General features: G+C 40.3%; 74 protein-coding genes and 2 pseudogenes (1 of these 76 only partly in view). 44 read left to right on the top strand and 32 right to left on the bottom strand.

Features of this window, described 5'->3' with window-relative positions; genetic code table 11:
- On the top strand, nt 1–274 hold a 274-nt coding region (locus AB4160_RS05690; RefSeq protein ID WP_372003838.1), incomplete at its 5' end, for a DUF805 domain-containing protein.
- Nucleotides 275–377: 103 nt separating this feature from the next.
- Here AB4160_RS05690 and AB4160_RS05685 read toward each other — a convergent pair.
- From AB4160_RS05685 to AB4160_RS05670, 4 genes are all read right to left on the bottom strand, one after another.
- Nucleotides 378–1,319, bottom strand: coding sequence for a DUF808 domain-containing protein (locus tag AB4160_RS05685; RefSeq protein WP_102437348.1), 942 nt, complete (start codon nt 1,317–1,319; stop codon nt 378–380).
- Nucleotides 1,320–1,345: 26 nt separating this feature from the next.
- Nucleotides 1,346–2,320, bottom strand: coding sequence for a transporter (locus AB4160_RS05680; RefSeq protein WP_372003836.1), 975 nt, complete (start codon nt 2,318–2,320; stop codon nt 1,346–1,348).
- Between the two features lie 76 nt (nt 2,321–2,396).
- Complete coding sequence (locus AB4160_RS05675; RefSeq protein ID WP_372003834.1) at nt 2,397–3,437, bottom strand: LacI family DNA-binding transcriptional regulator; 1,041 nt, start codon at nt 3,435–3,437, stop codon at nt 2,397–2,399.
- 88 nt (nt 3,438–3,525) lie between these two features.
- Nucleotides 3,526–4,224: a DUF3334 family protein gene (locus AB4160_RS05670; RefSeq protein WP_102437345.1), complete on the bottom strand. Its 699-nt coding sequence runs from the start codon at nt 4,222–4,224 to the stop codon at nt 3,526–3,528.
- Nucleotides 4,225–4,514: 290 nt separating this feature from the next.
- Here AB4160_RS05670 and AB4160_RS05665 point away from each other — a divergent pair, with 290 nt between their 5' ends.
- The 11 genes from AB4160_RS05665 (at nt 4,515) to AB4160_RS05615 (ending at nt 13,931) form a co-directional block, all read left to right on the top strand.
- Nucleotides 4,515–6,161, top strand: a complete 1,647-nt coding sequence (locus AB4160_RS05665) for a methyl-accepting chemotaxis protein (protein ID WP_372003832.1) — start codon at nt 4,515–4,517, stop codon at nt 6,159–6,161.
- A 102-nt stretch (nt 6,162–6,263) separates the two neighbouring features.
- On the top strand, nt 6,264–6,536 hold the full coding sequence (locus AB4160_RS05660; protein ID WP_102437341.1) for an HPr family phosphocarrier protein: 273 nt from the start codon (nt 6,264–6,266) through the stop codon (nt 6,534–6,536).
- Nucleotides 6,537–6,561: 25 nt separating this feature from the next.
- Nucleotides 6,562–8,256, top strand: coding sequence for a phosphoenolpyruvate--protein phosphotransferase (ptsP, locus tag AB4160_RS05655; protein ID WP_372003830.1), 1,695 nt, complete (start codon nt 6,562–6,564; stop codon nt 8,254–8,256).
- Nucleotides 8,257–8,330: 74 nt separating this feature from the next.
- On the top strand, nt 8,331–8,840 hold the full coding sequence (gene crr, locus AB4160_RS05650; RefSeq protein WP_102437337.1) for a PTS glucose transporter subunit IIA: 510 nt from the start codon (nt 8,331–8,333) through the stop codon (nt 8,838–8,840).
- 54 nt (nt 8,841–8,894) lie between these two features.
- Entirely contained in the window at nt 8,895–9,245 is a 351-nt protein-coding gene (locus AB4160_RS05645; RefSeq protein WP_102520235.1) for an arsenate reductase, read from the top strand.
- On the top strand, nt 9,245–10,375 hold the full coding sequence (dapE, locus tag AB4160_RS05640) for a succinyl-diaminopimelate desuccinylase (RefSeq protein WP_102437333.1): 1,131 nt from the start codon (nt 9,245–9,247) through the stop codon (nt 10,373–10,375). The genes AB4160_RS05645 and dapE overlap by 1 nt, the downstream gene beginning before the upstream one ends.
- Nucleotides 10,369–11,055: a M15 family metallopeptidase gene (locus AB4160_RS05635; protein ID WP_241901055.1), complete on the top strand. Its 687-nt coding sequence runs from the start codon at nt 10,369–10,371 to the stop codon at nt 11,053–11,055. Before dapE ends, AB4160_RS05635 begins: the two co-directional genes overlap by 7 nt.
- Before the next feature lie 99 nt (nt 11,056–11,154).
- Nucleotides 11,155–11,961 (top strand): alpha/beta fold hydrolase, encoded by an 807-nt coding sequence (locus tag AB4160_RS05630; RefSeq protein ID WP_102437331.1) that lies wholly within the window; start codon nt 11,155–11,157, stop codon nt 11,959–11,961.
- Between the two features lie 190 nt (nt 11,962–12,151).
- Nucleotides 12,152–12,766, top strand: a complete 615-nt coding sequence (can, locus tag AB4160_RS05625; RefSeq protein ID WP_102437329.1) for a carbonate dehydratase — start codon at nt 12,152–12,154, stop codon at nt 12,764–12,766.
- Nucleotides 12,767–12,941: 175 nt separating this feature from the next.
- Nucleotides 12,942–13,685: a 3-deoxy-manno-octulosonate cytidylyltransferase gene (gene kdsB, locus AB4160_RS05620; RefSeq protein ID WP_102437327.1), complete on the top strand. Its 744-nt coding sequence runs from the start codon at nt 12,942–12,944 to the stop codon at nt 13,683–13,685.
- A 39-nt stretch (nt 13,686–13,724) separates the two neighbouring features.
- Complete coding sequence (locus tag AB4160_RS05615; RefSeq protein WP_102437325.1) at nt 13,725–13,931, top strand: DUF2897 family protein; 207 nt, start codon at nt 13,725–13,727, stop codon at nt 13,929–13,931.
- A gap of 235 nt (nt 13,932–14,166) precedes the next feature.
- Here AB4160_RS05615 and AB4160_RS05610 read toward each other — a convergent pair whose 3' ends face one another.
- On the bottom strand, nt 14,167–15,273 hold the full coding sequence (locus AB4160_RS05610; protein ID WP_102437323.1) for an AI-2E family transporter: 1,107 nt from the start codon (nt 15,271–15,273) through the stop codon (nt 14,167–14,169).
- Between the two features lie 69 nt (nt 15,274–15,342).
- Nucleotides 15,343–15,576 (bottom strand): sulfurtransferase TusA family protein, encoded by a 234-nt coding sequence (locus AB4160_RS05605; protein WP_372003828.1) that lies wholly within the window; start codon nt 15,574–15,576, stop codon nt 15,343–15,345.
- Between the two features lie 120 nt (nt 15,577–15,696).
- On the opposite strand from AB4160_RS05605, the gene AB4160_RS05600 reads away from it, so the two are divergent.
- The 4 genes from AB4160_RS05600 (at nt 15,697) to AB4160_RS05585 (ending at nt 20,196) form a co-directional block, all read left to right on the top strand.
- Nucleotides 15,697–17,166, top strand: a complete 1,470-nt coding sequence (locus tag AB4160_RS05600) for a M48 family metalloprotease (RefSeq protein WP_372003826.1) — start codon at nt 15,697–15,699, stop codon at nt 17,164–17,166.
- Between the two features lie 96 nt (nt 17,167–17,262).
- The gene (arsC, locus tag AB4160_RS05595) at nt 17,263–17,613 is read left to right on the top strand and encodes an arsenate reductase (glutaredoxin) (protein ID WP_303461210.1); all 351 of its coding nucleotides are present in this window, start codon (nt 17,263–17,265) and stop codon (nt 17,611–17,613) included.
- An 8-nt stretch (nt 17,614–17,621) separates the two neighbouring features.
- Nucleotides 17,622–17,999, top strand: coding sequence for a DUF2069 domain-containing protein (locus AB4160_RS05590; RefSeq protein WP_102437317.1), 378 nt, complete (start codon nt 17,622–17,624; stop codon nt 17,997–17,999).
- A gap of 247 nt (nt 18,000–18,246) precedes the next feature.
- Nucleotides 18,247–20,196, top strand: coding sequence for a hypothetical protein (locus tag AB4160_RS05585; protein ID WP_372003824.1), 1,950 nt, complete (start codon nt 18,247–18,249; stop codon nt 20,194–20,196).
- Between the two features lie 122 nt (nt 20,197–20,318).
- On the opposite strand, the gene hda is transcribed toward AB4160_RS05585, so the two are convergent.
- A complete protein-coding gene (hda, locus tag AB4160_RS05580; protein WP_076537757.1) occupies nt 20,319–21,029 on the bottom strand; it encodes a DnaA inactivator Hda in 711 nt (236 codons plus the stop codon).
- A gap of 53 nt (nt 21,030–21,082) precedes the next feature.
- Nucleotides 21,083–22,213 carry a DUF2066 domain-containing protein gene (locus AB4160_RS05575; protein ID WP_372003822.1) on the bottom strand — a complete coding sequence of 377 codons (1,131 nt, stop codon included), beginning with the start codon at nt 22,211–22,213 and terminating at the stop codon, nt 21,083–21,085.
- A 186-nt stretch (nt 22,214–22,399) separates the two neighbouring features.
- Between AB4160_RS05575 and AB4160_RS05570 the strand changes: the two genes are divergently transcribed.
- The gene (locus AB4160_RS05570) at nt 22,400–23,626 is read left to right on the top strand and encodes a uracil-xanthine permease family protein (RefSeq protein WP_102437312.1); all 1,227 of its coding nucleotides are present in this window, start codon (nt 22,400–22,402) and stop codon (nt 23,624–23,626) included.
- 144 nt (nt 23,627–23,770) lie between these two features.
- Here AB4160_RS05570 and grxD read toward each other — a convergent pair whose 3' ends face one another.
- On the bottom strand, nt 23,771–24,112 hold the full coding sequence (gene grxD, locus AB4160_RS05565) for a Grx4 family monothiol glutaredoxin (protein WP_076537750.1): 342 nt from the start codon (nt 24,110–24,112) through the stop codon (nt 23,771–23,773).
- 233 nt (nt 24,113–24,345) lie between these two features.
- Between grxD and sodB the strand changes: the two genes are divergently transcribed.
- The 4 genes from sodB (at nt 24,346) to AB4160_RS05545 (ending at nt 30,155) form a co-directional block, all read left to right on the top strand.
- On the top strand, nt 24,346–24,930 hold the full coding sequence (gene sodB, locus AB4160_RS05560; RefSeq protein ID WP_102437310.1) for a superoxide dismutase [Fe]: 585 nt from the start codon (nt 24,346–24,348) through the stop codon (nt 24,928–24,930).
- Nucleotides 24,931–25,246: 316 nt separating this feature from the next.
- Entirely contained in the window at nt 25,247–27,181 is a 1,935-nt protein-coding gene (locus AB4160_RS05555) for a PrkA family serine protein kinase (RefSeq protein WP_102437308.1), read from the top strand.
- Between the two features lie 70 nt (nt 27,182–27,251).
- Complete coding sequence (locus AB4160_RS05550) at nt 27,252–28,523, top strand: YeaH/YhbH family protein (protein WP_102437306.1); 1,272 nt, start codon at nt 27,252–27,254, stop codon at nt 28,521–28,523.
- A gap of 9 nt (nt 28,524–28,532) precedes the next feature.
- Nucleotides 28,533–30,155, top strand: a complete 1,623-nt coding sequence (locus AB4160_RS05545; RefSeq protein WP_303413089.1) for a SpoVR family protein — start codon at nt 28,533–28,535, stop codon at nt 30,153–30,155.
- A gap of 80 nt (nt 30,156–30,235) precedes the next feature.
- Here the strand turns inward: AB4160_RS05545 and fadR are convergent, their stop codons facing one another.
- The gene (gene fadR / locus AB4160_RS05540; RefSeq protein ID WP_372003820.1) at nt 30,236–30,967 is read right to left on the bottom strand and encodes a fatty acid metabolism transcriptional regulator FadR; all 732 of its coding nucleotides are present in this window, start codon (nt 30,965–30,967) and stop codon (nt 30,236–30,238) included.
- A 445-nt stretch (nt 30,968–31,412) separates the two neighbouring features.
- On the opposite strand from fadR, the gene nhaB reads away from it, so the two are divergent.
- Both nhaB and dsbB read left to right on the top strand, forming a co-directional pair.
- Entirely contained in the window at nt 31,413–32,999 is a 1,587-nt protein-coding gene (gene nhaB, locus AB4160_RS05535; protein WP_102437301.1) for a sodium/proton antiporter NhaB, read from the top strand.
- 110 nt (nt 33,000–33,109) lie between these two features.
- Nucleotides 33,110–33,619: a disulfide bond formation protein DsbB gene (gene dsbB, locus AB4160_RS05530; RefSeq protein WP_102437299.1), complete on the top strand. Its 510-nt coding sequence runs from the start codon at nt 33,110–33,112 to the stop codon at nt 33,617–33,619.
- A 7-nt stretch (nt 33,620–33,626) separates the two neighbouring features.
- Here the strand turns inward: dsbB and AB4160_RS05525 are convergent, their stop codons facing one another.
- The 3 genes from AB4160_RS05525 to AB4160_RS05515 all read right to left on the bottom strand — a co-directional run bounded on the left by AB4160_RS05525 (nt 33,627) and on the right by AB4160_RS05515 (nt 35,495).
- Nucleotides 33,627–34,067, bottom strand: a complete 441-nt coding sequence (locus tag AB4160_RS05525) for a YcgN family cysteine cluster protein (RefSeq protein WP_102476623.1) — start codon at nt 34,065–34,067, stop codon at nt 33,627–33,629.
- Nucleotides 34,068–34,107: 40 nt separating this feature from the next.
- Entirely contained in the window at nt 34,108–35,082 is a 975-nt protein-coding gene (locus AB4160_RS05520; RefSeq protein ID WP_102437295.1) for a lytic transglycosylase domain-containing protein, read from the bottom strand.
- Nucleotides 35,083–35,216: 134 nt separating this feature from the next.
- Complete coding sequence (locus AB4160_RS05515; protein WP_102437293.1) at nt 35,217–35,495, bottom strand: YcgL domain-containing protein; 279 nt, start codon at nt 35,493–35,495, stop codon at nt 35,217–35,219.
- A gap of 122 nt (nt 35,496–35,617) precedes the next feature.
- Here AB4160_RS05515 and minC point away from each other — a divergent pair, with 122 nt between their 5' ends.
- From minC to minE, 3 genes are read left to right on the top strand one after another with little or no spacing between them, the layout of a single operon-like run.
- On the top strand, nt 35,618–36,283 hold the full coding sequence (minC, locus tag AB4160_RS05510; RefSeq protein WP_076537727.1) for a septum site-determining protein MinC: 666 nt from the start codon (nt 35,618–35,620) through the stop codon (nt 36,281–36,283).
- Between the two features lie 28 nt (nt 36,284–36,311).
- Nucleotides 36,312–37,121 carry a septum site-determining protein MinD gene (minD, locus tag AB4160_RS05505; protein WP_076537724.1) on the top strand — a complete coding sequence of 270 codons (810 nt, stop codon included), beginning with the start codon at nt 36,312–36,314 and terminating at the stop codon, nt 37,119–37,121.
- 2 nt (nt 37,122–37,123) lie between these two features.
- Complete coding sequence (gene minE / locus AB4160_RS05500) at nt 37,124–37,384, top strand: cell division topological specificity factor MinE (RefSeq protein ID WP_076537720.1); 261 nt, start codon at nt 37,124–37,126, stop codon at nt 37,382–37,384.
- A gap of 117 nt (nt 37,385–37,501) precedes the next feature.
- Here minE and rnd read toward each other — a convergent pair whose 3' ends face one another.
- From rnd to AB4160_RS05460, 8 genes are all read right to left on the bottom strand, one after another.
- A complete protein-coding gene (rnd, locus tag AB4160_RS05495) occupies nt 37,502–38,614 on the bottom strand; it encodes a ribonuclease D (RefSeq protein WP_102476621.1) in 1,113 nt (370 codons plus the stop codon).
- A gap of 69 nt (nt 38,615–38,683) precedes the next feature.
- Nucleotides 38,684–40,357 (bottom strand): long-chain-fatty-acid--CoA ligase FadD, encoded by a 1,674-nt coding sequence (fadD, locus tag AB4160_RS05490; protein WP_102437289.1) that lies wholly within the window; start codon nt 40,355–40,357, stop codon nt 38,684–38,686.
- Nucleotides 40,358–40,587: 230 nt separating this feature from the next.
- Nucleotides 40,588–41,502 carry an alpha/beta hydrolase gene (locus tag AB4160_RS05485; RefSeq protein WP_102437287.1) on the bottom strand — a complete coding sequence of 305 codons (915 nt, stop codon included), beginning with the start codon at nt 41,500–41,502 and terminating at the stop codon, nt 40,588–40,590.
- Between the two features lie 43 nt (nt 41,503–41,545).
- Complete coding sequence (locus tag AB4160_RS05480) at nt 41,546–42,322, bottom strand: class I SAM-dependent methyltransferase (RefSeq protein ID WP_241901057.1); 777 nt, start codon at nt 42,320–42,322, stop codon at nt 41,546–41,548.
- 165 nt (nt 42,323–42,487) lie between these two features.
- Complete coding sequence (locus AB4160_RS05475; RefSeq protein ID WP_102520225.1) at nt 42,488–43,174, bottom strand: M50 family metallopeptidase; 687 nt, start codon at nt 43,172–43,174, stop codon at nt 42,488–42,490.
- Entirely contained in the window at nt 43,167–43,565 is a 399-nt protein-coding gene (locus AB4160_RS05470) for a hypothetical protein (RefSeq protein ID WP_102437281.1), read from the bottom strand. Before AB4160_RS05470 ends, AB4160_RS05475 begins: the two co-directional genes overlap by 8 nt.
- A gap of 127 nt (nt 43,566–43,692) precedes the next feature.
- Nucleotides 43,693–44,400, bottom strand: a complete 708-nt coding sequence (tsaB, locus tag AB4160_RS05465) for a tRNA (adenosine(37)-N6)-threonylcarbamoyltransferase complex dimerization subunit type 1 TsaB (protein ID WP_102437279.1) — start codon at nt 44,398–44,400, stop codon at nt 43,693–43,695.
- Nucleotides 44,401–44,547: 147 nt separating this feature from the next.
- A complete protein-coding gene (locus AB4160_RS05460) occupies nt 44,548–46,491 on the bottom strand; it encodes an ATP-dependent DNA helicase (RefSeq protein ID WP_102437277.1) in 1,944 nt (647 codons plus the stop codon).
- Between the two features lie 592 nt (nt 46,492–47,083).
- On the opposite strand from AB4160_RS05460, the gene hisG reads away from it, so the two are divergent.
- From hisG to hisIE, 8 genes are all read left to right on the top strand, one after another.
- A complete protein-coding gene (gene hisG / locus AB4160_RS05455; protein ID WP_372003817.1) occupies nt 47,084–47,983 on the top strand; it encodes an ATP phosphoribosyltransferase in 900 nt (299 codons plus the stop codon).
- A 26-nt stretch (nt 47,984–48,009) separates the two neighbouring features.
- Nucleotides 48,010–49,296, top strand: a complete 1,287-nt coding sequence (gene hisD, locus AB4160_RS05450) for a histidinol dehydrogenase (RefSeq protein ID WP_303413178.1) — start codon at nt 48,010–48,012, stop codon at nt 49,294–49,296.
- 23 nt (nt 49,297–49,319) lie between these two features.
- The gene (gene hisC / locus AB4160_RS05445) at nt 49,320–50,387 is read left to right on the top strand and encodes a histidinol-phosphate transaminase (protein WP_372003815.1); all 1,068 of its coding nucleotides are present in this window, start codon (nt 49,320–49,322) and stop codon (nt 50,385–50,387) included.
- A 126-nt stretch (nt 50,388–50,513) separates the two neighbouring features.
- On the top strand, nt 50,514–51,581 hold the full coding sequence (hisB, locus tag AB4160_RS05440; protein ID WP_102437271.1) for a bifunctional histidinol-phosphatase/imidazoleglycerol-phosphate dehydratase HisB: 1,068 nt from the start codon (nt 50,514–50,516) through the stop codon (nt 51,579–51,581).
- A 9-nt stretch (nt 51,582–51,590) separates the two neighbouring features.
- Nucleotides 51,591–52,229: an imidazole glycerol phosphate synthase subunit HisH gene (gene hisH, locus AB4160_RS05435; protein WP_102437269.1), complete on the top strand. Its 639-nt coding sequence runs from the start codon at nt 51,591–51,593 to the stop codon at nt 52,227–52,229.
- Complete coding sequence (gene hisA / locus AB4160_RS05430; RefSeq protein WP_102437267.1) at nt 52,226–52,963, top strand: 1-(5-phosphoribosyl)-5-[(5-phosphoribosylamino)methylideneamino]imidazole-4-carboxamide isomerase; 738 nt, start codon at nt 52,226–52,228, stop codon at nt 52,961–52,963. The genes hisH and hisA overlap by 4 nt, the downstream gene beginning before the upstream one ends.
- Complete coding sequence (hisF, locus tag AB4160_RS05425; protein ID WP_372003813.1) at nt 52,945–53,718, top strand: imidazole glycerol phosphate synthase subunit HisF; 774 nt, start codon at nt 52,945–52,947, stop codon at nt 53,716–53,718. Before hisA ends, hisF begins: the two co-directional genes overlap by 19 nt.
- A gap of 23 nt (nt 53,719–53,741) precedes the next feature.
- The gene (gene hisIE, locus AB4160_RS05420) at nt 53,742–54,365 is read left to right on the top strand and encodes a bifunctional phosphoribosyl-AMP cyclohydrolase/phosphoribosyl-ATP diphosphatase HisIE (protein ID WP_303461197.1); all 624 of its coding nucleotides are present in this window, start codon (nt 53,742–53,744) and stop codon (nt 54,363–54,365) included.
- Between the two features lie 123 nt (nt 54,366–54,488).
- On the opposite strand, the gene AB4160_RS05415 is transcribed toward hisIE, so the two are convergent.
- The gene (locus tag AB4160_RS05415) at nt 54,489–54,935 is read right to left on the bottom strand and encodes a DUF4826 family protein (RefSeq protein WP_102437261.1); all 447 of its coding nucleotides are present in this window, start codon (nt 54,933–54,935) and stop codon (nt 54,489–54,491) included.
- A gap of 261 nt (nt 54,936–55,196) precedes the next feature.
- On the opposite strand from AB4160_RS05415, the gene AB4160_RS05410 reads away from it, so the two are divergent.
- The 3 genes from AB4160_RS05410 (at nt 55,197) to AB4160_RS05400 (ending at nt 57,588) form a co-directional block, all read left to right on the top strand.
- Nucleotides 55,197–56,228 carry a Glu/Leu/Phe/Val dehydrogenase gene (locus tag AB4160_RS05410; protein WP_076537679.1) on the top strand — a complete coding sequence of 344 codons (1,032 nt, stop codon included), beginning with the start codon at nt 55,197–55,199 and terminating at the stop codon, nt 56,226–56,228.
- Between the two features lie 338 nt (nt 56,229–56,566).
- On the top strand, nt 56,567–56,989 hold the full coding sequence (locus AB4160_RS05405) for a CBS domain-containing protein (protein ID WP_372003811.1): 423 nt from the start codon (nt 56,567–56,569) through the stop codon (nt 56,987–56,989).
- Between the two features lie 254 nt (nt 56,990–57,243).
- A complete protein-coding gene (locus AB4160_RS05400; protein WP_102437257.1) occupies nt 57,244–57,588 on the top strand; it encodes a hypothetical protein in 345 nt (114 codons plus the stop codon).
- A 150-nt stretch (nt 57,589–57,738) separates the two neighbouring features.
- Here the strand turns inward: AB4160_RS05400 and AB4160_RS05395 are convergent, their stop codons facing one another.
- Nucleotides 57,739–58,131 (bottom strand): PliI family lysozyme inhibitor of I-type lysozyme, encoded by a 393-nt coding sequence (locus AB4160_RS05395; protein WP_303461195.1) that lies wholly within the window; start codon nt 58,129–58,131, stop codon nt 57,739–57,741.
- A 246-nt stretch (nt 58,132–58,377) separates the two neighbouring features.
- Between AB4160_RS05395 and AB4160_RS05390 the strand changes: the two are divergent.
- Nucleotides 58,378–58,569, top strand: a pseudogene (locus tag AB4160_RS05390) (IS5/IS1182 family transposase); the annotation flags it as partial.
- A gap of 158 nt (nt 58,570–58,727) precedes the next feature.
- Here AB4160_RS05390 and AB4160_RS05385 read toward each other — a convergent pair.
- Nucleotides 58,728–60,068, bottom strand: a complete 1,341-nt coding sequence (locus AB4160_RS05385) for a hypothetical protein (RefSeq protein ID WP_372003809.1) — start codon at nt 60,066–60,068, stop codon at nt 58,728–58,730.
- A 427-nt stretch (nt 60,069–60,495) separates the two neighbouring features.
- Here AB4160_RS05385 and AB4160_RS05380 point away from each other — a divergent pair.
- Nucleotides 60,496–60,786 (top strand): annotated as a pseudogene (locus AB4160_RS05380) (transposase); the annotation flags it as partial.
- Between the two features lie 330 nt (nt 60,787–61,116).
- Here AB4160_RS05380 and AB4160_RS05375 read toward each other — a convergent pair.
- From AB4160_RS05375 to AB4160_RS05360, 4 genes are all read right to left on the bottom strand, one after another.
- A complete protein-coding gene (locus AB4160_RS05375) occupies nt 61,117–63,477 on the bottom strand; it encodes a fatty acid cis/trans isomerase (RefSeq protein ID WP_372003807.1) in 2,361 nt (786 codons plus the stop codon).
- A 755-nt stretch (nt 63,478–64,232) separates the two neighbouring features.
- A complete protein-coding gene (locus AB4160_RS05370) occupies nt 64,233–65,423 on the bottom strand; it encodes a class I SAM-dependent rRNA methyltransferase (RefSeq protein ID WP_102436505.1) in 1,191 nt (396 codons plus the stop codon).
- A 374-nt stretch (nt 65,424–65,797) separates the two neighbouring features.
- Nucleotides 65,798–66,226 (bottom strand): DUF2057 family protein, encoded by a 429-nt coding sequence (locus AB4160_RS05365; RefSeq protein ID WP_102476263.1) that lies wholly within the window; start codon nt 66,224–66,226, stop codon nt 65,798–65,800.
- A gap of 274 nt (nt 66,227–66,500) precedes the next feature.
- Nucleotides 66,501–67,421 (bottom strand): LysR family transcriptional regulator, encoded by a 921-nt coding sequence (locus AB4160_RS05360; RefSeq protein WP_372003805.1) that lies wholly within the window; start codon nt 67,419–67,421, stop codon nt 66,501–66,503.
- A gap of 212 nt (nt 67,422–67,633) precedes the next feature.
- Here AB4160_RS05360 and AB4160_RS05355 point away from each other — a divergent pair, with 212 nt between their 5' ends.
- From AB4160_RS05355 to AB4160_RS05335, 5 genes are all read left to right on the top strand, one after another.
- Nucleotides 67,634–68,323, top strand: a complete 690-nt coding sequence (locus AB4160_RS05355) for a type 1 glutamine amidotransferase domain-containing protein (RefSeq protein WP_102476261.1) — start codon at nt 67,634–67,636, stop codon at nt 68,321–68,323.
- A gap of 22 nt (nt 68,324–68,345) precedes the next feature.
- Nucleotides 68,346–69,503: an iron-containing alcohol dehydrogenase gene (locus AB4160_RS05350; protein WP_102476260.1), complete on the top strand. Its 1,158-nt coding sequence runs from the start codon at nt 68,346–68,348 to the stop codon at nt 69,501–69,503.
- Nucleotides 69,504–69,879: 376 nt separating this feature from the next.
- Nucleotides 69,880–70,548: a TetR/AcrR family transcriptional regulator gene (locus tag AB4160_RS05345; protein WP_372003803.1), complete on the top strand. Its 669-nt coding sequence runs from the start codon at nt 69,880–69,882 to the stop codon at nt 70,546–70,548.
- A 1-nt stretch (nt 70,549) separates the two neighbouring features.
- On the top strand, nt 70,550–71,902 hold the full coding sequence (locus AB4160_RS05340; RefSeq protein ID WP_372003801.1) for an efflux RND transporter periplasmic adaptor subunit: 1,353 nt from the start codon (nt 70,550–70,552) through the stop codon (nt 71,900–71,902).
- The gene (locus tag AB4160_RS05335) at nt 71,899–75,006 is read left to right on the top strand and encodes an efflux RND transporter permease subunit (protein ID WP_372003799.1); all 3,108 of its coding nucleotides are present in this window, start codon (nt 71,899–71,901) and stop codon (nt 75,004–75,006) included. Before AB4160_RS05340 ends, AB4160_RS05335 begins: the two co-directional genes overlap by 4 nt.
- 183 nt (nt 75,007–75,189) lie before the next feature.
- On the opposite strand, the gene AB4160_RS05330 is transcribed toward AB4160_RS05335, so the two are convergent.
- The 4 genes from AB4160_RS05330 to ppsA form a co-directional block, all read right to left on the bottom strand.
- A complete protein-coding gene (locus AB4160_RS05330; RefSeq protein WP_102436521.1) occupies nt 75,190–75,606 on the bottom strand; it encodes a MarR family winged helix-turn-helix transcriptional regulator in 417 nt (138 codons plus the stop codon).
- Nucleotides 75,607–75,935: 329 nt separating this feature from the next.
- Nucleotides 75,936–76,376, bottom strand: a complete 441-nt coding sequence (locus AB4160_RS05325; protein ID WP_241904007.1) for a DUF1285 domain-containing protein — start codon at nt 76,374–76,376, stop codon at nt 75,936–75,938.
- A complete protein-coding gene (locus tag AB4160_RS05320; RefSeq protein ID WP_372003797.1) occupies nt 76,369–79,446 on the bottom strand; it encodes an FAD-binding and (Fe-S)-binding domain-containing protein in 3,078 nt (1,025 codons plus the stop codon). Before AB4160_RS05320 ends, AB4160_RS05325 begins: the two co-directional genes overlap by 8 nt.
- Nucleotides 79,447–79,561: 115 nt before the next feature.
- Nucleotides 79,562–81,356: the 3' portion of a phosphoenolpyruvate synthase gene (gene ppsA, locus AB4160_RS05315; RefSeq protein ID WP_102519685.1), read on the bottom strand. 575 nt of this gene lie beyond the right edge of the window; 1,795 of the gene's 2,370 nt are visible here — the last part of the coding sequence; the start codon falls outside the window, past its right edge; it ends in the stop codon at nt 79,562–79,564.

The raw sequence follows: 81,356 nt of genomic DNA, 5'->3' as shown, positions 1-81,356 counted from the left end.
ACAGAATCTGTTACACCCTCGCATCGTGTTGATGTTAGCGGATCAAGCTCTAGGCACGGTTTTTATATATTCACTATATTCTATCGCTGTTTTAATACCAGGAATTGCTGTTTCTGTAAGACGTCTTCATGATACAGATCGAACTGGTTGGTGGTTATTAATTGGTTTAATTCCACTAGTTGGTATTATCGCTCTTATTGTTTTCTTCTGCTTAGATAGTAAGGAAGACAATGATTATGGCGCCAATCCTAAAGCAGTTAACACTGACGCCTAATATCGAACAACGAGTATGATTACAAAGCTAAGTTAGTAAAAAAAAGCATATTGAATTTCAATATGCTTTTTTATTTGCCCAAACAAAAATCAGACTCCTGAAACTAACTCAATTGCTGTTTTAATTTTAAGCCTGCATTTATTAACAGCAAAGTGACACCACCAGCAATGAGTCCAAATAATGCGTTTAACAAGCTTGGCGTAATAGTTTGTAGTATCACGCCAACATAAGCTAACTCTCCCGCCAATACAGCGATATGGCTAATTTGTTCACTTACGATATGAATCCCATGGGTTAAAATGCCGCCACCCACCATAAACATCGCAATGGTGCCAATAATGGTTAAGCCCTTCATTAGATATGGCGCTGCTGCAAGTAGCCAAAAACCGATTTTGTGCCATATTTTTACTAATGTGCCCTCACCTTTTCTTTGGGTAAGGTAAAGGCCTAGATCATCAATTTTTACTATGCCAGCCACTAAGCCATACACCCCTACAGTCATAATTATTGCTATTACACTTAAGGTTAAAAACTGACTCATTAAACTACTTTGAGAAACAACACCAAGGCTTATCGCTATAATTTCAGCAGACAGGACAAAGTCAGTTCTAATAGCACCTTGAACCTTCTTCTGTTCAAATGCGGCCAAATCTTGTTTTGATTTTTCAACAATTTGTTCATCTGCCACGGACACTTTTTTATCTTTACGATGTACATAACTATGATGCACCTTTTCAAAGCCTTCATAGCATAAAAAGATGCCGCCAAACATCAGTAAAGGGGTTATTGCCCAAGGAATAAAAGCGCTGATGAGTAAAGCGGCCGGGACTAGAATTAATTTGTTTCTAAAAGAGCCTTTGGCTACCGCCCATACCACCGGTAACTCACGCTCTGATGCAACACCAGACACTTGTTGCGCATTAAGCGCTAAATCATCACCCAATACCCCTGCGGTTTTTCTTGCCGCGACTTTACTCATCGCGGCGACATCATCTAATATTGTTGCAATGTCATCGAGTAAAACTAATAAGCTTGCACCCGCCATAATGGCTTCCTTGTCGTTTCTACTAATCAGTTAAAAGCATATTGCCAAACAAGTCCAAAGGTATCAAAATCATTGCCTATACGGGTAATAACACCGGTACTGGCATACACTTTAATACTGTGTTGTTGATTTAAAGCCAATGAGTAAGTCAATCCAAAACGCGAATTATCCTGACTATCATTCGCATCAATACCATTTTTATCCGTTTCACCACCAACAAAATAATTGCCGCTTAACGACAACCATTGGCCACGAGCAATACTGTAAATAATATGACCTTGCAACGTATATTGGGGGTCTTTTGAAAGTAAAACCTGATTATAAAACTCATCATTATCACTATAAAAACGAACAGAGCCCATGGCACTGTAATACCAATCGCCTACTTTATAAGAAATACCAATGCCCGGTCTAAATACCCATTGGTTGGCACCAGCATTAATCAGTTTGGTTTCATCATAAGAACCAACAGGAATGCTCAGCTGTAAGCTTGTCCCCATTACGAGTCCTTCACGATATTGCCCAAAGTCTTTTTTTTCAACGGCTGGAGCGCCGTAAAAGTTCCATGTTAGCCGTACATTAGGATCACTATAACCACAACGATCAGCTTCTACAAATTCGCCCAAGTAATTTGCACTGCCTTTCATACAAACTCGTGAAGCAGAAACGTCTAGTTTTGATGAACGGCCCGCAATAGCAAAGCTTGTGGCATAACCCACTACCGCGGCATCAAGTGTGAGCTGGGCATCTTTGAGAGGAACTGAAGGAGATGGCGATAATGCCCCTTCAGAGTGTAAATATCCAAGGGCAACAAAGTGCATGCCAATAGGAATATTGGTGTAACTTCTCGGTTCAAGGTCTTGGGCTTTAATTGATAGTGGAAATAGTAGCAGTACGATGAGTAAGAGGATGAGCAATAGCCAGCTTAATGGCCAGTAAAATAACTGGCGCCAGTAGTGTCGAGTCTCAATGACCAGCAAAAATACACCTTTAAATGTCACATTATTATCCATAATAATTTCAAACCAGCTATGAAATAATAGCTGGTCAAGTGTGAATCCGTCAGTATTTATCTGATTAGCTTTGATCTTGCTCTGCAGTACCACATGATTGACGCACCACTAAATTAGTCGGAATAAGTTGCGGCGCCACTTCTTTCCCTCGAATGAGTTTTAGCAGACTTTCTACCAGGATCTCGCCGGCTAATTTAGTATTTTGCCTAACCGTCGTCAGCGCCGGATTAGCAAAACTCGCCACTGGTATATCATCATAGCCAACCACAACAATATCTTCAGGTACCCTCACACACCGTTGCTTTAAAGCGCGTATCGCACCAATTGCAATTAAATCACTGGCGGCAAAAATAGCGTCAAATGGATGGCCACTATCCAATAAATTAATGGCCGCATCAAAACCTGAGCTTTCAGTGCTAATGGCATCAAACTGAATATTTTTAATGGCTTTAATGCCTACTTTTTTTAATGCATCAACATGGCCTAGATAACGGTCTCTAAATTCTGGGCTATGCTCAGATGCATCACCCAAAAAGGCAATGTTTTGTTTATTTAACGAGATAATATGCTCTGTGGCTATCACCCCACCTTGCTGGTTGTCACAGCCAATTGATAACACTTCTTTGTGGTTAGGCTCTGCGCCCCAAATGACAAAATGGGTATTTTGCTCCAGCAGCTTTTGTAGTTTGTGCCCATAATCCACATAATCGCCATAACCTAATAAAATAATGCCATCGGCTTTATTACTGTCTTCATAATCGGCATGCCAGTCGCTAGAAAGCTGCTGAAAAGATACCAGCAAATCATAACCTTGCTGCGCCGTAGCACGGGTTATAGAGCCTAGCATCGATAAGAAAAATGGATTGATTAACGATTCATCGTTAGTGGGATCTTCACAAATCAATAATGCCAGCGTGTAACTATTTTGAGTACGTAAATTACTGGCGTTTTTATCCACTTTATAGTTAAGTTCTTTCGCAATAGCTTGAATACGTTGCCTTGTTTCAAGATTGACTAAGGGACTATTTCTCAGCGCACGAGAAACAGTCGATTGAGATACACCTGCTTTGTAAGCAATATCAATTGAAGTAGCTTTAGATGTCATATTCGCATCACGCCTTTATTATAGTTTTTTAGGTACTCTGTTATTGTTTATACCTAAAATGACATTAACAATCACCGTTTAATTACTTTTATAAACCTAATTCACTTAACAGATCATCAGCTTCATTTGTAACAGCAACTGCAGCACTTGTTGCTGCCAAATAATCTGCCTGCTTGTTAACACGATTGCCATGGCTTTCAATTAAAGCATCAGGGTCTATATCTTCATCCATGGCAAACTCTTTAAGTTTAATAAACTCCGTTTTATCCATGGCAAATTCAAGATAAAAGATATGATTATCTGCCGTTCTAAAGGTAACTCTTCGAGATACGGCCTCATCTAAATTGGTATCGATTGATATAGTCAGCTCTTTATTGATAGTCAACATTTTAGGCTGGCTTTGACTGATAGAGGTTTGTAATTCCTTAGAAATGGTTTTAATGAAATTACCCAAAATTTGATTCATTAATTCGCCCATCACATTGGCAACATCATCAGATGTATGTGAAATGGCTAGTTCAGATTCAGGCATGCCCATGTTAAGCATGTAACGACGGTAAATTTCTATAGCCGCTTCTTTGGTAAAATTGATCACCACTAAGCCAGAAAAACCACCATCAAATATAGAAAAACAGCCAAGATCAGGTTTTAAACAGGTGCGAGTGATGTTTTGCACCATACCGGCATGAGTCACTTGACTGTCGCTGGTGCTTGAGAGGACATGGGTTACTGAGTGACATAACTTGAGCAAAATATCATCAGTAGTAACGACTTGCAGAGAATTCATAACAATGTTTGCCTTGTTTTAAAATTGCTTCATTTTAGGCTTATCACTGAACAAATCAAAGCTAAAACATTTTATTAGCAAAAATAAATACCCGCACCAACAAATGCTCAATATAAGCAAATATTTTTAATGGTTTAGATCAATATAATTAAACCTTTCCCCACCTAAAAATGTATCATTTTGTACGAAACCGTTATTAGCTCACAAAAAACCACATAAACTGTTATTTATATAACAATTTATGACAATATTTTACTCATAAATATTTACCTAAATACATAAGGTCAAAAATGATTTCCTTTTTACGGCAATTAACAATTTTAAAACGCCTTTTTATAATGCTAGGCCTAGCAGCTGTTGGTACTGTCATTTTTGCCAGCTTCTCGATTAATGAGCAGTACAACAATTTATTAAAGCAAAAACATCTACAACTTGATGCACAAGTTTCCACGGCGGTATCGATGCTTGATGCACTGAGCGCCAACAAGCTAACAGTTGATAATAACACTAATGATCATCAAAGATTAGCCGAGCAAGCACTCTCAATTATCAATGATATCCGCTACCTGACAGATGATGCCTATATTGTATTCAACCAAGAAGGCAGCGTAATCAGTTTTCCAGCTAACGAGTCAAATTTGGGCCGCCGCGCAGAGTCATTTATTGCAGCTGATGGCAGCCTGCCCTTTGTTGAGTTAATCACTGAAGCTAAAACCAACACAACTGCCCATTTGGATTATCAAGGCAGTGAAGGATATTCGAGTAAAGTTACAACAATTTTGGCTGAAGCGCATTTTTATCCTCAATGGGGCTGGACCATTATCGCTCAAGCAAGCGCCGCCGATGTTAATGAGAGTATGGGCAGTGTGATTATTAATTATTTGATTATTATGTTGATAATCTCCATCCCAATTTTTGGCTTTTTTTTACTGCTTAATGTATCAATCACTTCACCTATTAATGCAGCCATTGCTGCTATGGAAGATATCGCAAAAGGTGAAGGTGACTTATCTAAGCGCTTAAACAACAGTGGTAATGACGAAGTGGCGAAAATGGCCGATGCCTTTAATGCATTTGTCGAAAAAATTTCAACTATGGTGGCCAACTTAAAACCACTAGGTACTGAACTTGATACCGATGCGCAGCAGCTATTGGTGGCCGTGGAAGAATCCAACCAAAGCGCGGAGCTAATACACCGCGAAACCCAAAGTGTCGCCACTGCTGTTAACCAAATGTTAGCCACCACTAATGACATGGCACAAAACACCTATCAAGCTGCAGATGGTGCCAACAACGTTAAACAACAAGCGCAGCAGTCTCAGCAGTTTATGCAGCAAACAGTGCATGAAACCCAAATACTGGTGACTGAACTTAAAAATGCTGAAAGCGTTACTCATGATTTAGGTAAATCTTCAGTTGAAATCAGCAGCATTTTAGACACCATTGGCGCCATTGCAGATCAAACCAATTTATTAGCATTAAACGCTGCAATTGAAGCTGCGCGGGCCGGTGAAAATGGTCGCGGTTTTGCTGTAGTTGCCGATGAAGTTCGCGCCCTTGCCACCCGTACCCAAGCCTCTACCAATGAAATTAATAAAATAATTTCTCAGATCCACAATGGCGTTGAACATGTCATAACAAGTAATACTGAAACCCAGTTGCAATCTGAGCAATTACAAACTAAAGCAATACAATCGCAACAAGCCATGACTGAAATCTTAACCGTGATTGCCAGTATCAGTGATATGAACACGCAACTTGCCAGTGCTACCGAAGAGCAGTCACATGTAACCGCCGAAATTAGCCGTAATATCACCACGATTTCAGATCTCACTGAGGTAGCGGTTAAATCCAATGAAACTAATAGCCAAGCCGCGCAGTCATTACAGCACATCAGCCAACATGTGACTCAGACCTTGAGTCAGTTTAAAACATAATTTTTTTTAATTTAAAGCCTAAAAAATACGTAAACCCGCTACTTACATTAGCGGGTTTGCGTTATTATCATTTGTATTATTAATGCTAAGAACGTAACTTCAATGTCCGATAGAATCTATTATGAAAAAACCGTTACCATTATCGCTCCCCATGGCATTCATACGCGACCTGCAGCTTTATTAGTAAAAGCGGCAAAAACCTTTGACTGTGATGTCATTGTCGAATGTAATGGTAAACAGGCCAGTGCCAAAAGTTTGTTTAAATTACAAACCTTAGGATTATATTTAGGTCAATCAGTTAAGGTCTTTGCCGTAGGTGATAAAGCAGAAGAAGCCGTTGAGACAGTGTCTGAATTACTCATCACCTTAAGTTAGTAGGATAAAATTTACAGGAAGTCATATGGCGGTATCAGGTATTGTAGTGTCACCAGGAATAGCATTTGGTAAAGCTATTCATATTAATCTGCACCACTCAAAGGTGGACTACAGATTATTGCCTGTCGCACAAATCCCACAAGAATGTGAAAAAGCCACCAAGGCGATTATCTTCCTAAGTCAATATTTAACTGATTGCCAGCAACACCTTGCCGTAGACAGCGAACACTTTAGCCTGATAGATGCTGACATCATGTTACTGCAAGATGATGATTTGGCCTTAGAACTAAAAAAGTATATCACCCGCTTTCGTTTTTCAGCCGAAGTTTCCATTGAGCGGGTATTTGCTCAACATGCTGATGAACTGGCTCAGCTAGACGACCCTTATATGGCTAATCGCAGTAATGATGTTATTTGCTTAGGCAAAAGGTTGATGGCTGCCGTAAATGGTACCTTGCTGTGGGATGTTTCAAAGTTAACTGAAAATGCCATTTTGTTGGCTGAAGACCTCACCCCTGCTGAATTTGCCACTATTCCACTCAATAAAATTAAAGGCATAGTGCTCAAAACAGGTGGGCTTACCAGCCATACTGCTATTTTAGCCAAGGCGGCCGGTATTCCAGCACTGCTAAGTTGTCAGTTTGACAATTTCAATATAAATGATGGTAGCCCACTTATTTTAGATGGCATTAGTGGTGAATTACACATTAATCCCACTGAATCAATTACCCTGCAACTTCAGCTTAAATCAGCACAAGAAACTCAACGACGCCAAGCACTAAAACAGTATGTGGACCAAGACAGTATCACCCAAGATGGCCATCCTGTGTGCTTACTCGCTAATGTCAGTAGTTTAAATGATGTTAGCCAAATACAAGATACGGGCGCAGCGGGGATCGGTTTATTCCGCACAGAGTTTTTACTCATGCAAGTGGATAGAGTACCTGATGAAAAACAACAGTTTCATTTATACTGCGATGCGCTGCACAGCTTAAATGGAAAGGTGCTGACCATACGTACCTTCGATATTGGTGCAGATAAAGAAATCCCCTGCCTAAGTCAAGATTATGAAGACAATCCGGCACTGGGCGTACGGGGGATCCGCTACAGTTTGCAACATAAATCGCTATTTAGTACTCAAATTAAAGCAGTGTTACGGGCCGCTAATCATGGCCGAGTTCGGCTATTATTTCCTATGGTCAATCAAATAGAAGAATTAGAGCAAGCATTTGAAATCATAGACTGGTGTAAGCAGCAATTAATTGAAGAGGAAAAAGGCTTTGGTGAGATTAATATCGGCATCATGGTTGAAACACCTGCTGCAATATTAAATTTACCCCACCTATTGCCTAAGTTAGACTTTATCAGTATTGGTAGTAATGATTTAACCCAATACACCCTTGCTGCAGATCGAGGTAACCCTGAGCTGGTTAAGGATTATCCCCCCGTATCACCTGCAATGATCAAATTTATCAAAATGGCGGTGGATGAGTGTAAAGCGCATCAAACCAAAGTCTGCTTATGCGGAGAATTGGCCAGCGAACCCAAACTCATTAGCCTACTGGTGGGTTTAGGCATTGATGAGTTAAGCGTTAACAGTGCCAGTTTATTGGATGTAAAAGCCACTATTTGTAACGGCAATTACGCCCAGTTTACTCAACAAGCTGAGCAAGCATTAACCTTAAGTCATATTAACCAGCTCAACGAATTGTTAAATTAATAACAGCGATAGCGATGTGTTATCGTTAACTATTTTAAACATCGAAATAATCATAATAAAAGAGGCTGCATGTAATGGGATTTTTAAGCCGTATACGCAGATTAATATCAGGGCAACCGACCTTAACTGGTGGGATCAAAGTCTACGCGCCAATTTCTGGCGAGCTAGTTGATATCGAGAAAGTACCGGATGTAGTTTTTGCCGAAAAAATTGTCGGCGATGGTCTTGCAATTAACCCAACAGGAAAATTCATCCTAGCGCCGATTGACGGCACCATAGGTAAAATTTTTGAAACAAACCACGCATTCAGTATAGAGTCACACCAAGGACTCGAGCTATTTGTGCATTTTGGGGTCGGCACGGTCGAATTGCGCGGTAATGGCTTTAAACGACTCGCAGAAGAAGGCCAACAAGTTAAAGTTGGCGAACCCATTTTAGAATTTGATTTAGACTATCTAACCGATCAAGTTGAAAGCCTGTTAACCCCTGTAGTGCTCGCTAACATGGAAGATGTGCAATATTTAGATAAAGCCCAAGGCGCAGTAATTGCTGGGAAAGACGTAATATTTACCGTTGAATTATAACGTTAGCAGCAACATAATGACTATCACACCACCATACTGGGAAATCAAACAAAAATGAGTAGTAGTGTTATTTTCGGAATAAAGAATTGCGATACCGTACGTAAAGCCCGTAAGTGGTTAGAAGCAGAAAACCAACCTTTTAGCTTTCACGATTTTAGAGAACAAGGTATCGATGCCAAAACCATTACTCAGTGGACTGAATTAACCGACTGGGAATTATTATTCAATAAACGCAGCACCAGTTTTCGCGCCTTAACTGATGCCCAAAAAGACGGCATAGATAAACAAAAGGCCATCAGCTTGATGGTTGAACACCCAACCTTGATTAAGCGTCCCGTCCTTATTCAAAATAATAAGATCCTTATTGGCTTTAAAGCTTCCGATTATCAAGCGTGGTTTAACTAATGACTCAAGACGTATTAGCATTAACCAAAGAGTTAATCTCACGCCCTTCTGTGACTCCATTAGATGAAGGTTGTCAAACCTTAATGGCTGAGCGCCTTGAAGCTGCTGGGTTTAACATTGAACCTATGGTATTTGAAGACACCACAAATATGTGGGCAAGACGGGGCACCGAAGCGCCTGTTTTTTGTTTTGCTGGTCACACTGATGTGGTGCCCGCGGGCGATTTAAATAAATGGCACACCCCGCCTTTTGAACCTACGGTTATAGATGACTATATTCATGGCCGCGGCGCCGCAGATATGAAAGGTTCACTGGCAGCGATGACTATTGCTACCGAACGTTTTGTGGCTAAGCATCCCGATCATAAAGGCTCTATTGCATTTTTAATCACCAGTGACGAAGAAGGCCCATTTATCAATGGCACCACTCGCGTTATTGATACCCTTGAAGCTCGCAATGAAAAAATCACCTGGTCATTGGTTGGCGAGCCTTCATCGACCCATAAGTTAGGTGATATTGTAAAAAATGGTCGTCGAGGCAGCTTAACCGGTAATCTTACCGTTCATGGCATTCAAGGCCATGTTGCCTACCCGCACCTTGCAGATAACCCAATCCATAAAGCCTCACCCGCATTAGCTGAGCTTGCGCAAATGCATTGGGATAATGGCAATGAGTTCTTTCCACCAACCAGCTTTCAAATAGCCAATATTAATGGTGGTACGGGTGCGTCCAATGTCATTCCAGGTGAACTAGAGGTGATGTTTAACTTCAGGTATTCAACAGAAGTCACTGCTGAGGAACTAATTAAACGCGTGCTCAACATCTTAGATGCCCATGGATTAAATTATGAAATTGACTGGGTGTTTAACGGCCTGCCTTTTCTAACCGGCGGCGGACCCTTGCTTGAAGCCACTAAAGCCGCGATTTTAGAAGTCACTGGTTATGAAACCGATCCTCAAACAACAGGTGGCACCTCTGATGGACGCTTTATTGCACCAACAGGCGCACAGGTTATCGAGTTAGGTCCGGTAAATGCGACCATTCATAAGGTCAATGAATGCGTGAAAGTCTCAGATTTAGAAGTCTTAGCCCTATGCTATGAGTCTATATTGGAAAAGCTTTTGTGCTAAATGTTGATATCAGCAATCCAGCCCTTTATGGGCTGGACGAATCACAACTTGTCACTGTACAAGGGCATTTACTGACTCAAAAAACCGCTGACGCATTTGGCCAAATGCAGCAACACGCAGTCCTTGATGGTATTGCCATTGAGCTTTGTTCGGCTCACCGCAATTTTGCTAAACAAGCCGCAATTTGGAACGCGAAAGCCCAAGGGAAACGGATTCTTTTAGACCTCAACAACCAAGTATTGGATTGTCAAAACCTCACTGACGATCAACTTGTTGATGCGATTTTAAATTGGTCTGCCCTACCCGGCGCATCACGCCATCACTGGGGGACTGACATTGATGTCTATGATGGCAATAACATAAATCGGCAACAACTAAAATTAATTAGTGACGAATACTTGATTGATGGCCCTTGCGGCGCCCTTTCAGTATGGTTGCAACATCATGCTCAACAATATGGGTTTTATTTACCTTATCAAGCCGGGCGCAGCGGCGTGAGTCCAGAACCTTGGCATTTAAGCTATTTTCCTGAATCTAGCCTTTATTTAGCCCAATACGATCGCAAAAGCCTCAAACAACTGTTGTCTAATTCTAATATCTCATTAAAATCAGCGCTGATAAATCGACTCGATGAATTAGTTGACCGCTATGTGTATTTTATTGCAGATGCGCCGAAGTGATTTTAAGCCTGTTAAATCAGTATCAAACACTAGATCCGATGAATTTATCATAGTATCCGCAGATTATTTTTATATTGTTAACCTTTATTGAGACCATTCATGCCTAATCAAAGCCAGACCTTTGCTATTAATGAACAACCGCTACATTTTATTGATCAAGGCCAAGGTCCTGTCATCTTGTTTATCCACGGTTTCCTCAGTGATTGTCAACAATGGCAGCCGCAAATAGAATTATTTAGCCTATCTCATCGCTGTATTGCGGTTGATTTATGGGCTCACGGTCAATCAGGTGCACTACCTAGTGGCACCACATCTTTGGTCACTGTCGCTCAGCATTGCTTATCCTTATTAGCCCATTTAAATATTGATCAGTGTATGGTTATTGGTAATGGTTGCGGCGGCGCTATTGCAGCAGAAATGGTCTTAGCCCAACCTAAAACGATTTCAAAATTGGTCCTAGCCAACAGTTTTATTGGCTTTGAACCACAGGTTAATAGTGCCAAATACCAATTATGGATTGATGAGCTTTGCGCAGCTAAACAGTGCAGTGAAGCACTCGCCGATACGATAAGCAGCCAGTTTTTTGCTGCAACCGATGATTCTCAAACATTAATGGCTAACTTTAACCAACAGCTAATGGGGTTATCAGCTCAACGCATTGAACAACTTGCCTTGTTTGCGCCGTTAGTATTTTATAAACGTGACAGCTTAGAATTAGCAGAGCAATTCACCCTGCCATGTTTAATCCTCGTTGGCTCACAAAATAAACTGCGAACGCCGCTAGAAGCCTATTTAATGCAAGACTGTATTAGCGCCAGTAAACAGCTGCAGATCAGTAACGCTGGTCACATGTGTAATCAAGAACAGGCAGACGAATTCAACCAGCTTTTACACGCTTTTTTATAAAGCCTAAAACAACTAATGTTACTGCTAATAAGCTGCACGACTTGATTAAAAGTTATAATAATTACGCATTTTCATCACCTTATATAGATTAAACAGTACATTGCAATATACTGATATAATAATAAAAATTTATAGTGCAACCAGTACTCCTGTTTGTCCGAGTAAACTTAAAAACGGTTATAAAGCATAAATGAAATTATTAAAGCCTCTTTTTGACAATAATCGCCGCTGGGCTGAACGCATTAGTAAGGAAGATCCTGAATTTTTTGCCCAGCTTGCCCAACAGCAAAATCCTGAATATTTATGGATCGGTTGCTCTGATAGCCGCGTACCTTCAAATCAAATTATCGACTTGATGCCTGGCGAAGTATTTGTGCACCGTAATATTGCTAATATGGTGATCCATACCGACCTTAATTGCTTATCTGTCATTCAATACGCTGTGGAAGTGCTCAAAGTAAAACATATTATGGTTGTGGGGCATTATGGCTGTGGCGGTGTAAAAGCGGCTATGAGCAAAGAGCGTTTAGGCTTGATTGATAACTGGTTAGGTCATATTCGTGATATTTACCGCATACACAACAAAAACCTAGAACAACTTAGCCCACAACAACGTTTTGACCGCTTGTGCGAGCTAAACGTTATGGAACAAGTTGCCAATGTCACCAGCACAACGATTGTTCAAGATGCATGGGACAGAGGCCAAGAAATTGCCATTCACGGCTGGATATATGGCATTAATAACGGACTACTTACAGATTTAGATGTCACGGTAAATAGTGAGCATGCCAATAATGCGCTGTAAAAATGTTGATATGGCCAACGAACCATCTCTGCAGATCAGATAATCTTTACAGAGATTAAACTAAATAGGTAACAACCAAATGCTGACTAAGCTAATTGGTTGTATATAATAAAGCATAAGTTACATTCGGGCTCAGTAGCCCCTTTGTTTAGCGTTTCAGATAAGTAGGATATTGATGAAAGTTACTCTTTTAATCCCAGCAAGATATGGCTCAAGTCGTTTTCCAGGTAAACCACTGGCACACATTAACGGCAAACCAATGATACAGCATGTGTGTGAACGTGCGGCACTCGCTAAAGGGTTAGATAATATCTACGTTGCTACTGATGATGTTCGCATAAAAGACACGGTTGAGTCTTTTGGTGGTCAAGTAGTCATGACCAGCTCTGATGCGGCTTCTGGTACTGATCGCATCAATGAGGCCATTGATATACTTGGATTGGACGACAGTGATTTAGTGATTAATGTACAAGGGGATCAACCGTTAATTGACCCTATTTCAATTGAACAAATGATCAGCTTATTTGAACGCCACCCAGGCGAATTCGAAATGGCGACATTAGGTTATAAAATTGATAAAGACAAAGATATTGATGACCCTATGCAAGTAAAAGTGGTTTTTGATAACGAGTTTAATGCCCTGTACTTTTCACGTTCTCGTATTCCTTTTTGCCGTGATAATGACAGTGAGGATTACGCGGTATACAAGCATATCGGCATTTATGCTTACACCAGTAAATTTGTTAAAGCGTTTGCTAAATTGCCCCTCGGTCGCTTAGAGAACCTTGAAAAACTTGAACAGTTACGAGCCCTTGAATATGGCCATAAGATAAAAATCGCCATCAGCGCTTTCAACTCACCAGAAGTTGATACCCCTGAAGATATCCGTAAATGTGAACAACGCTTAGCTGTTGATTAATCAGCAACTTAATGATCAAAACACCAGTTAAGGATTATCATGAACGATTTAGAAGTTTGGCTTATTATCATTTTAGTCGTTGGTATTATTGCCAGTAATTTAGCGGTATTAAAATATAGCGCTAAGTTTAAAATGCCGCAGTTTGGTGAGCCAAAAACTAAAACTGATAAAGCTGCAGAAGACGAATCAGTAAAAGATCTTAATACCGACCAAGCGCCAACGGATAAGGGTGATAACGACAAGTAACTCAAGTAATTCAAGTAACTACCGGCTTAAATACCTTATGATGCATCAGGTATGACTCATAGGCTTCAGCCCTGGTAAATTAGCCTGACTTGATCGAAAAAAATAAAAAAGCGAATGACACTGTTTATATGCAGTAGTCATTCGCTTTTTGTAGTTTTCTCTAAATTTATACAAACTATGCCAGTTGAATTAGAGCAGTAGCTTGGCTCAGTTTTAACAGGTTTTGAGTGTCTATTTAGGATTTTGAAACAGATGAAGTCTCTTTATCTAAAGCTAAACTGTTGTTTTGATTACTACTGTTAGGCCAAGCATTAATCACCGCTTTTACCAGTGACGCTAATGGAATTGCAAAGAATACCCCCCACACGCCCCATAAGCCGCCAAAAACCAACACCGCGGCAATAATCATCACTGGGTGTAAATCCACTGCATCAGAAAATAATATTGGCACCAACACATTACCATCAAGGGCTTGGATTATCCCGTAACCAATCATCACATAACCAAATTCAGGGCTTACGCCCCACTGAACAAAGGCCACTAACGCTATGGGTAATGTCACCAGTGTCGCGCCAACATAAGGGATCAATACGGATAAACCCGTTAGCACCCCTAACAATGCTGAGTAACGCAGTCCCATAATGGCAAAAAATACGTAGCTCACAGTACCAATGATGACAATCTCAATCACTTTTCCGCGAATGTAATTGAAAATTTGTTGGTCCATTTCAAACCAAACTTTACGAGCTAAATCACGATTATTAGGAAAAAAACGTTTACTGCTTTTCAGTAACTGATCTTTATCTTTTAAGAAGAAAAACACCAATAACGGCACTAGAATCACGTATACCATCAATACCAGTAGCGAGGCAGAGTAACCTAAAAGTTGTTTGCCTATATCAAATAAATGCTGGGTATCAACTAACTTTTTAAGCTCTATTACCATGGCATCAATTTGTTCAATGCTGACATATTGTGGGTAATCAACCGTTAATGCCTTAAGTGACTGCATCCCGGTATCGATCATTATCGGTAAGTCCGTAGCTAAGGCAACTCCTTGACGCCATAAGCTAGGGATAAGCCCAAATGCGACTAATACCATAAGGCCGACAAATAACACTAAGATCAGTGAGGCGCCGACTGTGCGATTAATACCAAATTTCGCTATTTGCGCCACAGGCCATTCAAGTAAAAAAGCTAAAATGAGTGCTACAAACAATGGCGCAAGTAAGCCACCAGCAAAATATATTAATAGCCCGATCCCCAATAAAATAAATAATAATGTAATTGCATGTGGATCACTAAAGCGCGCTTTATACCAATCACCTAAAAATGAAAGCATTTTGTTCCTTAAACAGTGTCACAGAAGACTGAGTCATATTAAGAGTTAACTAATCTTAAGTCAGCCTAATTATTCAGTTAAATTGTTACCTTTCGTAACCATAAAAGACAGAGAGTTAGGGCTTTCATCAGTTATTTTGAGCTGATAACCCATTTTTTTTAAAAACTGCGGAACATCTCGACGTGAACCAGAGTCAGAGATACTGAAACATAGCGATTCACCGAGCTTGAGCTTCTTCAATGCCAACTTGATTTGTACCAAAGGATACGGGCATTGATATGCAGTTAAATCAATTAATTTCATTATAAATTTGCTTAAAAAATTCTCTAGCCATTATCCTAGCAAGGATAGTAAAGTACAAGTAATTCGCTTTAGCTTAAATTGCTTACCACCCTATTTAAATAATTATAATAAAGGTTACATTTGCGCAAATTATCGTTTACCCAATTCTCAAAAAGTGTTGTAACAACTGCAGTTGCCTTAATGCTAACCGCTGGTGTGGCAAAAAGCTTTGCCAGTAACAATCTTCCCGATCTTGGTACTGCCGCAGTCAATACCTTTAGTTTAGAAAAAGAAATGGTATATGGCGATGCCTATATGCGGGTCATTCGTTCATCAGCACCTATTGTTAGTGATCCTGTGCTGAATCAATATATGTCAGAACTTGGCAATAAACTGGTTGCCCACGCCACTGGAGTAAAAACACCCTTTTACTTTTTCTTATTAAAAAATGATGAAATTAACGCCTTTGCTTTTTTCGGAGGCCATGTAGGCGTACATACTGGCTTATTTCTTAATGCCGACACAGAAAGCGAATTAGCCTCTGTACTTGCCCATGAAATTACTCACGTAACGCAACGTCACTTAGCCCGTTCGTTAGAAGCACAAGAAAAAAGTTCTACTGCTACTATTGTGGGGATGTTAGGGGCGATTTTATTAACCATTGCTGCGCCACAAGCAGGTATGGCAGCGTTAGCTACAACCCAAGCGTTATCTACACAATCACGCATTAACTACACACGTTTACATGAAAGAGAAGCTGATAGAATTGGCATGCAAACGCTCGCAGCTGCGGGATTTGACCCCAATGGCGCCGCCGATTTTTTCTCTAAGCTTGCTATACGCTATCGCTTTACTACTACGCCACCGCAAATGCTACTGACTCACCCATTACCCGAGTCACGTATTACCGATGCCCGTAACCGCGCAACCCAGTTTCCTCATCGATATATCCCTGATCAGTTAAACTACCAACTTGCTAAAGCGCGTATTCAAGTGCGCTTTTCAAGTTACAGTGAACAAGCGGCTTTATCTATGTTTGAGCAGCAACTAAAAAAAGAAAGCTATAGCTTTAAAAGTGCTGCACTTTATGGGAAAGCATTGGCTCTATTTAGAGCGAAACGCTTTACTGAAGCAGAAGATATTATCGATGACTTGTTAGCAAATAAGCCAAACAATCTGTTTTATATTGATACTAAAACTGATTTGTTAGTTCAAAAGAAAGATTTTGACGGCGCCATTGAGATGTTATTGCATCACAATAAGCTTAAACCTATGTCGCAAGTAATTTCAGCTAACCTTGCCAACGTGTATGTGGAAGCTGAACAACCCGAAAAAGCCATTCCGCTATTAGAAGATCTTATATTTCTAGATAAGCAAAATATATTGCCTTATCAAATTTTAACTCAGGCCTATCGCAAAATGGGTAATAAGGCACTTGAATATTATACTAATGCTGAAGTCATGGCCTTAGCGGCCAATTATGATGGCGCGATTGATCAACTTAACTATGCCTATCGCCACTCAGAAGGCCAATCGTTACAAGTTGCCAGAATTGAGGCGAGGATCCGCCAATTTAGACAAGCTAAACGTGAGCTTGACGCTCTCAAATAATTACCGCTAAGCAATGGTGAGTTAAGTTATCAGATAGCTAACCATTGCTTAGATTTTTTGTTAATATGCCCCAAAATATAAAAAAGAAGCAATCTAATGACAACTGTTACCCTTTATCATAACCCTCGCTGTTCAAAAAGCCGCCAAACCCTTGCGTTACTAGAAGCACAAAATGTTCAAATAAACATTGTTGAATATTTAAAAAACGTTCCTTCTAGCGACGAAATTAGCGCTATTTTAGCCATGTTAGCAATCAGTCCAAGAGAGCTAATGCGCACTAAAGAAACCGAATACAAAGAACAAAACCTTACGGATGTTAATTTAACCGATGAGCAATTAATCAACGCCATGATTAACACCCCTAAATTAATTGAGCGCCCTATTGCTATTGCAAACGGCAAAGCTGCAGTAGGTCGACCACCTGAAAATGTGTTAGCCATTTTGTGAGAATAACCATGACAACACATACCTTATTTCAACTATGCCGTGTGGGCTATGTCTCATTATTAATGCTGCTTACTGGCTGGTTTATCCAGCAAGGCATGACAGGTGAATATTCATTAGCCTTTAATTTGTTATGGATAGCCCCTTTGTTACTGCCCATTAAAGGGATATTAACGGGTAAGCCATACACTTATGCCTGGGCAAGTTTCATTTTATGCTTATACCTTTTACATGGACTAACCCTGCTGTATGTCACAGAAGATGCATTATATTTTGCGCTTATTGAATCTGTACTTATTAGCGCACTGTTAGTCGCTTTTCCTTTTTATGCCCGCCTACGTGGTAGAGAACTAGGCTTAGGTTTAAAGAAAAAGTCCAAAGACCAATAATATAAGCTTGCTACTTATAAACTAAATTACTTAAGCGCCTTTGGGCGCTTTTTTATTTAAAAACAGCAAATCACTTCGCCATAACTAAGCACCTAGTAAGTGACAAGTAGATAAAAAGATAAGTAAGTAACAAGTAAAGAAAAGGTTACCAAATAGTTTCACCGTTCTTTTTGCAAGCAAGACTCCATGCTATATTGATTTTTGATAACATTTTTAGATTAGAATGCAAAAGCAACGGAGATTGTGTATGAAAAATAACATTGCTATTACAGCTATACTCGCCTCAGTGACTTTTCTGTCAGCCTGTGGCGGTAGCTCTGACTCATCTTCGCCAGGAGCCCCTGAAACCACATTGCCCATCAATGTCTGCGAAACCAGCTCCGGTTTAACAACCGTTAATAATGGCACAGAATTGAATTTTAATGTTGAACAGCAATATTACGTCAATCAATCCGCCAGTATTACTGTTGGGGTCAGTAACCAAAACAGCAACGACTACCAGTTTAACTGGCAACAAACTGCAGGACCTGCATTAGATATCAGCTCAGAAAACAGCCCAGTGCTGGCATTTTATATTCCTGAAGCTGCAGACTATAGCTTCACTGTCGAGGCAACCAGTGGCCAAATTTCTTACAGCGACAAAATTTCCATCAGTGCTGCGCAAATGTCGCAACAGTTAAATGTCTATAGCGATCATCAAGTTGTTGCAGGTAATGATGTCAGCCTGCGCCTTGGTCAGATCAACAACCAAGTGCCATCTAACATACAATGGTGTTATTTTTCAGACCAACAAATTAGCCTTGATTTAACCAATGCAGAAAGGCCACTATTTACCGCACCAGATAATATTGCAGAAGATACCTTTGTTGGCCTTAAAGTGACCGCAGACTTTGCCGGTGAAACCTTAACCGATGAAGTGTTTGTATTAGTGACGAAACAAAACGCCATCACCTCGCCCTACTTTGATAGCCCCATCGCTAAAACCTATGCCTATAACAGTGCATCACCTTATGCAATTAACGCGCAGCGGTGTGTTTACTCTAATCAATTAAACCAAACTTGCCAGCTAAATGACTTACCGTTAATTGGCCAACAACTAGACTCAGAAACCATTGCAGATGTCATGGATAGAGTGGTTGTTTCCCATGACTGGATGGGCCGAAACTTTGAGCAATTTTTAACTCAATCGGATCCTAACAGTGATTTTATCAAGTTATTACAATCAGTAAGCGCGGTTGTCATTAGCTATGATATTAGACCATCATTTTACTGGGTGGCTACGGGCGCTATTTACCTCGACCCTGAGTATTTATGGTTAAGCCCGACGGAAAGAGACACCATCAATGAAGCACCTGATTATCGTAGTGACTTTGGTAACGATTTAAAATTTATTATGCCGTGGCGTTATGTGAAAAATAATGACTATGTATCTATTAGTTATGATCGGGCAATCCGTCAATCGCGCACTATTGCAGATCTTACACCGCGCTTAGCCAGTTTGATGTATCACGAATTAGCTCACGCTAATGACTTTTTCCCGCGTTCGACCCATAGCCAGTTACAAGGCCCGACTTTAATTGATGACTTCTATCGTAGAGCAAATAGCAATTCACTGGTATCTGATCAATTGCAGAATATTGAGCCATTAACCAGCGCTGAAATGTATGGTTTAGCCGCCGTCAGCTTTTTAGGTGAAACCGCTGAAGCAACTCAAAAAGCCTATGTACCTAGTGATGTCACTAGCTTCTTTTTGACCGATTATGCTAATGATTTTTATAACTACTCGTCGACTCGTGAAGACGCCGCAATGTTGTTTGAAGAAGCCTTTATGAGTCATCGTTATCAAATTCAAAGGGATGTGGCAGTCACAGATACCGATAACTTAATCGTAGATTGGGGGCAGCGAGGCCGCATTGGCGCAGACGAACTCTCAACCCGAGCTGCATTTGTTATTAATCAAATGATGCCTGAAGTAGATGGTGAATCGTTATTAAATGGCTTACCTGCGCCAATAAACATGATTGCCGGCCAAGATTGGTTTGATAATGTCGATATATCACCCAGCCTGTCAAGAAACATGTCTAGAGCCAGCACAATGTCAAACATCAGTTCAGACGCTAACGATGTGACATCAGATAATAGGCCTGCAATACAAGTGGGTCGTGAGCACAGAGATATGCCTATACCCTCGCGTTAACCAAATCAGAAATTAACCAATTTTTTGTGACTACCAATAAAAAACCACCTTAATCGGTGGTTTTTTATTTTAGATTGTAAGCTTTCATAAAAGCGTAAAACTCAATTATAAAAAATTGTCACTTACAATCGCAGCATTTCTTTAATGAAAGGAATCGTCAATTTACGTTGATGCACCATAGAAGCTTTATCTAGCTTATCAAGCACATCGAATAAGGTACGTAAGTCTCGAGCCATGCGAGTTAACAGAAAGCGCCCCACCTCATCAGAAAGCTGCAAACCACGCATCGCTGCACGCCGCTGTAATGCCACTAACTTTTCTTCGTCTGCCATGGGTTGTAATTGATATATCAAGCCCCACTGCATCCGTGAAATTAAATCAGGTAATGCAAAACCAGCTTCAGTTGGTGATGAGGTGCCACTTACAATCAAGCGACAATCTTGCTGCTCTTCAATACGATTGTATAAATGGAACAGCGCCTCTTCCCATATTGGGTGTCCTGCAATGGCATCAATATCATCGATACAAATTAGTTGTAACGACTCAATACCTTCAAATAGTTCAGGAGAAATACTGGCATGAATGCCAAGTGGGATATATAAAGTACGGCGCTCTAAATCGTTCGCGTGCGCACAAGCTGCGTGCATTAAGTGAGTACGGCCAGATTTTACCGGACCATATAAATACAAACTAGAAGCAAGGCTGCCTTCAGCGGCAGCCTGTAGCTTTTGGATTAACTCATCGTTACCTACTGCAGGGTAATAACTCTGAAATGTTTCATCATCAGGTAAATAAACTGGTAACGATAATTGTTTTGGTGAGTTTTGGGTCACTCAAAAATTCTCTAATAATTAATACAAGCGACAGTTAGTATAACACACTCAATCTAATGCCATTGATAGATTAATGACACTGTTGTTTCAGAATCTAGATTAGGATCAACATTATTGATACTGTTTTCTTGCCCAGCGTTTAAATTGGGTGGAACCACTGTGTTAACAGTATCAATTTGCGTCAGTCTTTTATTAATACTCAGTAATTTTTCTAAATCGCTGGCATCACCAAATAACGATAAGTTGTAAGTAACGGTATCAGCTTTAAACTGGCTTAAACTCACCGACTTAATCGCACTTAATTGGGTTAAGTAAGCTTCAATGTCAACTAATTGCGCCATAGTTTGAACCCCTACTAAGGTTAACTTAGTTTGGGCGCTGTTTCCTGAGTCAGCGAAGGCATATTGGCTAACAAAATATCCCGCTAACCTTGATAAGATTTCATCTGTTGCTTGCTCGTAATCCGCGACTTCTGCTTGGTGGTTAATTAAAGGCTGCATAACACCGCTAGCATTGCCTTTATCAAATAAAGCTACATTCAAGCGCACAAAACCGCCCACTTGATCAATATCGGCCATGGCAAAATAGTCCGCTTGGTAGCGTTTTGATGCATTGGCAACCACATCGGCAAACATGCCTCGTACATCAGAGACATTAACTTGCATCACATCGTCTAAATCCATCACAGGTAACAGGATTGGAATGCCTTTATTATTGGCATCTAAATCGATTTGCGTTCTAATATCAGATTCAGCTGCATCCGCTAAAATAGCTCTATCGCCAGCATTTTCGATAGACATCCATAACAAAGTTGATGGGCGTTGGCGGCCCCACACTGGTAATTCTGCTTCACGAAGGGCCGAAATAATACGTTTATGATCAAAGTTTGCCTTTAACACTAACTCATCATCCACTTGGCTGTAGCCGTATTGAGTCAGTAAGGATTCAGGCTTGTTAATATGACTTTTAATCAATGGGTGTTCAAGCACTGAAGTTAAGCCCGAATTCTTTATAAATACAGTGGATAGCGCTTGTTTTAAGGCAACTTGTCGTTCATTTGTGGCTCGAGAAGTTACCACAACATCAGCTTCATCGAGTAAAGCGATTTCAGCAGCAATAACAGCAAAGCTGTTTAGGGCAAACACACAACCAATAACAATGAACTGAATTAAAAGTTTTAACATGGCAAAGTAAACGCAATCTAAGAAAAGTGTTCGAAGTGTAGCATATTAATTTTACTTCTAAAATTACATTACAGTGCTGTAATTTGCAGCAAAAGGCTGTTAAAGATGATCTAAAATACAGACATTATTAGCAATTTCACTTATCTTAAATTCGAAACTCTCATTTATAATAAACATAGGATTTATATGAAACGCTTGTTCATACCCTTACAGGGCGCACAAATGCTGTTTGTTGCATTTGGTGCCTTAGTATTAATGCCATTGTTAAGTGGGCTTGATACAAGTGTCGCCCTATTCACTGCCGGATTTGGCACATTGTTATTTCAAATCATCACTAAGCGCCAAGTGCCTATTTTTTTAGCCTCATCATTCGCGTTTATAGCGCCAATTATGTATGGGGTACAAACATGGGGCATTCCCGCCACAATGGGTGGACTCATGGTGGCAGGTTTCGTTTATGTGCTGTTAGGTTTGATGGTCAAGGTCAAAGGGAGTGGCTTTATTCATAAGCTTTTACCTCCGGTTGTTGTTGGGCCTGTCATTATCATTATCGGTTTGGGCCTTGCGCCTATGGCCGTTAACATGGCGCTGGGTAAAACAGGTGACGGTAGTAGCGTTATTGTTGAACAAGAAATTGCACTATTTATCGCGCTAATGTCATTAGCGACCACTGTGTTAATTGCCGTTTTTGCCAAAGGTGTGCTTAAGCTAATGCCGATCCTTGCCGGTATTTTGGTGGGTTACGGCTTTAGCTTGGCGTTCGGTATTGTTGATTTTAGTCCAGTTGCGCAGGCAAGTTGGCTTTCTGTTCCCAAATTTGTTGCCCCTGAATTTCACTGGCAAGCGATACTGTTTATGATCCCCGTAGCCATAGCGCCAGCCGTTGAGCATATTGGCGACTTATTAGCGATTTCAAATGTGACAGGTAAGGATTACTTTAAAAAGCCTGGGCTACACCGTACGTTAACGGGTGATGGCGTGGCCACTATTGCGGCCTCAGCACTAGGCGGACCACCAAACACTACCTACAGTGAAGTCACTGGCGCAGTAACACTGACAAAAAACTTTGACCCGCGAATAATGACTTGGACTGCTATCACGGCGATCACGTTAGCGTTTATTGGTAAATTAGGCGCATTGATGCAAACAATTCCGTTACCCGTTATGGGCGGCATTATGTGTTTATTATTTGGCTCCATCGCCGCAGTTGGCTTAAATACCTTAATTAGAAATCAGGTAGATTTAAATGAGCCACGTAATCTCAGCATTGTTGGGGTGACTTTAGTGTTCGGTATTGGGGGAATGGCTTTTGGTATTGGTGAGTTTAGCCTGACAGGCATTAGCCTATGTGGCTTAGTGGCGATTGTAATGAATTTAGTCTTACCTATGCCAAAAGAGCCTCAAGCCGATTAAGTTTTAATTCCATATTACGATTGTAGGCAACAAAAAACCCTTAATTTAAGCAAATTAAGGGTTTTTACTTTAAAAGTTCATCTATTTTGCGTTTAAGCTTTGAAAAATTCGAAGCTAACGCTTACAGGCGCAACAAAAAATGACTTATTCAGCGTCTTCTTCAGTGCGGAACTTATCAGCTGTTGCGGTGATCATTGGCTGTAACTCACCTTTTTGGTACATCTCAGTGATGATATCGCAACCACCGATAAGCTCACCTTCAATCCACAACTGTGGGAATGTCGGCCAATTAGCGAATTTTGGTAATTCAGCACGGATATCTGGATGCTGTAAAATGTCTACGAAAGCAAACTGCTCACCACAGTTGATCATCACTTGCGCGACTTGAGATGAAAAACCACAGCTTGGTAATTTTGGAGAGCCTTTCATATAAACAATGATAGGGTTTTCACTAATTTGCTGCTTAATTTTGTCTACTGTTTCCATTTTTATTCCTAAGTGCTACTTAATAATCTAAGTCTATTGTACGCCAGCTTTCATCATAACAAAATCCCACAGTTTGTAGGGTTTTGTTAGAAAATGATTTTTTCGATTGACTGTATCGACATATTTCATCAAACAATGATTCACATCACAAAAATTTTAAGTACAATGTCAGGGTGAGCATGTCATACCAAAAGGTATATAAAACGATAACCTAAGTCCATGGAGAGATACTAATGGCTTTCGAATTACCAGCATTACCATATGCTAAGAACGCACTTGTACCACATATTTCTGAAGAAACTATCGAATTCCATTACGGTAAGCATCACAACACTTATGTTGTTAAGCTTAATGGTCTTGTTGCAGGTACTGAATTTGAAAACAAAACCTTAGAAGAAGTTGTAAAAACTTCAACTGGTGGCGTATTCAACAATGCAGCTCAGATTTGGAACCACACTTTTTACTGGAACTGTCTAGCGCCTAATGCTGGCGGTGCTCCAACGGGTGCTATCGCTGAAGCAATTAATGCAGCTTTCGGCTCATTTGAAGAATTCAAAGCGAAATTTACTGATTCTGCAGTAAACAACTTTGGTAGTGCTTGGACTTGGTTAGTTAAAAATGCTGACGGTTCTGTGGCTATTGTTAACACAAGCAATGCTGCGACTCCTTTAACTGACGAGTCAGTAACACCATTGATGACTGTTGATGTTTGGGAACACGCTTATTACATCGATTACCGTAACGTTCGCCCTAACTACCTAGCTGCTTTCTGGGAATTAGTTAACTGGGAATTCGTTAACGCAAACTTCGCTGGCTAAATGCTAACAAGTTTACAATGAGATGAATAAAAGGAGCTAATTAGCTCCTTTTTTATTGGTTCATGTTTAGTGTTTCTGTTTTATCGTTACTGCTCAAACCGACCAACTACATTTGCAACAGTTGCATTTGCAACGTTTTATCTTTGTTTTTATTAGAATTTTTTACAATTCCCTATTCGCTAATCTCAAATCCCTGACCTAGACTTTATCTAACGGCCATTAAAAAGCACTACTATTTTGTTTAAATTAAAATCGGCTTAACACCATAAATGCGCTGTCACTCAAGTACTTTCACCTTAGTTTAAAGGGGTTTCTTATGGGCATATTCGAACATTACCAACAACGTTATGAGCAAAAACTAGACGAAGAATACTCACTGCAGCAGTTTCTTGAAATCTGTAAGGAAGACAGAAGTGCTTATGTGTCGGCGGCCGAACGGATGTTAATGGCCATCGGTGAATCTAAAACCATCGATACTTCAAAAGATCCTAAACTCAGTAGAATTTTTTCAAATAGATTAATTTCTTACTATCCAAGCTTTACTGATTTTTATGGCATGGAAGAGTCCATTGAACAAATTGTCTCTTACCTTAAACATTCTGCCCAAGGTCTAGAGGAATCAAAACAAATCCTCTATCTGTTAGGACCAGTAGGTGGTGGTAAATCATCATTAGCAGAAAAACTCAAAGCCTTAATGCAAAAGGTGCCTATTTACATCTTAAGTGCCAATGGCGTTCGCAGCCCCGTTAACGATCACCCTTTATGCTTATTTGATCCCGATGAAGATGCTGAGCTGCTAACTAACGAGTATGCGATTCCACCACGTTATATTAAAACCATCATGTCACCATGGGCAGTAAAACGTTTACATGAATTTGGTGGGGACATTACTAAATTTAAAGTAGTTAAGGTTTACCCTTCGATCTTAGATCAAACCGCTATCGCTAAAACCGAACCCGGTGATGAGAATAACCAAGATATTTCAGCATTGGTGGGTAAAGTTGATATTCGTCAGTTAGAGCATTTTTCACAAGATGACGCTGACGCTTATGCCTACTCGGGCGCATTATGCCGTGCGAACCAAGGGGTGATGGAGTTTGTGGAAATGTTTAAGGCTCCAATTAAGGTGTTGCATCCACTGCTTACAGCCACACAAGAAGGTAATTACAACGGTACAGAGGGCTTATCTGCCTTGCCATATAACGGTATGATTTTAGCTCACTCCAATGAGTCTGAGTGGACCACTTTTAGAAATAATAAAAACAATGAGGCATTTTTAGACCGAGTTTACATCGTAAAAGTGCCCTACTGTTTACGGGTCTCTGAAGAGATGGAAATTTATCAAAAATTACTGTCAAACTCAGAACTATCCAAAGCGCCTTGTGCCCCTGGCACCCTAGAAACTTTAGCTCAGTTCAGTATTCTGTCACGCTTAAAAGTACCTGAGAACTCCTCTATTTACTCAAAAATGCGCGTCTACAATGGTGAAACGTTAAAAGATACTGACCCTAAAGCCAAGTCGTACCAAGAGTATCGTGATTATGCCGGTGTCGATGAAGGAATGCAGGGGTTATCAACTCGTTTTGCATTCAAGATATTATCTAGAGTGTTTAACTTTGACGATACTGAAATTGCTGCAAACCCAGTACATCTATTTTATGTACTTGAAAAGCAAATCGAACAGGAACAATTCCCTGCAGAGTTAAGTGAAAAGTACCTCGAGTTTTTAAAAGGTTATCTCATTCCTAAGTATGTTGAATTTATCGGTAAAGAAATCCAAACCGCATACTTAGAGTCTTATTCAGAATATGGTCAGAACATCTTTGATAGATACGTCACTTATGCAGACTTTTGGATTCAAGATCAGGAGTTTAGAGATCCAGAAACTGGCCAATTATTTGACCGCTCAGCGCTAAATGCTGAATTAGAAAAAATCGAAAAACCAGCTGGTATCAGTAACCCTAAGGATTTTCGTAATGAGATCGTCAACTTTGTATTACGTGCTAGAGCCAATAATGACGGTAATAATCCACTGTGGACCAGTTACGAAAAGCTCAGAGTGGTGATTGAGAAAAAAATGTTCTCCAATACCGAAGATTTATTACCGGTTATTTCTTTTAACGCGAAAACCTCAGCAGATGATCAACGTAAACACGATGACTTTATCAATCGCATGATGGAAAAAGGCTATACCCAAAAACAAGTCAGATTACTTTCAGAGTGGTACTTGAGGGTACGTAAATCGTCATAAGTATTGCTAACTTTGCCCTTACCTTTATGCGCTAAAAACCGTTAAGGGCAAAGTCAATTAGGAGTTGTGTATGGCAAATTTTATTGATAGACGCCTCAATGCAAAAGGTAAAAGTACCGTCAACAGGCAACGTTTTATTGAACGCTACAAAAAGCAAATCAAAAAATCAGTCAGTGAAGCCGTAACCAGAAGAAGTGTTACTGATATCGATAAAGGCGAGAAAATCAGTATCCCAACACGTGACATCAGCGAACCGACATTTCATCAAGGACAAGGCGGTGTGAGAGAGCGTGTCCACCCAGGTAACGATCAGTTTAATAAAGGTGATCAAATTGAGCGCCCCAAAGGCGGCGCAGCCGGACAAGGTAGTGGCGAAGGTGAAGCCTCTAATAGCGGCGAAGGTAAAGATGAATTCTTGTTTGAAATCTCAAATGATGAATATTTAGAGCTGTTATTTGAAGATTTGGCGTTACCGGATTTACAGCAAACTAACGCCAAGCAAATGGTTGAGTTTGAAACATACCGCGCTGGTTACACTAATGTCGGCGTACCAGCCAATATCAATATTGTCCGCTCACTGCGATCTTCATTGGCTAGACGCATTGCCATGACTGCAGGTAAAAAGAAATTACTCGCCGAGCTTATTAAGCAGCTTCACGAGCTTGAAAATACCCCCGGCACCCAAGCTGAGTTGATCATGGATTTAAAACAGCAAATTGAAGATCTTAAAAAGCGTATCGATAGCGTGCCTTTTATAGACAGTTTCGATTTACGTTTTAATAATTTTTCCAAACGTGAAAAACCATCTAGCCAAGCAGTCATGTTTTGCCTAATGGATGTTTCAGGTTCAATGGATCAAGCCACCAAAGATATGGCAAAACGATTTTATATTTTACTGTATTTATTTTTAACCCAGACCTATAAAAATCTTGAAGTGGTCTACATCCGGCATCACACCCAAGCAAAAGAAGTAGACGAACATGAATTTTTCTACTCACAAGAAACAGGCGGTACCATTGTTTCTAGTGCCTTAAATTTAATGCATGAAATTCAGCAAAAACGTTACCCTGCTGATGAGTGGAATATTTATGCCGCACAAGCCTCTGATGGCGATAATTGGGCTGATGACTCACCAGCTTGTAGGCAACTCCTTGCTGAGAAAATATTACCGGTATCTCGCTATTTTAGTTACATCGAAATAACCCGTAGAGCGCATCAAACGCTTTGGCGTGAATATGAAACCTTACAAGCACAATTTGGCAATATCGCCGTACAACACATCAAAGAAGTAGACGATATTTATCCAGTGTTCCGTGAATTATTCAAAAAGCAGCCTAGCTAAGGAGTCACAATGACAAAACCGACTACTGACGACAAAAGTGCTGGCATTGAAGAGCTACAAAACACGGCACAATCAGCCAATATTGCCGAAAAATCACAGCCTAAAGCCCATGGTAAACAGCCTTTAGATGATGGCCCTGATTGGACCTTTGACCTACTCGAAACCTACATGGCAGAAATTGAAAAAGTAGCGGCTTTTTACAAATTAGAAAGTTATCCCAATCAAATTGAAGTGATCACCGCAGAACAAATGATGGATGCCTATGCAGGTATCGGTATGCCTATTGGTTACACCCATTGGTCATTTGGCAAACGTTTTATTGAAACGGAGCAAGGTTACCGTCGCGGTCAAATGGGATTAGCCTACGAAATTGTAATTAATTCCGATCCGTGTATTGCTTATCTAATGGAAGAAAATACCATTACCATGCAAGCCCTTGTGATGGCTCACGCCTGTTTTGGCCATAATAGTTTCTTTAAAAATAATTACTTATTTAAAACATGGACCGATGCTAGCTCGATTATTGATTACTTGGTGTTTGCTAAAAACTACATCCGAGAATGCGAATTAACTTACGGTGTTGAGCAAGTTGAGCTAACCCTAGACTCTTGTCACGCATTAATGAATTATGGTGTTGACCGTTATAAACGCCCTGCTGAAATATCGTTTAAAGAAGAAAAAATGCGCCAAAAAGACCGTGAGAGTTACTTACAGAGTCAGGTTAACGACCTGTGGCGAACCGTACCAGTTAACCCTGATAACATAAAACCGGAAAATGAAATTAAATTTCCTGAAGAACCACAGGAAAATATCTTATATTTTATCGAAAAGAACGCCCCATTACTTGAACCTTGGCAACGTGAAATCGTTCGAATTGTGCGGAAAATGGCGCAATATTTTTATCCGCAAAAACAAACCCAAGTAATGAACGAAGGTTGGGCCACCTTTTGGCATTACACCATTTTGAATCATATGTTTGATCAAGGCACTGTGACAGATAGATTTATGTTGGAGTTTCTACAAAGTCATACTGCTGTGGTCGCTCAGCCAGCTTACAATAGCCCACATTATAGTGGCATAAACCCCTATGCTTTGGGCTTTAACATGTTTGTTGATATCAGGCGTATATGTGAGCACCCTACTGAAGAAGACAAACGTTGGTTTCCTGAGATAGCCGGAAGCGACTGGTTAACGACGGTTACATTTGCAATGGAAAACTTTAAAGACGAAAGCTTTATAAGCCAATACCTGTCGCCAAAAGTTATGCGAGATTTTAAGCTCTTTAGTGTGTTAGATGATGATAGTTGTAACCGTTTATCTATTTCAGCTATTCATGATGATAGTGGTTACCACTTAATCAGAGAAAAATTATCACAGCAATATAACTTGTCAAATCTAGAGCCAAATATCCAAGTGCAACAAGTAAAAGTTAATGGTGATCGATCATTAACATTACGCTACATCCCCAATAAACGTATTCCACTGAGCCACAGCCACGAAGAAGTGCTAAAGCATTTACACCGTTTATGGGGCTTTGATGTCAGCATTGAGCAACTTGAAGAGTCTGGTAATGTAACTAAGTTGTCGCAATGCCCCCCAGCTAAAGCAGAAACTAAGATGACTACCATGTAATCACTGCTATTGAGTTCCATTAAACTTAAGCCATAAAAAAACCAACCTCGCGGTTGGTTTTTTACTGTATTAATTAGCTATTATTTATTACTGATAGCAATCTCTGCAGGCATATCATCACGCAACTTTTGCCACATAACGCCGCTGTTAATGCCATTTGATTTCATCAACCCATTAACGTCATTGTATTTGTGCTCAATGGCTAAAACTTCAAGCTTTTTGTAAAAATCTAGTGAGATCGCTCGCGCCTCTTCACTCGAGAAATAATAGCGACCTACTCTGCTATACAATCCCTTGAAACCATTAAGAATAAGAACATAGAGCGGGTTTCCTGAAGAAAACGCTAACGCATGATGTAATTCATAATCATAATCAGCATAAGCTTCAGCAGTGTCTTCTAACTGATGAATTTTTGCTAATACCGCTTGAGCTTTTTCTGGGTTATTTCTAATGGCGCCGCGAAAATAAATAATACTCACATTGGCTCGCGCTGAAAGCAGCTGATCAACCAATAACGGGAATCCCTCAGGGTTTAAATCAGCAATAGTTTCTAAAATATTTAAGCCAGAGGTTTCCCAAAAATTATTCACTTGGGTTGGTTTGCCATGTTGAATTTTGAGCCAACCATCACGCGCTAATCGTTGTAACACTTCTCTTAATGTTGTTCTTGTTACGCCAATTAATTCTGATAGTTCACGCTCTGCGGGTAATATCGACCCCGGTGGAAACTTATTTTCCCAGATGGAACGTACAATCCATTTTTCTGCAAAACTTGCAGGACCCCTTGCATTGATAATTGTCAACTTTAACATCCCGTGGTTAACCAATAGACAGATCATACCAGAGGAAATATAAATACACACCATACATAGCAGTTAAAGCCTAGATCTAACCTTGTTACCGGTTACTTTTTCACCAATCGCAGATAAGTTTGTGACGTAGCAGTTATATTCGTTGGCTATTTGTCGAATGATAGATTTTCTTGGATTACAATCAATGAAGTTTGCGCTAAAATACCGCGTCAAACAAAAGGATGTAAGTTAGCGATACAGCTAACGAATTTTGAAACTAACAAATATAATGCGTTTAAATGACTGATAAAAAAGGCTATGACGAAAAATTGTTTACTGAGCAAGATAGTTTAGAAACAATGTAATTCGTCTTATTCAAAGTCAGCTGTAAATACGTCGCTCTATTTGTCACGAAATTCCTTCCAGTAAATTTCACTATCACAAAATCACAACTGGAGAGGCTATTATGCCGTCAACTGCTGGTAATGCATTTTTTCATAACTTCTTGGGTAATTCACCAAGATGGTATAAATATGCAATATTGTTGTTCCTCGTTATAAATCCATTATTATTTTTCTATGTCAGCCCATTCATCGCAGGTTGGGTACTGGTAGTAGAATTTATTTTTACCCTTGCAATGGCACTAAAATGCTATCCATTACAGCCTGGCGGCTTACTCGCCATACAAGCTGTAATTATAGGCATGACCTCCCCCACACAAGTTCTACATGAAATAGAAGCTAACCTAGAAGTATTATTATTATTAATCTTCATGGTTGCTGGTATTTACTTCATGAAGCAATTGCTACTTTTTGTATTCACTAAAATGATCACTAAAGTACGTTCAAAAATTGTTGTTTCATTGATGTTTTGTACCGCTTCTGCTTTTCTGTCGGCCTTTTTAGATGCCCTAACAGTTATCGCGGTTATCATCGCTGTAGCCGTTGGTTTCTACTCGATTTATCACAAGGTGGCATCAGGTAAAGACTTTAGTTCAGATCATGACCACACTAAAGAAGATCGTGAACAGTTATGCGATGAAGAGTTAGAGGCTTTTCGTGGTTTCTTAAGAAACTTACTAATGCACTCTGGTGTAGGTACTGCTCTTGGCGGTGTTTGTACTATGGTCGGTGAACCACAAAACTTAATCATTGCAGCCCAAGCTCATTGGCAATTTGGTGAATTCTTTATTCGTATGTCACCTGTTACCATGCCAGTATTAATCGCGGGTGTAGCCACTTGCTTCATTGTTGAAAAATTTAAATGGTTTGGCTATGGCGCACAACTGCCAGATGCGGTTCATAAAATTTTAAGCGATTATGCTGCCTATGAAGATGCAAACAGAACCACTGCCGATAAGATGAAACTGGTTGTTCAGGCTCTTGTAGGTATTTGGTTGGTCGTAGGTTTAGCCTTCCATTTAGCCTCTGTTGGTTTGATTGGTTTATCCGTTATCATCTTAACCACGGCATTTAATGGCGTGACAGATGAACATGCGATTGGTAAAGCATTTGAAGAGGCCTTACCTTTCACAGCCTTACTTGCGGTATTTTTTGCCGTGGTTGGTGTGATTATTGATCAACATTTATTCGCCCCTGTTATTCAATGGGCACTAAGCTTTGAAGGTAACGCCCAGTTAGTGGTGTTCTATATTGCTAATGGCTTATTGTCGATGGTGAGCGATAACGTGTTTGTGGGTACTGTCTATATTAATGAAGTAAAAGCAGCATTAATCAGTGGCCAAATCACCCGTGACCAATTTGATTTATTAGCTGTGGCGATTAACACAGGTACTAACCTGCCTTCTGTTGCGACCCCTAACGGTCAAGCTGCATTCTTATTCTTACTGACCTCTGCTTTAGCACCATTAGTAAGACTGTCCTATGGCCGTATGGTTTGGATGGCACTGCCTTATACGATTGTACTGTCAATTGTCGGTGTTGTTACTATTGAATCTGGCTTCTTAACCGATATGACCCAGTATTTTTATGATAGTCACATCATTATTCATCATACTGCGAAAGACGTTATTGGCGCTGCAAGCGGGCATTAATGTTTAATAATTTGAACATTATCAATTAAGCACCCTCTAATGAGGGTGCTTTTTTATATCCCGTTGAGTTTTCATACTAATAATAAATATAAGATCGAAAGGAGTTTGATTTGAATCGTTTACAGAGTTTCACTCGTTCACGTAGCGCTTGGTTAATATTACTTATGTCAGCAATTGGCCTAGAGGCTGCTGCGCTATTTTTCCAATACGTGATGAATTTAGCCCCATGTGTCATGTGCATTTATGTCAGAGTGGCGGTTTTAGGATTAATTATTGCCGCTATGGTGGGGCTGATAGCACCAAAATTCTGGTTAACCAGAATAATAGCTATCGGAGCTTGGGGAGTCAGTGCTGCCTGGGGATTAAAGTTATCACTTGAACTTAATAAACTACAGGTCGACCCATCGCCTTTCTCCACCTGCTCATTTTTCCCTGAATTTCCAACATGGATGCCACTGGATAAATGGCTCCCAGCAGTGTTTTCCCCTACTGGCATGTGCAGTGACTCGCCTTGGACATTCTTATCAGTAAGCATGGCGCAATGGATGGTTGTCACTTTTATCGTTTATTTAGTCGTACTGGCAGTAATAATCATTCCTGCAGTAAAACCAGCTAAATAAAAAATGACTATTCAACGTCTTTTAATGGCCAAAGTACGATATAGTCTTCTAGCTCACGTACTTTGGTTTCATTAATGGTTTTACCCTTCACCGATATGCCAGCTTCATGCATGGCCTCTTTAGAACCTGTCAGTAAAGGATGCCAGCTGGGAAGCGTTTTGCCTTGGTATAAACGCTTATAAGCACAAGAATCTGGTAGCCATGTTAATTCAGCTACATTATCTGCAGTAATGGCCGTACAGGCTGGAACATATTTGAAGCGTTCAGGATAACGTCGACAACCGCCAGATTCATCATCTAACAAATGACAAGCTGCATTGGTGTAATACAACTCTTCTGTTTCATCATCGATTAATTTGTTTAAGCAGCATTTTCCACAACCATCGCACAGTGATTCCCACTGCACGATACTCATTTCTTCGAGTTTTTTTTCATTCCAAAAAGACATAGTTCAATAGTAATAAAATAACATTGCCGCTATTGTACCACTAATTGATTGGCGGATTTTTGATTCGTTCAGAAAGGTAAGTCACAGTTAATAAAAAATGTTCGCTGTTAGACCATTTTTGAAGCAGTTTGAAATTATTATACACCAGATATTGGCGACCTTTTTCACCGTCAGGCATTAACAAAGCAACTTGCATATCATCACGCTTGGGCAAATCATTACCGTTATAGCGACGTACACCAAGCGCTTGCCATTCATTAAACGTTTTAGCATTGTCTATACCGGTATCTTCCACGGCTAATGCTTCAATTGAGCTAACTTGACGCCCCCAGGTTTCATCATTACGCCAACCGGATGCCTGCAGCATTGATGCTGCAGTTGCAAAGGCATCGTACTGATTATTCCAAATATCTTTATTGCCATCGCCATTACCATCTTGCGAAAAAGCTAAGTACTGTGACGGCATTAATTGTAGGTGGCCCATAGCGCCAGTTGATGAACCGATTAATTGCTCGTATTGAACATCATTAGATTCAATGATGCGTAAAGCAGCAATAAATTCATCAATGTAAAATTGCTCACGATTGCCAGAATAAGCATTGGATGCGGTGACAGATAAAATCGGAAAATTACCTTGTTGCTCACCAAACTCTGAGGTTAATCCCCATAGCGCAACTAAAAAACGTGGCTGAACACCATAACGATCGCCAATAGCAACGATAGCGTCTTGTTGCTCTTTGAGCATAGCTCTTGCGGTAACGACGGTTATTTCAGGTACATTTTTAGGTATGTAACTTTCTAGATTCAAACTGGTTTCAGAGCCCTTTACTGTGGCTCTTTTAAACACTTTGATTTTTGAGAAATGTTCATCGATCGTGTTTGAGGAAATACCCGCAGCGATAGCTTTATCTTTAAGTGAGTCTAAATAATCATCAAAACTAATATCTTGCTGCGCAAAAACCAAATTCACAGCCAATAAATAAACTATTACAGATGAAATGATCTTCCAAATCATAAATTGTCCTAAATTAACTCAGCATTGCTATTCTTATTTTTATTAACTAAACGTTAACACGTTTTAGCAGGCACCGGAATAGTAAAATATATAATTATATCATAAACAAACTATAACTATTTTAAAAAATATCGCTAGTCATTTAAACCTAAACTTCTACGATGCTCTGCCAGTAAATTAACAACAGGGGGCGGTATTTGTAAATAGTAGCCTTTGTCAGCAAGCTCAGCTTTTACTTTTTCAATGTCGGCCATGGCAAGTTCAGTTCTTTTTAATAAAGGCACCATCATCACCAGTTTTGGGACGCCAAACATTTTCATTAAAGCCTCAGGAACGGCATCGAAATTGTCACGCTTCTCGACAAATAAATAGGTATCAACTTTTCGACTACTTTTATATACAGTACAAATCATCTTGGGGTTAAATTCCTCTGTTTCTTGCTTGATAGTAAACAACGCACACTATAACATGGACAATGATTAAATTAATTGTAATTCAGTTCTTAGACTGACATTTTTTGGAGAGTAAAGCCTGGATGGCCACACAAAGTCTCGAGTTAAAAGCTACCTCTTTCACGCTTTCAGTACTCCATATCAACACCCATGATTTCAACGCTATTGCAGCTGACTTAGAAAGTAAATTATCCCAAGCGCCACAGTTTTTTATTGGTGCACCGTTAATCTTAAATTTAAGTGCAATTGAGCAAGAAAACATTAATTTAGCCGCATTAAAACAACTTCTTACTGATAACCAACTCATTATAGTGGGTGTAACATCAGCAAATGAAAGCATTAGTAGCCAAGCCAAACTATTAGGCCTTGCAGTGGTTAAATCAGGCAAACAAGCTAAAAGTATGCCTGCGCCATTAAAAGAAACAAAAATAGTTAAGCAAAATATCCGTTCAGGACAACAAATTTACGCAAAAAATGCTGATTTAGTCATTTTTGGTGCGGTTGGCAATGGCGCAGAAGTCATTGCAGATGGTAGCATTCATATATACGGTGCATTACGTGGCAAAGCAATGGCCGGGGCGTCTGGCGATGTTAATAGTATTATTATTGCCAATGCATTAGACCCCGAACTCGTTTCTATTGCTGGGCAGTATTGGTTAGCTGAGCATTTGCAACAAAACTGCAGTGACCAACGCGGCTGCATTCGCTTAAATGGCGAAACACTCATGGTTGAATCATTGCCACAGTAAGTGGCAACTTAAAAGGATATATAACAACATGGCACAGATTATTGTTGTCACATCAGGAAAAGGCGGTGTTGGTAAAACAACCTCAAGCGCAGCAATAGCGACTGGCTTAGCCTTGAAAGGAAAGAAAACAGTCGTCATAGATTTTGATATCGGTTTACGAAACCTCGATTTAATTATGGGTTGTGAGCGACGAGTCGTTTACGACTTTGTCAATGTGATCAATGGTGAAGCCAATCTTAATCAAGCATTAATCAAAGATAAGCGTTGTGACAAACTGTTTATTTTACCCGCGTCACAAACACGTGATAAAGATGCCCTGACTAAAGAAGGCGTTGGCGGTGTATTAGAAGAGCTAAGCAAAGATTTCGATTATATTGTTTGTGACTCACCGGCAGGAATCGAGCAAGGCGCAATGATGGCATTGTATTTTGCTGATATTGCTATTGTTACCACCAACCCAGAAGTCAGTTCAGTACGAGATTCTGACCGTATTTTGGGAATGTTGCAAAGCCGTTCACGTCGAGCTGAACAAAATTTAGAACCTATTCAAGAGTTTCTATTACTAACACGTTATTCTCCTGCTAGAGTTAAAACAGGTGAAATGCTCAGTGTTGAAGATGTGAATGAGATTTTGGCAATTAAATTACTTGGGGTCATTCCTGAGTCACAAGCAGTGCTAAAAGCTTCAAACTCTGGTGTGCCAGTAATTATCGATGACGAAAGTGATGCAGGTCTTGCTTATGCTGATACTGTACAACGTTTACTTGGTGAAGAAGTACCATTTAGATTTCTGACAGAAGAGAAAAAAGGATTCCTAAAAAGGATATTTGGTAGCTAACTATGTCTATACTCGACTACTTTAAAAGTAACAAAAAAACCAACACAGCGGTCACAGCTAAAGAGCGTTTACAAATTATTGTTGCGCACCAACGTGGTGAACGTGACGCGCCAGATTATTTTCCGAAAATGAAACAAGAGATCCTTGAAGTCATTAGAAAATATGTACATATCTCTGAAGATCAGGTATCGGTTCAATTAGAACAAAATGATGAAAACCTATCTGTATTAGAACTAAATGTGACCTTACCTGAAGGTAAGTAAGCCTGAGTTTGTGCCTGAGCTTGTAAAAAATACTCTCTAGTCACAGAGCGTAAAGAAAAGCCAAGAGTTTACTCTTGGCTTTTTTGTAGCAACAATTTTTACACTTGATGTGTCTATTTAGCTAAACTTGATTGCAACTAGGGCATCTTTTACTAGCTTGGCGCGCCAGCCTTTTAATAACAATGGTTTTTCTGCAGGTTGCTTATTGTACAACCACATTAAAAACTCATGAATTAAACGTTTAGAACCGATAAACTCAATAGCAACGTCATGTTGCTCAGCCACCTGAATAAGAATATTTTTCACTTCTTTAAATGAGGCTTTGTAACCATTTTTCAAAGCGATTACATCTACTGCTTCAGGCAGATTGTTTAAGTCAGCAGTTTGTAACACTTTAATCAGTTCTTTACCGTGAAAGCGTTTTTCATGCTCTGTTAGATCATTTAGCTGATTAAGCTCAATCACTGTCTTAGGTTGTTTTTTAGCTAATGCAATTAAGGCATGATCTTTAATGATAAACCCAAGGGCTGAGTCTTTTTTCAACGCTTTTTGTAAGCGCCAAGTAGCTAATACTTTTAAGTAAGCGAGCTGCTGTGGAAATAGTTGAAACGCATTTTTCACTTTTAAATAAGCAAGCTCTTCATCAGGCGGAGTTAAACGCCCTTCTGTCATGCGCTCACCTTCTTCAAGTAGCCAATCCATACGGTTAGATTGTTGTATTTTCGCTAACAATTGCGGGTAAAGCTTGTAAAGGTAAAACACATCATTTGCAGCGTATTGCAGTTGTGCATCAGTCAGTGGACGTTTCATCCAGTCGGTGCGTGATTCACCTTTATCTATTTCGATATCTAAAAAGGTATTAACCAGTTTCGCGTAACCTAAACCATGCCCTAGGCCTGTAAAGGTCGCTGCAATTTGACTATCAAATAAGGGACTTGGCTGACATTGACCATAGCGCGCGAACACTTCTAAGTCTTCACTGCATGAATGAACAAGTTTAGTGATCTTCGTATCTGACAATAACTGCCAAAATGCTGATAAATCAGCTAAGGCAACGGGATCAATCAACGCTAGCGTCTTACCATCATAGGCTTGAATAAGCCCTAACTTTGCGTAATAAGTTCGTGTTCTAACAAATTCGGTATCAAGCACAAGTAATTCACTTTGCTGATACTGTGCTACTAATTTCGCTAAACTTTCTGGGTCGCTGATATATTCAAACGATAACAAAATACGCTCCAATTTTATCTTTTTAACCAATATAAAGCTAATAAAAAGCCGGCTATTGCCGGCTTTACTTTACGCTGATTTAACTTCGTCTCGAAGTTCTCGTCGTAAAATCTTACCTACATTGGATTTGGGTAACTCATCTCTGAATTCTACCAGTTTTGGTACCTTATATCCTGTTAAATGTTGGCGACAATGCTTAATGAGATCGCGTTCAGTCACAGTGTTATCTTTTGCAACGACAAAAATCTTAACTAATTCCCCGCTTGCATCATTTGGAACACCAACAGCAGCAACTTCAACCACTTTTGGGTGCAATGCCACCACGTCTTCCACTTCGTTAGGGAAAACATTAAAGCCAGAAACTAAAATCATGTCTTTTTTACGGTCAACAATAAAAAAGAAGCCTTGCTCATCCATGTAACCAATATCACCCGTGGCTAACCAACCATCTTTATCAATCACTTTGGCAGTTTCTTCTGGGCGTTGCCAGTAGCCTTTCATTACCTGAGGGCCTTTAGCAAATAACTCACCTGTTTCACCTTGGGCTAATACCTTACCGTCATCATCTCGGACTTGAATGAAAGTCGAAGGAGCAGGAAAACCAATTGAGCCATTGTAACCTTCGAGGTTATAAGGACAACAGGTCACTAGTGGTGATGCCTCGGTTAAACCATAACCTTCTAACAGGCGCGTTTTGGTAATGGCCTGCCATTTATCAGCCACCGCTTTTTGTACCGCCATGCCACCGCCAATTGAGAACTTTAAGCGGCTAAAATCTAAATTTTTAAAATCTTCGTTATTCACTAAGGCATTAAATAAGGTATTAACCCCAGTTAAGGCTGTGAATGGATATTTCTTAAGTTCACCAATAAATGCTGGCAAATCTCTTGGGTTAGTAATAAGTAAGTTTTTACTGCCCTTGTGTAAAAACAATAGGCAATTAACAGTTAATGCAAATATGTGATAAAGCGGTAAAGCGGTAACCACAAACTCTGAGCCATTTTTTAAGGCTGGCGAATAGGCACCATTAGCTTGCAAGACATTACTGACCACATTGCCGTGAGTTAGCATTGCGCCTTTAGAAACACCTGTGGTACCACCGGTGTACTGTAAAAATGATAAGTCATCAGTGGTTATCTCAGGCTTGATATATTGTAAACGGCGACCTTTGGTAAGCGACTGTCTGAAAGATAATGCATGTGGCAAATCATATTTAGGCACCATCTTTTTGATATATTTAACAATAAAGTTAACTAGGGTGCGTTTAGGTGCACTAAGCTGATCACCAAGCCCGGTGATAATCACAGATTCTACCGGTGTTTCTGCAACGACTTCTTCAAGGGTGCGGGCAAAATTAGATACCACCACAATAGCCTTAGCGCCAGAGTCGACTAACTGATGTTTAAGTTCTCTTGGGGTATAAAGTGGATTGACGTTTACCACTACCATCCCTGCACGTAAAATACCAAACAGTGCAATAGGGTATTGCAACAGGTTTGGCATCATTAACGCGACTCTATCGCCTTTTTCAAGCTTGAGTTCGTTTTGTAAATAGGCAGCAAATGCACGACTTCTTTCTTCTAACTTACGATAGGTTAATGTCGCCCCCATGTTGATAAAAGCAGGCTGATCAGCATATTTAGACACTGCTGTTTCAAACATGTCTACCAAAGAGGTAAATTGTTCAGAGTCAATTTCTGCTGGTACATTTTCTGGTAAATTATTAATCCAAGGATGGTCCACAATTTTCTCCTATTTAATTAGCCCATTGCTATGAAGGAGCCCTTCAATATTGGCAAGGTCTAAAAATCACTGCTCTTTAAAACTAGCGTAAAATTTTATTATTGTTAGTCGCAGCAAAGTTGTTTGCGTTAATTTTTATTGTTTAGCCATAAAATCATACGGCCGTTTAAATTCGGACCATAATCACATAAATGAAATAAAAATCCTAGTGATTTCACCACAACAAGATACTAACTTAGAATAAAAGTTCTAATTTTATCGGACACAAGCTTTGCACTACCCATATGTAGGTGGTGATCACCTTCAATTTGTATATGGGATAGGCGACTAAACCATGATAATGCTTGAGGTAAAGCTAATTTTAACTGCTTAAAGCCCTGCTCGCCTAATATTAATAAACACTGGGTATCGCTCATGCTCATTAATGCGTCAACCTGTTCAAAGGTTAAACGATAAGGTGAGTCTAGCTTAAGGCGGGGATCACTTTTCCAACATAATTGCTGATGTTTAATTTCAACATTACGTTTAATGATTAACTCACACCATACTTTATCAAGGCCAGTTAACTGATGACGGGCATTAACCGCCCTGTCGAGGGTAAAGCTTTGCTTAACTATTGCTATGTTTGCCATCGATGATTTAGCGCCATTAAAACGATTATGCTGTTGAAAGCTATTAATCAACCGCTTTTGGGCATGGGTTGGCTTTTCATATAACGGTGCTAATGCTTCAATCAAAATGAGCTTATCGACTTTGTGTGCAAAGCAAGCATTATAAGCCGCAGCAATAATACCACCTAAAGAGTGTCCAATGATGTTGAGGGGGGATGAAGGGCTTATTTGATTGATTAATTCATCCAAGTCATAAATATAATCAAGCCAATGAAGTGGATAACTACCAGGTCTATGTTGTGAATTACCGTGACCTGGCCAATCAATAGCGAGTAGTTGAAATTGGCTTAATATACCCTGAGTATGTAACGCTTTAGCTAAAGGTTCAAAGCTATCAGCATTATCTAACCAGCCATGTAAAGCCAATAAAATAGGCTTATTTTTACAGCCATAGCGTTTGGCGCTTAAACGAATATGAGCCAATTGAAAATCGACTTCTTCAACTGGCAGCGATTGTTCAATTGACTCATTCATAAGCACGTAATTGACTCTTTTTATCTGAATGTCTAACTTAAGATTACTTAGCTTTTTTGATGAATTTTAGCGTCATGCGATCGCTTTCACCAATAGCAAGATACTTGTCTTTATCTTGCTCTTTTAATGCTAAACGCGGTGGTAAAGTCCAAACCCCTTTCTCATAATCTTTGGTGTCTTTAGGGTTAGCATTAATTTCAGAGGTTGCCGCTAAAGTGAAGCCCACTTTTTCAGCTAGAGTAATCATTTCAGCTTGATCCATATAACCGCTTTCAAATGACATTCCAGGGTTTGATCTGTGTTCTACTACACCAAACACACCACCCTCTTTTAACACTTTATAAGATGCAGTGAAGGCATTTTCTAATTGCGCTTGCCCAGCCCAATTATGTAGGTTTCTGAAAGTCAGTACATAATCAACACTGTTATCATCCCCTAAAGCTAATGATGCTGGCGGCTGGAATGTAACTGTTGAAGCATTGCCTAATACCGCTTTGTTTTCAGCAAGCCAAGCTTCAAACTTTTTACCGGCTTTAGCGTAATACTGGGTTCTTTTAGTGTCTTCTTTTGGGTTGGTCTCAAAAATCGCACCAATATAATGGCCTTTATCAGCTAGGTATGGTGCTAAAATTTGCGCATACCAGCCACCGCCAGGCCATAATTCAATCACGGTATCATCAGGTTGAATACCTAAAAATGTTAAAGTTTCTGATGGGTTACGATATTTATCCCGTGCGCTACTTTTCTCGGTTCTGAAATCACTGGCGACGGCTGCAGCCAGTTGCGGGTTAACCTTAACAGCCTGTGTATTTTCAGCCATGCCATGGTTATGAGCTATTGCAGTGTTAGTGACAGCAGACAAGCCTAAAACGCTAAGCCCAATAGCGGTAGATAATAATAACGTACGTTTCATTGTCTTCTCCCTGAAGAAATTGTCTCGAAAATATCAGCAACTGGTACGGCAAAGGTTGCTAAGTCGATCACTTTAGCCGATTGGCAGCTTTTTGTCGTCAACTCTTTTCCAACACATCCATAACATAAAACAACTGAATATCAGCCACATAATCACCCAAAACCATGCAGGAATCCAAGTCAGTTGCGACAGTTTAGCTGCATCCCCTTGGCCTACGACTCGAAATAGTACCGTAGGGCTCGCCATGGCATTTAAGACAATCATCAATCCCATGACCCTTAATAGGCTATTAAGTAAAGCATTATGATCAAATTTAAGAGGTAATAAGAATACCACCGCAAGTGAAATTAATATGCCGATGGTGAGTAGATCCCGTGCCCACAGGATTAATGAACCAATAACGGTTATTCCTAAAATGCCTAAGGTAAAGCGGATCCCTGCACGCCAAGTGGCTAGCAAGAAAATCATATAGCCCCACAAGGCAGCACCGGGGTAGCCAGAAAAAGTAATCAATGGCGCAAAACCGCCTTGAGTAAAACAAAGGCCTGCACCATTGGGAAACAACTGGATTTTAGTGACTATGCCGCCAGATAAGATGGCTGCTATGCCATGAGATATTTCATGGAAATAACTTTCAAACCATTTGAATGGAATACTAATGAAAGGCAGTTTGGTAATTAAAAAGGCAAATAATAGTTCGAGAAAAAAGCGACCTTTTGAAGGGATAGCGGATAACTTGTTAGGTCGCGCATCATGCATATAAATCTATTCCTACCATTTGTTGAATATGTTCTCGTTGCGCAGAATGTTGGTTTATTAAATATTCTTGTATCGCACCAGCACTGGCCAATGTCTGACAATGGTCTTTGAATGGCTTATCTCTTGTCGCTGACGCCATGTCATTGTCGTATTGCAATTTAGCATCAAGCTTGGAATCAAATTCTGCGCTAGTTAGCGCCGGTAACTGTTTGCTGTCATCTTTAACGGCATCAAGCGTATCTGTTTGATTAGTTAGTTGAGTTTGATTTTGTAATGCAGAAAGCTTAACAACAGCGTTAGTTGAGATAGCTGAAACGTTTTTATGCCCATTAATATTGCTGGGATTATAGGAGGATAAAGGCTGAACTGAAGTATGTAAAAAAGCATTCATTGTTATCACTCCTATTATAAAAAGCCATTATGGCGCATTTGACAATGGCAACCCAATCGGCCTTATCTGTTACATCAGTGATAGCTGACAATAGCTCCCTATCACTGCTGTAAACTCATGGTGTTATTTATTCACGACCAGGTAATTTTTTCCAGGTGACTTTGTCACGTAAATACACAGGTGCAAGTTCATCCACTGAGGTCGCAAGTCCTTGCTCATGAGCTTTTATAGCTAACTTAATCATAGCTGATGCGTCGGGTAATGTTATCTGGGTCGCCTGTTTTTTCGCTACATCATTTAATAAATCTGGATAGGCTACAAAACCAGTGCCACAAATATGCATTGGCTTTTGCTTATCTAAAATAACGTCAACTGAATCAGGGCTAGAAACATGCTCAGCCCCCACTAGCGTTGCAATGCCGTCGACATTAATAAATTGTCCCCAATAAATTTCACTCATACGGGCATCAATGGCACAAAATATCTGTTCAGCTTGTTCGGTTTCGATGGCCATTTGCGCCATTGCAGCCAAGGTTGATACTCCAATCACGGGAATATCATGACCAAGCGCGAGGCCTTGAGTCATACTGGTACAAATACGAATACCGGTAAAGCTGCCAGGTCCACGACCATAGGCTATTAAATTTACATTTGAAATTTTAATGCCGGCTTCGGTTAGCACCTCATCAACCATAGGTAATATACGTTGGCTATGCTCTCTTGGTGCATCAAACACGCGATTATACTGTTTGTTGTCATGTAACAAAGCCGCTGAACAAGATTCAGTGCAAGTATCTAATGCGAGAATCGTTAAATCTGTATGAAGTTGAGTCATGTAAAAACGTGTTTACCTTACCATTAACTATGGAAAAAATGCTGGGCTAACTAATGCTGAGTATGGTGATTTAGCTAAATAACCTAAAGCCTGCAAGGCATTGTATCGGCACTGAGTCAGCTAAATCATCAACTGCAGTATAATAACTTATGGGATGCTTTTTAAAAAGCTTAACGCTTTATCTAAATCTCGGGTGCGATGCATTGGCGGTAACGAGTTAATAAAAGCTTCACCATAAGCTTTGTTTACGATGCGATTGTCGCACAATATTAACACCCCGCGATCTTTCTCATCTCGAATTAACCGTCCTACGCCCTGCTTTAAACTGATCACCGCTTGGGGCAAAGATATACTGGCAAAGGGATCTTTATTACTGCGTTCAGCATTAGCTGCACGGGCGCGGTACAAGGTATCATCAGGTGAAACAAACGGCAGCTTATCAATAATCACACAGCTAAGTAGCCGCCCTCTTACATCGACACCTTCCCAAAAACTGCTGGTGCCAAGTAATACCCCATTACCGAGTTGCCTGAACTTGTTTAACAGACTTTGTTTACTGGCCGAGCCTTGCACTAACAAGGGGTATTGCACTCGCCTTTGTAATGCGATAGCCACTTGCTGCAACATCTGGTGACTGGTAAATAAAATAAACGTTCGCCCTTGGGCCGCATTAATGGCTTGAATACAAACATCCACCAGCTGATTAACATTAGCTGCAGACTGGCCTGATTTCGCTAAATGGCGCGGCACGCAAAACATGGCTTGATTGGGGTAATCAAATGGGCTATCTAAAATCATTTGCTTGGCTTTCGATAAACCCATTTCATCGGCAAAATGCGTTAACTGGCGATTAACCTGCAAGGTCGCCGAGGTAAAGATCCACTGGGTTTGCTTATCAAATAATTGCTGACATTGTTTAGCAATATTAATCGGCGAGATCCGTAGCATAGTATGCTGCCCGCTGGGCTCAACACTATAAGCTGCATTACTGTCATTGCATTCAAAGTAACTATAAAGATTAGCCACCAGTGTCGATAACTTCACTACAATGTCATCTAAAGATTCACTTCGTCCGACGTGTTCGGTAATAACCTGTGTTAATAAATTGAATTCTTTCAACAATTCCCAAGATGAACTCGCAAGTGATTTATTGGAAATAACCTGTCGCCAGTCAGAAACATCAGCATCAATCAAATCATTTTGCCACGAAGCCAATTTGATTAAACAACGTTGACTTAATTGCTCAAGCTGAATGGTATCGCGCAGCTCGTTGCGATAGACCTCAATGATACGATGAAGTAATCTGTCTAGCTCTCTGGTTGGAATTTGTTGGCCGAAATAATTAATACAAACATCAGGCACCAAATGTGCCTCATCAAAAACGACCACATCAGCATCGGGCAATAACTCGGCAAAGCCAGTGTCTTTTAATAAACGATCGGCAAAAAACAAGTGATGATTCACCACCACAACTTTGGCATCTTGTGCTTTTATTTTGGCTTTACGATTGAAACAATCATCATAAAAACTGCAACGTTTACCGGTACAAGTTTCTTTGGTGCTGGTTACTGTGGCAATGGTGGCTGAGTTTTCAGCCACAGCGGTCAAGTTACCAATATCACCATCTTTGGTCACACTGGCCCATTGATTAATTTTAATGAGTTCATCAACCACTTTCGGTGGCATCTGGCTAATATGTTGTAAGTTTTTGTCCAATTTTAATTGGCATAAGTAATTACTACGGCCTTTTAATAAGGCGGTTTTGGGCGCTACTGAAAACATCTTCAGTAATAAAGGTAAGTCTTTAAAAAATAACTGCTCTTGAAGGTTTTTACTGCCAGTGCTGATGATAATTTGTTTGCCACTTAATAACGCCGGGATCAGATAGGCGTATGTTTTACCCACCCCAGTACCAGCCTCAAGGATCACATTATGCTTTTGATCTATAGCATCGCTCACCGCCAGCGCCATATCGTATTGGCTTTGTCTTGGGCGATAGGAATGGATCCCTCTCGCTAATGCGCCAGTTGGCGAAAAAGCCAGTTGTACTTCTTTTTGTAATCGAGTGGTCACATTTGACTCTTTCAGCATTGATAGTAAGCAACTTATATGTGGCTTATTATCTATTTTAATCGCTTGGGTAACAATCTTTGCCTATCAATTTATCAATTTATCAATTTTAAGTTGCTATTCGAACAGTAATCTAGGCTCACTATTTTACAGCCCTTTTTAAATATCGATAAAATCCTTAACTTTACATAAACTAATATTTATCATTAACTTGTATATACAAACTGGACAAATAAACGCCTAAAAACCATGTAATCATCAGCCTGATATAAGATATATTTTTTATTTCAAAAAAATACAAAATATGTGTTTATTCTGTATTGCAAACAAACTTAAAAGCGGTTAACGTGTTTGTACACAAATTACAGTCTGTCGCAAAATAGGTTGTAAAAAATTACATACGTTAATTTAAAGAGAATTTATTATGTTCATCCGAATCAATACAAATCATCATCATCACCATATGCGGTAGCCTTCGGATGCTAACTGCCGAAGGACTATTTCCTTCAGGCGGTGGACATAATACCCAAACCCCTGAAAGAAATTTCAGGGGTTTTTTAGTTTTAGGTTTTAAATATTTGTTTTTTATATCAATTTTATTAGAGGCTTCATTATGAGCGAAAATAACAGACTACGTATCGCAATCCAAAAATCTGGCCGACTTTCAAAAGAGTCTCAAAAGCTATTAAAAAGCTGTGGCGTTAAATTCAATGTTAATGAGCAGCGCTTGATTGTGCACGCTGACAACATGCCAATCGATTTATTGCGGGTACGTGATGATGATATTCCGGGTCTAGTTATGGATGGTGTGGTTGATTTAGGGATTATTGGCGAGAATGTTCTAGAAGAAGAACAAATAGAGCGTCAATCACTGGGTAAACCATCAGATTGCGTTAAATTACGCGAACTTGATTTTGGTGCTTGTCGTTTATCACTGGCGGTGCCTAATGAATTTAGCTACCAAGATGCCATTTCTTTAGAAGGTTTACGTATTGCCACTTCTTATCCCAACCTGCTACGTCGTTATATGCAAGAAAAAGGCATTAATTACAGTGACTGTATGCTTAAAGGTTCAGTTGAAGTCGCACCACGTGCAGGCCTTTCTGACGGGATCTGTGACTTGGTTTCAACTGGTGCCACCCTTGAAGCCAACGGCTTATACGAAACTGACGTTATCTACCGTTCAATGGCTTGTATTATCCAATCAGCACAAGAGCAAGTGCCTGCTAAACAAGCACTTATCGATAAAATATTATCACGCATGAATGGTGTGGTTCGCGCTCGCGAAAGTAAATATATCCTGCTACACGCGCCAACTGAAACATTAGATCAAATTGTGGCTTTATTACCGGGCGCTGAAAACCCAACTGTGCTGCCATTAAACGATGATAGCAATCGAGTTGCTGTTCACGCTGTCAGCACTGAAGATTTATTCTGGGACACGATGGAAGAATTAACCGCCTTAGGGGCAAGTTCAATTCTAGTTATGCCAATTGAAAAAATGGCGGGGTAGCCTTTATGGCAAATGTGAAGCAGCAAATGCAAATTCTTCAATGGACCAAGCTTGATGCTAAGGCGCAGCAACAAGCCTTAGCTCGCTCGCCATTAATTGGTGATGATAGTGTTGAGCAAACCGTGCGCGACATAATTAATGCTGTGGTTAAAGACGGCGATCAAGCGTTAACGCTCTTTAATCAAAAGTTTGATGGCGTTGAAGTCGACACCTTAGGGTTAACTGAGCAGCAAGTTAATGCCGCCTGCGCCCGCGTATCTGATGAGGTGAAGCAAGCCATTGCCGTGGCCTCAGAAAATATTGAACGCTTTCATCAGGCACAAACCTTTAGCCCTATTGATGTTGAAACTCAGCCAGGGATCCGCTGCGAGCTTCGCTCTGAAGCTATTGAAAATGTGGGTTTGTATATTCCAGGCGGCAGTGCGCCGTTGATTTCCACTGTAATGATGCTAGCGCTGCCGGCAAAAATTGCTGGATGCCAACAACGGGTTTTAGTTAGCCCGCCACCAATTAATGATGCCATTGTTTACGCAGCAAAAGTATGCGGCATCACTGAGATTTATCAAGTTGGCGGCGCACAAGCAATTGCCGCCCTCGCCTTTGGCACTGAAAGTATTCCTCAAGTAGACAAAATCTTCGGCCCTGGTAATCGCTTTGTGACTGAAGCAAAACGTTTAGTATCCCAAGATGGTCGCTGCAGTGTATCTATTGATATGCCAGCAGGTCCATCAGAGGTATTAGTGATTGCCGACAAAGACGCTGAGCCTGCGTTTGTTGCGGCAGATTTATTATCACAAGCTGAACACGGCCCTGATTCACAAGTTATGTTAGTTACTGAGTCTATGGCGTTAGCTGAAAAAGTTAATATGGCGCTTGAGTCTCAATTAAAGACCTTATCGCGCAGTGATATAGCAGCTCAAGCACTGAGCTGTAGTCGCAGTATTATTGTGAATGATATTGAGCAAGCGGCTTTAGTGTCTAATTTATATGGGCCGGAGCATTTAATCATTCAAACCAACAACCCACGTGCAGTTCTAAAACAAGTTCGCGGCGCAGGTAGCGTGTTTCTGGGTGCTTATACCCCTGAATCTGTTGGTGATTATGCTAGCGGCACTAACCATGTACTGCCGACATACGGTTATAGCCGCTCTGTATCAAGCTTATCCCTTGCAGATTTTAGCCGCCGCTTTACCGTACAAGAACTGAGCGCCCAAGGATTACAAAGCTTGGGTGAGACAGTGATGGTATTGGCTGAAAATGAATTACTCGATGCCCATAAGCAAGCCGTTGCCATACGTTTAAACAGCCTGTGAAATAAAATTGAAGTGAGATTAGGATGATGACTGATTCGATGAATACGCCAATAGCAGCCAGACTTGCACGACCAGAACTGCTTGAGTTAACGCCTTACGAAAGTGCAAGGCGTATTGGCGGTCAAGGTGATGTATGGATAAACGCTAACGAGTCGCCATTTAACAATGATGAACTTGATAAGCTCAACCGTTACCCTGAATGCCAGCCAGCAAGTTTGATTAATGCTTATGCTGAATACTCAAAAGTGAGCGCAGATAAAATTGTCACTTGCCGCGGGGCTGATGAAGCTATCGAATTATTAATAAGAGCATTTTGTGTTCCTGCGGTTGATAGTATTGCGTGCTTTGGCCCCACTTATGGCATGTATGCCATCAGTGCTAAAACATTCAACATTGGCATCACCAACTTATCGCTGACCAAAGATTATCAGTTACCTGATGCTTTTGCCCAGCAAGTCGAGAATGCCAAACTGGTGTTTATTTGTAATCCGAATAACCCCACTGGCACCATCATGGATAAAGACACCATTGAAGCCGCTATTGCTGCTATGCCTAATGCCATTGTGGTGATTGACGAAGCCTACATTGAATTTTCAGCCCAATATTCTGTTGCAGACCTGCTCCCTAAGTACCCTAATTTAGTGGTGTTAAGAACATTATCAAAAGCCTTTGCACTGGCTGGCGCACGTTGTGGGTTCTTAATGGCAAATACCGACATCATTGATTTAATCATGCGAGTCATCGCGCCCTATCCGGTGCCTTTACCTGTTCAACAAGTGGCAGAAAAAGCCTTATCCGCAAATGGTATCTCCTTGATGCAACAACAGGTTGAAGCACTAAAAGTGCAAGGTAATAGATTATCCGCAACCTTAACTGAGTTTGGCGCCAAGGTATTACCTGCCAATGGCAATTTCATCTTAGCGGAATTTGAGGATGTAGAACGGGTCGCCGTCGCACTAAAACAAGCGGGCATTGTCGCAAGAGCCTACAAAGACAACAGACTTGCTTCGCGTATTCGTTTTAGTTTTAGCTCACCAGCCGATACCGATAGATTAATCACTATGTTCAGAACGCTAAAAACTCACTCTTAAACTAAATACAAAAAACGCTCAACCCCTATTAAAAATATAATCGCTGGATAAATAGCTACTCATAACGCATTAAATTAAGACGTTAACGTCCTGCGAAACAGAATGATAAAAATTGAAGGAAGTAAGATGAAACAGAAAATACTCTTTATCGACCGAGACGGTACTTTAGTTGAAGAACCAGCAGTAGATAAACAGCTCGATCGTTTAGACAAATTGGTGTTTGAGCCACAGGTTATCCCTTCTCTGCTTAAGCTACAAAAAGCGGGCTATCGCTTAGTCATGGTGTCTAATCAAGATGGTTTAGGCACAGACTCATTTCCACAAGCTGATTTTGATGCTCCACATAACATGATGATGGACATTTTTTCGAGCCAAGGGGTGATATTTGATGATGTGGTTATCTGTCCTCATTTTGATGCTGACAATTGCAGTTGTCGTAAACCCAAGCTTGGCTTAGTCAAAGATTACTTAACCCAAGGTAAAGTGGACTTTACGACCTCTGCTGTTATTGGCGATCGCCACACAGATATTGAACTGGCTAATGCCATGGGTATTGCCAGCTTTCAATATCAGCGCGATGGCTTAGATTGGTTAGCTATTACCGATGCACTGCTCAATAAAGGCCGCACATCAGAAGTGGTTAGAACCACCAAAGAAACTGACATTAGAGTCAATGTGAACCTAGATGACACCAGTAAAGGCGTTATCAACACCGGCATTGGCTTTTTTGACCACATGCTTGATCAAATACAAACCCACGGTAATTTCAAAATGGACGTCACTGTTGATGGCGATTTAGAAATTGATGATCACCACAGCGTAGAAGACACCGCCCTTGCCATTGGCGATGCACTGCGCCAAGCATTAGGTGATAAGCGTGGTATAGCCCGTTTTGGTTTCAGTCTGCCTATGGATGAAGCCAGTGGTGAGTGTTTAATGGATATATCAGGTCGTCCTTTTATCAAATTCAATGCTGATTTTGAGCGTGAAATGGTCGGTGAGATGGCCACAGAAATGGTACCGCATTTCTTCCGCTCATTTGCTGATGGCCTTCGATGCACCTTGCATATCAGCACCACGGGCGACAATGATCACCACAAAGTGGAAGCTTTATTTAAAGTGCTGGGCCGCACCCTTCGTCAAGCCGTGAAAGTTGAAGGTGATATTTTGCCATCAAGTAAAGGCGTCCTGTAAGGAGTGAGTATGAATACTGACACTACTGTGATTTTAGACACTGGCTGCGCCAATTTAAGCTCGGTGCGCTTTGCCTTTGAACGCTTAAATGCCGACGTTATCGTGTCACGTGATCATGAGGTTATCAAAGCTGCCACCAGAGTAGTACTGCCTGGCGTAGGAACAGCTGGCGCTGCTATGGATGCCCTCAATAATCGTGATTTAACTGAGGTTATTAAACAGCTCAAGCAACCGGTTATGGGTGTTTGTCTTGGCATGCAAATGATGGCTGACAAGTCTATCGAACACGGTGGCCGCTCAGAAGCAGGCCGCAGTGACAATGATATTACTTGCCTTGGTTTAATCCCAACACAAATTGATCATCTTGATAGTAAAGGACTACCACTACCTCATATGGGCTGGAACCAAATAAGCGTGTCAGATCATCCGCTATTTGAAGGGATAGAAGATGGCAGTTACGTGTACTTTGTCCATAGCTTTAAGGCACCGATAAATAAATACACCATCGCGACATCAGAATACGGTGAAAAGTTTAGCGCCGCCATTGGCAAAGACAATTTCTTTGGGGTCCAGTTTCACCCAGAAAAAAGCGCCAATGTCGGCGCCAAAATATTACAAAATTTCCTAAACATGGGGAAACCAGCATGATCATTCCAGCAATCGATTTAATTGATGGCCAAGTAGTGCGTTTGTACCAAGGTGACTATGCCCAGCAAACCACTTTTAATTTAAGCCCATTAGCACAATTACAGTCATACCAAGACCAAGGCGCAAAGCTATTACACATTGTTGATTTAACTGGTGCGAAAGACCCTGAAAAACGCCAAATAGCACTCATTGGTGAATTAGTAGCGGGCCTGAGCACCGACATACAAGTTGGCGGCGGTATTCGCAGCGAACAGCAAGTTAAAGAGCTGCTTGAGCTAGGAGTTAAACGAGTCGTTATTGGCTCTCTCGCAGTTAAAGAACCAGCATTAGTTAAAAGCTGGTTGCTAAAATACGGTAGCGAAGCCATTTGTTTAGCACTTGATGTCAATATTAACCAGCAAGGCGAGAAAATTGTTGCAGTCTCTGGTTGGCAAACCGGTGGCGGGAAATCACTTGAATCCTTAGTCAGTGAATTTAAAACCGTTGGCCTTAAACATGCTTTAGTCACTGATATTAGCCGTGATGGTACCCTTCAAGGTGCTAACAATGAGCTTTATCAAGAGCTAGCAACCACCTACCCTGACATCAACTGGCAAGCATCAGGTGGCATTGCCTCACTTGATGATGTTGCCGCCGTAAGAGACAGTAACGCCGATGGTATTATCATAGGTAAAGCACTACTTATTCAAAACTTTACCGTTGAGGAGGCAATAACATGTTGGCCAAACGCCTAGTACCTTGCCTTGATGTGCGCGATGGCCAAGTGGTCAAAGGAGTGCAATTTCGTAATCATGAAATTATCGGTGATATTGAGCCCCTTGCTGCGCGTTACGCCCAAGAAGGCGCCGATGAATTAGTCTTTTACGATATTACCGCCAGTGCCCATGAGCGGGTCATAGATAAATCCTGGGTAAGCCGGGTTGCTGCGCAAATTGATATTCCGTTTTGCGTCGCTGGCGGCATTAAAACCATTGAGCAAGCTCGGCAAATGCTGGCCTATGGCGCAGATAAAATCTCTATCAACTCGCCAGCGCTTACAGATCCTAGCTTGATATCAAGGCTTCAAGATGAGTTTGGCCGTCAATGTATTGTGATTGGCATTGATTCATTTTATGACGCCGACTCAAACAGCTATAAAGTAAAGCAATTTACTGGTGATGAAGCCGCCACTAAAGACACCCAATGGTACACCCAAGATTGGGTTGAAGAAGTCCAAAAACGCGGCTGTGGTGAAATTGTTTTAAATGTAATGAACCAAGATGGTGTGCGCGGTGGTTACGACATTACACAACTGAGCATCGTCAGAGCCATATGTGATGTACCATTAATAGCATCCGGCGGTGCTGGCACCATGGCACATTTCAAAGAGGTGTTTGAACAAGCGAATGTCGATGCCGCCCTTGCAGCGAGTGTGTTTCATAAAGGCATTATTGATATCAATGAATTAAAACAATACCTAGCCCAGCACAATATCGCGATCAGGCTATAACTTACAAAACAACAGAGAACACTATGACAACACAAATTACCTTTGATGGCAGTAAGTTAGATTGGGAAAAACAACAAAACTTAATTCCTGCTGTAGTGCAAAACCACCTTACCGGTAAAGTCTTGATGCTAGGTTATATGGACCCAGCAGCACTGGCTAAAACCCTTGAAACAGGCAAAGTCACCTTTTTTAGTCGCTCAAAACAGCGCTTGTGGACAAAAGGTGAAACCTCAGGCAATACCCTAGATTTAGTCGCCATCGATCAAGATTGTGATAATGACAGCTTGCTTGTTCAAGTCATCCCTAATGGCCCAACTTGTCATACCGGCACAGAAAGCTGCTGGGAAGATGGTAATGCCCATAGCTTTATCGATAACTTAACCAATGTGATTATTTCTCGCAAAGGCCAAAGCGCCGAATCAAGTTATACCGCATCTTTATTTGAGCGTGGCACCAAACGAATTGCCCAAAAAGTCGGTGAAGAAGGTTTAGAAACAGCACTAGCGGCAGCCACTAATGATAAAGAAGAATTGATCAATGAAGCTTCAGATCTAATGTATCACTTAATCGTGTTACTTGAAGATCAAAAGCTATCAATGGCACAGGTAAACCAAAACCTAATGCTGCGTCATCTAAATAGTAAGTAGTAGATAAGCCACTTTCTATAGCGTGAATTATTTACTGCAGATTAGGCAACAAAAAAGGCACTATCAAGTGCCTTTGTTATTTTTATTAAAAACAGCTAATTACGGCGTTTTAAAATATAGCTGCTAGGCTTGATCAGCCCATAGTTTTTCATCACCATGCATCTTATAAAGACTTTCAGCACGAGACACTAATAAGTTAGCAAACTTCAATTGAGTTTCATCTCGGGTCACCCCTGACTTATGTAGGTTTTCTGCTTTAAGTTGCCACATCATTGAAAAATGACGAATCGCATCGCGGGCAGTTGCAGCAACTTTAACATCAACATAATCAGACGGTAAATCACCAGACATCACCCAAAATGTTTGCTTAGTTGGCTGCTTGGACTCCATTTTCCAAATCGCTAAATAAGGCACTAAATAACGGCTTTCATCAGCAATGACTTTTGATGGTATTACACCTTTTTCAGCGAGAAATCGGTTCGCTTTTTGAAATTGTGTTTTTACCCATTCCTGTCTTAATTGCTCAGGATCTTGTTGCGCAGTTGTCGGCTCAGCCACTGATTCACTCATACTACCTTCCTATTTTATTGTTATTTGTTGTCATCATTAATTCAACAATTGCACTCATTTTCAGCTCAAAATGTTACGAAACGATTAAAAAGTTTACGTTTACGTAAAGTGGCAAGCAAAATTGCCACGTAGATCACAAAATTAAATGAATCTAACTTTGTTGAGAGTATCGCTAAATGCTATCGTTCTGCAATAAATATCATAAGCCGTCGTTAATCAGCAGTGGTTGACGACTAATAAATCGCACAGCGGAGATCACAAGTGGCTCTATTTAATCATGTCTCGTTTGATGAACACGAACAGGTCGTGTTTTGTAACGACAAAGAAAGTGGCTTAAAAGCAATTATTGCCATTCACAATACTAACCTTGGGCCAGCAGTTGGCGGGTGTCGTATGTGGAACTACGATTCAGATGATGAAGCACTGACTGACGTATTACGTCTTTCACGTGGTATGACTTATAAAAATGCACTTGCTGGATTAACCATGGGTGGCGGTAAGTCAGTGATCCTTGCCGATCCTAAAACTACAGATCGTGAAGCGTTATTCCGCGCTTTTGGCCGCTGTATTCATACACTTGGCGGTAAATATTTTTCAGCGGAAGATGTTGGCGTAACCACAGCCGATATCATGATTGCTCATGAAGAAACCCCATACATGGCAGGCCTTGAAGGTAAAAGTGGTGATCCTTCACCTTATACTGCTTTAGGTACCTACCTTGGCATTAAAGCAGCGGTAAAACACCAACGTGGTCTTGATAGCTTAAAAGGCCTTAAAATTTCAGTTCAAGGTGTGGGTCATGTGGGATATTACTTATGTAAACACCTGCATGAAGAAGGCGCTGAATTAATCGTAACTGATATTCATCAAGCATCACTTGATAAAGTGGCGACTGAATTTGGCGCGACAGTGGTTGCTCCACAAGACATTTATACTCAAGATGTTGATGTGTATGCGCCATGTGCTTTAGGTGCCACTATCAATGACACGACTATCCCGTTATTAAAAGCAACGATTGTTGCAGGTTGCGCCAATAACCAATTAGCAGAAGTACGCCATGGTGAAACATTAAAAGACATGGGAATTTTATACGCCCCTGACTATGTCATTAATGCTGGCGGTATCATTAATGTTTCGTTTGAAAGTGACTATGATGCAGCTAAATCAACTCAAAAAGTTGAAGAAATCTACAACACGCTTCTAAAAATATTTAGCCAAGCTGATGCAGAAAACCGCACCACAGGCGATGTTGCTGATGATATGGCACGTGCCATTATCAATGGCGCAAAGTAACTGTTAGCGCAGTTGATTTAATAACAGCCGATTAAGTAAAAATACTTAAACGCACATTAATTGCTAAAGAGCACCTATTTAAGGTGCTCTTTTTGTTTCCGACTTCTGACAGGTCAATAAATTAACTTTATACCCATCTTGAATCAATTTTAAATTTATCTTTCAATTCCTGTTTAAACTCAGCTGTTAACTCAGCGATAACTCAGAAATAAGCTTTGAAAGCTTTGAACTGTACACCTCAAAGTAGCTGAATTTAACCTCATAAACTGTATCTTAATTTGATATTTGTTGTCGCTGCAATTGTCTGATATAACTTAATAAAGGAATGGGAGGAAGCGATGAAAACAATTGAACATGTAATGAGTCCTCGAGTTGTCACTGTTGAAATGGATGACAGAATAACTATCGCTAAAAACATTTTTGATAATATGCCATTTCATCATTTAGTGGTGAAGGATGAGCATAATCAAGTTGCAGGTGTTTTATCACGAAAAGATTTATTTAACGCCATAAGTCCCAATTTAGGCACAGCTGCCGAGTTAACCCGCGACATTGATACACTGCAAAAACGAGTTCATCAGGTAATGTCACACCATCCGATCACCATAGGGCCAGAGATAACAATTGAACAAGCCTCACAAATATTACTAACTGAAGGTACAACTTGTTTACCAGTACTTAAAAACCAACAGCTTATTGGAATCGTAAGCTGGCGAGATCTGCTATCTCATTATTGTCATTTAGGCTGCAGCGCCGCTTAAAAAGGCATCTAGTGATTGCAGGTATATCACTCTCCACTTATTCGCCCCTTGAGCTTAAAATCATTGCCAATCTCAAGTGTGGCCCCCTGTATTACGCCGAATATACAAGTATTGTCAGCTTTTGAAATAAAAAATATTTTCCTTATCTCAACAAGTACATAGTCTAAGATTCAAAAATAGTTCATCTGATAAACTGGAAAACGTCATATTTGTCTGCTTATCTTAAGGTAGCTTTAGCAGCCAAGGAGTAGGTCATGACAAGTTTTACATATCAGCTGAATCAAGAGAAAATTGAGTTGCATGCCAGTGACTGGAGTGGTGTTGAGCGAGTATTAGTTAACGACAAAGTGGTTTCAAGCAAAATTAACTTTGGTCAGCGCAGTACTCACCAAATTAAGCTACAAAATGGCAAACCTTGCATGTTGCAGTTGCTTATTGATCCCCAAACAGAACAGCTTACCTGTCGGGTGTACAAGCAAAACGAATTGATTGCCAATTTGAAAGAGGGTAAAACCAAGCTGTTAAGCAGTAAAATTATTTTTGAAGCCAGTGTATTACTCGCCTGTTTAGCAAGCTTAGGGCTTTACTGGATGAGTTAGAGGCTTATTGGCTAGTGTGCCTTTGACTTGTTAAATTAACAAGGCTGCTAAAATCTATCTCTCCACACAATAAAAGCCACTTTAAGTGGCTTTTTGGTTATTTATTCATTCATTGAATACAACATAGGAATAAAGGCCGTAAATGCCCTATTAGCATAATGACAAGCTGTCATTATTGATACAAACCAGCTGCGTGTTTTCATAATTACCGCTACCTGCAGTTACTGTGGTAATGGTTATTTTGCGAAGCGGTTCAGACTCAATAGCCACCGACAATATGGTGCCATCTCGGGCAATAATCAGCCCATCAATAAAATCTCCCACATTTAAGTCAGCATATAATTTAATGCTCATAGTACCAATTGATCGTGGTTCAAGCCGCCCTTCTGCAATCACGAGCGTTTGATTATTATCCAGTGGATACGCTTTAATAAAGGTGCCGCTAGTTGAGGTGGATATCTGATAACCATCCTTAGCATAGGAAGGACTAGCAAGGAACAAAAGCACAGCGCTTATTAACATCATTAATTTTAACTTCATCATGTCACCTATATATCAGTCAGTAAACTTAACTATAGCAGTTGTTTAGACTTCTTAGAGCAAGATCTCTTTCAAGCTAGATAGTAACTTTCTAACTTACTTTTGATGGCAGATATTAGCTTGCTAAAGCGTTTATGCCCCAAAACGTGTTTGAAATGGATATCTCTCGAGGTTTAGTCATTTGTATTTACCCTCAATAATCTAATATCACCTTCAATAGAGTGGCCAAATTCGCTATACCACTACACACAATGGAAACTGTATAATGATTATCACCAGAGGTCACTGTCAGAGACAGCTATGTACCGATACAAGCAACTGATAAGTCCGAAACTTAGCTTACGAGATTACAAAGCTCAGGTAGGTGAAACATTGGCAGGAGTACAGGCAATAAACAAAGTCATAGAAATTGGAATGCCAATTAGGAAACAAGTAGCCTAATTCGATGAAGAGCAGTGTCTAGACCTGGGATTTGATCAACAACACCGGTGAGGGGGACTATTGATGGGGCATTTAGAGTTATGGATAGAGGTAATTGATTTCAAATTTAGAACCAACAGTTAGATTGAATCATTTAACTGTTGGTTCTAAACCTCTTTTTAGATGACTTGACCTGAGAACTCACTATACTTATATATATTTGTATCATATAAAGTATTTTCTTTATTGGTGTTCAGGACTTTATATTTTAAAGCCAAACCAAGGCTTAATTCTTTTTCTAGGTTTTCTTTTTTGATATTTTTTAATTTACGATTTTTATCATATATATTGAAGCTGTGAATTGACATGTTTGATGATGTCGCGCTTGGTGGAATTTCTAAGTTTATATTGGAGTCGGTTTCTATGTCAGCACCAAAATATAATGATAAGCTATTAATAGTAATAAATGAATTAGTTCTATTTTCTACTTTTAGATAACCATTGGAAGTTAATCTGATTGCGATATTACTATCGTTCATATCAAAGTGTGGCTCAAAAACATATTGATTAGCAGATTTAACATTATAAGTGATAGGGTCTATTGTGTGCTTGGAATCATAGTCCCAACTTTGCTCGCAACCTTCAGTGGAAAAGTGAAAACTTTTGAGTCGCGAGCATTGTAGTGTCAGCTTACCTTCACTTCTACTTTCATCAAGCTTCTTTAATAAATATATTTTTAATTCGTTGTTGTCTTGCCAAATTACATTCCTGCTAATGGGGGGCATACTGCTCGTTTTTTCTATATGTACGATTTCATTTTTAGCAAATAGCTTGCTTGTGTCATTTATTTTAATTGATTTACCGAGTTTAGATTGTAATTTATTGCGCATTTCTTCAAACTTTATCTTGCTCAGTTGAAGAGATGAATTAGTTTCATAAAATAATTGATTTGCATCATTGATAATTGTAACTCGATTAACTTTAGCTAAAGCTTGAGATAAAGCATCTTCATACTCTTCAGTGTCAAATTCTACACCATAATAAGCTGATACTCCAATACCCATGCTAGCTAGTGCAGCATATGCATTGCCAATGGTGTTACCTATAATAGCCCCAGTGCTCACCGTGGCGCTTCTGAATTGCAAGTCAGTGTCACACAAAATTTTATTATTTAAATTTCTATTCACTTCACTATTCCGTTCAACAAGGTGTTTAGCACATATACCATCTTGAGTAGGAAAATTATGTGTCAAGTTATTTAAATTGATGCTATTTGGTATTGAGGAATAGCTAAATTTTTCAAAATAAAATTTATTTTTTTCATCCATAGCTAGAGTTGCATATATAGGTAAGTTGGATTCAATAGTTTCTATTTTTGAAAACTTCGAATTACTTGCACACCCAGCTAATACTAAAATCCCTATTATAGATATAAATCGCTGTTTTAAAATTACTTCCTTTTTATCATTAACTTGTTTTCTTTTTGTTAAAACTCTACATTTGTTTTTTGTATTTTTCAACCTAAATGTCTAATTTTTCGGTAAAATAGTTCTCCCCGAATTCAACTCCGAAGTGCGACACTCGGGTAAATTAAGCAGCTAGCTGTTTGAATATCGATCGATTTAGAGGGCTGTCTTTTTGATGTGATAATTAAAACAGGTGTTATATATGAAAGTTAAATATACTGAATCTGTCGGTCTTTATGGGGTTTGTTGCTGTTATTTTTGGTTTTTTAGGCGTTAACTTGGGTTTAATTCTGACGTAAGTTATATATTTAATGAATTATTTTATTAATTGACTTGAACCTTATTAAAAGAATCAATGAATTCTCATTCAGTATCGCTATTATTTGATAAGAATTTTAATAACATGGCCACCCATTCCAGGAGGCTAAATATCAAACACTCTACTAGGCTTTAGTCATTACTTAATATTCGGTAGTTGATGATGGCCAGACCTAGAAAAACACTCGTGAGTTTAGAAGATACCCCTTACTATCACTGCTGTACGCGGGTGGTGCGCAAAGCATTTTTGTGTGGATTTGATAAGTCGACTGGTGATAACTATGAACATCGCCGAGAGTGGGTTGATAGCCGTATTATTGAATAGGCGACGATTTTTGCTATTGATATTTGTGCTTATGCGGTGATGAGTAACCACTTACATGTCGTGCTTAAAGTCGATGTGGGTAAAGCCAAAGAATGGTCTGATATTGATGTGTTAGCTCAATCAAAGAAATCTGGCCAGCCATTGTTAATGGCATTTTTTTCATCTGTTACTAAGTGTAGTGGATTACTTAAACTGGCCACTTGCTTGTAGGTGATACTCGTACTTTGTCATAGCTGAGGTTATCCGAAATATGAAAACTTTCAGAACTTCGTAACGCATTTCTGTCCAGAAATAAGCTAGCTCGGTTCTAAATGAGTGACCATTCCCCCTTGGCCACTCAAACAAAATGATGAGTTAAATTGATAACAAATTTCTCGGAAACAACAGTTAAATTATTTTAAAATCATATACAAGAATACTAGTAATATTGAAGCCAATTATCTTTCATCGCTAATATGATTATCTGTTTTGAATTCGATTGTAATCAAGTATGCCTGCATCTATTGGATGATTTTTTTTGTATTGCGTCATCAAGGTGTCACTGAATGCCCAAAAAGCAGGGTCAGTTCTTCGAATGCCATAGTTATCTAACAATCTTTTGTAATCAGCATTGGTTTTAACCTTGAGAACTTGAGCGACTAATGCTGGCAGCTCAGCTTCTTTTACGCGCCAAAAAGCATTGGGGTAACTTCCAAGTAGGCCGTTAACCAGTGTCACATTATCACGTTTATATAGCCGGTTGGATTCTTCATCAAATAAGCTAGAGATGTTTTTATGGGCACTGTTTCTTATTAGGGTGAAAAGCTGAGGTTCAACAGAGGTATCTGCAGCTTCAATCACAATATAAGTAAGTTCAGGGAATATAGATGCATTTTCCCCTTGTAGATGATTAATCCTTTGAAGGTGCGCCTTACTCTCATCTGAAAGCTGGGTTGACTCAAGTGCATAACGAGTTGGCGTTACCTTTGCGACTCGCTGTTTGAGCATTTGCAATAATTCATATTTAGGGTCGTTTGTCGTATAAATAACTTCTGTGGGTTTACTGAACTCATTGATATTGCCTTCAAGATGATCTGTTAAATACAGACTTGCATCTTGATACCAATCAGCAAGCTCTTGGTGACGGTTTTTCGTTGGTAACAAGGTTAAAAAGTTCGACTCACCTTCCATGCGAAGAAGATCCATGTACATGCGAGTAATTAATTGATGGCCAAAATTACCATAGACATCATAACCAGCCACAAGCAGGTAATGAATGCGCTCTAATAACGAATAACTGATAACCCAAGCGGTTTTAGGTTGCTCACCGATTAAGCCTTTCACGACTGATGCATTATCAAAATGGCGAAATACCGTTAGGCTAGCATTAGCATTCGTACCATTGCCGTCCCAAATTAGCTGAGTCGTTAAGTGCTCATTATTTTCGAATTCTTCTTCCATGAATGCATTTTTAGCCCGAAGAAAGCGGCCCTGTTGTCTAGCATATTTAATCCAATTACTCACAGGCCGCAAAGTATTGCTTTCCTGCTCAGCCGGAAGGGTTAGGTTGTCGGACTGTGAGCGATAAAATTCATTTAATTGTGAGAGGCTAGACATATCAGGGTCGACAAAAAATACCCAAAATCGGTCATTAATAACATCAAGTGCAAGCTGTCCTCGACATACCGGGCCTTTTATATACGCCATAATGGTATTTTGCGCATTATCAAGCATGAACTTATAGCGCGCCTCTACGGGTAATTCTGTGAAGGCGATAAGCGGATTTGCAGCAACTGATGGTTTATAACTTGGTAAAGCGCTAACTGTATAATTGGGCTCAATAAACAATGACTTTATACGCTCAAGCTTTTTATCGCTGAGTGCATATGGCATATGTGTTTTATCGACAATGGTTTCGCGCACTTGTTCTAAGCGATAGTAAAACGAATCTGTCTTTGGATCATCGTAAGGTCGACGTGTTGCGATGACATCGATGACTTCCCCAGGGGCGGTTTTCGATCTAACCAATTTAAAAAAAGTGGGTACCCCTTGCAGGCCAATTTCCTCGTTCTCGAAATATAAATGTGAAACAAACAAATGTTCAAATATATAGCGACTTGTTAGTTGTTGTTTTAATGATTTTTTATTGAGGAATGTTTCCCATTTCTCCACCGCTATAAGTTCATTGCTTGAAGGAGGAGCGACAGCTGTCATTGGTGCGCCTTTCGAAAGCCACTGCAACAAGATATTATTTTCATTGTTTGATATTTGCGGTAAGCCATAAGGCATCCCCCATTTAGGGAAATCCTCTTCATAGCTGTCCATTTCTTCAATCGATGGGCACTGTTGGTTATGATCAAGGGAGAAGTCCCACGAGTCATCAAGTATGTCTTCTGTTGGTAAAGGATGGCTTTGTTTTAACAGTAGCATTCGCGCAATAACACCGGCTTGTATATTGGCTGCTGGTGATTGTGAGCGTTCATTCAGTACTGGAGTAAAGCCTTTATCACGCCATTGCGCAGTTGTTTGGGCATCGAGAAACATGCGAGTAGTATTTGCAGAAAGTAACCGCGTACCTTGGTACACTTTATCTTTATTCGCACCACGGTCTATACCTTCAGCGGATGACATCTTAAGTTGACAAGGCGCATCGTAACAAGCGTGGCAGACAACACATCGGTTATCGATTATAGGTTTAACATCATTAATATAGCTTTGAGCTTGAACTGAGTTTGTTTCTACCATGCGCTGTTGGGGCTGCGCTTTACCGTATAACTTATCGTAATTAAAACCCACAAAAATCGCGCAACCTGACAAGATAACACAAAGAAAAATTACCATTGTGCGGCTGTAGTACTTCAAAAAAAAATTATACATAGTCAATTGGCAACCTCTTGGTTTGTTGCGTTTGCATCAAATGATTATTGATGGTTTTGTGGCAAAAAATTTGCTGTTGCTTCAGGAATAATCTTTCCCATCTCATTCAGCGATTCAATTAATCAATGATAAGGAATGAATTTGAATAGAAATATTTTGTTATTGAGTTTAACCTTTGCTGCTTGGGTTGGTATGGCTTGTCACCAATGAGTTATCTCTATCTCATTCTGTCATAGCGAGTAATTTGCCACTCCTTCAATCACTTGGCGTGGGTTTATTGAATATGCGCCTATATGGCCTAACAAGCTAGTTCAATATCAATTTATCTCGAACACATCGAGGTCCAGAACGACAAAACCTAGCCTAAAAGTAGTCTAGTTATACTGTGCTATCAATAAACACAGTAATAGCCTAGTAAAATTGAGCAGATCATCACAGAGCGAACCCAGGCATAAACGAGTGTTATATAAGTGATAGGGTTTTACGCATTCTAAAGCCAGCGTATTTTTAAGTGAAAAGACCACTGAGGGCAGATAAAAAGTCTAACTTTTTTATTGGTTAGTTGAATCATATCTTATGATTCAAGATGCTGCTGTGAAGACAAAAAGTCTGACCTTAATATCTGCCTACTTCAAGTTATTTTGGCATAAAAAAAGGCTACCAGAAAGTAGCCTTTAATCCCCAGCTCTGAAGCAAGCTTCAGCGCAAATGGTGTAAAATTAGCAGACTCTAGCAACTAAGCCTTTTAAATAGAATCCTTCAGGGAAGCCGCTACCGATTGGGTGATCGCTGGCTTGGCTTAAGCGGTCAATAAACTGTACATCACGCTTGGCATCTAAGGCTGCATCTGCCACAACCTTTTGGAATAAGTCCGCAGGCATCAGCCCAGAACAAGAGAATGTCAGTAAAATGCCGCCTGGATTTAATAACTGCATCGCAATCATGTTGATATCTTTGTATCCGCGACAAGCACCGTTTAGTTGGGCTTTATTATCGGCAAATTTTGGTGGGTCTAATACAATAACATCAAAGGTTTTACCCTCGTCACGGTACTGGCGTAATAGCTTAAATACATCAGCTTCATGGTAATTAACATGGTCATCATTAAAGCCATTGATTTGCATATTTTTACGGGCGGTATCTAACGCTAACGCCGACACATCAACGTTTTCAATGCTCGATGCGCCGCCTTTAGCGGCGTATAAGCCAAAGGTGCCGGTGTAACAAAAACAGTTAAGTACTGACTTGTCTTTTACAAATCTGGCAGCAATATTGCGGTTATCACGTTGGTCTAAATAAAAGCCGGTCTTATGACCTTTAGTGACATCAACTGCGATTTTAATGCCGTTTTCTTCAATGATCACTGGCATTTCTGGCAGCTCACCATGAAGTAAACCCGTTACCGGCTTTAACCCCTCTTTTTTACGAGAGTCAACATCTGAGCGCTCATAGATAGCGCAATCAGGATAAAGCTCAGCGAGGACTGATACTAAGGTATCACGCCAGTAATCTGCGCCCGTGTTAAGTAACTGGCACACTAATACATTAGCGTATTTATCAATGGTTATGCCAGGCAGTCCATCTGACTCAGCAGCAACCAGTCTGTAACCGGTTAAACCCTGCTCAGCAATTAATGCTTCACGGCCTGCTTGGGCTCGTTGAATGCGGCGAACAAAAAAGTCTCTATCGATAGCTTCTTCTTTATCAAAGCTCCAAATACGCACTTGAATTTGCGACTCTGGTGACCAAGCACCACGACCTAACCAATGACCATCATGGGCTACAACATCAACAGTTTCACCAGCTTGTGGTTTTCCTTTAATATTGTGTATACCACTTGCAAAAACCCAAGGGTGTTTACGTTCAAGTGATTTCTCACGCTTTGGTCTAAGCTTGATTCTGATAGCCATGATGTTGCCTTTTTCAAATTGGGATACGGATGATAAGGATCCTCAGAAAGGAACGCAAGAAACAATAGTAAAATATAGCGTATAGCAGGCTTTAACGGATTAAAAAGCAAGATGACGTTGCTAAAATGATGTTACTAAGATGATGTCTAGCATCGCTAAATTTATACACGGCTGATTATATTTTACCGAGTGTAAGCAGTCATTAGGTTATTTTCTTGTTTATATTTACAGCTCAAATATGAGCTCTCTCATTTTTATATCATTATTCTCCTTTAAATTTACAACCCCAAAAACGCTAGTTAAAATAAATTCAATAGCGTTTTTAAATAATTTAAAAATTGAAACAGCAAATTGCAATGACAAAATATTAACCATTACTTTTGATGTAATAACAGGGTAAATAATTGAGATTGGCTTAATAAGGTAATATCTTTATAATTATTACCATCTGTGGTTAATGAAATAATCGGGTTTTGTAGAAAGTCTTTGGCATCATCTGCAGAATACAATTCTGGTATGTCTAAATGATATGTTTCACTGCCCTGTACATCGAGTCTTAAATATAGCGGCTCTGATTTTACCCAATAACCTGAGTCATCGGCATTATCTTGAAATAAATCACTATAGCTAATTTCTAACAAATGTAGCCCTTGGCCTAAGTCTACCTCACGCTGAAACTCTACAATAACACCATTAACGCTATCGACATCAAGATCGTCATGAAAGGTTATGCTGGCGGACTGGGCTGTAAAACTGCTGAGTAATAATCCCATAGCAATCGCTAATGTTAATTTAGTCTTCATGTTCAACTCCAATAAATTAATAGTTAATGTCACTTATATTCAAGCTAGCAACTGTGCTTTCACAACGGTCATTTAATTAGACCTAATGCCGTCATAAAAAATTTCACAAATACACTATTTAATTTATTTGAAGACGAACAATACAATCATTAAAAAATAAAACCTGTTGATAATCAACATCACAAACAATAATAAAATCTGATCAACACTTAAATGTTTATCAAAATTTTAATATCGTTAAACATCGCTGCAGATTTACCTAATAGGCTTCAACTCACAAAATCGATTGCTCAAGATTACGTATTTTTTTATCAAAGTACGCTTTTAAGAAATCTAGCAATAAGCGCACTTTTTTAGAGTCTGTCGCCCCGGGTGGAAATACCCCATAAATGGTAATGTCACTAAATTGATAATCATCCAATACGGTTTCTAAACTGCCCTGTTTCACTTTTGGCCAAGCATCATAGGTTGGCACTCGCCCTATCCCATGGCCGCCTTCAATGAATGCGGTACGCGCTGAGGCGTTATTGGTGGTAATTGAGCCTTTCATTTCAATACTAAATGAGCGTGAACCCTTATTAAGATGCAGCACTTTTTTTTGTGGTTTATACATCACCCAGTCATGGCTGGATAAATCAGCTGGGGTTTCTGGCCTGCCGTATTTATTAAAATACTCAACCGAGCCACATAGGCAAGTTTTGAGCACACATAATTTAGTTGCCTGTAAGCCTGAGTCAACCAAAGGCGCACCACGAATAGCTAGATCAATGCCTTGATTGATAATTTTAACGATTTCATCAGTTAACATCACATCAAGTTCAATTTTTGGGTACAAACGTTTAAATTCATTAAGGGCTGGCACTATGGTTTCTAAGCCAGCGTTGACAGGACAGGTGATCCTAATCAAACCCATAGGCTCACTTTTCATATTCTCAATTTGCTTGTTGGCCGTGTTAGCTTGATCGGCTATCACTTTACAAGATTGATAATAGGCTTCACCTTCTTCGGTCAAACTAATACTTCGAGTAGATCGATTTAACAGTCTTACCTCTAAATGCGCTTCAAGCTTTTTTATGTGATAACTCACTACCGCCCTTGAAAGACCAATATGCTTTGCTGCGCCGCTTAAACTGCCCTGTTCAACAACTTGGGCAAACACCACCATGCTTTTCAACTGCTCAAATGACACATTCATATTTTAATATCCAAGAGTTTATTTACTGGAATATTGTATCAATTATTTAAACAATGAAGTCAATTATATCTGCATTGTCAGATGCTAATTGGCTTTCTATACTGTAGCCACTTTCAACAAAGAGATAATGACTTTCTCTTTTGAATCACTCTACATCAGAACTTATGCAAGCTTTGTACTTGCCGTAATAACTAAAATAAAAGGGTTTTAAAATGACACAGAAAAAAGTATTAATGGTGCTTACCTCTCATTCAGAACTAGGCAACACGGGTAACAAAACTGGTTTTTGGGTCGAAGAATTTGCCGCTCCATATTATGTGTTTTTAGATGCAGGTTTTGAAATCACCCTCGCATCGCCAGCAGGCGGACAACCACCGATTGATCCAAGCAGTGAACTAGAAGGCTTTCAAACCGCTGACACTCAGCGCTTTGATGACGATAGCCAAGCTAAAATGGCACTGGCTAACACCAACGTATTAGCTGATATTGATGCCAGTGATTACGACGCGGTATTTTATCCTGGCGGTCACGGTCCACTGTGGGACTTAACAGATAATGCAGACTCTATTAAATTAATCGCGCAATTTATTGCTCAAAACAAACCTGTTGCTGCGGTATGTCATGCAACGGCAGCGTTACTTAACGTAAAACAAGATGACCAGTACCTTGTAAAAGGTAAAGCGGTAACTGGTTTTACAAATAGTGAAGAAGATGCTGTGCAATTAACTGATGTAGTTCCTTTTTTATTAGAAGATGAATTACTAAAACGTGATGCAGATTACCAAAAAGCAGCTGACTGGCATGCGTTTTCAGTTCAAGATGGGCTAGTTATTACAGGCCAAAATCCTGCAAGCTCATCATTAACAGCACAAAAATTAGTTGCTCAGATCACTGAGTCATAAATTCGTTATTTAGGATATTCTCATGCTTAATTTTACATTCCAAAATACCACTAAAATTCATTTCGGTGAGGGCCAAATTAGCGCTATCTCAAAGGAAATTCCAACATCAGCTAAAATATTAGTTGTTTATGGCGGCGGCTCCATTAAATCAAATGGTGTTTATCAGCAAGTGTCTGATGCGCTCAAAGATCACACATGGTTTGAGTTTTCAGGTATTGAGCCTAATCCACAATACGATACGTTAATGAAGGCACAAACCATCATTGAAGCTGAAAACATCGATTACTTGCTAGCAGTCGGTGGCGGCTCAGTGGTCGATGGGGTTAAATTTATTGCTGCTGCTGCGAAATTTGAAGGTGATGACCCTTGGGATATCGTCGCAAAAGGCGCCAAAATTGAACAAGCATTACCTATTGGTGCCGTATTAACCTTACCTGCTACGGGTTCTGAATCAAATGGCGGCTCTGTTATTACTCGTAATGGTAATAAATTGCCTTTTGGTAGCCCATTAGTACGTCCGTTATTTGCAGTGCTTGATCCTTCAGTCACTTTATCTTTATCAGACCGTCAAATTGGTAATGGTGTTGTTGATGCTTATATCCACATCATGGAACAGTATTTAACCTTTGATGTAAACGCTAAAGTACAGGACCGTTTCAGTGAAGGTTTACTACAAACCTTAATTGAAGAAGGCCCTAAAGCCCTTGCTGCTGAAACAAAAGACGATTTAGAGATTAGGTCTAATATCATGTGGTCTGCCACTATGGCGCTTAACGGCTTGATTGGCGCCGGTGTACCACAAGATTGGTCTACACATATGATTGGCCATGAACTAACAGCAAGCCATGGTATTGATCATGCGCGCACCTTATCAATCGTGCTTCCTGCGGTAATGAAAGTGCGTCGTGAGCAAAAACATGCAAAATTAGTTCAGTATGCTGAACGTGTATTTGGCATCACAACAGGTAGCGATGAGCAAAAAATTGATCAAGCTATTGAGGCTACCGAAAACTTCTTTAAGTTAATGCAAGTCCCTACACGCCTAAGTGATATTGATCTTGGTGCAGAGCAAGTTGACGTATTAGTTGCTGCACTTGAAAGCCATGGCATGACTAAACTTGGCGAACATGGCGATATTGACTTAGCAGTAAGCCGCGAAATTCTCACCACTGCGATCTGATCTATAACTCAATTGACCATTTAGATGAAAGGCTAGCATTGCTAGCCTTTTTTAATGGCAGTTTTTATCTTTCCTATTAATAGCTCACTGTTCTTTGCTTCTTTGCAAAATAACACCACTAAGTTTGCCAAGTGGTTTTATAGGTAAAATTATGCTTCGACTTGTAGCTTTAATCATTGACTTCATGGCAGTAAATAGCTATTCCGCTAATCCCAGCCTTCACTAGCGCTTGTATTTGTGATCTAGTTAAATAATTCATCAGATGATGAATATTGAAGAATTAATTCACTAAAACAATCCGCTGCATTGCTTTACCATATTCTACACTTAATGAATTAATGGATACGCTAGGTATCTTCAAAGCTGTGTTGAATTTATGCCTAAAAAAATAATGCCAGTTAAAAAGCCAGTCGGTAGGCCAGCTGTCAAAGCAGATAATCGCTGCGCACTTATCAATGCAGCAAAAACCTTATTTGTCGATAATGATTACGATAAAGTCTCTATTCGAGCCATTGCTGCTAAAGCAAAAGTGGATGCAAGTTTAATCCGCTATTATTTTCAATCTAAATTGGGGCTTTTTGCCGAAATGCTCAAGGAAACCATTGAGCCAGTTCATGCCCAATTAAATAATTCCAAGGAAAAATCGACTCAAGATTCACCAGAAAAAATATTACTGGCCTTTTATAAAATTATGAGTCAAAACCCAGATTTTCCGAAACTCATATTTCGCACCGCCAGCCTTAAAACCACCAAGAAAAACCAAGAGCTGCAAGCCAATTTATTGAGTTTATTCCCGAAAAATAGGTTAACCATTTTTGAAAAGATGCATCAGCAAAACCGTCTACAGCAAGGTATTGATCCAATGTGTGCCAAAATGAGTTTTATTAGTTTAATGGTATTTCCATTCTTAATGCCTGACATATTTAAACAAGCATTGAATATTAAAACCTCAGCAGAATTTTTACAGCATTTAGCTAAGCAAAATGCACTAATATTACGTCATGGGCTTATTGCCAATGAATCTCAACTCAGTCAGGACGCTTAACATGACCCCGTTAAAAAGACACTATGTTTTTCCAGGCATCATCGCCGGTATTATCATCTTTATCGCTGCGATATCATTACGCTCGTCACCAGAGTTGCAACCCAACCATGATAAATCACGCCTGGTCGATGTTATTAGCCTGACAAAACAGCCCGTACAACCTGTGATCAAAGCCTATGGTCGTGTGGCTCCAAAGCATATCTGGCAAGGCATTGCCGAAGTGGGCGGCAAAATTACTTATCGCCACCCTGAGCTTGAAACGGGCAGATTGATCAAGGCTGGCACCTTAGTGTTAACCATTGACCCTCTTGAATACCAACTAAAACTTGCTCAAGCTGAAGCTAACTATAATTCAGCTCAAGCGCAGTTAGTACAGCTAAATCAGCAAGAAATAAACTTACAATCAAGCATAGAAATTGAGCGCCAACGACTGACCTTAGTTGATCAAGAATATAAACGTAAACAATCGTTAAATAAGAAAAACTTGATCTCAAAATCAGAACTTGAAACCCAAAAACAAGCTTTACTGGCCCAGCGTAACTTAGTGCAAGACTTAACCAGCAGCTTAAGCTTGTTGCCTGATGATAAAAAAGTCACTGCGGCGCAAGTTAAGGTTAATCAAGCTTTACTGGAAGATGCCCAACGTCAACTCAATAATACTCGCTTTACTTTGCCTTTTGATGCACGCATTGCCGAGGTCAACATTGAGCAAGCTCAAGCCGTCACCAATGGCGCTGTGTTGTTCGAGGCCCATCAATTAGGCGCAGTTGAAATAAAGGCTGAATTGTCATTATTTGATGCCGAAACCTTAATTCATTCAATTAATGAACTGCCAAGAGATACCTCTGCATTACCTTCAATTGAAAAAGTTAATTTTGACACTCATATCACGGTCAATATGGGTAAAACCTTACACCAATGGCAAGCTAAATTGACTCGCGTTGCCGATACCATAAACCCAGATCAAGCGACGATAGGTTTTTATCTTGAAGTTGATCAAGATTTCAACCAAATGAATTTGTTAGCTAAACCGCCATTAACCAAGGGCATGTTTGTCACCTCCTATATTAAAGGTTATCCCTCAGAGCATTACGTTATCCCAGAAAAAGCCTTACATGGTGAGCAAGTTTATTTAATGGATCAAGACAACAAGCTGGTTATTAAACAGGTTGAAGTGCTATTTAGAACCGACAATGGCGTCGCCATTAAAGGCAATATTCACCAAAATGACCGTGTGGTTACCAATGACTTAATTCCTGCCATTAATGGCATGGGGCTTAAATTATCAACAGCGAACGAAACCACTACCCCAGTAACAAGTGATCTAGCGAATGACGAGGAGCAGGCACTGTGATTAATTTTTTCACTCGTCACCCCACCATTGCTAACTTAATGATGTTGGCATTTTTTGTCATGGGCTTAAGCAGTATTGGTAACATTAAACGTGAAACCTTTCCTGAATTTAGTCCGCCTTACATTATCGCCAGTGTGGTTTACCCCGGCGCATCTCCAGCAGAAGTGGAAGAAAGCCTGTGCCTGCGTATGGAAGATGCCATTGATGGCTTAAGTAATATCGAAGAAGTGAAATGTGACGCCCAAGAAGGGATTGCATCATTGACGGTAAAACTTAATGGCGAAGCCGACATTGGCCGCAGTTTGGTTGATATTCAAACCGAAATTAACGCCATTAAAGACTTTCCGGCGCAAATTGACCCACCAACGGTCAAAGAGCTTGATTGGGCTGAACCGGTTGTAGATATTGCCATCGCTGCAGATGCCAGCTTGCCACACCTTAAATCCTATGCTGAGGATTTAAAGCGACGGTTAAAAATCGAGGCGGGCGTGAGCTTAGTGAGCGTGTCTGGCTTTTCAGATCATCAAATACGAGTCGAGTTAAACGAAGCGGATATTCGTCGCTTAGGGCTAACAGTAGCCGAAATAGCTGATAAAGTGGGCAGGCAAAATGTCCAAATGCCCGCTGGCAGTATCGAGCTTTCTGATAAAAACCTGTTGATCCGTTTTGATGAACGACAAATCACCCCTGATAACCTCAGTAAAATCATCGTTTCCTCTAATACTGAAGGCGGCGTGGTTACCTTAGGCGACATTGCTACCATCACCGACTTATTTGAGCTTGAGGAAGAACATACCATCTTTAACGGCCAACCTGCGGCCATGCTTAAAGTGCAAAAAAACAAAGCCGATGATGCCTTAAGAATTAAGTCCAGAGTCACTGAGTTTATCGCACAAGAACGGCTTATAGCCCCCGATGGCGTGACCCTAACCTTAACCAACGATTTATCTTCACTACTGCAAGACCGATTATCAATGCTGCTGCGAAATGGTTGGCAAGGTATCATCTTAGTGTTCTTTTCGATGTGGTTATTTTTCTCGTTACGCTATTCGTTTTGGGTTTCAGCGGGCTTACCTGTAGCCTTTATGGGCGGCCTGTTCTTAATGAGCATGTTTGGCGTATCAATCAACATTATGAGCCTAGTCGGCTTACTAATGGCCATTGGTATTATGATGGATGATGCCATTGTTATTGCCGAATCCGTTGCTGCCCATGTTGAAAAAGGCTTGCCCACCAATGAGGCGGTGATCCAAGGGGTAAATAAAGTCGCCCCAGGCGTATTTTCATCATTTTTAACCACAGTGTTTATTTTTGGCAGTTTATTGTGGTTAGACGGGCAAATGGGCGCGGTATTGTCGGTGGTGCCACTGGTATTAATCATGGTCTTAAGTGTGAGCTTAATTGAAGCATTCTTGATTTTACCGAATCACTTAAGTCACTCGCTAAAATCTAATAAACAGCAGAAACCACCGTTAAAGTTTAAACGGGTCTTTTTAGAAAAGTTTGAACACTTCAAAAACAACACCTTAGTTAATGCCGTTACCTTTGTGGTGAAATGGCGCTATGCCAGCCTTGGGCTTACACTTGGCGGTTTAATGCTGTCTTTTGCCTTAGTGGCAGGTGGCGCGGTAAAATTTGTCGGCTTTCCTGAACTCGATGGCGATATTGCTGAAGCAAGAATCATTTTGCCACCAGGTTCCACTTTAGAGCAAACCAAAACTGTCGTTAGTCACTTGGTTGCTGCAGCCAATACCGTTGGCGATAAATTAACGCAACTAAATGGCGAACAGTCGAATCTCATCCGCTACGTTACCGAGCAATATAATGTCAATGCGGATGCGGGCGAACAAGGCCCACATGTGGCAACGGTAAGATTAGATTTGTTATCAGCTGAAACCCGCGAAACCCTGATTGATAACTTCATTTCAGCATGGCGCAGCGCCAGTGGTGATATTGCAGAGCCCATCTCCTTGGTATTTAAACAACCGAGTATGGGCCCTGCTGGCCGTGATGTTGAAGTCAGACTGCAGCATGATAATTTAGCCACGTTGAAACTGGCCTCCGTTGATTTGCAATCTTACTTAAGTCAGTTTTCTGGGGTTAATGGCATTTTAGATGACATGCGCCCAGGCAAAGAAGAAGTACTGGTAAAATTAAAAGATGGCGCTGAAAATTATGGTGTTGATGGTGAGATGGTAGCATCGCAACTGCGTGCGGCATACTTTGGCCAAACCGCAGATGATGTGCAATCAGGCCCTGAAAACATCGAAATACAAGTCAGGTTGAATAAACAGCAAGCAGGTAATCTGCAAGCGTTAGCTAACTTCCCAATCATGTTAAGTAACGGTAATCAGATACCATTAAGCGCAGTAGCAACATTAGACTTTGAACGATCTTATGTACGTATTCAGCGCATTGAAAGTCAGCGCACTGTAACCATTATGGCTGACATAGATAATGCCAAAGCCAATGGCAGCGAAATTGTCGCCAAAGTGCAAAATGAATACGCTAATGAATTACGCCAAAAGTATCCGGGACTAAAAGTTGATTATGAAGGCGCAGCCAAAGAAACCGCTAAGACTGGCGCTTCTTTCTTACAGGGTTTTATTATCGGTTTATTTGGATTATTTGCGATTTTAAGTTTTCAATTTAGAAGCTATTTAGAACCTTTTGTGGTGATGTTAGCCATTCCTTTAGCACTCATAGGTGTGTTTTGGGGCCATTTACTCACAGGCCATAATCTATCAATGCCATCAATTCTTGGCTTTGTATCTTTAGCGGGTATTGTGGTTAACGACTCCATCTTGTTGGTGCAATATATCCGCCATCACGTAAATATTGGCGATGATATTCAGCAAGCGGTAATTAAAGCGTCTCGAGACAGGTTCAGAGCAGTATTTCTCACCTCACTGACCACGGCTGCTGGACTATTGCCATTACTGTTAGAAACCTCGCTACAAGCGCAGGTTGTAAAACCCATTGTAATATCAATTGTGTTTGGAATATTTACCTCAACCTTGTTGGTACTGTTTATTATTCCCTGTGCGTATGCGGTGTTAGCAGATTTTAATTTAGTCCATAAACACGAGGATTTAGAGGCCTAGTGCTTACTAGGCTATAGCTCTCAGACAAAGTTACAAGCTAAAAATAATGGCTAATAAATAACCCGCAAGCTGTATTAATGGCTAGCGGGTTATTTTTACATGTGTAGATATATGAAAGAGCTAGAAGCTTTAGCTATAGGTTGGCGCTTTAGCCTAACGATCAATAAGCCCCAAACAATGATGTTAATCTGGCTTATTGATTTTATTTAATAATCTCATGAAAGTTTGTTGCTCTTCATAGGATAAACCACTTAGGCATTTTTGATTAACCCACTCAGCTTCACCAATAAGATCTTGCTCTAAGGCCTTACCGGCATCAGTTAAAAAAATCTGAAAGGCGCGGCGGTTATCAGACTCTTGATGGCGAGTGATATAACCCTGTACTTGCAGTTGATCTAATAGCCTAGTCATAGTGTAATTAGCCACATCACACACTTTAGACAGTTCAGTTTGGCTAATGCCCTCTTCTTGCCACAGTGAAAACAGCACAGGCCAAAGCTTAACGTCAAGTTGGTAACGTTTTAAGCGTTCATCTAGCTCGTTTTGCAGCGTAAGATTAAGATGCGAGATTTGATAATATAGGCTTTCGTATCGTTTCATATAACCACTCCTACAGGCTCATCAATCCTTAGTTAAGCGCAAAAGTTAATCATCAACATAAAATACTTGGTGGCTGGTGCGTAAAAGAACTAACCAAGTTAATCAATGTTGCCCTAAAAATGTAATTGCTACTAATCATTGGTACTATCACTAACGGATGTGACTAACATCAACAGGCTTAAGTACTGATATTATTTATCTTTATACTTATTAAGCTTGTTAACGTGTAGGTCAGTAAACCCTTGCGGAGCTGCTTTGTTATACAACAGCTTGCTACACAGGCCAATTAGCACCTCACCCTCTTTGTACGTATAAGACCGCTTTTTTAGTCAATCTATTACAAACTGATTTATATAACGGTAATAGCAAGCCCGCCCCAAACAAGCGATGATGCCTCGCTCAATGGGCACTTCAATGGTGTTTTCTAATAGTTTCACAGCCTTAATATCAACAATCTGATGCTCAGTGCCAATGCTACTTATTAAGGTTAGTCCATTATTTGCTAGCGGCTCATAGTCAACGATAAAAATTGCATGGTTATCTACGCTGACTTTAACCTTTTCAACCGGGGTGATAAGAAAATATTCATTATCAATACAATGAAGCACACTGGCAAAAAGCTTAGCAAATTTTGTCGGTAAAGGACTGGCTAAATAGAACCAATCCCCATGATGGTCAATATAAAACAATGGCTCAGTGCTACATAAATCAACTTCTGCACCTAATTGACTGGCAATACTCAATGGTTCTTCATTTTTATGTTTAGTCATTAGCAACGTGCTCATCGGCAGCAATCAGTAACTGAAGTAAGGCTTCTACTGGGTGTTTTGGCTTAAAGCCCGCAAAACGTTTCACTTGGCTACGGCAAGAATAGCCTGATACCAATAATTGGCTTTTCTCAGCGATGCTGTCTAAGGTTGGCTGCCAAGACATAGCAAACAGCTTAGATGAGCGGCCCATATTATCCAGTTCATGGCCATAGGTGCCCGCCATACCGCAGCAACCCACGTTGATCATTTCAAACTCAGCGCCAAAATGATTAAATACCGCTTTCCATTCGTTGGCCGTAGCCGGTTTTGCGGTGGATTCAGTACAATGACTAAACCAACTAAATGACGCGCTGGTTTTGTCTAACGCTGGCATGAGTTGAATCGCATCGGTTAACCACTCATTAGCTAACAGTACTTCAAAATTGCCTCGCTGCGCCCCTAGCACCTCTTGATATTCATCTCGATAACAAAGCACTAATGCAGGGTCTAAGCCAACCATCGGCATATCAAGTTGATAAACTTGATTTAAAAAGTCTGCACTTGATTTGGCAGTCGCGGCAAATTTATCTAAAAAGCCTTTAATGTGTGATGGTTTACCATTGGGTTTAAACGGCAATAACACCGGCTTTAAACCTATTTTTTCTATTAATTGTATAAAACGATAAACCAGCTCAGCATCATAAAAACTGTTAAATGGATCTTGCACCACCAGTACATAATTGCCACGCTCTGATGTTGGAATACTTTGCAGCGCCTCTAAATCATAACCACGGCTTGGATGGCCATCCAGACGCTGTTTTAATGTGGGAACTGATAATGCAGGTGAATCTATATAACCAATAGATTTTTTGATAACCCACTGACTTAATTTATTTTGCGAGGCAAAATTGGTTACTTTTGGCATAGCAGCCATAAGCGGCAGCATGTCTTCAATACCTGCAACTAAATAGTCTTTTGCTGGGCGCATATATCGTTTGTAATAGATATTGAAAAATTGCGCGCGAAATTTAGGCACATCCACTTTAACAGGGCACTGCCCTGAACAGGCTTTACAGGCTAAACAGCCTTTTAACGAGTCCATGACTTCATGTGAATAATCATAATCTCGGCCAATGTGAAAGCTGTTTTGCGCTCGCTGCATAAAGCTTAAAGGTTTAGATTGAGCCAGTGCCTCTACATCAACGCCCTCTGCCTCCAGCAGCCTTAACCATTCCCGCATCAAGCCACTTCGGCCTTTAGGTGAATGGATCCGATCGCCGGTAACTTTAAATGACGGACACATGAACGAATAGCTACTGTAGTTAAAGCACAGACCGTTGCCATTACAATTCATTACATCAGGAAATGCATCACGGACTTGAATCGGAATTTGTCTATCAAAGGTGCCGCGCTTAACGCTATCAACATTAAACATCATTGGGCCACTGCCTTTAGGCGCGACTAGTTTGCCCGGATTTAATCGATTGTCAGGGTCAAATAAGCCTTTAACCTCTTCAAGTTCGCCATATAGTTCATCACCAAATACGGCTGGTCCATATTCACCACGCACCCCTTTACCATGTTCGCCCCACATCAAACCGCCATATTTAAGCGTGAGTTCAGCAACTTGATCGGATAACACTTTTAGCAGCTTTTCATCCGCTTCATCGCACATATCAAGCGCGGGACGCACATGCAGCACTCCTGCATCAACGTGACCAAACATGCCATATTGCAATTTATGGCCATCTAATAAGTCCCTAAACTCCATGATAAAGTCAGCTAAATTTTCTGGCGGTACGGCAGTATCTTCGGCAAATGGCAGTGGTTTTCTGCGGCCTTTAGTTGCGCCTAGCAAGCCTACGGCTTTTTTACGCATGGCGTAAATTTTATTAATACTGGGCTTATCTTCAGTAATTTGATAACCCACAACCCCAGCTTGTTCGCTAGCCAATTGTGCCGCCAGTGTTTTTTCAAGGGCAGCAATGCCTTGCCTAATATCAGCCTCATCCCCAGCGAATTCAACCATATTGAGGCCTTCAATGGTTTTATTGGGTACTGATTCAATGAGGTGAGACACTGAGTGCCAAATAATATCTTCACGGGCCAAATTCAGCACTTTTGAGTCTATAGTTTCGACCACGGTAGCATTGGCTTCAACCAATGATGGTGCATGACGCAATGCTGATTCAAAGGAGTCATATTTAATATTTACCATCATCCGCGTATGTGGCAATGGGGTGATATTTAATTTGGCCTCTGTTAATACCGCCAGTGTACCTTCAGAGCCTGCAAGTATGCGTGATAAATCAAATTGGCTTAAATCATCATTCCATACATGTTTTAGATCGTATCCGGTTAAAAAACGATTTAATGGCGGAAACTGTTTTAGAATAAGCTCACGCTTGTCGCGGCAACGCTTGGCAATCGTGCTAATAATATTGGCAGCAAAGCTATTGGTGTTTACGGATTGGGACTCTGACTGATTTAACGCCTCATCTGCCGCTATTGGTGTGCTTGAAAGCACACTACCATCAACCAATACGCTGGTAAGGCCAAGGACATGATCAGATGTTTTACCGTAAACCAGTGAACCCGCACCCGATGCATCAGTGCTGACCATGCCGCCAACCGTTGCACGATTAGAGGTTGATAAATCTGGACTGAAAAAGAACCCATGTGGCCTAAGGGCATCATTAAGTGCATCTTTTACCACACCAGCTTGTACTCGTACCCAGCCTTCTTCTGCATTGACTTCCAGTACTTGATTCATGTGCCTTGAGACATCAAGTATTAAGCCATGGGTCAGTGATTGTCCGTTAGTGCCAGTACCGCCGCCACGGGCACTAAAAGTCACTTGTTTATATTGAGGGTCAGCAGCTAATGTCATCACCAGCTCAACATCCGCTTGGGATAAAGGGTAAATCACTGCTTGAGGTAAAAACTGGTAAACAGAATTGTCGGTCGCTTGAATTAAACGCGCACTATAACGTTTATCAATTTCGCCAGAAAACGAAGATGCTTCAAGCGCATCAAGAAAGCTTAAGTAAATTGGTTCTAACGTCTGTTGATGTGATAGCAGCGGTAACATAGTCAATTTCTGTTTATAGTAATTTAAAGCCATTATAAACAAAAAAAAAGCCGCTAAAAGCGGCTTTTGTTCATGTTGATAAATTAGTTAACTAAAAACTAACTTTTCAAGCATATTAAGCATGTTCTTCTGCTAAATATAACCAAGTGTCGATGACTGTATCAGGGTTAAGTGACACAGTATCAATACCTTGCTCTACTAGCCATTGTGCAAAATCTGCATGATCAGATGGGCCTTGGCCACAAATACCAACATAAGCACCTTTGGCTTTAGCCGCTTTAATCGCTAATGAAAGCAATGCTTTAACAGCATCATTTCGTTCATCGAATAAGTGACTGATAATGCCAGAATCGCGATCTAGACCCAAAGTTAATTGAGTTAAATCGTTAGAACCGATAGAGAAACCATCGAAATGCTCAAGGAATTGGTCAGCTAATAATGCATTAGACGGTAACTCACACATCATGATGACGCGTAAACCATCTTTACCACGCTCTAAACCTTGCTCTTTTAATAATTCGATAACTTGCGCGGCTTCATCAACGGTACGAACGAATGGGATCATAATCTCAACGTTCTTAAGGCCCATATCATTACGCACACGTTTAATTGCTTCACATTCTAGAGCAAAACAGTCACGGAACGATTCAGAGATATAACGACTAGCACCACGGAAGCCCAACATTGGGTTTTCTTCTTCAGGCTCGTAACGGTCACCACCAACAAGGTTAGCGTATTCGTTAGACTTAAAGTCTGACATACGTACGATAACTTTCTTAGGATAGAACGCACTACCAATGGTTGCGATACCTTCCACTAGACGAGCGACATAGTACTCAACTGGTGATTCGTAACCTGCAATCATTTCATTGATTTCTTGCTGCAGCTCAGCAGGTTGTGAATTAAATTCAAGCAGCGCTTTAGGGTGAATACCAATCATGCGATTGATAATAAACTCAAGACGCGCAAGTCCCACACCTTCGTTAGGTAAACGGGCGAAATCAAATGCACGATCAGGGTTACCGACGTTCATCATGATTTTCATTGGTAGTTCAGGCAAGGTATCAACACGGTTAGTGATAACTTCAAACTCTTGCTTACCATCGTAGATGAAACCGGTATCGCCTTCAGAACAAGATACAGTCACTACTTGGCCATTTTTGATACTGTCAGTAACATCACCACAACCAACAACTGCAGGAACCCCAAGCTCACGCGCAATAATTGCTGCGTGACAAGTTCGGCCACCACGGTTAGTGACAATTGCGCTAGCGCGCTTCATGATAGGTTCCCAATCTGGATCAGTCATGTCAGTAACGAGTACATCACCTGGCTCGATTTGATCCATGTCTTCGATAGAGGCTAGCACTTTAGCTACACCAGTACCGATTTTATGACCAATCGCGCGTCCTTCTGAAACAACAGCACCTTTGGATTTTAAGTGGTAGCGTTCAATTAATTGCACGTCTTCACGGCTACGAACAGTTTCAGGACGAGCTTGAACGATATATAACTTACCGTCGTTGCCATCTTTTGCCCATTCGATATCCATTGCACGGCCATAATGTTGTTCAATGATCACCGCTTGCTTTGCAAGCTCCATCACTTCTTCATCATTAATAGAGAAAGTGCCGCGTTCAGCTGCTGCAACATCTTCGATTTTAACTTGCTTGCCGTGAGAAGCATCATCAGAGTAAACCATCTGAATCATCTTGCTACCGATATTACGGCGCACAACGGCTTTATGCCCTTGCGCTAAAATTGGTTTGTGAACATAGAATTCATCAGGGTTAACAGCGCCTTGTACTACCATTTCACCTAAACCAAATGATGAAGTGATAAAGACAACGTCGTTGTTACCTGATTCAGTGTCCATGGTAAACATCACACCAGAAGACGCTTTATCTGAA

Source organism: Shewanella sp. 10N.286.51.B8, from assembly GCF_041469325.1.
Classification (GTDB): domain Bacteria; phylum Pseudomonadota; class Gammaproteobacteria; order Enterobacterales; family Shewanellaceae; genus Shewanella.
Note: the sequence above shows the minus strand (reverse complement) of the source record. Positions and strands in the feature narration are given on the sequence as shown.

Bases quoted from the DNA above. Each gene is read 5' to 3' on its own strand.
- AB4160_RS05685 (WP_102437348.1), bottom strand. From the start codon at position 1,319: ATGGCGGGTGCAAGCTTATTAGTTTTACTCGATGACATTGCAACAATA.
- AB4160_RS05675 (WP_372003834.1), bottom strand. From the start codon at position 3,437: ATGACATCTAAAGCTACTTCAATTGATATTGCTTACAAAGCAGGTGTA.
- AB4160_RS05670 (WP_102437345.1), bottom strand. From the start codon at position 4,224: ATGAATTCTCTGCAAGTCGTTACTACTGATGATATTTTGCTCAAGTTA.
- AB4160_RS05665 (WP_372003832.1), top strand. From the start codon at position 4,515: ATGATTTCCTTTTTACGGCAATTAACAATTTTAAAACGCCTTTTTATA.
- AB4160_RS05660 (WP_102437341.1), top strand. From the start codon at position 6,264: ATGTCCGATAGAATCTATTATGAAAAAACCGTTACCATTATCGCTCCC.
- ptsP (WP_372003830.1), top strand. From the start codon at position 6,562: ATGGCGGTATCAGGTATTGTAGTGTCACCAGGAATAGCATTTGGTAAA.
- crr (WP_102437337.1), top strand. From the start codon at position 8,331: ATGGGATTTTTAAGCCGTATACGCAGATTAATATCAGGGCAACCGACC.
- AB4160_RS05645 (WP_102520235.1), top strand. From the start codon at position 8,895: ATGAGTAGTAGTGTTATTTTCGGAATAAAGAATTGCGATACCGTACGT.
- dapE (WP_102437333.1), top strand. From the start codon at position 9,245: ATGACTCAAGACGTATTAGCATTAACCAAAGAGTTAATCTCACGCCCT.
- AB4160_RS05630 (WP_102437331.1), top strand. From the start codon at position 11,155: ATGCCTAATCAAAGCCAGACCTTTGCTATTAATGAACAACCGCTACAT.
- can (WP_102437329.1), top strand. From the start codon at position 12,152: ATGAAATTATTAAAGCCTCTTTTTGACAATAATCGCCGCTGGGCTGAA.
- kdsB (WP_102437327.1), top strand. From the start codon at position 12,942: ATGAAAGTTACTCTTTTAATCCCAGCAAGATATGGCTCAAGTCGTTTT.
- AB4160_RS05615 (WP_102437325.1), top strand. From the start codon at position 13,725: ATGAACGATTTAGAAGTTTGGCTTATTATCATTTTAGTCGTTGGTATT.
- AB4160_RS05610 (WP_102437323.1), bottom strand. From the start codon at position 15,273: ATGCTTTCATTTTTAGGTGATTGGTATAAAGCGCGCTTTAGTGATCCA.
- AB4160_RS05605 (WP_372003828.1), bottom strand. From the start codon at position 15,576: ATGAAATTAATTGATTTAACTGCATATCAATGCCCGTATCCTTTGGTA.
- arsC (WP_303461210.1), top strand. From the start codon at position 17,263: ATGACAACTGTTACCCTTTATCATAACCCTCGCTGTTCAAAAAGCCGC.
- AB4160_RS05590 (WP_102437317.1), top strand. From the start codon at position 17,622: ATGACAACACATACCTTATTTCAACTATGCCGTGTGGGCTATGTCTCA.
- AB4160_RS05585 (WP_372003824.1), top strand. From the start codon at position 18,247: ATGAAAAATAACATTGCTATTACAGCTATACTCGCCTCAGTGACTTTT.
- AB4160_RS05575 (WP_372003822.1), bottom strand. From the start codon at position 22,213: ATGTTAAAACTTTTAATTCAGTTCATTGTTATTGGTTGTGTGTTTGCC.
- AB4160_RS05570 (WP_102437312.1), top strand. From the start codon at position 22,400: ATGAAACGCTTGTTCATACCCTTACAGGGCGCACAAATGCTGTTTGTT.
- grxD (WP_076537750.1), bottom strand. From the start codon at position 24,112: ATGGAAACAGTAGACAAAATTAAGCAGCAAATTAGTGAAAACCCTATC.
- sodB (WP_102437310.1), top strand. From the start codon at position 24,346: ATGGCTTTCGAATTACCAGCATTACCATATGCTAAGAACGCACTTGTA.
- AB4160_RS05555 (WP_102437308.1), top strand. From the start codon at position 25,247: ATGGGCATATTCGAACATTACCAACAACGTTATGAGCAAAAACTAGAC.
- AB4160_RS05550 (WP_102437306.1), top strand. From the start codon at position 27,252: ATGGCAAATTTTATTGATAGACGCCTCAATGCAAAAGGTAAAAGTACC.
- AB4160_RS05545 (WP_303413089.1), top strand. From the start codon at position 28,533: ATGACAAAACCGACTACTGACGACAAAAGTGCTGGCATTGAAGAGCTA.
- fadR (WP_372003820.1), bottom strand. From the start codon at position 30,967: ATGTTAAAGTTGACAATTATCAATGCAAGGGGTCCTGCAAGTTTTGCA.
- nhaB (WP_102437301.1), top strand. From the start codon at position 31,413: ATGCCGTCAACTGCTGGTAATGCATTTTTTCATAACTTCTTGGGTAAT.
- AB4160_RS05525 (WP_102476623.1), bottom strand. From the start codon at position 34,067: ATGTCTTTTTGGAATGAAAAAAAACTCGAAGAAATGAGTATCGTGCAG.
- AB4160_RS05520 (WP_102437295.1), bottom strand. From the start codon at position 35,082: ATGATTTGGAAGATCATTTCATCTGTAATAGTTTATTTATTGGCTGTG.
- AB4160_RS05515 (WP_102437293.1), bottom strand. From the start codon at position 35,495: ATGATTTGTACTGTATATAAAAGTAGTCGAAAAGTTGATACCTATTTA.
- minC (WP_076537727.1), top strand. From the start codon at position 35,618: ATGGCCACACAAAGTCTCGAGTTAAAAGCTACCTCTTTCACGCTTTCA.
- minD (WP_076537724.1), top strand. From the start codon at position 36,312: ATGGCACAGATTATTGTTGTCACATCAGGAAAAGGCGGTGTTGGTAAA.
- minE (WP_076537720.1), top strand. From the start codon at position 37,124: ATGTCTATACTCGACTACTTTAAAAGTAACAAAAAAACCAACACAGCG.
- AB4160_RS05485 (WP_102437287.1), bottom strand. From the start codon at position 41,502: ATGAATGAGTCAATTGAACAATCGCTGCCAGTTGAAGAAGTCGATTTT.
- AB4160_RS05480 (WP_241901057.1), bottom strand. From the start codon at position 42,322: ATGGCTGAAAATACACAGGCTGTTAAGGTTAACCCGCAACTGGCTGCA.
- AB4160_RS05475 (WP_102520225.1), bottom strand. From the start codon at position 43,174: ATGCATGATGCGCGACCTAACAAGTTATCCGCTATCCCTTCAAAAGGT.
- AB4160_RS05470 (WP_102437281.1), bottom strand. From the start codon at position 43,565: ATGAATGCTTTTTTACATACTTCAGTTCAGCCTTTATCCTCCTATAAT.
- tsaB (WP_102437279.1), bottom strand. From the start codon at position 44,400: ATGACTCAACTTCATACAGATTTAACGATTCTCGCATTAGATACTTGC.
- AB4160_RS05460 (WP_102437277.1), bottom strand. From the start codon at position 46,491: ATGCTGAAAGAGTCAAATGTGACCACTCGATTACAAAAAGAAGTACAA.
- hisG (WP_372003817.1), top strand. From the start codon at position 47,084: ATGAGCGAAAATAACAGACTACGTATCGCAATCCAAAAATCTGGCCGA.
- hisD (WP_303413178.1), top strand. From the start codon at position 48,010: ATGCAAATTCTTCAATGGACCAAGCTTGATGCTAAGGCGCAGCAACAA.
- hisC (WP_372003815.1), top strand. From the start codon at position 49,320: ATGATGACTGATTCGATGAATACGCCAATAGCAGCCAGACTTGCACGA.
- hisB (WP_102437271.1), top strand. From the start codon at position 50,514: ATGAAACAGAAAATACTCTTTATCGACCGAGACGGTACTTTAGTTGAA.
- hisH (WP_102437269.1), top strand. From the start codon at position 51,591: ATGAATACTGACACTACTGTGATTTTAGACACTGGCTGCGCCAATTTA.
- hisA (WP_102437267.1), top strand. From the start codon at position 52,226: ATGATCATTCCAGCAATCGATTTAATTGATGGCCAAGTAGTGCGTTTG.
- hisF (WP_372003813.1), top strand. From the start codon at position 52,945: ATGTTGGCCAAACGCCTAGTACCTTGCCTTGATGTGCGCGATGGCCAA.
- hisIE (WP_303461197.1), top strand. From the start codon at position 53,742: ATGACAACACAAATTACCTTTGATGGCAGTAAGTTAGATTGGGAAAAA.
- AB4160_RS05415 (WP_102437261.1), bottom strand. From the start codon at position 54,935: ATGAGTGAATCAGTGGCTGAGCCGACAACTGCGCAACAAGATCCTGAG.
- AB4160_RS05405 (WP_372003811.1), top strand. From the start codon at position 56,567: ATGAAAACAATTGAACATGTAATGAGTCCTCGAGTTGTCACTGTTGAA.
- AB4160_RS05400 (WP_102437257.1), top strand. From the start codon at position 57,244: ATGACAAGTTTTACATATCAGCTGAATCAAGAGAAAATTGAGTTGCAT.
- AB4160_RS05395 (WP_303461195.1), bottom strand. From the start codon at position 58,131: ATGATGAAGTTAAAATTAATGATGTTAATAAGCGCTGTGCTTTTGTTC.
- AB4160_RS05375 (WP_372003807.1), bottom strand. From the start codon at position 63,477: ATGGTAATTTTTCTTTGTGTTATCTTGTCAGGTTGCGCGATTTTTGTG.
- AB4160_RS05370 (WP_102436505.1), bottom strand. From the start codon at position 65,423: ATGGCTATCAGAATCAAGCTTAGACCAAAGCGTGAGAAATCACTTGAA.
- AB4160_RS05365 (WP_102476263.1), bottom strand. From the start codon at position 66,226: ATGAAGACTAAATTAACATTAGCGATTGCTATGGGATTATTACTCAGC.
- AB4160_RS05360 (WP_372003805.1), bottom strand. From the start codon at position 67,421: ATGAATGTGTCATTTGAGCAGTTGAAAAGCATGGTGGTGTTTGCCCAA.
- AB4160_RS05355 (WP_102476261.1), top strand. From the start codon at position 67,634: ATGACACAGAAAAAAGTATTAATGGTGCTTACCTCTCATTCAGAACTA.
- AB4160_RS05350 (WP_102476260.1), top strand. From the start codon at position 68,346: ATGCTTAATTTTACATTCCAAAATACCACTAAAATTCATTTCGGTGAG.
- AB4160_RS05345 (WP_372003803.1), top strand. From the start codon at position 69,880: ATGCCTAAAAAAATAATGCCAGTTAAAAAGCCAGTCGGTAGGCCAGCT.
- AB4160_RS05340 (WP_372003801.1), top strand. From the start codon at position 70,550: ATGACCCCGTTAAAAAGACACTATGTTTTTCCAGGCATCATCGCCGGT.
- AB4160_RS05330 (WP_102436521.1), bottom strand. From the start codon at position 75,606: ATGAAACGATACGAAAGCCTATATTATCAAATCTCGCATCTTAATCTT.
- AB4160_RS05325 (WP_241904007.1), bottom strand. From the start codon at position 76,376: ATGACTAAACATAAAAATGAAGAACCATTGAGTATTGCCAGTCAATTA.
- AB4160_RS05320 (WP_372003797.1), bottom strand. From the start codon at position 79,446: ATGTTACCGCTGCTATCACATCAACAGACGTTAGAACCAATTTACTTA.